95 protein-coding genes and 2 tRNA genes (1 of these 97 running past the window's edge) are annotated in these 114938 nt (G+C 70.7%); 55 read left to right on the top strand and 42 right to left on the bottom strand.

From position 1 onward, the window contains the following. Together pflA and ACWGIH_RS29495 are read left to right on the top strand one after the other, a co-directional pair. On the top strand, positions 1–681 hold the 3' portion of the coding sequence (pflA, locus tag ACWGIH_RS29500; RefSeq protein WP_453447811.1) for a pyruvate formate-lyase-activating protein. 120 nt of this gene lie to the left of the window's left edge; the window shows 681 of its 801 coding nt (coding positions 121–801); its start codon lies beyond the left edge, outside the window; it ends in the stop codon at positions 679–681. Between the two features lie 37 nt (positions 682–718). Next, positions 719–943, top strand: coding sequence for a hypothetical protein (locus tag ACWGIH_RS29495; protein ID WP_453447809.1), 225 nt, complete (start codon positions 719–721; stop codon positions 941–943). Between the two features lie 7 nt (positions 944–950). Here the strand turns inward: ACWGIH_RS29495 and mscL are convergent, their stop codons facing one another. The 6 genes from mscL to ACWGIH_RS29465 all read right to left on the bottom strand — a co-directional run bounded on the left by mscL (position 951) and on the right by ACWGIH_RS29465 (position 6697). Continuing rightward, positions 951–1427, bottom strand: coding sequence for a large conductance mechanosensitive channel protein MscL (gene mscL / locus ACWGIH_RS29490; RefSeq protein WP_453447807.1), 477 nt, complete (start codon positions 1425–1427; stop codon positions 951–953). Positions 1428–1565: 138 nt separating this feature from the next. Beyond that, entirely contained in the window at positions 1566–2120 is a 555-nt protein-coding gene (locus tag ACWGIH_RS29485; RefSeq protein ID WP_453447805.1) for a hypothetical protein, read from the bottom strand. 148 nt (positions 2121–2268) lie between these two features. Then, complete coding sequence (locus ACWGIH_RS29480) at positions 2269–3129, bottom strand: S-methyl-5'-thioadenosine phosphorylase (RefSeq protein WP_453447803.1); 861 nt, start codon at positions 3127–3129, stop codon at positions 2269–2271. Positions 3130–3229: 100 nt separating this feature from the next. Then, a complete protein-coding gene (locus ACWGIH_RS29475; RefSeq protein WP_453447801.1) occupies positions 3230–3592 on the bottom strand; it encodes an FmdB family zinc ribbon protein in 363 nt (120 codons plus the stop codon). A gap of 67 nt (positions 3593–3659) precedes the next feature. Beyond that, positions 3660–4925, bottom strand: coding sequence for an MFS transporter (locus ACWGIH_RS29470; protein ID WP_453447799.1), 1266 nt, complete (start codon positions 4923–4925; stop codon positions 3660–3662). Between the two features lie 251 nt (positions 4926–5176). After that, complete coding sequence (locus ACWGIH_RS29465; protein ID WP_453447827.1) at positions 5177–6697, bottom strand: potassium/proton antiporter; 1521 nt, start codon at positions 6695–6697, stop codon at positions 5177–5179. 213 nt (positions 6698–6910) lie between these two features. Between ACWGIH_RS29465 and ACWGIH_RS29460 the strand changes: the two genes are divergently transcribed. Next, entirely contained in the window at positions 6911–9673 is a 2763-nt protein-coding gene (locus ACWGIH_RS29460) for a penicillin acylase family protein (RefSeq protein ID WP_453447798.1), read from the top strand. A gap of 68 nt (positions 9674–9741) precedes the next feature. On the opposite strand, the gene ACWGIH_RS29455 is transcribed toward ACWGIH_RS29460, so the two are convergent. Continuing rightward, on the bottom strand, positions 9742–10353 hold the full coding sequence (locus tag ACWGIH_RS29455) for a 5-formyltetrahydrofolate cyclo-ligase (protein WP_453447796.1): 612 nt from the start codon (positions 10351–10353) through the stop codon (positions 9742–9744). A 94-nt stretch (positions 10354–10447) separates the two neighbouring features. On the opposite strand from ACWGIH_RS29455, the gene galU reads away from it, so the two are divergent. From galU to ACWGIH_RS29420, 7 genes are all read left to right on the top strand, one after another. Continuing rightward, a complete protein-coding gene (gene galU, locus ACWGIH_RS29450) occupies positions 10448–11353 on the top strand; it encodes a UTP--glucose-1-phosphate uridylyltransferase GalU (RefSeq protein ID WP_453447795.1) in 906 nt (301 codons plus the stop codon). A gap of 4 nt (positions 11354–11357) precedes the next feature. Continuing rightward, on the top strand, positions 11358–12689 hold the full coding sequence (gene glp, locus ACWGIH_RS29445; protein WP_453447793.1) for a molybdotransferase-like divisome protein Glp: 1332 nt from the start codon (positions 11358–11360) through the stop codon (positions 12687–12689). Positions 12690–12776: 87 nt separating this feature from the next. Then, complete coding sequence (gene moaC, locus ACWGIH_RS29440) at positions 12777–13268, top strand: cyclic pyranopterin monophosphate synthase MoaC (RefSeq protein WP_453447791.1); 492 nt, start codon at positions 12777–12779, stop codon at positions 13266–13268. After that, a complete protein-coding gene (locus tag ACWGIH_RS29435) occupies positions 13265–13765 on the top strand; it encodes a MogA/MoaB family molybdenum cofactor biosynthesis protein (protein ID WP_453447789.1) in 501 nt (166 codons plus the stop codon). The genes moaC and ACWGIH_RS29435 overlap by 4 nt, the downstream gene beginning before the upstream one ends. Further along, positions 13762–14385 (top strand): GNAT family N-acetyltransferase, encoded by a 624-nt coding sequence (locus tag ACWGIH_RS29430; protein ID WP_283779166.1) that lies wholly within the window; start codon positions 13762–13764, stop codon positions 14383–14385. Before ACWGIH_RS29435 ends, ACWGIH_RS29430 begins: the two co-directional genes overlap by 4 nt. A 197-nt stretch (positions 14386–14582) precedes the next feature. Further along, positions 14583–15866, top strand: a complete 1284-nt coding sequence (gene sepX / locus ACWGIH_RS29425; protein ID WP_453447787.1) for a divisome protein SepX/GlpR — start codon at positions 14583–14585, stop codon at positions 15864–15866. 78 nt (positions 15867–15944) lie between these two features. Further along, positions 15945–16018 (top strand) — tRNA-Ala (locus ACWGIH_RS29420). A 98-nt stretch (positions 16019–16116) separates the two neighbouring features. On the opposite strand, the gene ACWGIH_RS29415 is transcribed toward ACWGIH_RS29420, so the two are convergent. Next, positions 16117–16638 carry a GNAT family N-acetyltransferase gene (locus ACWGIH_RS29415; protein WP_453447785.1) on the bottom strand — a complete coding sequence of 174 codons (522 nt, stop codon included), beginning with the start codon at positions 16636–16638 and terminating at the stop codon, positions 16117–16119. A gap of 66 nt (positions 16639–16704) precedes the next feature. On the opposite strand from ACWGIH_RS29415, the gene ACWGIH_RS29410 reads away from it, so the two are divergent. Both ACWGIH_RS29410 and ACWGIH_RS29405 read left to right on the top strand, forming a co-directional pair. Then, positions 16705–17505, top strand: coding sequence for an exodeoxyribonuclease III (locus ACWGIH_RS29410; RefSeq protein WP_453447783.1), 801 nt, complete (start codon positions 16705–16707; stop codon positions 17503–17505). Positions 17506–17614: 109 nt separating this feature from the next. After that, positions 17615–18634: a DUF6528 family protein gene (locus ACWGIH_RS29405; RefSeq protein WP_453447781.1), complete on the top strand. Its 1020-nt coding sequence runs from the start codon at positions 17615–17617 to the stop codon at positions 18632–18634. Between the two features lie 30 nt (positions 18635–18664). On the opposite strand, the gene ACWGIH_RS29400 is transcribed toward ACWGIH_RS29405, so the two are convergent. Then, positions 18665–19333: a MerR family transcriptional regulator gene (locus tag ACWGIH_RS29400; protein WP_453447780.1), complete on the bottom strand. Its 669-nt coding sequence runs from the start codon at positions 19331–19333 to the stop codon at positions 18665–18667. 163 nt (positions 19334–19496) lie between these two features. Between ACWGIH_RS29400 and ACWGIH_RS29395 the strand changes: the two genes are divergently transcribed. Genes ACWGIH_RS29395 through ACWGIH_RS29385 form a run of 3 tightly spaced genes read left to right on the top strand, consistent with a single transcriptional unit; the run spans position 19497 to position 22920 of the window. Further along, on the top strand, positions 19497–21095 hold the full coding sequence (locus ACWGIH_RS29395; protein ID WP_453447778.1) for a flavin-containing monooxygenase: 1599 nt from the start codon (positions 19497–19499) through the stop codon (positions 21093–21095). After that, complete coding sequence (locus ACWGIH_RS29390; RefSeq protein WP_453447776.1) at positions 21092–22045, top strand: alpha/beta fold hydrolase; 954 nt, start codon at positions 21092–21094, stop codon at positions 22043–22045. The genes ACWGIH_RS29395 and ACWGIH_RS29390 overlap by 4 nt, the downstream gene beginning before the upstream one ends. After that, on the top strand, positions 22042–22920 hold the full coding sequence (locus ACWGIH_RS29385; RefSeq protein WP_453447774.1) for an SDR family oxidoreductase: 879 nt from the start codon (positions 22042–22044) through the stop codon (positions 22918–22920). Before ACWGIH_RS29390 ends, ACWGIH_RS29385 begins: the two co-directional genes overlap by 4 nt. Positions 22921–23001: 81 nt before the next feature. On the opposite strand, the gene ACWGIH_RS29380 is transcribed toward ACWGIH_RS29385, so the two are convergent. Next, positions 23002–23208, bottom strand: a complete 207-nt coding sequence (locus ACWGIH_RS29380; protein ID WP_453447772.1) for a hypothetical protein — start codon at positions 23206–23208, stop codon at positions 23002–23004. Between the two features lie 116 nt (positions 23209–23324). Next, on the bottom strand, positions 23325–26603 hold the full coding sequence (locus ACWGIH_RS29375) for a S41 family peptidase (protein WP_453447771.1): 3279 nt from the start codon (positions 26601–26603) through the stop codon (positions 23325–23327). A 195-nt stretch (positions 26604–26798) separates the two neighbouring features. On the opposite strand from ACWGIH_RS29375, the gene ACWGIH_RS29370 reads away from it, so the two are divergent. Together ACWGIH_RS29370 and ACWGIH_RS29365 are read left to right on the top strand one after the other, a co-directional pair. Then, positions 26799–27371: a TetR/AcrR family transcriptional regulator gene (locus tag ACWGIH_RS29370; protein ID WP_453447824.1), complete on the top strand. Its 573-nt coding sequence runs from the start codon at positions 26799–26801 to the stop codon at positions 27369–27371. Between the two features lie 107 nt (positions 27372–27478). Then, positions 27479–29737 carry an MMPL family transporter gene (locus ACWGIH_RS29365; RefSeq protein WP_453447769.1) on the top strand — a complete coding sequence of 753 codons (2259 nt, stop codon included), beginning with the start codon at positions 27479–27481 and terminating at the stop codon, positions 29735–29737. A gap of 4 nt (positions 29738–29741) precedes the next feature. Here the strand turns inward: ACWGIH_RS29365 and ACWGIH_RS29360 are convergent, their stop codons facing one another. Beyond that, positions 29742–30095 carry an SsgA family sporulation/cell division regulator gene (locus tag ACWGIH_RS29360; protein ID WP_453447767.1) on the bottom strand — a complete coding sequence of 118 codons (354 nt, stop codon included), beginning with the start codon at positions 30093–30095 and terminating at the stop codon, positions 29742–29744. A 204-nt stretch (positions 30096–30299) separates the two neighbouring features. Between ACWGIH_RS29360 and ACWGIH_RS29355 the strand changes: the two genes are divergently transcribed. From ACWGIH_RS29355 to ACWGIH_RS29345, 3 genes are read left to right on the top strand one after another with little or no spacing between them, the layout of a single operon-like run. After that, positions 30300–31391, top strand: coding sequence for an energy-coupling factor ABC transporter permease (locus ACWGIH_RS29355; RefSeq protein ID WP_453447765.1), 1092 nt, complete (start codon positions 30300–30302; stop codon positions 31389–31391). A 1-nt stretch (position 31392) separates the two neighbouring features. Next, a complete protein-coding gene (cbiQ, locus tag ACWGIH_RS29350; RefSeq protein ID WP_453447763.1) occupies positions 31393–32154 on the top strand; it encodes a cobalt ECF transporter T component CbiQ in 762 nt (253 codons plus the stop codon). Continuing rightward, entirely contained in the window at positions 32142–32912 is a 771-nt protein-coding gene (locus ACWGIH_RS29345; RefSeq protein ID WP_453447761.1) for an energy-coupling factor ABC transporter ATP-binding protein, read from the top strand. The genes cbiQ and ACWGIH_RS29345 overlap by 13 nt, the downstream gene beginning before the upstream one ends. A 1-nt stretch (position 32913) precedes the next feature. Here ACWGIH_RS29345 and ACWGIH_RS29340 read toward each other — a convergent pair whose 3' ends face one another. From ACWGIH_RS29340 to ACWGIH_RS29320, 5 genes are all read right to left on the bottom strand, one after another. Next, positions 32914–33765 (bottom strand): EamA family transporter, encoded by an 852-nt coding sequence (locus ACWGIH_RS29340; RefSeq protein WP_453447759.1) that lies wholly within the window; start codon positions 33763–33765, stop codon positions 32914–32916. Next, positions 33762–34268 (bottom strand): YbaK/EbsC family protein, encoded by a 507-nt coding sequence (locus tag ACWGIH_RS29335; RefSeq protein WP_453447757.1) that lies wholly within the window; start codon positions 34266–34268, stop codon positions 33762–33764. Before ACWGIH_RS29335 ends, ACWGIH_RS29340 begins: the two co-directional genes overlap by 4 nt. A gap of 85 nt (positions 34269–34353) precedes the next feature. After that, the gene (locus ACWGIH_RS29330) at positions 34354–36087 is read right to left on the bottom strand and encodes a penicillin-binding transpeptidase domain-containing protein (protein ID WP_453447756.1); all 1734 of its coding nucleotides are present in this window, start codon (positions 36085–36087) and stop codon (positions 34354–34356) included. 94 nt (positions 36088–36181) lie between these two features. Continuing rightward, on the bottom strand, positions 36182–37819 hold the full coding sequence (locus ACWGIH_RS29325) for a penicillin-binding transpeptidase domain-containing protein (protein WP_453447754.1): 1638 nt from the start codon (positions 37817–37819) through the stop codon (positions 36182–36184). A gap of 135 nt (positions 37820–37954) precedes the next feature. Further along, positions 37955–39703 (bottom strand): dolichyl-phosphate-mannose--protein mannosyltransferase, encoded by a 1749-nt coding sequence (locus ACWGIH_RS29320; RefSeq protein WP_453447752.1) that lies wholly within the window; start codon positions 39701–39703, stop codon positions 37955–37957. A 73-nt stretch (positions 39704–39776) separates the two neighbouring features. Between ACWGIH_RS29320 and rsmI the strand changes: the two genes are divergently transcribed. From rsmI to ACWGIH_RS29265, 11 genes are all read left to right on the top strand, one after another. Then, positions 39777–40703 carry a 16S rRNA (cytidine(1402)-2'-O)-methyltransferase gene (rsmI, locus tag ACWGIH_RS29315; protein ID WP_453447750.1) on the top strand — a complete coding sequence of 309 codons (927 nt, stop codon included), beginning with the start codon at positions 39777–39779 and terminating at the stop codon, positions 40701–40703. 195 nt (positions 40704–40898) lie between these two features. After that, entirely contained in the window at positions 40899–41351 is a 453-nt protein-coding gene (locus ACWGIH_RS29310) for a hypothetical protein (RefSeq protein WP_453447748.1), read from the top strand. 24 nt (positions 41352–41375) lie between these two features. Next, entirely contained in the window at positions 41376–42275 is a 900-nt protein-coding gene (locus ACWGIH_RS29305; RefSeq protein ID WP_453447746.1) for a TatD family hydrolase, read from the top strand. 142 nt (positions 42276–42417) lie between these two features. Beyond that, the gene (locus tag ACWGIH_RS29300; RefSeq protein WP_453447745.1) at positions 42418–43758 is read left to right on the top strand and encodes a ubiquitin-like domain-containing protein; all 1341 of its coding nucleotides are present in this window, start codon (positions 42418–42420) and stop codon (positions 43756–43758) included. A 73-nt stretch (positions 43759–43831) separates the two neighbouring features. Continuing rightward, positions 43832–44701, top strand: coding sequence for a 16S rRNA (adenine(1518)-N(6)/adenine(1519)-N(6))-dimethyltransferase RsmA (gene rsmA, locus ACWGIH_RS29295; RefSeq protein ID WP_453447744.1), 870 nt, complete (start codon positions 43832–43834; stop codon positions 44699–44701). Beyond that, positions 44698–45597 (top strand): 4-(cytidine 5'-diphospho)-2-C-methyl-D-erythritol kinase, encoded by a 900-nt coding sequence (locus ACWGIH_RS29290; RefSeq protein WP_453447743.1) that lies wholly within the window; start codon positions 44698–44700, stop codon positions 45595–45597. Before rsmA ends, ACWGIH_RS29290 begins: the two co-directional genes overlap by 4 nt. Positions 45598–45673: 76 nt before the next feature. Then, positions 45674–47035 carry an acyltransferase family protein gene (locus ACWGIH_RS29285; protein ID WP_453447741.1) on the top strand — a complete coding sequence of 454 codons (1362 nt, stop codon included), beginning with the start codon at positions 45674–45676 and terminating at the stop codon, positions 47033–47035. Between the two features lie 85 nt (positions 47036–47120). Continuing rightward, entirely contained in the window at positions 47121–48944 is a 1824-nt protein-coding gene (locus ACWGIH_RS29280; RefSeq protein WP_453447739.1) for an ABC-F family ATP-binding cassette domain-containing protein, read from the top strand. Between the two features lie 146 nt (positions 48945–49090). Continuing rightward, the gene (locus ACWGIH_RS29275; RefSeq protein WP_453447738.1) at positions 49091–50971 is read left to right on the top strand and encodes an outer membrane protein assembly factor BamB family protein; all 1881 of its coding nucleotides are present in this window, start codon (positions 49091–49093) and stop codon (positions 50969–50971) included. Positions 50972–51044: 73 nt separating this feature from the next. Further along, on the top strand, positions 51045–52886 hold the full coding sequence (locus ACWGIH_RS29270) for an outer membrane protein assembly factor BamB family protein (protein ID WP_453447736.1): 1842 nt from the start codon (positions 51045–51047) through the stop codon (positions 52884–52886). 263 nt (positions 52887–53149) lie between these two features. Next, positions 53150–53875: a helix-turn-helix transcriptional regulator gene (locus tag ACWGIH_RS29265; protein WP_453447734.1), complete on the top strand. Its 726-nt coding sequence runs from the start codon at positions 53150–53152 to the stop codon at positions 53873–53875. 22 nt (positions 53876–53897) lie between these two features. On the opposite strand, the gene ACWGIH_RS29260 is transcribed toward ACWGIH_RS29265, so the two are convergent. Both ACWGIH_RS29260 and ACWGIH_RS29255 read right to left on the bottom strand, forming a co-directional pair. Continuing rightward, positions 53898–54182, bottom strand: a complete 285-nt coding sequence (locus ACWGIH_RS29260; RefSeq protein WP_451214647.1) for a hypothetical protein — start codon at positions 54180–54182, stop codon at positions 53898–53900. A 24-nt stretch (positions 54183–54206) separates the two neighbouring features. Then, positions 54207–55889: a sodium:solute symporter family protein gene (locus tag ACWGIH_RS29255; protein ID WP_453447732.1), complete on the bottom strand. Its 1683-nt coding sequence runs from the start codon at positions 55887–55889 to the stop codon at positions 54207–54209. Between the two features lie 249 nt (positions 55890–56138). On the opposite strand from ACWGIH_RS29255, the gene galT reads away from it, so the two are divergent. From galT to galK, 3 genes are read left to right on the top strand one after another with little or no spacing between them, the layout of a single operon-like run. Continuing rightward, on the top strand, positions 56139–57215 hold the full coding sequence (gene galT / locus ACWGIH_RS29250; RefSeq protein WP_453447731.1) for a galactose-1-phosphate uridylyltransferase: 1077 nt from the start codon (positions 56139–56141) through the stop codon (positions 57213–57215). Then, positions 57212–58165, top strand: coding sequence for a UDP-glucose 4-epimerase GalE (gene galE / locus ACWGIH_RS29245; protein ID WP_453447729.1), 954 nt, complete (start codon positions 57212–57214; stop codon positions 58163–58165). Before galT ends, galE begins: the two co-directional genes overlap by 4 nt. Before the next feature lie 20 nt (positions 58166–58185). Then, a complete protein-coding gene (galK, locus tag ACWGIH_RS29240; RefSeq protein WP_453447727.1) occupies positions 58186–59340 on the top strand; it encodes a galactokinase in 1155 nt (384 codons plus the stop codon). Positions 59341–59422: 82 nt separating this feature from the next. On the opposite strand, the gene ACWGIH_RS29235 is transcribed toward galK, so the two are convergent. Continuing rightward, positions 59423–59866: a GNAT family N-acetyltransferase gene (locus ACWGIH_RS29235; protein WP_453447725.1), complete on the bottom strand. Its 444-nt coding sequence runs from the start codon at positions 59864–59866 to the stop codon at positions 59423–59425. 286 nt (positions 59867–60152) lie between these two features. On the opposite strand from ACWGIH_RS29235, the gene ACWGIH_RS29230 reads away from it, so the two are divergent. After that, complete coding sequence (locus ACWGIH_RS29230; RefSeq protein WP_453447723.1) at positions 60153–60929, top strand: LuxR C-terminal-related transcriptional regulator; 777 nt, start codon at positions 60153–60155, stop codon at positions 60927–60929. On the opposite strand, the gene ACWGIH_RS29225 is transcribed toward ACWGIH_RS29230, so the two are convergent. After that, the gene (locus ACWGIH_RS29225) at positions 60888–61385 is read right to left on the bottom strand and encodes a MarR family winged helix-turn-helix transcriptional regulator (protein ID WP_363211718.1); all 498 of its coding nucleotides are present in this window, start codon (positions 61383–61385) and stop codon (positions 60888–60890) included. The two genes, ACWGIH_RS29230 and ACWGIH_RS29225, sit on opposite strands and share 42 nt — an antisense overlap. A 192-nt stretch (positions 61386–61577) precedes the next feature. On the opposite strand from ACWGIH_RS29225, the gene ACWGIH_RS29220 reads away from it, so the two are divergent. Together ACWGIH_RS29220 and ACWGIH_RS29215 are read left to right on the top strand one after the other, a co-directional pair. Then, positions 61578–62441: a trans-aconitate 2-methyltransferase gene (locus ACWGIH_RS29220; RefSeq protein WP_453447721.1), complete on the top strand. Its 864-nt coding sequence runs from the start codon at positions 61578–61580 to the stop codon at positions 62439–62441. Further along, the gene (locus tag ACWGIH_RS29215; RefSeq protein ID WP_453447719.1) at positions 62441–62806 is read left to right on the top strand and encodes a VOC family protein; all 366 of its coding nucleotides are present in this window, start codon (positions 62441–62443) and stop codon (positions 62804–62806) included. Before ACWGIH_RS29220 ends, ACWGIH_RS29215 begins: the two co-directional genes overlap by 1 nt. Positions 62807–62819: 13 nt before the next feature. Here ACWGIH_RS29215 and ACWGIH_RS29210 read toward each other — a convergent pair whose 3' ends face one another. Further along, a complete protein-coding gene (locus tag ACWGIH_RS29210; RefSeq protein WP_344522139.1) occupies positions 62820–63506 on the bottom strand; it encodes a TetR/AcrR family transcriptional regulator in 687 nt (228 codons plus the stop codon). After that, positions 63503–64516, bottom strand: coding sequence for an acyl-CoA desaturase (locus ACWGIH_RS29205; protein ID WP_453447717.1), 1014 nt, complete (start codon positions 64514–64516; stop codon positions 63503–63505). The genes ACWGIH_RS29210 and ACWGIH_RS29205 overlap by 4 nt, the downstream gene beginning before the upstream one ends. 289 nt (positions 64517–64805) lie before the next feature. Here ACWGIH_RS29205 and ppc point away from each other — a divergent pair, with 289 nt between their 5' ends. Next, the gene (gene ppc, locus ACWGIH_RS29200; protein ID WP_453447716.1) at positions 64806–67538 is read left to right on the top strand and encodes a phosphoenolpyruvate carboxylase; all 2733 of its coding nucleotides are present in this window, start codon (positions 64806–64808) and stop codon (positions 67536–67538) included. An 85-nt stretch (positions 67539–67623) separates the two neighbouring features. On the opposite strand, the gene ACWGIH_RS29195 is transcribed toward ppc, so the two are convergent. The 6 genes from ACWGIH_RS29195 to ACWGIH_RS29170 all read right to left on the bottom strand — a co-directional run bounded on the left by ACWGIH_RS29195 (position 67624) and on the right by ACWGIH_RS29170 (position 72380). Beyond that, positions 67624–68085 carry a hypothetical protein gene (locus ACWGIH_RS29195; RefSeq protein WP_453447714.1) on the bottom strand — a complete coding sequence of 154 codons (462 nt, stop codon included), beginning with the start codon at positions 68083–68085 and terminating at the stop codon, positions 67624–67626. Positions 68086–68139: 54 nt separating this feature from the next. Continuing rightward, positions 68140–68742, bottom strand: coding sequence for an aminoacyl-tRNA hydrolase (gene pth / locus ACWGIH_RS29190; protein ID WP_453447712.1), 603 nt, complete (start codon positions 68740–68742; stop codon positions 68140–68142). A gap of 96 nt (positions 68743–68838) precedes the next feature. Next, positions 68839–69432 carry a 50S ribosomal protein L25/general stress protein Ctc gene (locus ACWGIH_RS29185; protein ID WP_453447710.1) on the bottom strand — a complete coding sequence of 198 codons (594 nt, stop codon included), beginning with the start codon at positions 69430–69432 and terminating at the stop codon, positions 68839–68841. Positions 69433–69624: 192 nt separating this feature from the next. Beyond that, the gene (locus ACWGIH_RS29180) at positions 69625–70602 is read right to left on the bottom strand and encodes a ribose-phosphate diphosphokinase (protein WP_453447708.1); all 978 of its coding nucleotides are present in this window, start codon (positions 70600–70602) and stop codon (positions 69625–69627) included. A gap of 135 nt (positions 70603–70737) precedes the next feature. Continuing rightward, positions 70738–72195, bottom strand: coding sequence for a bifunctional UDP-N-acetylglucosamine diphosphorylase/glucosamine-1-phosphate N-acetyltransferase GlmU (glmU, locus tag ACWGIH_RS29175; RefSeq protein WP_453447706.1), 1458 nt, complete (start codon positions 72193–72195; stop codon positions 70738–70740). Positions 72196–72308: 113 nt separating this feature from the next. Continuing rightward, positions 72309–72380 (bottom strand) — tRNA-Gln (locus ACWGIH_RS29170). Between the two features lie 275 nt (positions 72381–72655). On the opposite strand from ACWGIH_RS29170, the gene ACWGIH_RS29165 reads away from it, so the two are divergent. Further along, a complete protein-coding gene (locus tag ACWGIH_RS29165) occupies positions 72656–73981 on the top strand; it encodes a sensor histidine kinase (protein WP_453447704.1) in 1326 nt (441 codons plus the stop codon). A 35-nt stretch (positions 73982–74016) separates the two neighbouring features. Here the strand turns inward: ACWGIH_RS29165 and ACWGIH_RS29160 are convergent, their stop codons facing one another. Then, positions 74017–74544, bottom strand: coding sequence for an SUKH-3 domain-containing protein (locus ACWGIH_RS29160; protein ID WP_453447703.1), 528 nt, complete (start codon positions 74542–74544; stop codon positions 74017–74019). Positions 74545–74599: 55 nt separating this feature from the next. Beyond that, positions 74600–75157 (bottom strand): YwqJ-related putative deaminase, encoded by a 558-nt coding sequence (locus tag ACWGIH_RS29155; protein WP_453447701.1) that lies wholly within the window; start codon positions 75155–75157, stop codon positions 74600–74602. 300 nt (positions 75158–75457) lie between these two features. Between ACWGIH_RS29155 and ACWGIH_RS29150 the strand changes: the two genes are divergently transcribed. The 3 genes from ACWGIH_RS29150 to ACWGIH_RS29140 all read left to right on the top strand — a co-directional run bounded on the left by ACWGIH_RS29150 (position 75458) and on the right by ACWGIH_RS29140 (position 80547). Next, the gene (locus tag ACWGIH_RS29150) at positions 75458–76444 is read left to right on the top strand and encodes an SMI1/KNR4 family protein (RefSeq protein ID WP_453447699.1); all 987 of its coding nucleotides are present in this window, start codon (positions 75458–75460) and stop codon (positions 76442–76444) included. A gap of 7 nt (positions 76445–76451) precedes the next feature. Beyond that, positions 76452–79256 (top strand): SUKH-4 family immunity protein, encoded by a 2805-nt coding sequence (locus ACWGIH_RS29145; protein ID WP_453447697.1) that lies wholly within the window; start codon positions 76452–76454, stop codon positions 79254–79256. A 406-nt stretch (positions 79257–79662) separates the two neighbouring features. Then, positions 79663–80547 carry a cellulose-binding protein gene (locus tag ACWGIH_RS29140; RefSeq protein WP_453447695.1) on the top strand — a complete coding sequence of 295 codons (885 nt, stop codon included), beginning with the start codon at positions 79663–79665 and terminating at the stop codon, positions 80545–80547. A 93-nt stretch (positions 80548–80640) separates the two neighbouring features. On the opposite strand, the gene ACWGIH_RS29135 is transcribed toward ACWGIH_RS29140, so the two are convergent. From ACWGIH_RS29135 to ACWGIH_RS29125, 3 genes are all read right to left on the bottom strand, one after another. Further along, on the bottom strand, positions 80641–82275 hold the full coding sequence (locus tag ACWGIH_RS29135) for a sodium/solute symporter (RefSeq protein ID WP_453447693.1): 1635 nt from the start codon (positions 82273–82275) through the stop codon (positions 80641–80643). Further along, the gene (locus tag ACWGIH_RS29130; protein ID WP_453447692.1) at positions 82272–82745 is read right to left on the bottom strand and encodes a DUF485 domain-containing protein; all 474 of its coding nucleotides are present in this window, start codon (positions 82743–82745) and stop codon (positions 82272–82274) included. Before ACWGIH_RS29130 ends, ACWGIH_RS29135 begins: the two co-directional genes overlap by 4 nt. 122 nt (positions 82746–82867) lie before the next feature. After that, the gene (locus ACWGIH_RS29125; protein ID WP_453447690.1) at positions 82868–84466 is read right to left on the bottom strand and encodes an MFS transporter; all 1599 of its coding nucleotides are present in this window, start codon (positions 84464–84466) and stop codon (positions 82868–82870) included. A gap of 434 nt (positions 84467–84900) precedes the next feature. Here ACWGIH_RS29125 and ACWGIH_RS29120 point away from each other — a divergent pair, with 434 nt between their 5' ends. From ACWGIH_RS29120 to mfd, 3 genes are all read left to right on the top strand, one after another. Further along, positions 84901–85689, top strand: a complete 789-nt coding sequence (locus ACWGIH_RS29120) for an ABC transporter ATP-binding protein (RefSeq protein WP_453447688.1) — start codon at positions 84901–84903, stop codon at positions 85687–85689. Next, on the top strand, positions 85686–88271 hold the full coding sequence (locus tag ACWGIH_RS29115) for an ABC transporter permease (protein ID WP_453447686.1): 2586 nt from the start codon (positions 85686–85688) through the stop codon (positions 88269–88271). The genes ACWGIH_RS29120 and ACWGIH_RS29115 overlap by 4 nt, the downstream gene beginning before the upstream one ends. A gap of 287 nt (positions 88272–88558) precedes the next feature. Continuing rightward, a complete protein-coding gene (mfd, locus tag ACWGIH_RS29110; protein ID WP_453447685.1) occupies positions 88559–92113 on the top strand; it encodes a transcription-repair coupling factor in 3555 nt (1184 codons plus the stop codon). A 112-nt stretch (positions 92114–92225) separates the two neighbouring features. Here mfd and ACWGIH_RS29105 read toward each other — a convergent pair whose 3' ends face one another. The 4 genes from ACWGIH_RS29105 to ACWGIH_RS29090 form a co-directional block, all read right to left on the bottom strand. Then, positions 92226–93491 carry a beta-ketoacyl-[acyl-carrier-protein] synthase family protein gene (locus tag ACWGIH_RS29105; protein WP_453447683.1) on the bottom strand — a complete coding sequence of 422 codons (1266 nt, stop codon included), beginning with the start codon at positions 93489–93491 and terminating at the stop codon, positions 92226–92228. After that, the gene (locus tag ACWGIH_RS29100; RefSeq protein ID WP_453447682.1) at positions 93488–93751 is read right to left on the bottom strand and encodes an acyl carrier protein; all 264 of its coding nucleotides are present in this window, start codon (positions 93749–93751) and stop codon (positions 93488–93490) included. Before ACWGIH_RS29100 ends, ACWGIH_RS29105 begins: the two co-directional genes overlap by 4 nt. 62 nt (positions 93752–93813) lie before the next feature. Next, a complete protein-coding gene (locus ACWGIH_RS29095) occupies positions 93814–96357 on the bottom strand; it encodes an aminotransferase class III-fold pyridoxal phosphate-dependent enzyme (RefSeq protein ID WP_453447680.1) in 2544 nt (847 codons plus the stop codon). 96 nt (positions 96358–96453) lie between these two features. Then, complete coding sequence (locus ACWGIH_RS29090) at positions 96454–98775, bottom strand: hypothetical protein (protein WP_453447679.1); 2322 nt, start codon at positions 98773–98775, stop codon at positions 96454–96456. 585 nt (positions 98776–99360) lie between these two features. Here ACWGIH_RS29090 and ACWGIH_RS29085 point away from each other — a divergent pair. Then, positions 99361–100431, top strand: a complete 1071-nt coding sequence (locus tag ACWGIH_RS29085; RefSeq protein ID WP_453447677.1) for a saccharopine dehydrogenase family protein — start codon at positions 99361–99363, stop codon at positions 100429–100431. A gap of 77 nt (positions 100432–100508) precedes the next feature. Here ACWGIH_RS29085 and ACWGIH_RS29080 read toward each other — a convergent pair whose 3' ends face one another. After that, on the bottom strand, positions 100509–102827 hold the full coding sequence (locus tag ACWGIH_RS29080) for an MMPL family transporter (protein WP_453447675.1): 2319 nt from the start codon (positions 102825–102827) through the stop codon (positions 100509–100511). A gap of 156 nt (positions 102828–102983) precedes the next feature. On the opposite strand from ACWGIH_RS29080, the gene ACWGIH_RS29075 reads away from it, so the two are divergent. After that, positions 102984–103613: a TetR/AcrR family transcriptional regulator gene (locus ACWGIH_RS29075; protein WP_453447673.1), complete on the top strand. Its 630-nt coding sequence runs from the start codon at positions 102984–102986 to the stop codon at positions 103611–103613. Positions 103614–103640: 27 nt separating this feature from the next. Here the strand turns inward: ACWGIH_RS29075 and ACWGIH_RS29070 are convergent, their stop codons facing one another. Beyond that, positions 103641–104363, bottom strand: coding sequence for a GNAT family N-acetyltransferase (locus ACWGIH_RS29070; RefSeq protein ID WP_453447671.1), 723 nt, complete (start codon positions 104361–104363; stop codon positions 103641–103643). A 194-nt stretch (positions 104364–104557) separates the two neighbouring features. After that, on the bottom strand, positions 104558–104980 hold the full coding sequence (locus tag ACWGIH_RS29065) for a nuclear transport factor 2 family protein (protein WP_453447669.1): 423 nt from the start codon (positions 104978–104980) through the stop codon (positions 104558–104560). A 180-nt stretch (positions 104981–105160) separates the two neighbouring features. Between ACWGIH_RS29065 and ACWGIH_RS29060 the strand changes: the two genes are divergently transcribed. The 3 genes from ACWGIH_RS29060 (at position 105161) to ACWGIH_RS29050 (ending at position 107453) form a co-directional block, all read left to right on the top strand. Next, on the top strand, positions 105161–105880 hold the full coding sequence (locus ACWGIH_RS29060; RefSeq protein ID WP_453447667.1) for an MOSC domain-containing protein: 720 nt from the start codon (positions 105161–105163) through the stop codon (positions 105878–105880). After that, a complete protein-coding gene (locus ACWGIH_RS29055; RefSeq protein WP_453447666.1) occupies positions 105877–106602 on the top strand; it encodes an HNH endonuclease family protein in 726 nt (241 codons plus the stop codon). Before ACWGIH_RS29060 ends, ACWGIH_RS29055 begins: the two co-directional genes overlap by 4 nt. Before the next feature lie 107 nt (positions 106603–106709). Further along, positions 106710–107453, top strand: coding sequence for an N-acetyltransferase (locus ACWGIH_RS29050; RefSeq protein WP_453447664.1), 744 nt, complete (start codon positions 106710–106712; stop codon positions 107451–107453). 37 nt (positions 107454–107490) lie between these two features. On the opposite strand, the gene ACWGIH_RS29045 is transcribed toward ACWGIH_RS29050, so the two are convergent. Further along, positions 107491–108261, bottom strand: coding sequence for a hypothetical protein (locus ACWGIH_RS29045; protein ID WP_453447663.1), 771 nt, complete (start codon positions 108259–108261; stop codon positions 107491–107493). Between the two features lie 205 nt (positions 108262–108466). Between ACWGIH_RS29045 and ACWGIH_RS29040 the strand changes: the two genes are divergently transcribed. The 5 genes from ACWGIH_RS29040 (at position 108467) to ACWGIH_RS29020 (ending at position 114810) form a co-directional block, all read left to right on the top strand. Then, positions 108467–110590, top strand: coding sequence for an N-6 DNA methylase (locus ACWGIH_RS29040; RefSeq protein WP_453447661.1), 2124 nt, complete (start codon positions 108467–108469; stop codon positions 110588–110590). A gap of 195 nt (positions 110591–110785) precedes the next feature. Beyond that, entirely contained in the window at positions 110786–111349 is a 564-nt protein-coding gene (locus tag ACWGIH_RS29035) for a hypothetical protein (protein ID WP_453447659.1), read from the top strand. A 2-nt stretch (positions 111350–111351) separates the two neighbouring features. After that, the gene (locus ACWGIH_RS29030; RefSeq protein ID WP_453447658.1) at positions 111352–112923 is read left to right on the top strand and encodes a protein kinase domain-containing protein; all 1572 of its coding nucleotides are present in this window, start codon (positions 111352–111354) and stop codon (positions 112921–112923) included. Positions 112924–113106: 183 nt separating this feature from the next. Beyond that, positions 113107–113772 carry a SurA N-terminal domain-containing protein gene (locus tag ACWGIH_RS29025; RefSeq protein ID WP_453447656.1) on the top strand — a complete coding sequence of 222 codons (666 nt, stop codon included), beginning with the start codon at positions 113107–113109 and terminating at the stop codon, positions 113770–113772. A 45-nt stretch (positions 113773–113817) separates the two neighbouring features. Then, positions 113818–114810: a nucleoside triphosphate pyrophosphohydrolase gene (locus tag ACWGIH_RS29020; protein WP_453447655.1), complete on the top strand. Its 993-nt coding sequence runs from the start codon at positions 113818–113820 to the stop codon at positions 114808–114810. The last annotated feature ends 128 nt before the right edge of the window (positions 114811–114938 follow it).

The raw sequence follows: 114938 nt of genomic DNA, 5'->3' as shown, positions 1-114938 counted from the left end.
CCCGGGACCCGCTTCGTCACGTTCCTCTCGGGCTGCCCGCTGATCTGCCTGTACTGCCACAACCCCGACACCTGGCGGATGCGGGACGGCAAGCGGACCAGCGCCGACGACGTGATCAAGGAGGCCGCCAAGTACACCAAGTTCATCGCGGCGGCGGGCGGCGGTGCCACCGTCAGCGGCGGCGAACCCCTCCTGCAGCCCGTCTTCACCGGCGAACTTCTGCACCGCCTCAAGCACGAACTGGGCCTGCACACAGCGCTGGACACCTCCGGCTTCCTCGGGGTGCGCGCCACCGACGCCCTGCTGCGTGACGTCGACCTCGTGCTCCTGGACATCAAGTCCTGGGACCGCGACACGTACAAGAAGGTCACCGGCCGGCCGCTGCGACCCACCCTCGACTTCGCCCGCCGTCTCGCCGACCTCGGCAAGGACGTATGGGTGCGCTTCGTCCTCGTCCCCGGTCTGACCGACGCCCCGGCGAACATCGAGGGCGTCGCCCGCTTCGCCGCGTCGCTCGGCAACGTCTCGCGCGTCGACGTGCTGCCCTTCCACAAGCTGGGCGAGCCGAAGTGGGACGCCCTCGGTAAGGACTTCACCCTGCGCGGCACTCCCTCGCCGAGCCCTGGGCAGATGGCCGCCGCCAGGGAGATCTTCGCAGCTCAGGGGCTCACAGTCGTCTGACGCCCACCGCGGCGCCCCACCGACGTACCCTGGAAGCATGAGCACCGCCCCCGCCTCCGAACCGCGCGATCCGAAGGAATCGGAGACCCCGAAGGACTCCGAGGCGCCGAAGAAGCCGAAGAGCGCCCTGGTCTTCGACGACCCCCTGTCGCAGCAGTCTTCGGACGACACGGACCGCGGGTGGGGCGAGCGGCCTCCGGGCGGCGACAGCGCCGCCGACCTGGCGCGCTTCCTCGACGAGAAGCCGCCGCACCACCTCTGAGCCAGAGCTAGCGCTCGTCGTGCCCCGAGCCGCGCTGTGCCACCAGGGCGTCGCGGATCTCCTTGAGGACCTCCAGCTCCGTGATCTCGAGGACCTCCTGCGTGCCCTCCTTCTCGGCCTTCCGCGCGGCCTGCCGCGCCAGATACTTGGCCATGGGCAGCACCATCAGGAAGTAGACGACGGCCGCGGTGATCACAAAGCTGAGCGTCGCGCTGAGGACCGTGCCCCACATGATCGGGATGCCGCTCTCGACCGTGCCGTCGGCCTTCATGACGCACGGGTCCTTCAGACACGAGCTGTAGTGGTCGAGATCCTTCGTTCCGAAGGCACCGACCAGCGGGTTGATGACACCCTTCACCACGGAGTTCACGATGTTCGTGAACGCGGCGCCGATGACCACCGCGACCGCCAGGTCGACGACATTGCCGCGCATCAGGAAGGCCTTGAAGCCCTCCCAGAGACTCGGCTCGTTCTTCTCGCTCACCACGAGGCCTTTCGTTGCACATGCAGTTCGTGAAACAGACAGCTTCGCAAACTACGTCAGGGCCTGGTAGGACTGTCCAATTGGGTAAGCCGAACGAGCGACTTGACAGAAGATCAGTGCAGTTGCACACATACTGAGTCAGCACAGCGTCACCGCCAGCCGCATGCCCGCACCCGCTCCGGCGAGCCGCGCCGCCGTCGCCCGTGGCACCGAGAGCACGAGCAACGCCCCTGGCTCGGCGGCACTTTCGGCAGCGTCCGCCTGCGGCTCGGGCACTTCGGTCACCCGCGCCCCGGCCGCCACCACCCGCGACGTCGATCCGTCCGAGGCCACGACGTCGACCCGGTCACCGCGGTGCAGCAGGCGCACCGTCTCCGCGTCCGCGATCCGCACCGGCGCCGTCACCATGGCAGCTGCCCGAAACTCCCGCTCCGACGCCCGCTCCGACTCCCGCGAGGGCGCGGCAGCGGCTGCCGGATGCCCTGGCGGCCGCGCCCGTTCGACGTCCCGCGGCCCGGCGGCCACGAGCGCCGCGGCGGTCACCGCAAGTCCCGCGGCCATGGCCCGCCGCCTGTGCCGCAGCAGCCTTCGCAGGCGTCGGCGCCCGCCCCGTACCCGCACGGGGGAGAAGTGCGGGACCGGGCACGGCGGGGGAGGCGAAGGGGAGGAGATGTCTGAGGAAACCTGCGGCATGTCGGCCACCACCTGCGGAGAGTTCGGGAGAGCTGCGGATCTTGCCTTCCGCTCCCACGATGCGGGCCCGCGCCGAATCCCGCTGAGCCCCGTGCACTACTCACCGGTTGTGGACAACTCCCTCACCCGAAGGTGAAGTTCCTGCCCCTCACGGCAGCTGAATCCCCGGATCCATCCCGCCGAGCGCCCCCGCACACAGGCAGTCCCGCTCACCCTCGGCGGGCAGCCCGGCCACCGCGTCGAACAGCACCGTCCGCAGCCGGTCCACATTTGCCGCGAACACCTGGAGCACCTCCTCGTGCGAGACTCCCTCGCCGCTCTCCGCGCCCGCGTCCAGGTCCGTGACCAGTGTCAACGACGTGTAGCAAAGCTCCAGTTCACGGGCGAGCACGGCCTCGGGGTGCCCGGTCATGCCCACCACCGACCAACCCTGACCCGCGTGCCAGAGCGATTCGGCCCGGGTCGAGAACCGCGGCCCCTCGATCACCACGAGCGTCCCGCCGTCCACCGGCTCCCACTCCCGCCCACGGGCCGCCTTCAGAGCGGCGCTGCGCCCGGCGGGGCAGTACGGATCGGCGAGCGACACGTGCACGACGTTCGGAATGCTTCCGTCCGACAGCGGCACTCCGTCGAAATAGGTCTGCGTACGCGACTTGGTGCGGTCCACGAGCTGATCGGGCACCAGCAGCGTTCCGGGCCCGAATTCGGGCCGCAGTCCGCCCACCGCGCACGGACCGAGCACCTGTCGCACACCCACGGAGCGCAACGCCCACAGGTTGGCGCGGTAGTTGATGCGATGCGGCGGCAGATGGTGTCCGCGGCCGTGCCGGGGCAGGAACGCGACCCGCCGCCCGGCGATGTCCCCGAGGAACAGGGAGTCGCTGGGCGCCCCGTAGGGGGTGTCGACCTGGAGTTCGGTCACGTTGTCGAGGAAGGAGTAGAAGCCGGAGCCGCCGATGACACCGATCTCGGCGCGTTCCGTGCTGGTCGCGTTAGCCGTGTTCACCATGCCGAGCACAGTAGCCGGGCCCCAGAACGCCGAGGTCCCCGCTGTCGGAGGACAGCGGGGACCTGGAAGAAAGACGTGCGCGGGGCGGTCGGCCCCGGGACTAGGCGGCCGAAGAGCTCGAGGAGCTGGAGCCGGCCGACGACCCCGAGGAGGATCCCGACGACTTCGAGTCCGACGACGAAGGGGACGCCGAGGACGACGAAGCGCTCGCGGAGGACTTGGAGTCCGACGACTTGGAGTCGGACTTCGACGCGGAGGCCGTCGACGGCGTACTGCTCGACGACGAGCCGCGGCTGTCGTTGCGGTAGAAGCCGGAGCCCTTGAAGACGATGCCGACGGCCGAGAACACCTTCTTGAGGCGTCCGTCGCAGCTGGGGCACACGGTCAAAGCGTCATCCGTGAACTTCTGCACCGCCTCGAGGCCCTCGCCGCATTCGGTGCACTGGTACTGGTACGTCGGCACTTGCTTCCTCCTGGCACTCTCACTCGATGAGTGCTAACGACGGTCCATAGTGACGTATTCCGAGAGATCAGTCCACCGTGACCGGCTCGCGGTGACCCACGCCACGCGCCACGGTGCGTCCGACGGACCGCGGGACGAGCCGCGAGCGCAGGGTCACGAGCACCGCGAGGGCCAGCGCCGTACCGCCGAGCGGCACCAGGAATCCGGCGCCGTCCCAGAAGTGGTCCTCCATCTGACCCGCGACCGTGACGGCCGCGGCCTGGCCGAGCGCGACGGCACCGGTGAGCCAGGTGAACGCCTCGGTGCGGCCCGAGGGGTCCACGAGACGGTCGACCAGCGTGTAGCCGGTGATCAGCGCGGGCGCGATGCATACGCCGACCAGGAGGCCGAGCCCGGCAAGGAGCACCACGGAGTGGGCGGCCCAGAGGCCGGAGGCCATCAGGGTCAGTGCCGCGTACCCGACGAGGAGGCGCCGCTGCGGGGCGATCTTCCAGGCGATGGCACCGCAGGCGAGCCCGGAGAGCATGTTGCCGGCCGCGAACGTGCCGTACAGGACGCCGTTCAGGCCGGGCTCACCGATGGACTCGGTGAAGGCGGCGAGCGAGACCTGCATGCCGCCGAAGACGGCGCCGATGCCGAGGAAGGTCACGATCAGGACCCGCACACCGGGGATGCGCAGCGCAGACGTGTGCTCCACGCGCGCGTGCTCCTCGCGGGAGGCGGGCTTGGGCTGGGTGCTCTTCTGCGCGGCGAACAGCAGACCGCCCACCAGGGTGAGTCCGGCCTCCGTGAAGAGTCCGGCCGCCGGGTCGATGGTCGTGCACAGCGCGGTCGCGAAGAGCGGGCCGAGTACGAACGTCAGCTCGTCCGTGACCGACTCGAAGGCGGCAGCCGTGCCGGCGAGCGGGGAGTCCTGGAGCTTGACGCCCCAGCGGGCCCGCACCATGGGGCTGATCTGCGGCTGCGATGCGCCGGTGGGCACCGCGGCGACGAAGAGGGCCCACAAGGGGGCGTCCGAGAGTGCGAGCACCGTCAGGGAGAGCACCGAGACGGTGTGGATGAGCACGCCGGGCACCAGTACGGCCCGCTGGCCGAACCGGTCGGCGAGCTTGCCGCCGAAGGGGGCGAACACCGCCATGGAGACGCCGGTGACGGCCGAGACGGCACCGGCGATGCCGTACGAGCCGGTGGTGTGCTGCACGAGCAGCACGATGGAGATGGTCAGCATCGCGAAGGGCTGTCGAGCCGCGAAGCCGGGCAGGAGGAACGTCCAGGCGCCGCGGGTGCGCAGCAGCTGTCCGTATCCGGGGCGGGAGGTGACCGTGGATGCCACGGCCCGTGCCTTTCTGCCGCCTGGTAGCGCGGCCCCCCATTTATTCAGGGCGGCGGTGCCGAGAGCTGTCCTCTTGCGCGGAACTGCGGTAGATGCCGGTTGCCCACTGCGAGGGCGTGCGGCCGCCATACGGTCGGCGCCAGCTCTGCTTCAGACAGAGTTGGTTCGATCAGTTGGTACAGAAGAAGTGTGCCTTCATCGTACAGGGAATGGGGCGAGGGGACCTGTGAATACGGAGAATGAGGCGCCCATCACCTGCGATTGCCTCGATCGTGTGCGTCCTGACCAGCGGTTCCCAGCCATCCGGCCAGCTTTCCGCCTTGTCCGACGGCCCGCAGTCGCCGCTCCGCCGCGTCGCGCACCGGGTCGGTCGCGACCACCAGGAGCTCGTCCCCGCGCTGCAGCACGGTCGTGGGCTGCGGCACGAATGATTCGCCGTTGCGAACGACGAGCGTGACCGCGGCACCCGCCGGCATCCGCAGTTCCCCCACCTCGACGCCGTGCATCCGCGAGCCCTTCGGGATCGCCACCGAGAGCAGATGTCCGCGAAGCCGCTCCAGGGGTGCCGATTCGACGCCCAGGTCGGCGGCGCCCGAAGAGTCGCCGAGGCGCAGCTTCCTGGCCAGCCACGGCAGTGTGGGGCCCTGGATGAGGGTGTAGACGACGACCAGGACGAAGACGATGTTGAAGATCCGCTGGCTGTCGTCGACGCCGTTCACCATCGGGATCGTGGCCAGGATGATGGGCACGGCTCCGCGCAGCCCCGCCCAGGACATCAGGGCCTTCTCCTGCCAGGGCATGCGGAACGGCAGGAGGCTGGCGACGACGCCCAGCGGCCGGGCCACCACGGTCAGGATCAAGCCGATGATGATCGCCGGCCAGGTGTCGTCGAGCAGGTCGTGCGGGGTGACCAGGAGGCCGAGCAGGACGAACATGCCGATCTGCGCGATCCAGCCGAGCCCTTCGGCGAAGCCCCGGGTCGCGGGCCAGTGCGGCAGTTTGGCGTTGCCGAGGACCATCGAGGCGAGGTAGACGGCGAGGAATCCACTGCCGTGCGCCATGGCTCCGGCCGCGTAGGCGGCGACCGCGATGGCCATCACGGCGATGGGATAGAGGCCGGACGCGGGCAGCGCCACGTGCCGCAGGCCGAAGGCGCCGAGCCAGCCCACCGCGATGCCGATCGCGGCACCGATCGCGAGCTCCAGGGCGATCTCGCCGAGCAGGATGTACCAGTGCTCCACGGGGCCCGCCATGGAGAAGGCCACGACCAGGATCACCACGGGGGCGTCGTTGAACCCCGACTCGGCTTCCAGGATGCCCGTCACGCGCGAGGGCAGCGGCACCTTGCGCAGCACGGAGAAGACCGCCGCCGCGTCCGTCGAGGAGACCACCGCGCCGATGATGAGCGCCTGCCGCCACTCGAGGCCGACCAGGTAGTGGGCACCGGCGGCCGTCACGCCGACGCTCACCGCGATGCCGACGAGCGACAGGACGGCGGCCGCGGGCAGCGCGGGTCTGATCTCTTTCCACTTCGTGCCCAGGCCGCCCTCGGCCAGGATCACGACGAGCGCCGCGTAGCCGATGACCTGCGTCAACTCGGCATTGTTGAAGGTGACGTTGCCGATGCCGTCCTGGCCCATGGCAACGCCGATGCCGAGGTAGAGAAGCAGGCTGGGGAGCCCACTGCGCGACGAGATGCGGACCGCCGCGACAGCGACGAGCAGGACGAGCGAGCAGATGAGCAGAAGCTGGTTGAGGTCGTGGACAGTCAGGGGCCGTTCCTTCCTCCGCGCGAGCCAAGTACTTCGTTACCTTACCTAATTGTTAACGCTTCCTTGACGCCCTCGAACTCCCGTACGACGCGTCGCCATGTAGGTTCCTGACTCCGCGTCCGAGGCCGCAGTGCCCTGCGCCTACAGTTGCTCCAGCGCTCCCACCACCGCCCAGCCAGCCCTGCCGCTCGCGTAAGGACAGCAAGGACAGCGATGCCCTCGAATACCACCGCCTCTTCCGGTCATAAGTCCGGCAAGAAGAAGGGGCGCCGAGCCCGCCTCCTCGTCATCGTCCTGGTCCTGGCCATCGTGGCGGGCATCGGCTACGGGGCGTACTGGAGCGTCACTACGGTGCGTGCCTCCTTCCCGCAGACCAAGGGGACGATCAAGCTCGACGGCCTTGCCGGTCCCGTCGACGTGAAGCGCGACGGCAACGGCATCCCGCAGATCTACGCCGAGTCCGACGCCGACCTGTTCATGGCCCAGGGCTTCGTCCAGGCGCAGGACCGGTTCTGGGAGATGGACGTCCGCCGCCACATGACCTCCGGTCGCCTCTCCGAGATGTTCGGCAAGGGCCAAGTAAAGACCGATGAGTTCCTGCGGACCCTCGGTTGGCACCGCGTGGCGCAGAAGGAATACGACACCAAGCTCTCGCCCGCGACGAAGAAGTACCTCCAGGCGTACTCCAAGGGAGTCAACGCCTACCTGAAGGACAAGAGCGGCAAGGACATCTCCCTGGAGTACGCCGCCCTCGGCTTCACCAACGACTACGAGCCCCAGGAGTGGACCCCCGTCGACTCCGTGGCGTGGCTCAAGGCCATGGCCTGGGACCTGCGCGGCAACATGCAGGACGAGATCGACCGCTCCCTGATGACCAGCCGCCTCGGCCCGTCCCAGATCAAGGACCTGTACCCGCAGTACCCGTACGCGCGGAACAAGCCCATCGTCCAGGAGGGCGCCTACAACAGCGTCACCAAGGAGTACGACGGCAAGGGCAGCAGCACGGGCAGCCAGTCGCAGACCGGCGGCGCGGCGGGCACGGGCCTCGCGGGCAACACCCAGGCCCCCGACGGCCTTCAGTCCCAGCTGTCGGGTCTCTCCGACATCCTGGACAGCGTCCCCGACGCGGGCCTCGGCCCGAACGGCAACGGCATCGGATCCAACTCCTGGGTGGTCTCCGGCGACCACACGATCACCGGGAAGCCCCTGCTGGCCAACGACCCGCACCTGTCACCGCAGCTGCCGTCCGTCTGGTACCAGATGGGCCTGCACTGCCGGACGGTCTCCAAGGACTGCCAGTACGACGTCTCCGGCTACACCTTCGCCGGCATGCCCGGCGTGGTCATCGGCCACAACCAGGACATCGCCTGGGGCATGACGAACCTGGGCGCCGACGTCACCGACCTCTACCTCGAGAAGTTCGAGGGCGACGGCTACGCGTACGACGACAAGGTGCTGCCCTTCAAGACGCGCGTGGAGACCATCAAGGTCGCCGGCGGCAGTCCGAAGAAGATCACCGTCCGGGAGACCGGCAACGGGCCCCTGCTGTCCGACCGCGACGACGAACTGGTGAAGGTCGGCAAGAAGGCCACCGTCGACAGCGCCGCCCCCGACCGGGGCGACGGCTACGGAGTCTCGCTGCGCTGGACCGCGCTGAAGCCGGGCAAGTCGATGGACGCCGTCTTCGAGCTCAACAAGGCGAAGGACTTCGCGGGCTTCCGCAAGGCCGCCGCTTCTTTTGAAGTGCCCTCGCAGAACCTGATCTACGCGGACACCAAGGGCCACATCGGCTACCAGGCGCCGGGCAAGATCCCGGTCCGCGGCAAGGGCGACGGCGCGCTTCCGGCGCCCGGCTGGGACTCGGACTACCGCTGGACCGGCTACATCCCGCAGGCCGCGCTGCCCTACGAGTACGACCCGAAGCGCGGCTACATCGTGACCGCCAACCAGGCCGTCATCGACGACGAGAAGTCCGACTACCCGTACAAGCTCACGTCGGACTGGGGCTACGGGGCACGCAGCCAGCGCATCACCGACCTGATCCAGTCGAAGATCAAGGACGGTGGGAAGGTCTCCACCGAGGACATGCGCACGATGCAGATGGACAACAGCAGCGAGATCGCCAAGCTGCTGGTGCCCAAGCTGCTCAAGATCGACGTCAAGGACAGCTACGTCCGTGAGGCGCAGAAGCTGCTCGAGGGCTGGGACTACACCCAGGACCCCGATTCGGCGGCGGCCGCGTACTTCAACTCGGTCTGGCGCAACATCCTCAAGCTCTCCATCGGCAACAAGCTGCCCAAGGAACTGCGGGTCAAGGGCCAGTGCCTGAACGTCGAGCCGGCCGGCAACACCGGTCCCGCCGACGAGGCCGAGCCGGTGCGCGAGTGCGGGCAGCGTGACGCGGAATCCGCGCAGCCCGACGGCGGCGACCGCTACTACGAAGTGATCCGGTCGATCCTCGACGACGAGGACAACGACTGGTGGCAGTCGCCGAAGACCCGCACGGACTCCGCGACCAAGACCCGCGACCAGCTGTTCGGCCGGGCCATGGAGGACGCGCGCTGGGACCTGACGGCCAAGCTCGGCAAGGACGTCGACACCTGGAGCTGGGGCCGCCTGCACCGGCTGACCCTGAAGAACCAGACCCTGGGCGTCGAAGGCCCCGGCTGGCTCCAGTTCATGCTCAACCGCGGCCCGTTCAAGCTGGGCGGCGGCGAGGCGGCGGTCAACGCGACCGGCTGGAACGCGGCGGGCGGCTACGGGGTGCAGTGGGTGCCCTCGATGCGGATGGTGGTGAACCTCGACGACTTCGACAAGTCGAAGTGGATCAACCTCACCGGTGCTTCGGGGCACGCCTACAGCGCGCACTACACCGACCAGACCAGCAAGTGGGTCAAGGGCGAACTGCTGCCGTGGTCCTACTCGGACGACGCCGTCAAGAAGAGCACGAACGACACCCTGGTGCTGCGGCCCTGAACCGCCGCACACAGCAGTGAAAAGGCCCTCCACGCACGCGTGGAGGGCCTTTTCCGTCGTCGCGGGCCTCAGCGGAAGTGGAGTACTCCCGACGGGGTGACGACCGCGTGCACCGGCTTGTCGTGCGGCTCCTGGGGGACGTGGGCGACGACTTCGGTGTCGTACAGGAGCACCACGAGGGCCGGATCGGCGCCGGCCCGCCCGAGCCGGGCGAGCACCCTGTCGTACGAGCCCCCGCCGCGCCCAAGGCGCATCCCGCGCGCGTCCACGGCCAGGCCCGGCAGCAGCACGACGTCGGCCGCGACGACCGCGTCGGGCCCGAGCCGTCGCCCCGCGGGTTCCAAGAGCCGCATCTTTCCCGGGTGTTGCACGGGGGCCAGCGAGTCCGCGCCCTCGTAGGCCGCCCAGTCCAGGTCGTTGTCCCCGAGGAGTACCGGCAGCAGGACCCGCGTCCCGCGCGCGTGCAGGGCGTCAAGGAGGGCGCGCGTCCCCGGCTCGCTTCCCACGGACACGTACGCGGCGACCGTGCGAGCACCCGAGAGCTCCGGCAGCTCCAATGCGCGCTCGGCGAGAACCGCGGCGGCCTTCTGCGCGTCATCCCTAGTCAACCGGCTTCTCACCGTGAGGATTTCTCCCCGCAAGGTGCGCTTGGTTGGCTGGCCCGAGCCGGTTTCTTGCATGGCGTGCTCACAAACCCTTCCAGGTACGCTCATATGAGAACAAAATGTCCGCACGCACAGATTTCGCACATACGCACCGGTTATGGTTACGGACATGACTGAGTCTCACCCCCCGCGGATCAGCAAGGCTGTCATTCCCGCAGCAGGTCTCGGAACCCGGTTCCTGCCGGCGACCAAGGCCACTCCCAAGGAGATGCTGCCGGTCGTCGACAAGCCGGCGATCCAGTACGTGGTCGAGGAGGCCGCTTCCGCCGGCCTCGACGACGTCCTCATGATCACCGGCCGCAACAAGCGCCCTCTCGAGGACCACTTCGACCGCAACTACGAGCTGGAGTCGGCTCTTCTGAAGAAGGGCGACGAGGCGCGACTGGCGAAGGTCCAGGAGTCCAGCGACCTCGCCACCATGCACTACGTACGCCAGGGCGACCCCAAGGGGCTCGGTCACGCCGTCCTGTGCGCCGCCCCGCACGTGGGCAACGAACCCTTCGCGGTGCTCCTCGGCGACGACCTGATCGACCCGCGCGACCCGCTCCTCGCCCGCATGGTGGAGGTCCAGGAGCGGCACGGCGGCAGCGTCGTCGCCCTCATGGAGGTGGCTCCGGAGCAGATCCACCTCTACGGCTGCGCGGCCGTGGACGCCACGGACGAGGGCGACGTCGTGAAGGTGACGGGCCTGGTCGAGAAGCCCGACGCGGCGGACGCCCCCAGCAACTACGCCATCATCGGGCGTTACGTCCTCGACCCCCATGTCTTCGACATACTGCGCAAGACCGAGCCGGGCCGCGGCGGCGAGATCCAGCTCACCGACGCCCTGCAGCAGCTCGCCGCCGACGAGAAGGTCGGCGGCCCCGTGCACGGCGTCGTCTTCAAGGGCCGCCGCTATGACACCGGCGACCGGGGCGACTATCTGCGTGCCATTGTCAGACTCGCGTGCGAACGTGAAGACCTGGGCCCGGACTTCCAGGCCTGGCTTCGCAGTTACGTGTCCGAGGAGATGTAGCACTTTGAGCAGCAGCGCGACGACCGAAGTCACCGGCCAGGAACACGTCTGGTCGGTGAGCGAGCACCTGGACGACATCCTCGGATCCGTCCGCCCCCTGGAGCCCATCGAGCTCCAACTCCTCGACGCCCAGGGCTGCGTCCTCGTCGAGGACGTCACGGTGCCCGTCTCGCTGCCGCCCTTCGACAACAGCTCCATGGACGGTTACGCGGTCCGGGTCGCCGACATCACGGGCGCGAGCGAGGAGTTCCCCGCCGTCCTGACGGTCATCGGTGACGTGGCCGCCGGCCAGGGCGAGCAGCCGGAGGTCGGCGCGGGCCAGGCCGCCCGCATCATGACCGGCGCGCCCCTGCCGCCCGGCGCCGAAGCCGTCGTCCCCGTGGAGTGGACCGACGGAGGCCTCGGCGAAGGCCCCGTCTCCGGGATGCGCGCGCACAGCGGCGCCCCCGAAGGAGCCTCCGGCGAGGTCCGCGTGCACCGTCCCGCTCAGGCACGCGCGCACGTGCGGGCGCAGGGCAGCGACGTCCGGGCCGGCGACCGCGCGCTGACCGCGGGCACGGTCCTCGGCGCCCCGCAGATCGCCCTGCTCGCCGCGATCGGCCGGGGCACGGTGAAGGTGCGCCCCCGCCCCCGCGTGGTCGTCATGTCCACCGGCAGCGAACTGATCCAGCCCGGCGAGGAGTTGGCCAAGGGTCAGATCTACGACTCCAACAGCTTCGCCCTGACCGCCGCGGCCCGGGACGCCGGAGCGATCGCCTACCGCGTGGGCGCGGTCGCCGACGACGCCGAGACGCTGCGCTCCACCATCGAGGACCAGCTGATCCGCGCCGACCTCGTCGTCACCACGGGCGGCGTCAGCGTCGGGGCGTACGACGTCGTGAAGGAAGCACTCTCCTCCGTCGGGGACGAGGACGAGGACGGCAGCGGCATCGAGTTCCGCAAGCTCGCCATGCAGCCGGGCAAGCCGCAGGGCTTCGGCTCCATCGGCCCCGACCACACCCCGCTGCTCGCCCTGCCGGGCAACCCGGTCTCGTCGTACGTCTCCTTCGAGATCTTCGTGCGTCCCGCGGTGCGCGCCCTGATGGGCCTCCCGGACGTCCACCGGCCCACGGCGCGCGCGGAGCTCACCGCCGACAAGGCGCTGACCTCACCCGCGGGCAAGCGGCAGTTCCTGCGCGGGCAGTACGACGCCGAGGCGGGCGACGTGCGGCCCGTGGGCGGCGCGGGCTCCCACCTCGTCGCGGCCCTCGCGCACGCGAACGCGCTGATCGTCGTCCCGGAAGACATCACATCGGTGGAGCCGGGTACGGACGTCGAAGTGGTCCTGCTCGGCTGAAAGGCGCGTCCGCGCGGTACGGTGTCGCGCACATAGGCCCCCTTGCGCCGCACCGCCGGAGGGCCCGGACCGGGAGCGCCACAGCACATGAGTACCGAGCAGCGACTGACGCACATCGACGAAGCGGGCGCCGCCCGCATGGTCGACGTATCCGCGAAGGACGTGACGGCGCGCACCGCCCGGGCCAGTGGCCGCGTCCTGGTCTCGCCCCGCGTGATCGAGCTGCTGCGCGGCGAGGGCGTGCCCAAGGGCGACGCCCTGGCCACCGCGCGGATCGCGGGCATCATGGGGGCCAAACGCACACCCGACCTGATCCCGCTCTGCCATCCGCTGGCCGTCTCCGGGGTGAAGCTTGACCTCTCCGTGGCGGACGACGCCGTGGAGATCCTCGCCACGGTCAGGACGACGGACCGTACGGGCGTCGAGATGGAGGCGCTCACCGCGGTGACCGTCGCCGCCCTCACGGTGATCGACATGGTGAAAGCCGTCGACAAGGGCGCGGTCATCACGGATGTGCGGGTCGAGGAGAAGACCGGCGGCAAGTCCGGGGACTGGAGCCGCGAAGGAGCCGGAGCATGAGCGTCTACCGCGCACTGGTCGTCACGGCCTCCAACCGCGCGGCCGCCGGGGTCTACGCCGACCGGGGCGGGCCGATCATCGCCGAGGCGCTGACCGCGCTCGGCTTCGAGGTCGAGGGCCCGCGGGTCGTCCCGGACGGTGACCCGGTCGAGCAGGCACTGCGCGCCGGATCCGAGGCCGGGTTCGACGTGATCCTCACCACAGGCGGGACGGGCATCTCGCCCACCGACCGCACCCCCGAGGCCACCCGCGCCGTCATCGACCACGAGGTGCCCGGCATCCCGGAGGCGATCCGCGCGTACGGCAGGGAGAAGATCCCCACGGCCGTGCTGTCCCGCGGTCTTGCCGGGGTCGCGGGCCGCACCCTCATCGTGAACCTGCCGGGCTCCACCGGCGGAGTGCGGGACGGCATGGCCGTCCTCGAGCCCCTGCTGACGCACGCCGTCGAGCAGCTGCGGGGCGGCGACCATCTCAGATCCCCGGGTGGTGCGAGCTGAACAGCCCTTCCTGGCCCGTCGAGCTGACGGACGGCGACGTCGCCCTCCGTCCGATAAAGATGCGCGACCAGCGGCCCTGGCGTGAGGTCAACCGGCGCAACCGGGACTGGCTGCGCCCCTGGGAGGCGACCATTCCGCCGCCCACGCCGAGCGGCCCGATCGTGCACCGCCCGACGTACCGTCAGATGGTCCGGCATCTGCGCGCCGAGGCGCACGCCGGGCGCATGCTGCCCTTCGTGATCGAGTACCAGGGGCGGCTCGTGGGGCAGCTCACGGTCGCCGGAATCACCTGGGGATCGATGTGCTCGGGCCATGTCGGCTACTGGGTCGACCAGTCGGTGGCGGGCCGCGGCGTGATGCCGACCGCCGTGGCTCTCGCGGTCGACCATTGCTTCCGATCGGTGGGACTGCACCGTATCGAGGTCTGTATTCGCCCCGAGAACGGGCCAAGTCGCAGGGTCGTGGAGAAACTCGGATTCCGCGAGGAGGGGCTGCGTCCACGCTATCTCCACATCGACGGCGCCTGGCGTGACCACCTCGTCTTCGCGCTCACCGCGGAAGAGGTACCGGAAGGGTTGCTTCGGCGCTGGCACCAGGCACGACCTCGGAAGACCGCGTAAATAGAATAAGTGTTTGAAATAAATCCGTGATCGACCGTCTGAGGCCCGACTTGGTCCCTCTGAGGCATTAATTTCACGGTCCCGGTGGCCTGTTGATCGCATCAGTCACAAAAAAAGTTCGAGATATCAGCCAGATCGTGCGACACACCGACTCAATTGGCAGATGGCCTCTAGCAAACCCCTCTACCGTGTGAGGCGTGAGCAGCAGCGGCCTCATCTACGCAGTCATCGTCGGGGCCTGGGCCGCCTACTTGGTGCCGATGTGGCTCCGTAGGCAGGACGAGCTCAATGAAGCCCGTCCGACGGAACGCTTCAGCACCGCCATCCGGCTCCTGTCCGGACGGGCGGGGATGGAGCGCCGATACGCCAAGGACCTGCAAGCGCGCTCGCCTGAAGAGGAGGAGTCGCGCGACCCGGACAACGCCACCGGCGCGGTGGACGTCCGGGCCTTCGTCGCGCCCCCGCGTCGGCAGGGCGGCCCGGAAGAGCGGCCCGAGCCGAAGGGCAAGGCGCCGGTCAAACCCCCGGCGCAGCAGTCCTCGCCGAGGCAACAGGCACAGGCACAGCAGCCTCCGGCCAGGCCCCAGGCGCACCCCGCGGCGAAGCTCCCGGGCAAGCCCTCCGTGCAGGCCCCGGTCCCGACCCCGGCCCCGACCGGACCCCGGCCCCAGCAGTCGGCCGCCCGGCGGGCCGCGTCGGCGGAAGCCGCCGCGCGCGCCCGGCGCACGAAGGTGCTCGCGCGCCGACGGCGTACGACGGTGATGCTGTTCATCGCCTTCACCGCCGGCACGGTCGTCGCCGCCGTCGGAGGGCTCGCGTTCCTCTGGGCGCCCGCGGCGCCGGCCGCACTCCTGAGCGCGTACATCGTGTATCTGCGGGGCCAGGAGCGGCGCCGCTTCACCTACACCATGGACCGGCGCCGGGCCGAGGTCGCCGCGCAGCGGCTGCGCGAGCGCCAGCCGCGCAGGCGCGCGCCGGGCGGCGCGGACGCGGTCGTCGACGAAGCGGAGGAAGGACCGGGACCCGAGACGGAGACCGGGCTCTCCTCACTCGCCGCCGACCGCCGCGCCCTGGTCGAGCAGACCGACCACGCGGAGTGGGTGGACCAGCAGCGCGAGCGCCAGCGCCGCCCCGGCCACGGTGACAGCTGGGACCCGGTGCCGGTGCCCCTGCCGACGTACGTGACCGCACCGGTCGCCCCGCGGGCCACCGGTGACGTCGACTTGGGCGCCCCCGACGCCTGGAGCTCGGCACGGTCCAGCGCCGTGGGGCCCACCGCCGACGAGGTGCGGGGCGAGACGGCCGAGAGTGAGTACGCCGATTACACCGAGGCCGCCGACAGCGCCGACAGCGCGGACGGCGGCGGTGGCCGCAGCGACGCACGCCGGGCCGCGTCCGCGCGCAGGGCCCGCGAACGCGGACGCACGCCCCTCTTCGACCAGTACGACGACGGCGAGCGGCCGCGGGCCGCCAACGAGTGATGCCTGACCAGCGAGGGACCAGTCGGGAACGGATTTCCAAGCACCCGGATCGGGATGCTAGAGTTTCACTCGTTGCAAGGGCCTGTGGCGCAGTCTGGTAGCGCACCTCGTTCGCATCGAGGGGGTCTGGGGTTCAAATCCCCACAGGTCCACTGCACATGAGATCCCGTCCAGTTCATCGAACTGGGCGGGATCTTTGCGTGCGCCGAAGAACCCCCGAAGAACCCCGGAGAGCCCGAGAGCCCGCGGCCTACAAGAACTTGGCGAAGCAGCGGCTCAGGTCCTCGAAGCGGTAGTGGCCGAACTTCGAGGGGGCCGGGGTGTAGCCGGTCGACGTGTAGAGGGCTATGGCCTCCGGCTGCTTGGTGCCCGTCTCCAGGACCATGCGCGTACGGCCCGCGGCCCTCGCGTCGTCCTCCAGGGCTGCCAGGATGCGCCGGGCCAGGCCCAGGCCGCGGGCCTCCGGGGTGACGTACATGCGCTTGATCTCGGCGTCGCCGTGCGCGTAACCCTCGTCGTTCTCCTCGTGGCCGCGCCAGCCGCCGGTCGCCACCGGGGTGCCGCTCTCGTCGTACGCGAGGAGATACAGACCACGCGGGGCGGTGAACATCGCCGGGTCGAGAGGTGTGACGTCGCCCTCATCTCCGTACCGCTCCGCGTATTCGAGCTGCACGCGGTCGTTGAGCCTGACCGCGTCCGGGTGGTCGAAAGGGGTGGGTCGCAGCTCGATGGAGGCCCGGTGCGCCCGGTGCGACGGTGACTGAATACTCATGCGAATCATCGTACTTCTATGCGGTGGTGTGCGGGTATCCATTAAGTGTGCCGGTATCGTTCCGGGATGCTCCAAGTGACCAGTGTGAACGTGAACGGGCTGCGCGCCGCCGCCAAGAAGGGCTTCGTCGAGTGGCTCGCCGAGACCTCCGCCGACGTGGTCTGCCTCCAGGAAGTACGGGCCGAGCCCCAGCAGCTGCCGGCCGAGGTGCGGGAGCCCGAGGGCTGGCACGTGGTGCACGCGCCGGCCGCCGCCAAGGGGCGCGCGGGTGTCTCCCTCTACACGCGCCGTGAGCCGGACCGCGTGCAGATCGGATTCGGGTCGCAGGAGTTCGACGGCAGCGGCCGCTATGTCGAGGCCGATCTGCCGGGCGTCACGGTCGCGAGCCTGTATCTGCCCTCGGGTGAGGTCGGCACGGACCGGCAGGACGAGAAGGTCCGCTTCATGGGGGAGTTCCTCACGTACCTGAAGGGTCTCAAGCAGCGGGCGGCCGCCGAGGGGCGCCAGGTCGTGATCTGCGGCGACTGGAACATCGCGCACCAGGAGGCCGACCTCAAGAACTGGAAGGGCAACAAGAAGAACTCGGGCTTCCTGCCCGAGGAGCGTGCCTGGCTGAGCGAGGTCTTCGAGGGGGACGCCGGGTACGTCGACGTCGTGCGGGCGCTGCACCCCGACGTCGAGGGGCCCTACTCCTGGTGGTCCTACCGGGGGCGCGCCTTCGACAACGACACGGGCTGGCGGATCGACTACCACGTGGCGACGCCGGGTCTCGCGGAGCGCGCGGTCAAGGGTTTCGTGGAGCGGGCGGCCAGTCACGAGCAGCGGTGGTCGGACCATGCGCCCGTCACGGTGGTCTACGACATGTGATGCCGCGCGGCGCCATGGCATGTTGCGAGCGCGTACCTGACAATGTCTCAACTGTCAGCCGTGTGGGGGTAACTTCATGTCCGGTAGATCGAGACCGTCTCGTCGGGGTGTGCTGCTCGGAGCTCTGGGCGCGGGGATCGGGGCGGGGCTGCCGATGGCTGCCGCGTCACCCACCGCGGCCGCCGGTGACGGCGGAGGTGCCGGAGGAGTTCCCCGGCGGACGCCGCCCGTGCTCCTCACCGAGCAGGCGACCCAGCAGATCCTCGTGCTCGATCCGAGGCGCAGGGTCTGGGACCCGGAGGAGAATCCGTCCGTCGTGCGGTGGGCGTTCTCGCCTCGGGAGCGTGCGGGGTACGAGGATCTCCGGCCCGAGGACAGCTTCGTGTATCCGAGCGAGTCGAAGGTGCGTAGGCACAAGAAGCGTACGTATGTCCTGACCACCGCTTCCTTCGGTTTCGTCGCCGTCGTCGACTACCCGTCGGGCAAGCGCTACTGGGGCGCGGCGATCGGGCCGGGCGACGACCTCTTCAATCCGCACAGCGCGGAGATCCTGCCGGACGGCAATGTCGCGGTGGCGTGCAGCACGGGTGCGCTGGTCAGGCTGTACGCGGCGTCGCAGGGGCCGCGGGCCGCGCGGTTCGCCGAGGCGGAGCTGAAGGGCGCGCACGGGCTGCACTGGGACGGTGCGCGCGAGGTGCTGTGGGCCATCGGCGACGACGAACTGGTCACGTACGACGTGGGCGGCACGCGGGCCAGGCCCACGCTGCGGCTCCGGTCCTCGGTCGGGCTGCCGGTCGGGACGCCGGGCAAGACCCCCGGTGGGCACGACCTCTTCCCCGTGGCCGGGCGCTCCGGGCGGCTGTGGGTGACGACGAACGCGTCCGTCTTCCAGTACGACATCCGGGAGAAGGCCTTCGTGCAGGACTTCGCGGGGGCCGCGGAGATCTCCCGGAAGTCGGTGAAGGGTGTCGGCGACGATCCGCGGGCGGGGCAGGTCATCTCCACCGTGCCGGAGGGTGGTCTGGAGGAGACCTGGTGGACGACCAAGGTGAGCGTGCATCGGCCGCGGGGGGAGTACGAGCTGGTCGGGGGCGGGATCTACAAGGCTCGCTGGTTCCTGCCGAGGTAGGGCCGAACGGACCTCGGCGGCCCCAGGACCTCAGTCCTCGTCCGGCTTCTCCGACGCCATGCGGCGGTCCAGGGCCATCGAGAGTTCCGCCTCCACCACGCTCTTCGCCAGCGGGCGCAGGCGCTCGATGCTGACGTCGCCCGCCTCCGCGGGTGTGTGCGTGCGGATGATCGTGATGAACAACTCGGCCAGCGCGTCCGCGTGTTCGCGTACGCGCTGGCCCGCCTCCAGGACCGCGGCCAGCGGGATGCCCTCGCGGACCAGGGTCGAGGAGACGTCCAGGAGGCGGCGGCTGACGTGGACGATCTCCTCGCCGTCCGTGCCGAGGTAGCCGAGGTCGAGGGCCGCGGCGAGGTTCTCGGGGGTGACCTCGCCCGCGAAGTGGTCGGCCAGTTCCTCGGGGGTGAGGCGGACCGGGGTCTCCTCGGTGGGTTCGCCGATGCCGAGGAGCTCGCCGACGTCCCGGCCGTTCTCGAAGGCCTCCGCGAGTTCCGCGATGCCGCTCAGGGTGTGGCCGCGGTCCAGGAGTGCGGCGATCGTCCGGAGTCTGGCCAGGTGGTGGTCGTCGTACCAGGCGATGCGGCCCTCGCGGCGGGGCGGCGGGATCAGGCCGCGCTCCCGGTAGAAGCGCACGGTGCGCACCGTGATGCCGGCCGCCTTGGCCAGCTCCTCCATGCGGTACTCGCGTGTCTCTGCCACGGCAGCAGCCTATGTGGTGCCGGATCGTGCGGGTGTTCCCTTGACCTCTACCGGCGGTAACTCGGTACGCCAGACCCCTACCCATCAGTACGCAGCTGTTCTACTCTCCCAATTGCGCCAGTGGTCACTGGCAGAGTCGTGAAGCAGTTCGGGAGGCGGCGGCATGGCCGAGGACGAGCGCCAGCAAGTGCGCGAGCAGGTGCGCGAGGGTGGTCGCGCACACGAACACGTGCGGGTGGCGGTGATCGGGTCGGGATTCGGCGGGCTCGGTGCCGCGGTCCGGCTGCGCCGCGAGGGCATCACCGACTTCGTCGTCCTGGAGCGGGCCGACGCCGTCGGCGGCACCTGGCGGGACAACAGCTATCCGGGCTGCGCGTGCGACGTGCCCTCGCACCTGTACTCGTTCTCCTTCGCGCCCAACCCCGACTGGCCGCGCACCTTCTCGGGCCAGGAGAAGATCCAGGAGTACCTGGAGCAGGTCGCCGACACCTTCCGGCTGCGCCCGCACATCCGCCTCGACACCGAGGTGAAGCAACTGCGCTGGGACGCGGAGCAGCTGTGGTGGGAGGTCGAGACGAGCAACGGCACGCTCACCGCCGACGTCGTCGTCTCCGCCACCGGGCCGCTCTCCGACCCCAAGCTCCCGGACATCCCCGGCCTCGACACCTTCGAGGGCAAGGTCTTCCACTCCGCGCGCTGGGACCACGACTACGACCTGCGCGGCAAGCGCGTCGCGATGATCGGCACCGGTGCCTCCGCCATCCAGATCGTGCCGGCGATCCAGCGCGAGGTCGGCAAGCTGACCCTCTTCCAGCGCACCCCGCCCTGGGTGATGCCGCGCATGGACCGCGCCATCACCAGGGCCGAACGCTGGCTGCACCGCCAGCTGCCGTTCACCACGCAGGCCCGGCGCGGAATCCTGTGGGGCATACGGGAGTTGCAGGTCCAGGCGTTCACCAAGCGGCCGAACGAGCTGGGCGCGGTCGAGCAGCTGGCCAAGCGGAACATCGCCCGCGCCATCAAGGACCGCTCGCTGCGGGCCAAGCTGACGCCGTCGTACCGCATCGGCTGCAAGCGGATCCTGCTCTCCAACACCTACTATCCGGCGCTCGCGCAGCCCAATGTCGACGTCGTCGCCAGCGGGCTCAGCGAGGTGCGCGGCAACACCGTCGTCGCCGCGGACGGCACCGAGACCGAGGTCGACGCGATCATCTTCGGCACGGGATTCCACGTCACGGACATGCCGATCGCCGACCGTGTGGTGGGCGCCGACGGCGGGACGATGATGGAGTCCTGGAAGGACGGCATGAAGTCCCTGCGCGGCGCGACCGCCGCGGGCTTCCCGAACTTCATGACGGTCATCGGCCCGAACACCGGCCTCGGCAACTCCTCGATGATCCTGATGATCGAGTCCCAGCTGAACTATCTCGCCGACTACATGCGGCAGTTGGACGTCCTTGGCGGCCGGGCCGCGCTCGCCGTGCGCGCCGGCGCCGTGGATGCCTGGAACGACAAGGTGCAGGAGCGCATGAAGCGCACCGTGTGGAACACCGGCGGCTGCAACAGCTGGTACCTCGACGAGAACGGCGTGAACACGACGATCTGGCCGGGCACGACGAGCGAGTTCCGCGCCGCCACACGGCGGGTCGATCTCGCCGAGTACGAGGTGGTGCGGCCGCCGAAGCGGGACGTGACGGCACCCGGGGCGACCAAGGGCGCGGCGCGCCCGACGAAGACGAAGAAGGCCGAGGCAGCGGCATGAGCAGGCTGACACATGTGACGAGCGGGCCGTTCGCGCCGCCTGCCGCCGCGCGGGAGCTGACCGTCGTGTCGGCGGACGGCGCGCGGCTGCACGCCGAGGAGCACGGCCCCGAGGGCGCGCCCGCGGTGGTGCTCGCCCACGGGTGGACCTGCTCGACCGCCTTCTGGGCCGCGCAGATACGTGACCTGGCCGTCGACCACCGGGTGATCGCGTACGACCAGCGGGGCCACGGGCGCAGTGTCGCGCCGGGCGGCGCCGACGGGTACAGCACCACCGCGCTCGGCGACGACCTCGAAGCGGTGCTCGCGGCGACGCTTGAGCCGGGGGAGCGGGCCGTGATCGCCGGGCACTCCATGGGCGGCATGACGATCATGGCGGCGAGTACGCGGCCGGGGTTCCGGGAGCACGCGGCCGCCGCCCTGCTGTGCAGCACCGGGAGTTCGGGGCTCGTGGCCGCGTCGACGGTGGTGCCGCTGCGGGCCGGGCGGATCCGGACGCGGCTGACGCGCTCGGTGCTCGGGGCGAAGGCGCCGCTGGGGCCCGTCACGCCCATGGCCCGCCGCGTCCTCAAGTACGCCACGATGGGCCCCGGTTCGCCCCCGGAGCGGGTCGAGGTGTGCGCGCGGATCGTGCACGGCTGCCCGCGGGTGGTGCGCTACCGCTGGTCGCACGTCCTGGACGAACTCGCACTCGACACGGGCGTACTGGAGCTGAACGTGCCGACCGCGATCATCGCGGGCACCGCCGACCGGATGACGCCCGTCACGCTCGCGCGCCGCCTGGCCCAGATGCTGCCGGACTCGCTCGGACTCACCGAGCTGCCCGGGATCGGACACATGACGCCGGTCGAGGCGCCGGAGACGGTCACCGAGGGGATCAGGAACCTCGTGCGGAGGTACGTACGGGTGGACGAACAGCAGGTTCAGGGGCTCGAGGGGAGCAGCGCATGAGCAAGGTCAGCCTTGAGGGTCAGGTCGCGGTCGTCACCGGGGCGGCGCGGGGCGTGGGGGAACTGCTCGCGCGCAAGCTGTCGGCGCGGGGCGCGAAGATCGCGCTCGTCGGCCTGGAACCGGACGAGTTGAAGCAGGTGGCCGGGCGGCTGCACACCGAGGCCGAGGCCTGGCACGCGGACGTGACGGACCATGCCGCGATGGCCCGGGTCGCCCAGGAGGTCAAGGAGCGGTTCGGGAAGGTCGACATCGTCATCGCCAACGCGGGCGTCGCCAACGGCGGTCCCTTCGTCGAGTCGGACCCCGAGGCGTGGCGCCGGGTGATCGAGGTCAACCTCATCGGCAGCGCGGTGACGGGGCGGGCGTTCCTGCCGGTCCTGATGGAGAGCCGCGGCTATCTCCTGCAGATCGCCTCGCTCGCGGCGATCACGCCGGCGCCGATGATGACGGCGTACTGCGCGTCGAAGTCGGGCGTCGAGGCGTACGCGCACTGTCTGCGGGCCGAGGTCGGCTACAAGGGCGTGAAGGTGGGCGTCGGTTACCTGTCCTGGACGGACACGGACATGGTGCGGGGCGCGGACGAGAACGACGTCATGCGGGAGTTGCGGCAGCGCCTGCCGTGGCCGTCCAACAAGACGTACCCGCTGGGTCCGGCCGTCGACCGGATCGTCGCCGGGATCGAGCGCCGCTCCAGCCACGTGTACGCGCAGTGGTGGCTGCGCGGGATGCAGGGCATCCGCGGCTACCTGCCGGGGATCATCGGCTCGGTCGGCCAGCGGGAGATGCGGCGCTTCGAGCCGCGGCTCGGATCCGTGTCCACGGGGCTCGTGGGCGCGGGCGGCTCCGCCGACGAACAGGCGCGTACCGGGCGGTAGTCGACTGTCGACTGCTCGGACAAGGCAAGAGGCCCACCCGGCGTCCCGGGTGGGCCTCAGGCGTTCACGCGCGGCGCCGCGTCAGGCGTCGTAGTCCTGGTTGAACTTGTCCTGCTGCTCCTGCGCGGCATCCCGGGCCTGGTCCGGGGCCTGCGAGGAGCGCTCGCCGGCTTCGTCCCGCGCCTGCGAGGCGCGCTCGCTCGCCTCGTCCTTCTTGTCGCCCATCGAGCTCTTCGCCTTGTCGGCGAGGTCGTTGGCCTTGTCCTGGAACTGGTCCTTGATGCCCATGCGGGTTCACTCCTAGAGGGTGAGGTTGGAAGGGCCTCGACCAGACTTACATGAGGGCACATTCCTCGCATTTCGATCATCGGGGAGGCGGGATCGGCCGTCCGGCAGAGGGGTCCTCAGCTCCGCGGCGGCAGCTCCGGCCGATGGCGGTCCGGGAGGTGGTCCATGCCCGGCGGTTCCGCGGCGGGCCGCTGTTCCAGGAGGTCGAGGGCCAGCTGCACCGCGTCGTCGAGCTGCGCGTGCCGTCCCTCCGCCCAGTCAAGGGGCGTCCGGAGCACCTCCAGATCGGGGGCCACGCCGTGGTTCTCCACGGACCAGCCGTACTCGTCGAACCAACCCGCGTTCATCGGCACCGTGATGACCGTCCCGTCACCGAGCACGTGCCGCCCGGTCATCCCCACGACGCCACCCCACGTGCGCTGGCCCACCACCGGACCGAGGCCGAGCAGCTTGAAGGCCGCCGTGATCATGTCGCCGTCGGACGACGTCGCCTCGTCGGCCAGGGCCACCACGGGGCCCCGGGGCGCGTTCGACGCGTACGAGACCGGCTGGGCGTTCCGTGTCAGGTCCCAGCCCAGGATCTTGCGCGTCAGCTTCTCCACCACCAGCTCGCTGATGTGCCCGCCCGCGTTGCCGCGTACGTCCACGATCAGGGCCGGGCGGGAGACCTCAAGGCGCAGGTCCCGGTTGAACTGCGCCCATCCGGAGCCGCCCATGTCGGGGATGTGCAGATAGCCGCACTTGCCCCCGCTCAACTCCCGTACGACGTCACGTCGTTTGGCCACCCAGTCCTGGTAGCGCAGGGGGCGTTCGTTGATGAGGGGGACGATCGCCACCCTCCGCGACCTGCCTTCGCCCTCCGCCGGCTGGAACGTCAGCTCCACCGTCGTGCCGCCCGCCGCCGCGAGCAGCGGGAAGGGGCCCGTCACCGGATCCACCGGACGGCCGTCGATGTGCGTGAGGATCGCGCCCTCGCGGATGCCCGCGCCCGCGAGCGGCGAGCGCGCCTTGGAGTCGGACGAGTCGCCCGGCAGGATCCGCTTGACCATCCAACTGCCGTCCCGGCAGACCAGGTTGGCACCGAGCAGCCCCATCGCCCGCTGGTAGTGCGGCGGGCCTTCGTTGCGGCGCGCGGCGGAGACGTACGCGTGGGAGGTGCCCAGCTCACCCAGGACCTCGCGGAGCAGGTCCGCGAACTCGTCGGGGGACGCGACCCGTTCCACCAGCGGCCGGTACTGGTCCAGGATCGCGGGCCAGTCGATGCCGCACATGTTCGGCTCCCAGAAGTAGGCCCGGATGAGCCGGCCCGCCTCGTCGTAGGACTGGCGCCACTCGGCCGCCGGGTCGACCTCGTGCAGGATGCGGCGCAGGTCGATCCAGACGGTCGTGTCGCTGTCGCCGGACTCCGTGGAGGGCACCGCGCGGAGGTCGCCCTCGTCGACCACCACGAGCCGCGAGCCGTCGCCGCTGAGCGCGAACCAGTCGAGGTGGTCGACCAGTTCGGACTTCTTGCCCTTGGTGATGTTGAAGTACTCCAGGGTGGGCCGCCCGGAGGTGTCCGACGGGTTGGCGAAGGTCTCGCCGAGCGCGCCCGAGATCGGCCAGCGCATCCAGACGAGGCCCCCGCCGCTGACGGGGGAGAGGGCCGAGTACTTCGACGCCGAGACGGGGAACGGCGTGACCCTGCTCTCCAGGCCCTCCACCTCCACGATGGCGGAGCCGGCCGGCGAGAGACCGTCGGCCGGGTCGAGCCCGCCCGCCGCCGGGCGGCCGTCGGGGGAGAGGGCGAAGGGCGAGGGGGTCGCCGACGACAGGGGGACCAGGTAGGGGCGGCAGCCGAGAGGGAAGGACAGGTCGCCGGTGTGCACGTCGTAGACCGGGTCGAAGCCGCGCCAGGACAGGAAGGCCAGATAGCGGCCGTCGCTGGTGAAGACCGGGTTCTCGTCCTCGAAGCGGCCGTTGGTGACGTCGACGATGATGCGGCAGCCGGGACCCTCGATACGGGCCATCTTGATCTGCCGCAGGGAGCGGCCGACGCCCGGATGCGACCAGGTCAGCCATGCCCCGTCGGGGGAGAAGGCCAGGTCCCGCACCGGGCCGTTGACGGAGCGGATCAGCTCCGTCACCTCGCCGTCGGATTCCTCGGACGCGTCGATCAGGAGGAGGCGCCCGTCGTTCGAGGCGATCGCGAGGCGTTCGCCCTCGGGGTCGGAGAGCAGTTCGAGGACCCGGCCGAGCTGTCCCTGCGCGAGCCTGCGCGGCGCGCGGTCGCCGCTGGCGCGCGGCAGATAGGCGATCTCGACGGCGTCCTCGCCCTCCGCGTCGGTGACGTAGGCGACCTGCCCGCCCGTGCCGAGCATCTCCGGGAGCCGGACGCGCACGCCCGGGGTGTCCGTGATGGTGCGGGCGGGCCCGTCCCGGTGCGTGAGCCAGTACAGGCTGCCGCGTACGACGACGGCGCTGGCCCGGCCCGTCGTGTCCACGGAGAGCGAGTCGACGTGCTGCGCGGCCGGCACCTGGTAGATCCGCCGTCCGGCGCGCGGCCCGCCCAGGCGTACGTCGAGGCGGCGCGGCACGGAGCCGGGGGACAGGTCGTCCACCAGCCAGACGTCGCCCGCGCACTGGTAGACGACGCGGGCGCCGTCGCTGGAGGCGTGCCGGGCGTAGAACGCGTCGTGATCGGTGTGCCGTCGCAGGTCGGAGCCGTCGGGCAGGCAGGAGTAGAGGTTGCCGACGCCCTCGTGGTCGGAGAGGAAGGCGATCCTGCCGTCCACGAACATCGGGGAGTCCAGGTGCCCGTCGAGGTCGGGCAGGAGCTGGTCGCCGTGCAGCCACAGGCGGCCCGTCGCACCGCCCCGGTAGCGCTTCCAGGCGGCGGGCTCGTGCGGCGGCTTCCCGGTCAGGAGGAGGGTCTTGCGCTCGCCCTCGATGTCGTTGACCGCGATGTCGTACACCGGACCCCAGGGCAGCTTGCCGCCGGGCGATCCGTCGGTCGGCACGCTGTAGGCCCAGCAGAAGTACGAGAAGGGCTGATTGTGCGAGGAGACGGCGAGGATGTCGCCGTCGGGGGACCAGCCGCAGACCCGGGTGTCCGTGCTCCCCCAGTAGGTGAGGCGCCGGGCCGGGCCGCCGTCGACCGGGGCCAGATGGATCTCCGGGTCGAGACTGCGCCAGGTCGTGAACGCGATGTGGCGGCCGTCCGGCGAGAAACGCGGATGGCTCACCTTGGTCCGGTCGACGGTCACCCGCCAGGCCCGGCCGGCGGGTGCGCCGTCCGGGCTCAGCGGCGCCACCCAGAGATCGTCCTCGGCCGCGAAACAGAGACGGTCGCCGCTGAGGTGCGGAAATCGCAGGTAGGCGTGGTCAGCATGGGCTTCATCGCGCGCGTCGGTCACTTCACCATGCTTTTCCGGTGCGCAGGGCCCGGCAACTCGTACATGGGGTGAAACAGGCGCGCGGCGCGGTCGGGAGGCGGCGCGTGATGCAGCGCACGTACGAAACGGTTTCGTTTCGTTAAGAGCCCGGGTACAGTCATGGCGTACGGAACGGTTCCCACGAGGGGCGGAGGGATCATGGCTGAGGCGGCAACGGTGCGGCGCAGCCGGATCACACCCGAGCGCGAGACCGAGATCTACGCGGCCGCGCTCGACCTGCTCCGCGAAGTCGGGTACGAGGCGCTCACCATGGACGCCATCGCGGCCCGCACGAAATCCAGCAAGGCCACCCTCTACCGCCAGTGGGGGAGCAAGCCCGAGCTGATCGCCAGGGCGCTGCGGCACAACAAGCCGGTGTCCATCGAGGACATCGACACCGGTTCCCTGCGCGGCGACCTCCTGGAGAGCGTGAACCGTTCGGACGACTGCCAGATGGAGCAGGACGCCGCGCTGATGCGGAGTCTCTTCCACGTCATCCACGGAAATCCCGAACTCCACCACGCGCTGCGGCAGGTGCTCATCGAGCCGGAGATCACCGGCCTGAACGCACTGCTGCGCAGGGCGGTGGAGCGGGGTGAAGTGGCCCCGGACAACCCCGCGTTGGGTTTCGTCATCCACATGATGATCGGCGGCTTCGTCGCCCGTGACCTGATCGAGGACCGCACGGTCGACCGTGAGTTCCTCCGTTCCTACATCGACGCCGTGATCCTCCCCGCTCTCGGCGTCTGATCAAGACCCGCACCCGACCCTCTCCTCCACCTGACGCGACCGCTCACGTCGTCGGGCTGATCCCCCCTGCCCTGTAGACACCACGACCTGACCGGGAGTACGCCCCCGTGGCCACTTTCCTCTACAAACTGGGCCGACTCGCCTTCAGGCGACGGCACTTCGTCGCCCTGATATGGGTGGCGCTCCTGACGCTCGCCGGAGTCGGCGCCGCGTCCGCGCCCACCGCCGCCTCCAGCTCCTTCTCCATTCCCGGTACGGAGGCCCAGAAGGCCTTCGACCTGCTCGAAGAGCGTGTGCCCGAAGCGAGCGCCGACGGCGCGAGCGCCCGGGTCGTCTTCAAGGCGCCGGACGGCGAGAAGGTCACCGACGCGGCCAACAAGGCCGAGATCGAGAAGACCGTCACCGCCCTCAAGTCCGGTTCGGACGAGGTCGCGAGGGCGGACAGCCCCTTCCGGACCAAGACGGTCAGCAAGGACGGCTCCACGGCGTACGCGTCGGTCTCGTACAAGGTCACCTCGATGGAGCTGACCGAGGACAGCCGTGAGGCCCTCGAGAAGACGACCGACCAGGCGCGGGAGTCCGGGCTCACGGTCGAGGTCGGCGGTGACGCGCTGCAGGCGATGCCCGAGACCGGCGCCACCGAGATCATCGGCATCGCGGTCGCTGCCGTGGTCCTCGTCATCACCTTCGGCTCGCTGATCGCCGCGGGTCTTCCGCTCCTCACCGCGCTGATCGGCGTCGGCATCGGCGTCTCCTCGATCACCGCGCTCGCCAGCGCGCTCGACCTGGGGACGACCACCTCGACGCTCGCCATGATGATCGGCCTCGCGGTCGGCATCGACTACGCGCTCTTCATCGTCTCCCGCTACCGCGGTGAACTCGCCGACGGCCGGGACCGCGAGGACGCGGCGGGCCGCGCCGTGGGGACCGCCGGTTCGGCCGTGGTCTTCGCCGGGCTCACGGTGGTCATCGCGCTTGTCGGCCTCGCCGTGGTGAACATCCCGATGCTCACCAAGATGGGCTTCGCGGCGGCCGGCACGGTGGTCATCGCCGTGCTCATCGCGCTGACCCTGATCCCGGCGCTGCTCGGTTACGCGGGCAAGAAGGTCAAGCCCACGGGCCAGAAGAGCAAGGTGCTCGGCGGCGGCAGGAAGAAGGACGCCGCGGCGGACGCGGCGTCGGACGCGGCGGAGAAGAAGCAGCCGAAGGACAACCTGGGCACTCGCTGGGCGCGCTTCGTCGTCCGCCGTCCGCTCACCGTCCTGCTGGTCGGCGTCATCGGCCTGGGCGCCGCGGCGCTGCCCGTGTCCTCCCTCGAACTGGGCCTCCCCGACGACGGTGCGCAGCCGACGTCCACGACCCAGCGCAAGGCGTACGACCTGGTCTCCGACGGATTCGGCCCCGGCTTCAACGGCCCGCTGATGACGGTCGCCGACCTGAAGGGTTCCGACGACCCGAAGGCCGCCGCCGGTGAGATCACCAAGACGATCTCCAAGCTCGACGACGTCCTCTCGGTCGCCCCGCCGATGATCAACAAGGCGGGCGACACGGCGATCATCAGCGTCGTCCCGTCCTCCAAGCCCAGCGGCATCGAGACCGAGAACCTCGTGCACGCGATCCGTGACGCGGGCGCCGACATCAAGTCCGACACCGGCGCGAGCGTCATGGTCACCGGTACGACGGCCATGAACATCGACGTCTCACAGAAGCTGAACGACGCCCTGCTGCCCTACCTGGCACTCGTCGTCGGCCTCGCCTTCCTCCTCCTGATCGTCGTCTTCCGCTCCATCCTGGTCCCGCTCAAGGCGGCCCTCGGCTTCCTGCTCTCGGTCCTGGCGGCCCTGGGCGCGGTCGTCGCGGTCTTCCAGTGGGGCTGGCTCGGCTCGCTCTTCGGCGTGGAGCAGACCGGCCCGATCATGAGCATGATGCCGATCTTCATGGTGGGCGTCGTCTTCGGCCTCGCGATGGACTACGAGGTGTTCCTCGTGACGCGCATGCGTGAGGCGTACGTCCACGGGGAGCGGCCGGGCCAGGCGATCGTGACCGGCTTCAGGCACGGCGCACGCGTGGTCTCCGCGGCGGCGGTCATCATGATCGCGGTCTTCGCCGGCTTCATCGGTTCGTCCGAGCAGATGGTGAAGATGATCGGCTTCGGCCTCGCGATCGCGGTCTTCTTCGACGCGTTCATCGTGCGCATGGCGCTGGTCCCGGCGGTGCTCGCGCTGCTGGGCAAGAAGGCGTGGTGGCTGCCGCGATGGCTGGACCGGGCGCTGCCCAACGTAGACGTCGAGGGCGAGGGCCTGCGGGACGCCGACGAGGCGGGCGCCGGCCGGAGCGACGAGGGCAGGGAGCTGGAGCGCGTCTGACGCGTCAGTGGGGCACGGGGGCGGCCGCGTAGGTGCGGCGCAGGAAGCGTATGAGCGCCGATGCGTCGAACTGCACGACCGCCACCCCGTGCGCCGAGTGGAACTCCATCACCGTCTGGACCCGTCCACAGGGCCAGATGTGTACGTCGCCGCCGGTGGCCGGGGCCCGCAGGCCCTGTTCGAGCAGCTGCCTGGCGAAGGTCCACTCGTGGGACCCCTCGGGAGAACCAGGGAGGCCGATCCGCACCGAGAGCGGGTCGGCCTCCGGGTCGTACCGGAGGACGGCGGGGACGGTGAGCTGGTCGTCCGGGGAGTCCGTGACGACGTGGGCTCGTGCGTACTGCTCTACTGCGGACATCGCCGAACTCCTCACCATCACGCTCACCGTCACGCGCTTTCTGCCCTCTAATGTCCCATATATTCCGATTCCTGCTCCAGGTGTGACCGGGATAACTGGGTAGCCACCGCTCTTGCAAACCGTTCGCAACAGAGCACTATCATTGAACGGTTCACGAGCGATTTGCTCTGTCTCCCTCTTCCTGTCCTGCCCAGGAGCGCGCGCATGCATGTCCCCGACGGATTCATCGACGCCCCCGTCTCGGCCGCCACCGGGGTCATCGCGGCCGGAGCGGTCGCCGTCAGCCTCCGCGGCGCACGGCGTGAACTTGGGGGCACCTCCCGCTCGGAGAGTGGGGGAGAGCGGACGGCGCCGCTCGCCGGGCTCGTGGCCGCGTTCATCTTCGCGGTGCAGATGCTGAACTTCCCCGTCGCCGCCGGGACCAGCGGACATCTGCTCGGCGGGGCGCTCGCCGCGATACTCGTCGGCCCCTATACGGGTGTCCTGTGCGTGTCCGTCGTCCTGCTGATGCAGGGCGTCCTCTTCGCCGACGGCGGCCTCACCGCGCTCGGCGTGAACATCACCGACATGGCCGTCGTCACGACCGTCGTGGCCTATTTCACCTTCCGCGGCCTGGTGAAGGTGCTCCCGCGCAGCCGCCGCTCCATCACCGCATCCGCCTTCGTCGCCGCACTGCTCTCGGTGCCCGCCGCCGCGGTCGCCTTCACCTTCCTCTACGCGCTCGGCGGCACGACCGACGTCTCCATCGGCAAGGTCGCCACGGCCATGGTCGGCGTGCACGTCCTGATCGGCGTCGGCGAGGCGGTGATCACCGCACTCACCGTAGGCGCGGTCATCGCGGTCCGCCCCGACCTCGTGTACGGCGCCCGCGGCCTGACGCAGAAGCTCAAGCTCCGGGTCGGCGGTGAACTCATCGACGTTCCGGAGACGGCCGAGGAGCCCGCCCCCGTCGCCGCCCGCTCGCACCGCAAGGTCTGGATCGCCGGCCTGGTCACCTCCCTCGTCCTCGCCGGCTTCGTCAGCTTCTACGCCTCCGCGAACCCCGACGGCCTGGAGAAGGTCGCCGCCGACAAGGGCATCGACAAGAAGGCCGAGGAGCACGCCGCCTCGGACTCCCCGCTCGCCGACTACGGCGTCAAGGACATCACCGACAGCCGCCTCTCCGGTGGCCTCGCGGGGGTGATCGGCGTCGGCGTCACCGTCGTTGCCGGCTCGGGGGTCTTCTGGGCGCTGCGGCGCCGCCGTACGGCGGACGCGGGCCCGGCGGCCACGGATTCCGTCCGCGAGAACGCCTGACATGGGCGCGGGCCACGCTCACCGGCTCTACCGGCACGGCCACTCACCCGTCCACGCCCTGCCCCCGCACACCAAGCTGGCGGCGTTCTTCTGCTTCGTGGTCGTCGTGGTCTCGACGCCGCGCGAGGCCATGTGGGCGTTCGGCGGCTACGCGGTGCTGCTCGGCGCGGTGGCGTTCGCGTCCCGCGTCCCGCTCCCCTTCCTCCTCAAGCGGCTGCTCATCGAGGTCCCGTTCGTGGCGTTCGCGGTGCTCATGCCGTTCGTGGCGGAGGGCGAGCGGGTCGACGTACTCGGCATGTCCCTGAGCGTGAACGGCCTCTGGGGCGCCTGGAACGTCCTGGCCAAGGGCACGCTGGGCGTCGCGGCCTCGGTCCTCCTTGCCTCCACCACCGAACTGCGCTCGCTGCTCCTCGGCCTCCAGCGGCTGAAACTGCCGCCGCTGCTCGTCCAGATCGCCTCGTTCATGATCCGGTACGGCGACGTGATCACGGACGAGATGCGCCGCATGAGGATCGCACGCGAGTCGCGCGGCTTCGAGGCGCGGGGCGTGCGCCAGTGGGGCGTCCTCGCGAAGTCCGCGGGGGCGCTCTTCATCCGCTCGTACGAGAGGGGCGAGCGGGTGCACCTGGCGATGGTCAGCCGGGGGTACGCCGGTTCGATGCCGGTGATCGACGAGGTGACCGCCTCACGGGCACAGTGGACGTACGCACTTGCCCTCCCATCCGCCGCTCTTGTCGTCTGCCTGCTGGGATGGACCCTGTGACTGCTGCACCCTCCCTCGAAGTGACCGGCCTTGCCTTCGCCTACCCCGACGGGCATCAGGCGCTCTTCGGCGTCGACATGAGGATCGGCCGGGGCGAGCGGGTCGCGCTGCTCGGCCCGAACGGCGCGGGCAAGACGACGCTGGTCCTGCACCTGAACGGCATCCTGACGGGCGGCGCGGGCACGGTCACCGTCGCGGGCCTCCCCGTCGGCAAGAAGCACATGGCCGAGATCAGGCGCCGGGTCGGCATCGTCTTCCAGGACCCGGACGACCAGCTCTTCATGCCGACGGTGCGCGAGGACGTGGCGTTCGGCCCGGCGGCGGCGGGGATGCGCGGCCCCGAGCTGGAGGCCAGGGTCCACAAGGCCCTCTCCCAGGTAGGGATGGCGGAGTTCGCGGACCGCCCGCCGCACCACCTCTCCTTCGGCCAGCGCAGGCGCGTCGCGGTGGCCACGGTCCTCGCGATGGAGCCGGAGATCCTGGTCCTCGACGAACCGTCCTCGAACCTGGACCCCGCGTCGCGCCGCGAACTGGCCGACATCCTCCGCTCGTTGGACGTGACGGTCCTGATGGTCACGCACGACCTGCCGTACGCCCTCGAACTGTGCCCCCGGGCCCTGATCCTCAGCGACGGCGTCATCGCCGCGGACGGCCCGACGGGAGAACTCCTCGGCGACGAGGACCTGATGGGGGCACACCGCCTCGAGCTGCCGTTCGGCTTCGACCCGAAGACGGCGGCAGCGAACCGGGGGGTGTAGGTCACCCCGCGTGCAGCATCAGTCCGATTCCCGCCACCATCAATGCCGCCGCCACCAGCCTCGGCGCCCCGAACTTTTCCTTGAAGAAGACCGCGCCTATCCCCGCGCCCACGATGATCGACGACTCCCGGAGCGCCGAGATCGGGGCCAGGTCCGCCTTCGTCTGGGCCCACAGGACCAGGCCGTACGCCGCCACCGACAGGGCCGCGCCAAGGAGGCCCACCGCCGCGAACGGGCGCAGTCGGGCGACGAAAGCCCCCCGCCAGCGGTACGCCGCGTACAGCGGGATCGCGAGGCCCTCAAGGATCATCAGCCACGCGATGTAGCCCATGGAGGAGCCGGAGGCGCGGACGCCGAGGCCGTCCACCACCGTGTACGCCGCGATCGAGACGCCCGTGGCGAGCGCCGCGCCGATCGCCGCCCAGTCGGGGCGCCGGCCCGAGCCGCGTATGCCCCACAGGGCGAGGCCCGTCAGGCCCGCGCAGGAGACCGCGACGCCCGCCGCCTGCCAGCCGTCCGGGATCTCGCCCGCGAAGACCGCCGCGAGGACGGTGACCACCAGGGGAGCCGTGCCCCGCGCGATCGGGTACGCCTGGCCGAAGTCGCCGAGCCTGAACGACTTCATCAGCAGGGCGTAGTAGCCGACGTGGATCACCGCGGAGAACACCAGGTACGGCCACGCACCCGCCGCCGGTATCTCCGCGAACGGGGCGATGAGTACGCCGATCAGCAGCCCGCCGCCGGATATCAGGGTGAAGCCGACCAGCTTGTCCGTGATGTGGTGCGCGATCGCGTTCCAGCTCGCGTGCGTGACGGCGGCAAGCAGCACCGCCGACGCGACGAGCGGCGTCACTTGGCGGACTCGCGCACGTCCACCAGGGTGCCGTTCGCGTGCCGGATCAGGTCCTTGGGCGCCATGGGGAAGACCGCGTACGGAGTGCCCGCCGCCGCCCACACCACGTCGTGGTCGAGCAGCGAGCGGTCCGCGAGGACCCGCGTCTTCGTCGCGTGACCGAAGGGCGGTACGCCGCCGATCGCGTACCCCGTGGTCTCCCGGACGACGTCCGCCTTCGCGCGCGTCACCTTCGCCGCGCACAGCTCCCACCGCACGAGCTCCAGATCCACCCGCGACGCGCCGTCCATCAGGACCAGGACCGGGACGCCGTCCGCCGCGAAGATCAGGGACTTGCAGATCTGGCTCAGCTCGCAGCCGATGGCCGCCGCGGCCTCCTGGGCGGTGCGCGTCGCCTCCGGGAAGCGGCGGACCTCGCTGACCAGTTCGGCGAGGCCCAGCTCGGTCAGGGCCGCGGCGAAACGGGGGTGGGCGGGGGAAGCGGGTGAATCCGTAGCGCTCATGCCCGGCACGGTAGCGGTCCGTGTACGGGGCACGCGACCGTGTATCCGTATACCGGACGGCCGATCCCGCCGGGCGGAAAGCCGGCTACTTCGCCGCCAGGAACATCGCCCGCACCAGCGGCCCCGCGGAGTCGCCGCCGTGGCCGCCCTCCTGCACCACCGCTCCCGCGGCCAGGTCACCGCGGTACGCCGTGAACCAGCCGTTGGGCTTCTTCTGTCCGTCGACCTCCGCCGAGCCCGTCTTCGCCCCCATGTCGGAGCCGAGGCCCGACATCGGCTTGACGGCCGTTCCCGCCACCGCCGTGTAGTGCATCAGGTCCCGCAGCGCCGAAGCGGTCGCGCCCGACATCTTGCGGGGCGCCGTCGCCAGCGTGCGCTTGTCGACGTCCGGGGAGACCAGATACGGCTGCTTGAACGTGCCCGACTTCACCGTGGCCGCCACCGACGCCATGTTCAGCGGGCTCATGCGCACCCCGCCCTGACCGATCAGCGAGGCGCCCATCTGCGCGTCGCTCTGCACCGGGATCGCCCCGTCGAAGGACGGGGCACCGATCGACCAGTTGTCGCGGCCGAGGCCGAAGACCTCCTGCGCCTGCTTGGTCAGGGAGTCGTTCTGCAGCTTCTCGGCCTGGCTGATGAAGGCCGTGTTGCAGGACCGGGCGAAGCTCGCGCGGAACGTGCCGTCCTTGATCTGGAACTTGTCGTCGTTCTGGAACTTCCAGCCGCCGTACGTCACGTACTTCGGGCACGGGTGCTTCTTGTCGACGCCCGCGAGCTTCTTCTCCAGGAGCAGGGACGACGTGACGACCTTCATCGTCGAGCCGGGGGCCAGCGAGCCCTGGAAGGCGATGTTGAAGCCGGTCGGGTTCGAGTTGGCCGCCGCGAGGATCTCTCCCGTGCTCGGCTTCACCAGGACCACCGAGGCCTGCTTGCGCTTGCCCGTCTCCTTCTCCGCCGCGGCTTGGAGCGAGGCGTCGAAGGTGGTCTTCAGGGTGCCGGGGGTGCCCGGGGAGAGCGTCAGGAGCGTCTTGTCGGGCGTCGCCTTCGCGTCGTCCTTCGTGGTCGCCGACTTCTCGGCGTCCTTCGCGCTGTCCTTGCGCACGACCCGCAGCTCCACGCCCGCCTTGCCGCCGGCCTTGTCGCCGAACTTCTCGCGCAGGCTGTCCAACACCGTGCCGAGGGACGGGTACTTCGCCTTGGTCAGCTCGCCGCCGTCCCGGTCCACCGCCTTGATCGGCGGGTCCCCGGCCTCACCGGTGACCAGACGGTCGCCGTCCTTCAGGTCCGGGTGCACGACGGAGGGCTGCCAGCCGACCAGCGTCTTGCCGTCGTGCTTTCTTCGTACGACGGTCAGCTCGGACTCGTACGCGAAGGGCTTGCTCTGTCCCTCGTACGAGACCGTGGACGTGACCGAGAAGGGCATCTTCGCGCCTGAGCGCTTGCCCGGCGTCAGCTTCACCTTCGTGAGGTGGGAGTCCTTGGCGTACGCGGTGAGGGCGGTCTTCGCCGTCGTCCGGTCGTCCGTGAGGGCCGCGGCCCCCGTGACGTCGCCCTTCTCCCACGCGGCGAGGAAGTCCCGGGTGGTGGCACGCACCTCGGCGGCCGTCGGCGGGCCCGCGGCCACCGGCTTCTCGTCGACCGTCGGTCCGTCGCCGGACGAGCCGCCGATCAGGCTGTACGCGGCGATGCCCACGCCGCACACGACCACGGCGGCGGCGCCGCCGAGCACACCAGGGTGCACCTTGGCGCTCCCGGCGCCCGATGTGCCCGTGATGTTCCTGATGCCCTTGCGCTCGCTGGCGCGCCCTCGCTTACCCACTGACCCTCCGCAGATCCCAGATCACAGAACCCCCAGGTTCCGCACCGGAAGGCCCCACACTAGGGGGCTTTCATGAAGACCCCTACCAATCACCTCAACTGCCTGCGGCAAGCACCGCCGCCACGATAGGGCCGGCCGCGTCGCCGCCATGGCCGCCCCGCTCCACGACTGCCGCGGCCGCCGCGTCACCGCGGTATCCGGCGAACCAGCTGTTGGGCTTCTCCTGGCCGGCGACCTCCGCCGACCCCGTCTTCGCGCCGACGCTGCCGCCGCCGCTCAGTCCGGACATGGCGCGGGCTCCGGTGCCGCTGACCGCCGTGGCGTTCATCATCTGGCGCAGCTGCTGGACGGTGGACGCGGGCAGGCCGTGTGCCGTGGCCAGCTCCCGGTCGTCAAGGGACGGGTCCACGATCACCGGCTGCCGGAAGGCTCCCGTCATCGCGGTCGCCGTGACCGATGCCATGTTCAGCGGGTTCAGCTGCACCTGGCCCTGGCCGATCATGTTCTGCGCGCGGTCGGGGCCGGGGGACGCGGGGACCGAGCCGTCCACCGTCCGGACGCCGACCTGCCAGTCGAGGCCGAGGCCGAAGCCGTTCTGCGCCTCCTCGGTGAGGGAGGCGTCCGTGACGCCGTCCTCGTCGACCAGCTTCACGAACGCGGTGTTGCACGAGCGCGCGAAGCTGTCCGCCAGGGTCGCGTTCTCGTTCGGGGCGAGACCCGGAAGGTTATGGATCGTGTTGCTCTGCCAGGTCGCGGTGTCCGGGCAGGGCGCGGGGCCGCTCGCCTTCGTCACGCCCTTGTCGATGAGCATCGCCGCCGAGACGATCTTCATCGTCGAGCCGGGGGCCATCTTGCCCTCGAAGGCCGCGTTGAACCCGTCCTTCCGGTTGTTGGCCACCGCCAGGACCTCGCCGGAGCTCGGCTGCACGGCGACCACGGAGGAGTCCGCGTGCTGGGTCACCGCCTTCTCGGCGGCGCGCTGCGCGGGCGCGCTCAGCGTCGTCTTCAGCCGCCCCGGCTTGCCCTTGGCGAGCGTGAGCAGCGTCTTGGTGCCCGCGTTCTCGTCGGCGTGCCGGACGTAGAGCTCGACGCCGGGCGTTCCGCCCGCCTTGTCGCCGTACTTCGCGCGCAGCTGGTCGAGGACCGGGCCGAGCGAGGGGTGGTCCTTCTTGTCCAGGACCGTGCCGTGCCGGTCGACGGCCTGGATGGGGGGCACGGCGGCCTCGCCGGTCTCCAGGGTGTCGTCCTTCTTCAGGTCCGGGTGGACGACCGTGGGGTCCCAGTCGACCAGCGCGCGCCCCGTGGTCTCGCCCCGGACGACGGTCAGTTCCGAGTCGTACGCGAAGGGCTTGGTCTTCCCCTTGTACGACACCGTGGCCTCGACCGAGAACGGCACGGTCGCGCCGTCGGCCTTGCCCGGCGTGAGGCGCACCTTCGTCAGATGGGCGTCGTCGCGGTAACCGGTCAGGATCGTCGAGGCCGCTTCCGCGTTGTTCGTGTAGGACGAGGCCTGCCTGGCGTCGCCCTTGGCCCACGCGGCGAAGAACTTCTCCGTCGTCTCGCCTATCTCGCCGCTCGTCGGCGGCCCCGTCTTCACCGCATGGGGGCCCGCCCCCGGCGAACCGCCGCCCCCGGTCACGCCGTTCACCAAGTTGTACGCGCCGTACCCCGCGCCCCCGACCATGACGGCGAACACGCCGCCCACCAAAGTGACCTTTACCCCTCTGCGCATTGCGCGCCCCCTCCCCAGGAGACCTCCCGAATGTGTGTCCGGAAGGGTGATGCGAACCGAACCTTAAGCGGAGGAGGTGAAGAACGAGGGAGCTGTTATCCGAAGGTGTCCTAGATGCCCACTACAGCCAGATGTCTAGACCCACGTGTCCAGGAGCATGCGGGCCCGCCAGGAATCGATCGGAATGGCCTGGCCGGTGTAAATGGGCCAGAACCAGATGAAGTTCCACAGGATGAGGAGCACCAGGACACCCGACGCCGCGGCCCCCACGACCCGCCGCCGCTCGCTCGACCCCGGCGGACCGAGGATCGCGCCGATCATCATCGCGACGGCCAGGCACAGGAACGGCACGAAGACGACGGCGTAGAAGAAGAAGATCGTCCGCTCCTGGTACATGAACCACGGCAGATAACCCGCCGCGATCCCGCACACGATCGCGCCCGCGCGCCAGTCCCTGCGGAACACCCACCGCCACAGCACGTAGAGCAGCGCGAACGCCCCCGCCCACCACAGCATCGGCGTGCCGAGCGCGAGGACCTCGCGGGCGCACTTCTCCGCGGTGCCGGCGGGGCAGCCGTCCTTGCCGGGCAGCGGAGACTCGTAGAAGTACGAGACGGGGCGGCCGTCGACGATCCAGCTCCACGGGTTCGACTGGTAGGTGTGCGGCGAGGAGAGCCCCACGTGGAAGTCGTAGACGGCGTGTTCGTAGTGCCACAGGCTGCGCAGCCAGTCCGGCAGGAGCGTCCAGGAGCCGCCCTTGCCGTCCGTCGCCGCCCAGTTGCGGTAGTAGCCGCCGGTGCCGTCGGTCGGGGAGAGGATCCAGCCGAGCCAGGACAGGACGTACACACCGATCGCGACCGGCACCGTCGAGACGAACGCCGGGAACACGTCCCGCTTCAGAACCGCGCGGTAGGGACGCTCGGCACCCGCGACGCGGCGGGCGCCCACGTCCCACAGAACGGTCAGCAAGCAGAAGAAGACCATGATGTAGAGGCCGTTCCACTTGGTGCCGAAGGCGAGCCCCAGGCAGAGACCGGCCGCCAGGCGCCAGGGACGCCACCCCAGGCGCAGCGTCTCGGCGACGTACGCGTCCGGGCGGACCCGCCCGTCGTCCTCGGCAGGGAGACCGGCCGCGAGTTTCGCGCGCGCCTTGTCCCGGTCGATCAGGAAGCAGCCGAACGCGGCGAGGACGAAGAACATCAGGACCTGGTCGAGCAGCGCGGTGCGGCTCATCACGAAGTGCAGCCCGTCCACCGCGAGCAGCCCGCCGGCCAGACAGCCCAGGAACGTCGAGCGGAAGAGCCGCCGCCCGATCCGGCACAGCATCAGGACCGACAGGGTGCCGAGCACCGCCGTCATGAAGCGCCAGCCGAAGGGATCGAAGCCGAAGATCCACTCGCCGATGCCGATGATGTACTTGCCGACCGGCGGATGCACCACGTACGCGGCGTCCGTGGGGATCGTGATGTCCGATCCGTGCTTCAGGACATCGGGATTGACCTTCTCGGGCCAGTTGACCTCGAAGCCCCGGTGGATCAGCGCCCAGGCGTCCTTGGCGTAATACGTCTCGTCGAATATCACGGCCTTCGGGCTGCCGAGATTCCAGAACCGGGTGAGCCCCGCGACCAGCGTGATCAGCAGCGGGCCGATCCAGCCCGACCACCGGACCAGCAGGTCGGCGTAGCTCTTCGGCATGCCGATCGTCGCCCACAGCCGCGGGCTCGGTTCGGTGTACGCGGGCACGAGCCGGGCCCGGACGTCGGCGGCGGGCTCGGTGGTTCGCGCCACGTAACCGAAGCGGCGCAGCCTGTGCTGCCACGACGGCTGCTGCTCCTCGGCTGCCTGGCCCTGGCGGGTGTCCGGGGAAGACGCGGTACTGGTCACCGCGCCATCGTAGGGAACCCGACTGTGTGAGTCCCGCTCCTGGGCCCTCCCCGGCCCCTGCGAGGATGGAACAGTGACAGGAAGCGCAGATTCTCCCGACAGCCGGCCCTCCCGAAACGCGTCCGCCGGGACCCTCGTCCTCGCGGGCACGCCCATCGGCGACGTCGCGGACGCTCCGCCGCGGCTCGCCACCGAGCTGGCGTCGGCCGACGTGGTGGCCGCCGAGGACACCCGGCGGCTCCGCAGGCTCACCCAGGCGCTCGGCGTGCAGGTGGGCGGCCGGGTCGTCTCGTACTTCGAGGGCAACGAGAGCGCGCGGACGCCCGAGTTGGTCGAGGCCCTGGTCGGCGGCGCGCGGGTGCTGCTCGTGACGGACGCCGGGATGCCGTCGGTGTCCGACCCCGGATACCGCCTCGTCGCCGCCGCCGTGGAGAAGGACATCCGGGTCACCGCCGTGCCGGGACCGTCCGCCGTGCTCACCGCGCTCGCGCTCTCGGGCCTCCCGGTGGACCGCTTCTGCTTCGAGGGCTTCCTGCCGCGCAAGGCGGGCGAGCGGCTCTCGCGGCTGCGCGAGGTGGCCGAGGACCGTCGCACTCTCGTCTACTTCGAGGCACCGCACCGGATCGACGACACCCTCGTCGCGATGGCCGAGGCGTTCGGCGACGAACGCAGGGCCGCGGTCTGCCGCGAGCTGACCAAGACGTACGAAGAGGTCAAGCGCGGGTCGCTGAAGGAACTCGCCGAGTGGGCGGCCGACGGCGTACGCGGTGAGATCACCGTCGTCGTCGAGGGAGCACCGGAGAAGAGCCCCGGTGACCTGGGCCCGGAGGAGCTGGTGCGCAGGGTGCGGGTGCGCGAGGAGGCGGGGGAGCGACGCAAGGAGGCGATCGCCGCCGTCGCGGCCGAGGCGGGGCTGCCCAAGCGTGACGTGTTCGATGCGGTCGTGGCGGCAAAGAATGCGGCTCGGACCGCCCCATCGGAAGGCAAAGGACTATCGTGAAAAGCAAAGTGCGGGCCGCGCACCGGGCCTGAAGGCTAAGGAAAGGCCAAATCGCCTTCAACTGTCGACAGGTCTGATGCTTTCGCCTCGGGAAAAGCGTCCACTGGTCAAAGGGGACGCACCCGTCCCCACGCTTCCGGCCGGGAGGAGATCCCCGGTCCGGCAGCGCTTGTCCAGCGGACAAGAGGAGCTGGCATGACTGAGATCGCCGACACCGGTCACCACACCACGGCGCCCGATGCGACGCGTGCGACACAAGCGACCAACACCGTTCACGAGTCTTATGCATTCGCCTGTATGCGATGCGGGCACGGCTGGGAACAGTCCTACGAGATCGAGCATCACGTGGACGGCAAGGGCAAGGAATTCGTGGTGTACGTGGCGGACGGCATTCATGTGCCGTCGCCCCTGACCCGGCCGACGTGCCTGAACTGCGACGGCCATGTCGTGCGGATCATGCGGGCCGGGCAGGTGTCGTCGGTCCTCGACCTGATGCAGCGGCACCACGCGCCGCGGGCGGCGGCCGGGGCGGACAAGGCGACGGGGGACGCGTCCGGCTCCGGGGTGGCCGAGCCCCACGAGCCCAAGCAACACCACTGGCATCTGTCGGCGCTGCTGCATCCCTTCCACCACCGCAAGGCGGGATGACGTCCCCTTCGTAGGATCGGGGGCATGCCTTCCCACAACGCCGGCCCCAAGAACACCGACGCCAAGAACGCCGCGCCACCGCTGCCCGAACCCCTTCGGGTGGCGGTCGCCGACTCCCACACCCACCTCGACATGCAGTCGGGGACGGTGGACGAGGGGCTCGCCAAGGCCGCAGCGGTCGGGGTGACGACGGTCGTGCAGGTGGGCTGTGACGTCGCGGGCTCGCGCTGGGCCGCCGAGACGGCCGCCGCGTACGAGAGCGTGCACGCCACCGTCGCCCTGCACCCCAACGAGGCGCCGCGCATCGTGCACGGCGACCCCGACGGCTGGTCCCGGCAGGGCGCGCGCGAGGCGGGCGGCGACGGGGCGCTGGACGCCGCGCTCGCCGAGATCGACCGCCTTGCCGCGCTGGCGCACGTCAAGGGCGTGGGCGAGACCGGCCTCGACTACTTCCGCACCGGGCCCGAGGGCAAGGCCGCCCAGGAGCGCTCCTTCCGCGCGCACATCGAGATCGCCAAGCGGCACGGCAAGGCCCTGGTCATCCACGATCGCGAGGCGCACGAGGATGTGCTGCGGGTCCTGAAGGAGGAGGGGGCTCCGGAGCGCACCGTCTTCCACTGCTACTCGGGAGACGCGGCGATGGCCCAAGTGTGCGCGGAGAACGGCTACTTCATGTCCTTCGCCGGCAACATGACCTTCAAGAACGCGCAGGGTCTGCGGGACGCGCTGGCCGTGGCCCCCGTCGAACTGGTCCTCGTGGAGACCGACGCGCCCTTCCTCACGCCCGCTCCCTACCGCGGACGGCCTAACGCGCCGTATCTCATTCCGGTCACATTGCGGGCCATGGCCGAGGTGCGGGGGATCGGCGAGTACGCCATGGCCGAGGCGATCTCGGCCAACACGGCACGCGCCTTTGATTACTGACCGATAACGCCCATACCCCCGCGGTTCAGGGCGGCGCCATGACACTGTGTGGTCGTGCTGCTTTGGAGAGTGACGGTTGCTCCGCTAGGTTCTGGTCCGCCTCGCCCGATCCGGACCAGAACGAGAACGCTGGAGCGTCGTCGTGAGTCATGCGCCGCAGTACGAGACGTCTTATGGGGGCGGCACGACCTATGAGCCGGAGCCCGGGGCCGAGCCGGAGCCGGAGTTCTTCCCCCAGCAGGCCACCGTGGTCATTCCTGACGGCGGGCGGGCCGAGGCGCGGCGGGCGGCGCGGCGGAAGAAGCCGAAGCCGACGTCGAAACTGAAGCCGCAGTCGCGGTCGAGAACATCGGCATCGGCATCAACTGAATCATCGGCACCGGCCTCCTCGGAGCGGCCCGAGACGCTGCGGCGGCTGTTGCCGCAGGCGCTGGTCGTCGCCTTCCTCGCGGGCGGCACCTCGGCCTTCGTCGCCGACGACAAGGCCATCGAGCTGAGTGTCGACGGCGAGTCGCGCACCCTGCACACCTTCGCGGACGACGTCGGTGAGCTCCTCGAGGACGAGGGCGTGGACTTCGGCACCCACGACATCGTGGCGCCGAGCGCGAGCACGGCCCTGGCCAGCGGCGACGAGATCGCCGTCCGCTACGGCCGGCCGGTCGAGCTCACCCTCGACGGGCAGCGGCGCGAGGTGTGGACGACGGCCCGCACGGTGGACGGGGCGCTGCGGCAGCTCGGGGTGCGGGCCGAGGGCGCCTACCTGTCGGCCTCGCGGAGCAAGCGCATCGACCGGGGCGGCCTTGATCTCGACGTACGGACCGAGCGCACGGTGACGATCATGGCGGACGGGCGCGAGCGGACCATCCGTACGAACGCGGCGACGGTGCGCGAGGCGGTCGAGGAGTCCGGGATCAGCCTGAACGGCCAGGACACGACCTCCGTCGCGCCCGACAGCTTCCCGCGCGACGGACAGACGGTCACCGTCATGCGGATCTCCGGACGCAAGGAGGTGCGGGAGGAGCCGATCCCGTTCGACGTGCGGCGGACCGAGGACTCATCGCTGTTCGTCGGTACGGAGGTCGTGGAGCGGCAGGGCCACCAGGGGTCCCGGCGGGTGACGTACGCGCTGCGGACGGTCAACGGCGTCAAGCAGAAGCCGCGGCGGCTGCGGACGGAGATCGTGCGGCAGCCGCAGACGCAGATCGTGAAGGTGGGCACGAAGCAGCGTCCGAGTTCGGTGGCGGGGGCGGAGGGCCTGAACTGGGGCTCGCTGGCGCACTGCGAATCGGGCGGCCGCCCGAACGCGGTGGACGCGTCGGGGACGTACGGGGGGCTGTACCAGTTCGATACGCGGACGTGGCAGGGGCTCGGTGGGGCGGGGCGCCCGCAGGACGCTTCCGCGGAGGAGCAGACGTTCCGGGCGAAGAAGCTTTATGTCCAGCGGGGGGCGAGTCCGTGGCCGCATTGTGGGGGGCGGCTGTAGGGGCGCCCGCGGGCGGCGGCGAGTGGCGGCGGACCGGTGAAGGCGCGGGGTCCGGGCCCCGTAATCTGGTGGCGTGAGCAACAGTGAGCCCGGCAGCCTCCTCGGCGCAGCCGACATCCGCGAGCTGGCCGCTGCCCTGGGCGTACGCCCGACCAAGCAGCGCGGCCAGAACTTCGTCATCGACGCCAACACCGTCCGCCGCATCGTCCGCACCGCGGACGTCGGCCCGCAGGACGTGGTCGTCGAGGTCGGGCCCGGGCTCGGTTCGCTGACCCTCGCCCTGCTCGACACCGCGGACAGCGTGATCGCGGTCGAGATCGACGACACGCTGGCGGGGGCGCTGCCCGCGACCATCGCGGCCCGGCTGCCCGCGAAGGCCGAATCCTTCGCGCTGGTGCACAGCGACGCCATGCTCGTGCGCGAACTGCCCGGCCCCGCCCCGACCGCGCTGGTCGCCAACCTTCCGTACAACGTGGCCGTCCCCGTGCTGCTGCACATGCTCGACACCTTCCCCAGCATCGAGCGCACGCTCGTGATGGTGCAGGCCGAGGTCGCCGACCGCCTCGCCGCCGCTCCCGGCTCGAAGGTGTACGGCGTGCCCTCCGTGAAGGCGAACTGGTACGCCGACGTGAAGCGCGCCGGTTCCATCGGGCGCAACGTCTTCTGGCCCGCCCCGAACGTCGACTCCGGTCTCGTCTCGCTCGTGCGGCGCGCCGAGCCGGTGAAGACCACCGCGTCGAAGAAGGAAGTCTTCGCCGTCGTCGACGCGGCCTTCGCCCAGCGCCGCAAGACCCTGCGTGCCGCCCTCGCCGGGTGGGCGGGCTCCGCGGCCGCCGCCGAGGCCGCGCTCGTCGCCGCCGGAGTGTCGCCGCAGGCGCGCGGCGAGGCGCTGACGGTGGAGGAGTTCGCGCGGATCGCCGAGCACAAGGGAGCCGGCGCGTGAGCCAGGACCGGAGTGTGACCGTACGGGTCCCCGCCAAGGTCAATGTCCAGCTCGCGGTGGGGCCCGCCCGCCCGGACGGCTTCCACGATCTGGCGAACGTGTTCCTCGCCGTGGGTCTTTACGACGAGGTCACCGTGACGCCCGCCGAGCAGCTCCGGGTGACCTGCTCGGGGCCCGATGCCGCGCAAGTCCCCCTCGACCGTACGAATCTGGCGGCGCGGGCCGCGGAGCTCCTTGCCGCGCGCCACGGACGTACGGCCGACGTGCACATCCACATCGCCAAGGACATCCCCGTCGCCGGCGGCATGGCCGGCGGCAGCGCGGACGGCGCGGGCGCGCTCGTGGCGTGCGACGCGCTGTGGGGGACCGAGGCCTCGCGGGACGAACTGCTCGACATCTGCGCCGAGTTGGGCAGCGATGTGCCGTTCAGCCTGGTCGGCGGCGCCGCGCTGGGTACGGGACGCGGCGAGAAGCTGGAGACCCTGGAGGTCGGCGGGACCTTCCACTGGGTGTTCGCGGTGGCCGACGGAGGGCTCTCCACGCCCGCGGTCTACCGCGAGTTCGACCGGCTGACCCCGCAGGCCCCCGCCCCGCAGGCGTCCCCCGCGCTGCTCGGCGCCCTGCGCGACGGGGACGCGGCCGCGCTCGCCGGAGCCGTCAGCAATGATCTGCAGCCCGCGGCGCTCTCGCTGTTCCCCTCGCTCGCCGACACCCTCGAAGCGGGGACCGGGGCTGGCGCACTGGCCGCGCTCGTCTCCGGCTCCGGGCCCACGACGGCGTTCCTGGCCGCGGACGCGGAGTCCGCGCGACGGGTCGCCGAAGCGCTCACGGCCTCCGGCACCTGCCGTACCGCCCGGGTGGCCGACTCCCCGGCGCCGGGCGCCACGATCCTCTAGAGGGGCACGTACTCAGGCGCTGATCTGAGTACGTGCGCGCTGACGCGGGACGTGCGGTGCGCGCGACCGTACGTACATGGGATCAAGCGTTCGTGAACTGGCCGGGAGGACGCCCACCGGGCGCGACCGGTACATCGACCTGCTGCGGGTCGCCTCCCTCGGCACGGTCGTCGTGGGCCACTGGCTGATGGCGGCGGTGACCGTCGGGGACGACGGCCGCACCGAGGTCGGCAACCTCCTCGCCGAAGTGCCCGGCCTGCAGCCGCTCACCTGGGCGTTGCAGATCATGCCGGTGTTCTTCTTCGTCGGCGGCTTTTCGCACGCGCTGTCGTACCGCTCCCTGAGCCGCAAGGCCTCCGAGGGCGGCGGCTCGGTCTACTCGGCGTTCCTGCGGGCACGGCTGCAGCGGCTGCTGCGGCCGACGATGGTCTTCATCGGGGTGTGGGGCATCGCCGCTCTGGCGGTCCAGCTCACGGGTGAGGGGGGCGCGTTGCTGGACGTGACGCTGCGTCTTGTCGCCCAGCCGCTGTGGTTCATCGGCATCTACCTGGCGATGGTGGCGTTCACGCCCCCGCTGCTGAGGCTGCACGAGCGGTACGGCTGGGGCGCGTTCGGGGGCCTGGTGCTCGCCGCGGGGGCGGTGGACCTGGCGCGCTTCGCGTTCGGCGTCCCGTACGTGGAGTTCTTGAACTTCGCCTTCGTGTGGCTCGCCGTGCATCAGCTGGGCTTCCTGCGGGCGGACGGCAGGCTGCGGATGCCGGCGGCCATGGCCGGGGCCGGTCTCGCCGGAGCCGCGGCCCTGGTGGCCTTCGGCCCGTACCCCCTCTCCATGGTGGGCATGCCGGGCGAGCGCGTCTCGAACATGGCTCCGCCGACCTTCGCCCTGCTCTGCCACGGCGTGTGGCTGGTGGGCGCGGTGGAGCTGCTGCGGGGACCCGCGACCCGGTGGCTGGCGCGGCCGCGGGTGTGGCGGGGTGTGGTGGCGGCGAACGGGGTCTCGATGACGGCGTTCCTGTGGCACCTGACGGCGATGCTCGGGGTGTACGGGGTGCTGATCGCGGCGGACGTGCGGCTGCCCGAGCCGGCCACCGCGCAGTGGTGGACGCAGGTGCCGCTGCGGATGGCGGCCGCGGTGGTGCTCACCGCTCTCCTTGTCGCGGCCTTCCGCCGCTTCGAGAAGCCGGTCGCGGCACGGGAGCCCGCGGGTACGCCGGGCGCGGGCCCGGCAGCCGCCGTGGGCGTCACGCTCTGCCTCTTCGGGGTGCTCGGGCTGTCGATGGTCGGCTTCGGGGGACTGCTCGAAGGGCGTACGGCGATGCTGGTCGCGGTGCGGGTGACGGCGCCGGTGGCGGTGGGCATGGCACTGGCCGGGTGGCTGCTCGTCGAGCGGGCGGGCCGGGGGGTGCGGGGCGGGGCCCCAGGGGTGCGGTCCTGCTGATCCGCGGCCCCGACCGGCCCCCGGGCCGGTGGTCGCCGCCTCCGACTACGCTGGAGGTCGATCGATCCCCTTCCCTGGAGCGTTAATGGCCGTCAACCTGGTCAATGTCGAGGCAGTCAGCAAGGTGTACGGCACCCGTGCCCTGCTCGACGGTGTCTCCCTCGGCGTGTCCGAGGGGGACCGGATCGGCGTCGTGGGGCGCAACGGAGACGGCAAGACGACCCTCATCCGGATGCTCGCCAAGCTGGAGGAGGCCGACACCGGGCGGGTCACGCACAACGGCGGTCTGCAGCTCGGCGTGCTGACCCAGCACGACTCCCTCGACCCCGAGGCCACCGTGCGGCACGAGGTCATCGGTGACCTCGCCGACCATGAGTGGGCGGGCAACGCCAAGATCCGTGACGTCCTTACCGGACTCTTCGGCGGCCTGGACATGCCGGGCTTCCCGCAGGGCCTCGACACCGTGATCGGACCGCTCTCCGGCGGCGAGCGGCGCCGTATCGCCCTTGCGAAGCTGCTCATCGGCGAGCCCGACCTGATCGTGCTCGACGAGCCGACCAACCACCTGGACGTCGAGGGCATCGCCTGGCTCGCCGAGCACCTGCGCACCCGGCGCTCGGCGCTCGTCTGCGTCACGCACGACCGCTGGTTCCTGGACCAGGTGTGCACGCGCATGTGGGACGTGCAGAGCGGTTCCGTCTTCGAGTACGAGGGCGGGTACTCCGACTACGTCTTCGCCCGTGCCGAGCGTGAGCGCATCGCGGCCACCGAGGAGACCAAGCGCAAGAACCTGATGCGCAAGGAGCTGGCCTGGCTGCGGCGCGGTGCCCCCGCGCGTACCAGCAAGCCGCGGTACCGCATCGAGGCCGCCAACGAACTCATCGCCGACGTGCCGCCGCCGCGTGACACCAGCGAGCTGATGAAGTTCGCGACGACCCGGCTCGGCAAGACCGTCTTCGATCTTGAGGACGTGACCGTGCAGGCCGGACCGAAGGTGCTCCTCAAGCACCTGACCTGGCAGCTCGGCCCCGGCGACCGCATCGGCCTGGTGGGCGTCAACGGCGCGGGCAAGACCTCGCTCCTGCGGGCGATGGCCGAGGCGCAGCGCTCCGACGGCGACGTACAGCCCGAGGCGGGGCGTGTGGTCGTCGGCAAGACCGTGAAGCTGGCCTACCTGTCGCAGGAGGTCGCCGAACTCTCCCCGACGCTGCGGGTGTTGCAGGCCGTGCAGCAGGTGCGCGAGCGCGTCGACCTCGGCAAGGGCCGGGAGATGACCGCCGGGCAGCTCTGCGAGACGTTCGGGTTCAACAAGGAGAAGCAGTGGACGCCCGTCGGTGATCTGTCGGGTGGTGAGCGGCGGCGGCTCCAGCTGCTTCGCCTCCTGATGGACGAGCCGAACGTCCTCTTCCTCGACGAGCCGACGAACGACCTCGACATCGAGACGCTGACGCAGCTCGAAGACGTCCTCGACAGCTGGCCGGGGTCGATGGTCGTGATCTCCCACGACCGGTTCTTCCTGGAGCGCACCACCGACAAGGTCTTCGCGCTGCTCGGCGACGCCACGATGCGGATGCTTCCGCGCGGCATCGACGAGTACCTGGAGCGGCGCAAGCGGATGGCACAGGCGGGCGTCCCGTCGGCGCCGCTCGCCGCGTCCGCCGCACCGTCCGCCGCCCCGCAGAAGGCGGCGGTCTCCTCCGCCGACGCACGCGCCGCGAAGAAGGAACTGCAGAAGATCGAGCGGCAGCTGGACAAGATGTCGACGAAGGAGACGTGGCTGCACGCCCAAATCGCCGATAACGCCACCGACTTCGAAAAGGTGGCCAAACTGGACGCCGAGTTGCGCGAACTCGTGAGCGAGCGCGACGAGTTGGAGATGCGCTGGCTGGAGCTCGCGGAGAGCGCGTAGAGGTCTAGTAACAGACGCATCACGGGCCGGTCCTCCCTTGGGAACAGGGGACGGACCGGTCAGTTGTGCTAGTGCCGCAGGGTGATAGAAAGGTCGGCCTGAGCACCACTTGGCGTGCCGAAAAATCAGTGAAGGGGGAAGCGCTGATGACTCAGCCGCCCAACCAGCCGCCGTCCGGCGGTTTCGGAGCTCCGCAGGATCCACAGCAGGGAGCCGCTCCGCAGCCACCGGGCCAGCCACCGCAGGCGCCCGGTCAGCCGCCGGCCCCGCCTTCGGGAGCCCCGCAGACTCCGCCGCCCGCGCCCCGGCCCGGCTACGGCTACCCGCAGACGCCGCCCGCAACCCAGCCGGGTTACGGCTACCCGCAGCAGCCCGGACCGTACAACCAGCCCGGCCCGTACGGCCAGCCGACGCAGCCCGGTCAGCCCGGCCCGTACAACCAGCCCACGCAGCCGGGTCAGCCGGGACCCTATGGCCAGCCCACGCAGCCGGGCCCCTACGCCCAGCAGCCCCAATACGGCTACCCGCAGCAGCAGTTCCCGCCCCCCGGTGTGCCCGGCACCCATCCGCCCGGCGTCGGCGGTGGCGGCGGCAAGAACCCCTTCAAGGGCAAGCCCGGTCTGATCGTGGCGGCCGTGGCCGCCGCGGCGCTCGTCATCGGCGGCGTCGCCTGGGCGGTCGTCGGCGGTGACGACGGCGGCAAGAAGAAGAAGTCGGTCGCGGGCAAGAGCGACGACCCCAAGGCCAGCGGGTCCGCACCGGCCAACCCGGGTACCGGCGAAGGTGACGGCGGGCAGCAGGAAGACCTCAACGCGGGCCGCCAGCCCGGCGAGGCGAAGGTGCTCTGGTACAAGGAAGCGCCCAAGGTGCCCGGCTCCGGCGCCGACGCCAAGGGCATGTGGATCCAGGGTGACGTCGCCGTCAAGGCGGCGTACAAGGAGATCACCGCCTACAACGTCAAGACGGGCGACCAGGCCTGGCCGACGATCAAGTTCCCGCAGAAGATCTGCGGCACGACCCCGCAGGTCACGAAGGACAACAAGATCGTCGTCGCCTACAAGGACGGCCAGAAGGACGACGCCAAGTGCAGCCAGGTCCAGATCGTCGACCTGAGCGACGGCAGCAAGGGCTGGACCAAGCCGGTCAAGGAGGAGGGGCTGTTCGACTTCTCCAGCGACGCCGACCTCTCCATCACCGGTGACACGCTGATGGTCGGCCGCTCCCAGTCCGGCACGGCACTGCGGATGAGCGACGGCAAGGAGCTCTTCGTGTCCGGGAAGAAGGACGAGGGCACCTGCTTCCCCAGCGGCTTCACCGGCGGCAAGAAGATGCTCCGCGCCCTCTCGTGCGGCGCGGGCTCGCCCACCGAGCACGACGAGCTCCAGCAGATCGACCCGAAGACCGGCAAGGCCGTGTGGACGAAGAAGTTCCCCAAGGGCTGGCAGATCGGCCGGATCTACTCCGAGAGCCCGACGATCGTCTACCTGACCAACGAGGACAAGAAGCAGTGGAACATCACCACGCTGAAGCCCAACAGCAGCGCCACGCGCTCTGAGGTCGCCGTGGACGAGAAGTTCGCGCCGGAGTGCGGCGGTTCGACGTTCCTCGGCGGCAGCCTGCAGGGCTGCCTCGGCGCGACGACCGACGACAAGAACCTCTACCTGCCGACCGAGGCGACCTCCGGGGCCAACGAGGTCGTGGCCGTCAGCCTGGCCGACGGCAAGGAGGCCTGGCGCGTGAAGTCGCCGCTGGAGGAATCGATGCTGCCGATGAAGGTCGAGGGCGGTGAGCTGATCGCCTACGTCAACCCGTCGTACGACTCGGGCGGCCGGGTCGTCTCGATCCCGCTGTCGGGCTCGCACAAGCCGAAGACGCTCCTGAAGAACCCCGAGGGGACCTCTGAGATCGAGAGCGGCTTCTACTCGAAGGACGTCGACTTCGTGGACGGTCGCTTCTACATCTCCACCACGCGGCTCTCGGGCAGCGCGAAGGGCCAGGAGAAGCTGATGCTGGCCTACGGCAAGTGACCTTCTGCGCCGGGCACGCGCCCGCGCCCTCTTCGTCGCTCAGTTCACCTCTCGTCCCCAAGGAATCGACGTCATGACCCAGCCGCCCCAGCCGCCCAACGAGCCCCCGCAGGGCGGGTTCGGCGCACCGCAGGACCCCCCGCCCGGCGGGTTCGGCGCCCCCCAGAACCCCCCGCCGGCGGGCTTCGGCAAGGCCCCCGAGCCGGGCAACCCGTCCTACGGCTACCCGCAGACCCCGCCGCCGACGCCGCCTCCGCCGCCGCAGGGCCAGCCCACCTACGGCTACCCGCAGGCTCCCGGCACCCCGCCCCCCGGCCAGCCCCAGGGCTACGGCTACCCGGGCCAGCCGACACAGCCGTACAACCAGCCGACGCAGCCGTACGGCCAGCAGGCTCCGTACGGTGCCTACCAGCAGCCCGGCACGATGCCGATGGCTCCGCAGGCGGGCGCGCCCGGCGGCTCCGGCGGGTCGCGGCTCAGCGGCCAGATGAAGATCATCATCGGTGCGGTCGTCGCGATCGCCCTGATCGTCGGCGGCGGTGTCTTCTACGCCTCGACGCAGAAGGACGACACCGAGGCGAGCTCCGGGGGCTCGACCGGCGGCAAGGGCGGCGAGGACAAGAAGGGTGGCGGCGGTGAGCAGGGCCCGAGCGGTCCCGGCACGGAGAAGGTCCCGGCCAACACCAGCGCCACCGTCTCCATGCAGCTTCCGCAGCCCGAGGTCCCCAAGGACGACGTCTGGAGCATCAAGGGCTCCTGGCTCACCGAGGACGTCTACGCCAAGGCGGGCGTCAACGAGATCGTCGGGTACAACCCGGCCGACGGCAAGGAACTGTGGACGCTGCCGCTCGCGGGCCAGACGTGCGCCGGATCGCGTGAGGTCACCAAGGACGGCATCGTCGCGGTCGCCTACGAAGAGGGCAAGCGGACCAAGAAGGGCGACCACCAGACCTGCTCGCAGATCTCGGCGGTCGACCTGAAGGACGGCAAGAAGCTCTGGACGGAGACCATCGACGAGGGCAGCATGAAGGCCCGCGTCCAGGAGGTCACCATCAGCGGCAGCACCGTCGCGGCCGGTTCGAGCGCCGGTGGCGCGGCCTTCGACCTCACCTCGGGCGACCACCTCTGGGAGCCCGACCCCAGCAAGGAGTGCCAGGACGAGGGCTATGCGGGCGGCGAGCAGCTCGTCGTCGTCCAGAAGTGCGGTGACTACGGCGACGAGAAGCTGAAGGTCCAGCTCCTCAACCCCAAGGACGGCAAGGTCAAGTGGACGTACCCGGTCGCGCCGGGCGTCGACAACGCCAAGATCATCTCGACGCGCCCGGTCGTCTTCGGCCAGGACACCCAGGAGATCACCGCGAGCGGCGTCACGGACGCGTTCTCGCTCGACGACCAGGGCAAGCTCCGCGCCAAGATCTCGCTGCCCGACGGCAAGTACGACCACGACTGCGAGGTCAACGTCGTCTACGCCTGCTCCTCGCTGACCGTCGGCAACGACAAGCTCTACGTCCCGACCCGCCAGCACGACGGCGGCGGTGACGGCTACAGCCAGACGAACGAGATCATCTCGTTCTCGCTGGCCACCGGCAAGACCACGGGTGACCGTGCCGACGCGGGCGAGGACGGCGAGATGTTCCCGATCCGCATGGACGGCGGCAACATCCTGGCCTACAAGGACGCCGGCTACGACAAGGGCGCCCAGGTCGTCTCCCTCAACGGCAAGACGATGAAGGAGACCAAGCTCCTGGAGACCCCCGCGGCCGAGTCCGTCGGCAGCGCCATCAGCGGCATGGTCCCGAAATCGAACGAACTCCTTTACGCCGACGGCAGGCTGTACCTCGGCAAGGAGCTGATCAGCAAGCCGTACTCGAAGGACGAGAAGGAGTACACGGCTCTGGGATTCGTCGCCCAGTAAGCCTTCTGACCTCCGCGTACGCACCGGACGGCCCCGTTCCCGAAAAGGAGCGGGGCCGTTCCGTTCCGCCGCATGCACTGTTCCGTACGCACGTACTGGCCCTCACTCGAATATGGCCGGGATTTCGGCATTCCGGGCCGCTTATCGCCGGGAGGGGGCGCGCAGCGTCGAACAAGCGTGTAGCTTCCGGGGGATGAGTGGGCGTGGGGCCGGGGGGCCCTCGATCCGTGGGGGTTCCGTGGGGGAAAGTGGGGGGCTGCTCGATGGGTGTGCGACTCATGGTGGTCGACGACCACCGACTGCTCGCCGAGGCACTCGCCTCGGCCTTGAAGCTGCGAGGGCACCGGGTGCTCGCCGCGGCCGCGCCCGCGGCCGGGGCGGCGGAGCTGGTCATCAGCCGGGCACCCGAGGTCTGCCTGCTCGGCACGGCTACACCCGCGGAGACCGGAATGTTCGATCCGGTCGTGAAGATCAAGCGGGAGCGGCCGCAGGTGGCGGTGGTGGTGCTCGGCCCGGTGCCGAGCCCGCGCGGCATCGCCGCGGCCTTCGCCGCGGGTGCTTCCGGGTACGTACGCCATGACGAGCGCATCGAGGGTGTCGAGCGCGCCATCATGAAGGCGAGAGCCGGCGAGGCGGCCGTCGCCCCGCAGCTGCTCCAGGGCGCGTTCAGCGAACTGCTCAATCCCGCCGCGCAGCCCGACGACGAGGGGCAGCGGCTGCTCCAGATGCTCACGCCGCGCGAGGTCGAGGTCCTGGTGCGGGTCGCCGACGGCGAGGACACCCGCCTGATCGCCGCGGGAATGGGGATCGCGCCCAGCACGGCGCGCACGCACGTCCAGCGCGTCCTGATGAAACTGGGCGTCGGCTCCCGCCTGGAAGCCGCGGCGCTCGCCGCCCGCACCGGCCTGCTCGACCGTGCGGAACGGCCCGCGTCGGCCTACCCGGAGGACATCCAGATGCCGACGGGGCCCGAGCCACCGGCACAGTGAACTCGGGCCCCGCCTCTGGGTGTTACTTGTCCTCCTCCGGCGCCTCGGTGGGCGGCGGCGTGGGCCGCAGCCAGAGCCAGCCGAGGAAGAAGAGCCCGAGCGCCAGCATGGCCAGGCCCGTCCAGAGATTGATGTTGATGTCCTCCGCCTTCTTCATGTCGGCGTCGGACGGGGAGATTCCGGCGATCGTCACGATGATTCCGTAGACGACGAACAGACCGCCGATGATCCGCCGGATGTCGAAGAGACGGGCCGCCGTGGCGGACTTGCGCTCCAGTGCGGAGACTTCGTTTCGCAGTTCAGACATGTTCTTCCAGACCTCCGATCGGGATTAGAGCGAGTAGGGCAGGTAGCAGAGCGCGGCGAGCACGATCGCTCCCCAGCCGAGCAGCGCGGGCTTGCGGTACCAGGCATCGTCGCCCTCGGCCGGCGGCTCGTCGAGGTCGGGCGATGCCGTCCCGTAGACCAGACCGGCCAGTTCGGCCTCCGGCTTGGGGGCGGTGAACAGCGTGACCGCGACCATCACCACGGCGCCCGCGACGAAGCCGACGATCGCCGAGACGAAGTTGGCGCCCTGGTCGGTCGGGATGTCGATGACGCCCTGCTTGTAGATCCAGAAGTAGTTGACCATCGCGGCGGTCGTGCCCGCGAGCAGGCCCCACACGCCGGACTTCATGGAGGCGCGCTTCCAGAACATGCCGATGATGAAGACCACGAACATCGGGACGTTGAAGAAGGAGAACAGCGTCTGCAGGTACCCCATGATGTTCGAGAACGACGAGGCGATGAAGGCCGTGCCGATGGAGGCGAGGACGCCGATCGCGGTGATGAGACGGCCGAACTTCAGGTAGTAGCCGTCCTCGCGGTCCTTGACCACGTACTTCGACCAGATGTCGTACGTGAAGACGGTGTTGAAGGACGACACGTTCGCCGCCATGCCCGCCATGAACGCCGCGAGCAGACCGGTCACCGCGATGCCGAGCACGCCGTTGGGCAGCAACTCCTGCATCAGATAGGGGATCGCGTCGTTGTAGGTGAGGTCGGAGCCCGCCGTGCCGATCTTCGGGACGAGGACGGCCGCGACCAGGCCCGGGATCATCACCAGGAAGACGATGAAGATCTTCGGGAAGGCGGCGATCAGCGGGGTGCGCTGGGCGGCGGAGAGGTTCTTCGCGGACAGGGCGCGCTGCACCTCGGCGAAGTTGGTCGTCCAGTAGCCGAAGGAGAGCACGAAGCCGAGGCCGAGGATGATCGTCAGCCAGTTCGCGCCCAGCGGGTTGGCGTCACCGATGCCGGTGCCGCCCCACGCGCTCATGAAGTCCTCGCCGTGCGCCTTCACGAGTGAGTCGGACATGCCGTCCCAGCCGCCGACCTTCTTCAGGCCGATGACGCAGATCGGGATGAGCGCGGCCAGGATGACGAAGAACTGGAGGACCTCGTTGTAGATCGCCGAGGAGAGGCCGCCGATGGTGATGTACGCCAGGACGAAGAACCCGGCGACCACGATGGCCACCCACTGCGGCCAGCCCAGGAGCGCCTCGACGACGATCGACAGGGCGTAGAGGTTCACGCCCGCGATGAGGATCGCGGCGAACGCGAAGAGCACCGAGCTGAGCAGGTGCGCCGACTTGTCGAAGCGCTGGAGCAGGTACTCGGGGACCGAGCGGACCTTGCTGCGGTAGTAGAACGGCATCATCACGAGGCCGAGGAAGACCATCGCGGGAATGGCGCCGATCCAGTACCAGTGGACGACCGCGACGCCGTACTGGGCGCCGGTCGCCGCCATGCCGAGGATCTCGGTGGCGCCGAGGTTCGCGGCGACGAACGCGAGGCCGGTGACCCAGGCGGGCAGGGAGCGGCCCGAGAGGAAGAAGTCGAGGCTGGTCTTCACGGAGCGGCGGGCGGCGAAGCCGATGCCGAGGACCACGGCGAAGTAGATCGCGAGGATCGCGTAGTCGAGGCCGTTGGTGGGCAGCCGAAGCCCCTCGGCCAGGGTCTGTGTGGGGGCGTGCATGGGGAACTCGCTTCGTTGCGCGAACTGATCAGACCGGAACCTACGCTTCCCGCTTCAAGAACTGAAGACTTCTGTTGGTGTTCTTTGTTGGATTGTGATCGGACGCATAGCTCCCGCTCAGCTCGCGGGGGCCACCTCGCCATCCCGTCGGGTTCCCGCCACGTTCCAGCCGCGGCGTTGACGTTGCTGTTGGCTTGTGATTTGTTGTGTTCGGTTATGTTGGGTGGGTGTTGGTGAGGAGCCCCGGACGTGAAGAAGACCTCGACCCGTCTCGCCGACGGTCGTGAGCTCATCTACTACGACTCGCGCGACGACGCGGTGCGTGACGCCATCGACCGGAGGCCCCTGGACCCCATCTCCACCACATCGGAGATCCGCCGGGACCCCCTCCTGGGCGACGCGGTCGCCATCGCCTCGCACCGCCAGGGCCGCACCTACCACCCGCCGGCCGACGAGTGCCCGCTCTGCCCCTCCGAGGGGGACCGGCTGAGCGAGGTCCCCGACTCCTCGTACGACGTGGTGGTCTTCGAGAACCGCTTCCCGTCGCTCGCCGGGGACGCGGGACGCTGCGAGGTCGTCTGCTTCACCTCCGACCACGACTCGTCCTTCGCCGACCTCACCGAGGACCAGGCCCGCCTCGTCCTGGACGCCTGGACCGACAGGACGGCGGAACTCTCGCACCTGCCCTCCGTCCAGCAGGTCTTCTGCTTCGAGAACCGGGGTGCCGAGATCGGCGTGACCCTGGGCCATCCCCATGGGCAGATCTACGCGTACCCCTTCGTCACCCCGCGTACGTCCCTGATGCTCAGGTCGCTCGCCGCGCACAAGGAATCGACGGGCCGCAACCTCTTCGACGACGTCGTGGCCGAGGAGTCGGCGGGCGAGCGCGTCGTCCTGGAGACCGAGCACTGGGTGGCCTTCGTCCCCCACGCCGCGCACTGGCCCTACGAGGTGCACCTCTACCCCAGGCGCCGCGTCGCGGACCTGCTCGGGCTCGAAGAAGCGGCACGCACAGAATTCCCCCAGGTCTATCTGGAACTGTTGAGGCGCTTCGACCGGATCTTCGGCGAGGGTGAAGGCGGGACCGAGGCGGAGGCGCTCACCCCGTACATCGCGGCGTGGCACCAGGCGCCCTTCGGCACGCTGGACGAGCATGAAGGGGTCAATAGGGACGACTTCGCACTCCACCTCGAGCTTTTCACCATCCGCCGCACTTCGGGCAAGCTGAAGTTCCTCGCGGGTTCCGAATCCGGCATGAGTGTGTTCATCAACGACGTGCCGCCGGAAGCCGCGGCCCAGCGACTGCGAGAGGTAGCGAGTTCATGAGCGGTAAGTACCTGGTCACCGGCGGGGCGGGCTATGTGGGAAGCGTGGTGGCCCAGCATCTGATCGAGGCCGGGCACGAGGTGACCGTCCTGGACAACCTCTCCACGGGCTTCCGCGAGGGCGTCCCGGCCGAGGCCAAGTTCATCGAGGGCGACATCCGAGATGCCGCCAAGTGGCTGGACTCCTCCTTCGACGCCGTGTTGCACTTCGCCGCCTTCTCCCAGGTCGGCGAGTCGGTCGCGAAGCCCGAGAAGTACTGGGACAACAACGTCGGCGGCACCATGGCGCTGCTCGCCGCGATGCGCGACGCGGGCGTGCGCAGGCTGGTCTTCTCCTCCACGGCGGCGACCTACGGCGAGCCGGTCAGCACCCCCATCACGGAGGCCGACCCGACCGCCCCCACCTCTCCGTACGGCGCGTCGAAGCTCGCCGTCGACCACATGATCACCGGCGAGGCGGTGGCCCACGGCCTGGCCGCGGTGTCGCTGCGCTACTTCAACGTGGCGGGCGCGTACGGGGCCTACGGCGAGCGCCACGACCCCGAGTCGCACCTCATCCCCCTGGTGCTCCAGGTCGCCCAGGGCAAGCGCGAGGCGATCTCCGTCTACGGCGACGACTACCCGACCCCGGACGGCACCTGCGTCCGCGACTACATCCACGTCGCGGACCTCGCCCAGGCGCACCTGCTCGCCGTGGAGGCCGCCACCTCCGGCGAGCACCTGATCTGCAACCTCGGCAACGGCAACGGCTTCTCCGTGCGCGAGGTCATCGAGACCGTGCGCGAGGTCACCGGCCACCCGATCCCCGAGGTCATGGCCCCGCGCCGCGACGGCGACCCGGCGATCCTCGTCGCCTCCGCCGCCACCGCGCGCGAGAAGCTCGGCTGGAACCCGTCCCGCGCGGACCTCGCGGGCATCGTCGCGGACGCATGGGCTTTCGCTCAGCGGTAATTGGGGTTAAGGGGTAACTGATGGACGTAGCGGGGCAGTTCGCCGACCTGTACGGATACGAGGCGGACGGGGTCTGGTCGGCTCCCGGCCGGGTCAATCTCATCGGCGAGTACACGGACTTCAACGAAGGCTTCGTGATGCCGCTCGCGCTGCCGCACACGGCGGTGGCGGCGGTGGCACGCCGCACGGACGGCGTCCTGCGCCTGCACTCGGCGGACATCGACGCCCCGGTCGCCGAACTGCGGGTCGACGAGCTGACCCCCCTTTCGAAGTACGGGCAGGGCGGCTGGGCGGCCTACCCGGCGGGCGTCGTGTGGGCGCTGCGGGACGCGGGCCACGACGTGTCGGGCGGCGCGGACCTCCACCTCGCGTCGACCGTGCCGACAGGGGCGGGCCTCTCCTCGTCCGCGGCCCTGGAGGTCGTCACGGCACTCGCCCTGAACGACCTGTACGAGCTCGGTCTCGAAGCACCCGGGCTCGCGGTCCTCGCCCAGCGCGCGGAGAACGCCTTCGTGGGCGTGCCCTGCGGAGTGATGGACCAGATGGCGTCCGCGTGCGCCACCGAGGGCCACGCCCTGCACCTGGACTGCCGGGACCTGTCGATACGCCAGGTGCCCTTCGACCTGGCGGCACAGGGCCTCCAGCTCCTGGTGGTGGACACCCGGGTCAAGCACGAGCTGGGCGACGGGGCGTACGCGGAACGGCGGGCCGGCTGCGAGGAGGGCGCGCGCATCCTGGGCGTCACGCACCTGCGGGACGTGGAGTTCGCCGAACTCTCCTCCGCTCTGGCCGCGTTGCCGGACGAGCGGATCCGCCGCTACGTCCGCCACATCGTCTGCGACGACCACCGGGTGGAGCAGGTCATCGGCCTGCTCGACGCGGGGGAGGTGCGGGCGATCGGCCCCGTCCTGACCGAGGGCCACGCCTCACTCCGCGACGATCTGCGCATCTCCTGCGACGAGCTGGATCTGGTGGTGGCCTCCGCGAACGCGGCGGGAGCGCTGGGCTCCCGGATGACGGGCGGCGGCTTCGGCGGCTCGGCGATCGTCCTGGTGGAGGAGCCGGACGCGGAACCGGTGACGAAGTCGATCCTGGAGGCCTTCACCTCGGCGGGCTTCACGGCCCCGCGGGTGTTCCCGGCGGTTCCTTCGGCGGGGGCACGTCGCGTGAGGTGACTGGCCGTCAATCCCCGTTTGTCCGGTGGTGGTTGGCGTCCGTCATGCCGACAGGTGAAAGCTGCCACCGGCAGGACCGGCGCTACGCCAGCCGCTTCGTCAGCGTGAACTCCTTGGCGCCTTCCGGGTAGTCGGGGATCACCGCCACCACCTCGTATCCCTGGCCGCGGTAGAAGCCCGGCGCCTGGAAGTCCCAGGTCTCCACGCGGGAGTTGCGGCATTCCCGTTCCTCGCGCGCGATGCGTTCCGCCTCGGCGAGGAGCCCCGCGCCGAACCCCGCGCCCTGGTGCTTGTCGCTGACCCAGAGGTAGTTCACATGGAGCCAGCGTCCCCAGGTGTGTCCGGCGATACCGCCGACGAGGCCCTCCGTCTGCTCCATGAGCCAGACGGCCAGCGGCATTTCGCGGTCCTGCGGGGTGCCGCGCAGGGAACGGATCACGGGGGAGGCCGCGGAGTTCGCGTCCTCAAGACCGGCGAGGAGCAGAGCGAACCGCTCTTTGTCGACTCCTGTCTCCATACGAAACATACGGCTCACCCTAAACGGGCTGGCCAGTCAGTTCTGTAAATTACCTTCCGCTCCTGCCGTGCGGCCCTACTCTGAGTGGCAGTGCCGGTGGGGGCCGGCACTGATCAGGGGGCGAGACAGTCGGGTACGACACCCGGCGTGGGGGTGGCGGTCAACAGCTCGGCGGCGGCCGTGCGACTGCGATGACCCCCGTTCCGGGTGTCGTGCCCGCACCGTGCGTCCTCCGACGTCATTTTGACGGGGGTATCCCCTGCTCTTCGAGGAGAGCTTGGGGGAGGGGGTTTCAGTGGTTCGTATCCGAGTCCTGGTCGTCGACGACCATCGCATCTTCGCCGAGTCGCTCGCGGCGGCACTGGCGGCGGAGCCCGACGTCGACGTGTCCGCGGCGGGCAGCGGCCCGGCCGCACTGCGCTGCCTGGAGCGGGCGATAGCCGAGGGGCGCAGATACGACGTACTGCTCGTCGACGCCGATCTGGGCGCCACCGCGAGCGCCGTGCAGGGCGTCAGGCCCGCGCCCTCCGTGCAGGAGGGCAACGCGGACGGCCTGGTGGACGGCATCTCCCTGGTGGCCGGGGTCCGTTCGGGCCAGCCGATGGTCCGCACGGTCGTGCTCGCCGAGAAGGACGACCCGCGCAGGGCCGCCCTCGCGCTGCAGGCCGGCGCCTCGGGCTGGGTCGCCAAGGACTGCTCGCTCTCCCGGCTCCTCACGGTCATACGGGGCGTGCTGCGGGAGGAGACACATCTGCCGCCCGCGCTGCTCACCGGCGTCCTGCGCGAGCTGACCGCCGCCCGCAAGCACCGCACGGAATCCGAGCGCCTGGTGGAGTCGCTGACCCCGCGCGAGCGCGAGGTCCTTCGCTGCATGGTGGCGGGTCTGGGCAGGAAGGCCGTGGCCGAGCGCCTCTTCCTCTCCCCGCACACGGTGCGCACGCACATGCAGAACGTCCTGGGGAAGCTGGGTGTCCACTCCACGCTCGCCGCCGTCGCGCTGGCGCGCAGGGCAGGGGTGGGGCCGGTCGACCTAGCCGGGGATGTTGTCGAACGGGGCGGTCAACTGGCGTAGCAGCCCGGCCAGTTCGCCGCGCTGTCCGCGTGAGAGCTCGGCGAGGATCGCCCGCTCCTGCTTGAGGAGCCCGGCGAGAGCCTGGTCCGCGCGGTCCTGCCCCTCACCGGTCAGCCGCACGAGCACGCCCCGCCGGTCACTCGGATCGGGCAGCCGCTCGACGAGGCCCTTCTTCGCGAGCCGGTCGATGCGGTTGGTCATCGTGCCGGACGTGACCAGGGTCTGGGTGAGGAGCTGGCCGGGGGAGAGCTGGTAGGGCGCGCCCGCGCGCCGCAGCGACGTCAGTACGTCGAACTCCCAGGGCTCCAGATGGTGCTCGGAGAACGCGAGCCTGCGGGCCCTGTCGAGATGCCGCGCGAGCCTGCTGACGCGGCTGAGCACCTCGAGTGGTTCCACGTCGAGGTCGGGGCGCTCCCGGCGCCATGCTGCGACCAGACGGTCGACCTCGTCCTCCATGACGATCAGTGTAGGGGGTCTGTCGACATGAAGTCTCTTGACGTCAAGATACTTCGGGTCGAGGATGGCGTTACGACGTGCGCATGGCGCCCGTACGAAGCTGATGTGACGCCGGTACGACGCCCGCGCGAAGGCAGTGCGACGCCGAGTCCGTGTCCGAGTCCGCCGCCGCGATCCGAGGAGGCCCCGCCCATGACCGCCGCCCCCAGCAGCAGCCCCGCCCCCACCTGGGACCCGGGCCAGTACCTGCGCCACGCCGGGCACCGCGCCCGCCCCTTCGTGGACCTGCTGGCCCGCATCCCCGAACTCCCCGCCACCGGCGGCCGCCCGCCGCGCGTCGCGGACCTGGGCTGTGGCCCCGGCAACGTCACCCGGCTCCTCGCCGAACGCTGGCCCGCGGCGCACATCACGGGCTTCGACAACTCTCCCCAGATGCTGGAGCGGGCCGAGCGCCTGGCAGGCCCCACGTCCGGCGGCGGCCGACTCGACTTCGCCCCGGCCGACGCGGGCGACTGGACCCCGCCCGAGGGAACGTACGACCTGATCCTGTCCAACGCGACCCTGCAGTGGGTCCCCGGCCACCCCGACTCCTTCCCCGCCTGGATCGCGGCGCTCACCCCCGGCGGCACCTTCGCCTTCCAGGTCCCCGGCAACTTCGACGCCCCCAGCCACGTACTGATGCGTGAGCTGACCGAATCCGAGCGGTGGCGGGACCGGCTCGGCGGGCGGCTGCGGCACGCGGACGCGGTGCTTTCGCCGGCGGCCTACCTGGAACGGCTGGTGGGACTCGGCTGTGAGGCGGACGTCTGGGAGACGACGTACCTGCATCTCCTGGAGGGCGAGGACCCGGTCCTCGACTGGGTGAAGGGCACGGGCCTGCGGCCGGTGCTCACCGCACTGGAGGAGGACGCGGAGGCCGGGGACGCGTTCCTCTCCGAGTACCGCGAGCTGCTGCGCAAGGCCTACCCGGCGGGCGCGGGCGGCACCGTCTTCCCCTTCCGCAGGGTCTTCGCGGTGGCGCGGAAGGCGCGGATGGCGCGGAAGGACGGAACCTGATGCTGGAGGCCATCGACCACGTACAACTGGCGGCCCCACCCGGCAGCGAGCCCGAGCTGCGGGACTTCTACGGAGACGTGCTCGGGATGGCGGAGATCCCGAAGCCACCCGCGCTCGCCGCGCGGGGCGGCTGCTGGTTCCTCGCCGGGGCCGTGCAGCTGCACCTCGGCATCGAGGCGGACTTCCGCCCCGCACGGAAGGCGCACCCAGGACTGCGGGTACGGGACATCACCGCGTACGCGGAACGCCTGGCCTCCCGGGGAATCCCCGTCACCTGGGACCACGCCCTGCCGGGCCACCGCCGCTTCTACGCCGACGACCCGGTGGGCAACCGCCTGGAATTCCTGCAGCCGGAGCAGCCGTAGCCCCGGCGAAGGGCTAACTCTTGCGGTGGCCTATCAGGCGCGGCTTCGGTTCCAGGCCGTCCAGACCGTGCCACGCCAGGTTCACCAGGTGCGCCGCCACCTCCGCCTTCTTCGGCTTGCGGACGTCCAGCCACCACTGGCCCGTCAGCGCGACCATGCCGACCAGCGCCTGGGCGTACAGCGGGGCCAGCTTCTGGTCGAAGCCCCGCGTCTTGAACTCCTGACCGAGGATGTCCTCGACCTGCGTCGCGATGTCCGAGATGAGAGAGGCGAAGGTGCCCGTCGACTGCGCCACCGGCGAATCACGGACCAGGATGCGGAAACCGTCCGTGTACGTCTCGATGTAGTCCAGGAGGGCGAACGCCGCCTGTTCGAGCAGCTCACGCGGATGGCCCGCCGTCAGCGCACCCGTCACACCGTCGAGCAGTGCCCGCATCTCACGGTCCACCACCACCGCGTACAGCCCTTCCTTGCCGCCGAAGTGCTCGTACACGACAGGCTTGGAGACCCCGGCCTTCGCCGCGATCTCCTCCACCGACGTGCCCTCGAAGCCCTTGGCGGCGAAGAGGGTGCGGCCGATGTCCAGCAACTGCTCCCGGCGCTCGGCACCCGTCATCCGGGTCCGGCGCGTACGCCGGGGCTGCTTCTCTTTGCTGGAGGGGCTGGAATTGCTGGAGTCGGTCGCCACGTCGTCAATCATGCCGGGCCGACGGTCTTCTGCTTCCGGCGGGAGTCGATACGGGACTCCGACGGCCAGCGCACGTCCGTCGCCCACCCCAACTGCTCGCACCAGCGGATGATCCGCGCCGACGAGTCGACCTGGCCCTTCAGCACACCGTGCCGCGCCGACGTCGGGTCGGCGTGGTGGAGGTTGTGCCAGGACTCGCCGCAGGACAGGACCGCGAGCCACCACACGTTGCCCGAGCGGTCACGCGACTTGAACGGGCGCTTGCCGACCGCGTGGCAGATCGAGTTGATCGACCACGTCACGTGGTGCAGCAGCGCGACCCGGACCAGCGAACCCCAGAAGAACGCCGTGAAGGCACCCCACCACGACATCGTCACCAGGCCACCGACCAGCGGCGGGATCGCAAGCGACACGATCGTCCAGAGCAGGAACTGGCGGGAGATCGCGCGCAGCGCCGGGTCCTTGATCAGGTCCGGCGCGTACTTCTCCTGCGACGTCTGCTCCTCGTCGAACATCCATCCGATGTGCGCCCACCACAGGCCCTTCATCAGGGCCGGCACCGTCTCGCCGAAGCGCCACGGCGAGTGCGGGTCACCCTCCGCGTCGGAGAACTTGTGGTGCTTGCGGTGATCCGCCACCCAGCGCACCAGCGGGCCCTCGACCGCCATGGACCCCGCCACGGCCAGCGCGATCCGCAGCGGACGCTTCGCCTTGAAGGAACCATGCGTGAAGTAGCGGTGGAAACCGATCGTGATGCCGTGGCAGCCCAGGTAGTACATGAACACCAGCAGGCCGAGGTCCAGCCAGCTCACCCCCCAGCCCCAGGCCAGCGGCACCGCCGCGACCAGGGCGAGGAACGGGACGGTGATGAAGAGCAGCAGCGCGAGCTGCTCCAGCGAACGTTTCTGCTCACCGCCGAGCGTCGCGGACGGGACGGAAGGCGACGAAGCGGCAGCAGTCGGCTGCGGCGAAGCGTCTTCGATCACATCGGTGTCGGAATACGCATCGGAAGATGTGGTCATGGGCACGTCCCCTGTGGGGTCGAGGGTGAGGGTCACGGCGCGGGTGCGGCGGGCGCACGATCACGGGTCCCGCGTTGGCTACGGTCCCGTAACCTACGGCGACGTAAGTATGGCAGCGCGGAACCCGGCGGCAAGAGGCTGCGAGTCCGTGCCGCGCTGTGACATCTATCCTTGGAATCGGTCGGACAGCGCGGTCCGCTCTCTCTCATTCCCCCGGAACGCGGATTCATATCCGGCCGGGGCCCCCTCCCAGACCTGACGTGCTTCAACACTGCAAGGAGCCGCACCTGTGAGCAGTGCCGACGACCAGACCACCACAGCCAGCACCGAGCTGCGCGCCGACATCCGCCGTCTCGGCGATCTGCTGGGCGAGACCCTCGTACGTCAGGAGGGCTCCGAGCTCCTCGAACTGGTCGAGAAGGTCCGCCGCCTGACCCGTGAGGACGGCGAGGCCGCCGCACGCCTGCTCGGTGGCACCGAACTGGAGACCGCGGCCAAGCTGGTCCGCGCCTTCTCCACGTACTTCCACCTGGCCAACGTGACCGAGCAGGTCCACCGCGGACGCGAGCTGCGCGCCCGCCGGGCCGCCGAGGGCGGGCTCCTCGCCCGCACCGCCGACCGGCTCAAGGACGCCGACCCCGAGCACCTGCGCCAGACCGTGGAGCACCTGAACGTGCGCCCCGTCTTCACCGCGCACCCCACGGAGGCCGCCCGCCGCTCCGTCCTCAACAAGCTGCGCCGCATCGCGGAGCTCCTGGAGACCCCGGTCATCGAGTCCGACCGGCGCCGCCACGACACCCGCCTGGCCGAGAGCATCGACCTGGTGTGGCAGACCGACGAGCTGCGCGTCGTCCGTCCGGAACCCGCGGACGAGGCCCGCAACGCCATCTACTACCTGGACGAGCTGCACGCCGGCGCCGTCGGCGACGTACTGGAAGACCTCACCGCCGAGCTGGAGCGGGTCGGCGTCCAGTTGCCGGAAGGCACCCGGCCGCTCACCTTCGGCACCTGGATCGGCGGCGACCGCGACGGCAACCCGAACGTGACGCCCGCCGTCACCTGGGACGTCCTGATCCTCCAGCACGAGCACGGCATCAACGACGCCCTCGCCCTCGTCGACGAGCTGCGTGGCTTCCTCTCCAACTCCATCCGCTACACCGGGGCCACCGAGGAACTGAAGGCCTCCCTCCAGCTCGACCTGGAGCGGCTGCCCGAGATCAGCCCCCGCTACAAGCGGCTGAACGCCGAGGAGCCCTACCGCCTCAAGGCCACCTGCATCCGGCAGAAGCTGGAGAACACCAAGGAGCGCCTGGCCCGCGGCACCGCCCACGAGGACGGCCGCGACTACCTCGGCACCGGCGAACTCCTGCACGACCTCACCCTCGTCCAGACGTCGCTGCGCGCGCACAAGGGCGCCCTGTTCGCCGACGGCCGGATGAACCGCACGATCCGCACGCTCGCCGCGTTCGGCCTGCAGCTCGCCACCATGGACGTACGGGAGCACGCCGACGCCCACCACCACGCGCTCGGCCAGCTCTTCGACCGCCTGGGCGAGGAGTCCTGGCGCTACGTGGACATGCCGCGCGAGTACCGGCAGAAGCTCCTCGCCAAGGAGCTGCGTTCGCGCAGGCCGCTCGGCCCCCAGCCGGCCCCGCTGGACGCCGCGGGCGAGAAGACCCTCGGGGTCTTCCTCACCGTCAAGAAGGCCCTTGAGGTCTTCGGGCCCGAGGTCATCGAGTCCTACATCATCTCGATGTGCCAGGGCGCCGACGACGTCTTCGCCGCGGCCGTCCTCGCCCGCGAGGCCGGGCTCATCGACCTGCACGCCGGCTGGGCGAAGATCGGCATCGTGCCGCTCCTGGAGACGACGGACGAGCTGCGCGCCGCCGACGTCATCCTCGACGAGATGCTCGCCGACCCCTCGTACCGCCGCCTCGTGGCGCTGCGCGGCGACGTCCAGGAGGTCATGCTCGGCTACTCCGACTCCTCCAAGTTCGGCGGCATCACCACCTCGCAGTGGGAGATCCACCGCGCCCAGCGCAGGCTCCGTGACGTCGCGCACCGGTACGGGGTGCGCCTGCGCCTCTTCCACGGCCGCGGCGGCACCGTCGGCCGTGGCGGCGGCCCCTCGCACGACGCGATCCTCGCGCAGCCCTGGGGCACGCTCGAGGGCGAGATCAAGGTGACCGAGCAGGGCGAGGTCATCTCCGACAAGTACCTCGTGCCGTCACTTGCCAGGGAGAACCTCGAACTGACGGTGGCGGCGACGCTGCAGGCATCGGCCCTGCACACCGCTCCCCGCCAGTCGGACGAGGCGCTGGCCCGCTGGGACGCCGCGATGGACGTGGTGAGCGAAGCGGCCCACACCGCCTACCGCAAGCTCGTCGAGGACCCGGACCTGCCCTCGTACTTCCTCGCGTCGACGCCGGTGGACCAGCTCGCCGAGCTGCACCTGGGCTCGCGGCCCTCCCGCCGCCCCGGCTCGGGCGTCTCGCTCGACGGCCTGCGCGCCATCCCGTGGGTGTTCGGCTGGACCCAGTCGCGGCAGATCGTGCCCGGCTGGTTCGGCGTCGGCTCCGGCCTCAAGGCGCTGCGGGAAGCCGGTCTGGACACCGTGCTCGGCGAGATGCAGGAGCACTGGCACTTCTTCCGGAACTTCCTCTCGAACGTCGAGATGACCCTCGCGAAGACGGACCTGCGGATCGCCCGCCACTACGTGGACACGCTCGTCCCCGACGAGCTGAAGCACGTCTTCGACGTCATCGAGGCCGAGCACGCGCTGACGGTGCAGGAAGTCCTGCGGATCACCGGCGGTACGGAGCTGCTGGACTCCCACCCCGAGCTCCAGCAGACCTTCGGCATCCGTGACGCCTACCTGGACCCGATCTCGTACCTCCAGGTCGCCCTCCTGAAGCGCCAGCGTGACGCGGCGGCGGCGGGCGAGGAGCCGGACCCCCTGCTGGGCCGAGCCCTTCTCCTCACGGTGAACGGCGTCGCGGCGGGGCTGCGGAACACGGGCTGATTGTCGTCGGCGGAGGCGCCCTGCTCTGGCGGGGCGCCTTCGCCGGAGGCCCTGTTCGGGGCGGCAAGAACGGTGCGACCCCCGGTCAGAACGTCAGCGTCGCGAAAGACGCCGTCAGCAGCGAGCCGCCCGCCAGAGCCAGGGCCCACGCCGTGCGAGGCAGGCGCAGGCCGCCGGCCACCACCACCGCGGACAGGAGCAGCGCGCCGCCCAGCGGCAGCCACGCGTGCAGAAACCCGGGACCACCCGTGCGGACGACCTCATCGGTGCCCGGCTTCACGGCCACCGGAATCCGCGCCCCCTTCTCCTCCGCGATCGAGCGGTCGATCACGACCTTCTCCCGCGGCTGGAAACCGGCGGTCGAGGGGACGTACGGCCCGAAGCAGTCGTCGGAGGAGCACCGCGTCACCCGCATCGTCCCCCGCTCACGCTCACCGGTGAGCATCACGTGCTGCGCCGTGCCCCAGGACGCCCAGAAGCCCGCGACGAGCAACAGCGCCGCGAGCGCGCCCATCGCCATCCGGCGGAGGAGAAGCAGCGCGTTCATGGCGGCGATCCTTGGCCATGGGCATGCGCTCAGTCAACAGTCCTGGAGCACCACTCAGGAGTTGTACGAACTCTGCGCCCGCTCGAGACCCTCGATCACCAAGGCCTCCGCCGCATCCGCGGCCCGGTCCACGAAGTAACCGAGCTCCTTGCGCTCCGCCGACGAGAAGTCCTTCAGGACGAAGTCCGCGACCTGCATCCGCCCCGGCGGACGCCCGATCCCGAACCGCACCCGGTGGTAGTCGGAACCCATCGCCTTCGTCATCGACTTCAGACCGTTGTGGCCGTTGTCGCCACCGCCCAGCTTCAGCCGCAGCGTGCCGTAATCGATGTCCAGCTCATCGTGGACCGCCACGATGTTCGCCGTCGGCACCTTGTAGAAATCGCGCAGCGCCGTCACCGGACCACCCGACACATTCATGTACGACATCGGCTTCGCAAGCACCACACGGCGGCTCCCCGGACCCGCCGGACCGATCCGGCCCTCAAGCACCTGCGCCTGCGCACGCCCGCTCCGCTTGAACGAGCCACCGATCCGCTCCGCGAGGAGATCCGCCACCATGAAACCCACGTTGTGCCGGTTCATGGCGTACCCAGGGCCTGGATTGCCCAGACCCACGATCAGCCAAGGCGCACTGGGGTCCGTCGTCATCTGCATGTCTCCTTCATAGCCCAACCGCCGCCCCGCGCAGGAGCGCGGAGCGGCGGTCGGCAGAGTCGAGCCCAAAGGAGCTCAGTCGAGCAAGGTCGAGGCTCAGGCCTCGGCGGCGGCGTCGCCCTCGGCCTCGGTCTCCGAGGCCTCCTCCGCCTGCGCGGCCAGGACCTGCAGGACGACGGTGTCCTCGTCGACGGCAAGGGTCGTGCCCGAGGGCAGCGTGATGTCCTTGGCGAGAACGGTCGCACCGGCCTCGAGACCGGCGATGGAGACGGTGACCGACTCCGGGATGTGCGTGGCCTCGGCCTCGACGGGCAGCGCGTTCAGCACGTGCTCGAGCAGGTTGCCGCCCGGGGCGAGCTCACCCTCGGTGTGCACGTAGATGTCGACGTTGACCTTCTCGCCCTTGCGGACGAGGAGCAGGTCGACGTGCTCGAGGATGCCGATGCGCACGGCGTCACGCTGGACGGCCTTCGGGATGACCAGCTGGCTCTTGCCCTCGATGTCCAGGTTGATCAGGACGTTCGGGGTCTTCAGCGCCATCAGGGTGCCGTGGTGCGGCAGCGTGATGTGGATGGGGTCGTCGCCGTGGCCGTAGACAACGGCGGGCAGCTTGTCGGCGCGACGCAGACGACGGGCGGCGCCCTTGCCGAACTCGCTGCGGAGCTCGGCGCTGATCTTTACCTCGGACATGCGCACTCCTCGTAAAAAGTGGTGACGGAAAATTCGGGTCACCCGGCCACGACTGGCGGCCTGCTACGAAGAGCGCGTCGATAACGGACAGCCGTACCTCTGATGAGTACGGCCTCCCTCGCCGAGCAACTCCGTGAGTCTACCCGGCGGGAAGGCCGCCCCAGAAATCGATCTTCAGAGAGCTCCGAGGAGCTACGCCTGCTCGTCGAAGAGGCTCGTCACCGAACCGTCCTCGAAGACCTCACGCACCGCGTTCGCGATGGTCGGCGCGATCGGGAGCACCGTGATCTTGTCGAGCTCCAGGTCCCCCGGGTCCGGCAGCGTGTCCGTGAACACGAACTCGCTCACCTTGGAGTTCTTCAGACGGTCCGCGGCCGGGCCGGAGAGCACACCGTGCGTCGCCGTCACGATGACGTCCTCCGCGCCGTGCGCGAACAGCGCGTCGGCGGCGGCGCAGATCGTGCCACCCGTGTCGATCATGTCGTCGACCAGGACACAGACACGGCCCTTCACGTCACCGACGACCTCGTGGACGGTGACCTGATTGGCGACGTCCTTGTCACGGCGCTTGTGCACGATCGCCAGCGGCGCGCCCAGACGGTCGCACCAGCGGTCGGCGACACGGACACGGCCGGCGTCGGGGGAGACCACGGTCAGCTTCGAGCGGTCGACCTTCGCGCCCACGTAGTCCGCGAGGACCGGCAGCGCGAAGAGATGATCGACCGGACCGTCGAAGAAGCCCTGGATCTGGTCCGTGTGCAGGTCGACCGTGAGGATGCGGTCCGCGCCCGCGGTCTTCATCAGGTCCGCCACCAGACGCGCCGAGATCGGCTCACGGCCGCGATGCTTCTTGTCCTGGCGCGCGTAGCCGTAGAACGGCACGATCACGGTGATGGAGCGGGCCGACGCGCGCTTCAGCGCGTCGATCATGATCAACTGCTCCATGATCCACTTGTTGATCGGAGCCGTGTGGCTCTGGATCAAGAAGCAGTCCGCGCCACGAGCCGACTCCTGATACCGCACATAGATCTCGCCGTTGGCGAAATCGAAAGCCTTCGTCGGCACGATGTCGACACCCAGCTTGTGTGCGACCTCCTGGGCCAACTCGGGGTGGGCGCGGCCGGAGAAGAGCATCAACTTCTTCTCGCCGGTCGTCTTGATCCCGGTCACAGCACTAGTCTCCTCAGACGAGTTCTTCCCGCTGCCGTCCTCGCACGCCCCGGAAAAACACAGTCCGATGCGCTGAGCCGGCCGAAATGGTGTGCATCTATCACGGTACGCGTTGTACGACGCACCTGTTTCCGGTCAGCTTCCGCCCGCCGGATTCCCGGACTCCCCGGACGACGCCTCCGCCGCCCTCGCAGCCGCGCTGCCCGGACGCTTGCGCGCCACCCAACCCTCGATATTCCGTTGCTGCCCACGGGCAACCGCCAACGAACCCGCCGGAACATCCTTCGTGATGACCGAACCCGCCGCCGTGTAAGCCCCGTCCCCGACAGTGACAGGAGCCACAAACATGTTGTCCGAACCCGTCTTGCAATGCGACCCCACCGTCGTGTGGTGCTTCGCCTCACCGTCGTAGTTCACAAAGACGCTGGCAGCACCGATGTTGGTGAAGTCACCGATCGTCGCGTCCCCCACGTACGACAGGTGCGGGACCTTCGTGCCCTCACCGATGTTCGAGTTCTTCATCTCCACGAACGTGCCGGCCTTCGCCTTCAGGCCGAGCCGGGTGCCCGGCCGCAGATACGCGAACGGACCGACGCTCGCCTGCTCCCCGACCTCGGAGTCGTACGCCACCGTGTTGTCCACCCGGGCGCCCGCACCGACCTTCGTGTTCGTCAGGCGGGTGTTGGGCCCGACCTCGGCGCCCTCACCGAGATGCGTGGCGCCGTGGAGCTGCGTGCCGGGGTGCACGAGCGCGTCCTGCTCGTACGTCACCGTCGCGTCGATCCACGTGGATGCCGGATCCACGACCGTGACACCCGCCAGCATCGCCTCGGTCAGCAGGCGGTCGTTCAAGGTGCGCCGCGCCTCGGCCAGTTGCACACGGTTGTTGATCCCCGCGATCTCCTCGTGGTCGCCGGTGACGGCCGCGCCCACACGATGCCCCGCCTCCCGCAGGATCCCCAGGACATCCGTCAGGTACTCCTCGCCCTGACTGTTGTCCGTACGCACCTTGCCCAGCGCCTTCGCGAGCAGCTGCCCGTCGAACGCGAACACACCGGAGTTGATCTCACGGATCAGACGCTGCTTCTCGGTGGCGTCCTTGTGCTCCACGATCCCGGTCACCGCGCCGCTCTCGCCGTCCCGCACGATCCGCCCGTAACCGGTCGCGTCCGGCACCTCGGCGGTCAGCACGGTGACGGCGTTGCCGTCACCGGTGTGCGTCTCGGCCAGCTTCTGGAGCGTCGCACCCGTCAGCAGCGGCGTGTCACCACAGACGACGATCACGGTCCCGTCCACGGCACCGCCGAGCTCGTCCAGACCGATGCGGACCGCGTGGCCCGTGCCCTTCTGCTCGCTCTGGTACGCCGTGCGCACGTCCGGGGCGATCGTCCCCAGATGTGCGACGACCTGCTCGCGGGCGAACCCGACGACGGTGACGAGCCGCTCCGGGCTCAGCGCGTACGCGGCTTCGAGCACATGCCCGATGAGGGAACGCCCGCAGATCTCATGCAGGACCTTGGGGGTGGCCGACTTCATACGGGTGCCCTCACCCGCTGCAAGGACGACGACGGCTGCCGGGCTGTTGGCGCTCACGGGGGTGCCCTTCGGCTTCGGATGTGCGGGGAGTGGACATCCGCAGGATACCGGGGCGTTGTGGGGCGGAAATGAGGGCGGGTCCTGACCTTGCGGTCAGGACCCGAGAGAAGCTCCCCCGCCAGGACTTGAACCCGGACAGATGGCACCAAAAGCCACAGTGCTGCCAATTACACCACGGGGGATTGAAGCGCCCTAAACCGGACATTCGGTCAGGTCGCCGTCGCGGCACCCAACACTATGCCGTACCAAGCCCCTTCCACGCGACGGTAGAGATCAGCGCTTCGGCGCCGACGGCGACCCTCGTCCGGAATGCGGGCGTCCGGCAGGGGTTCGGGAGCGGTTCAGCAGTTCGAGGGATTTCTGGCCGTTTCGTTTTGTGTCGAACAGTGCGTGCGTTCGATCACCGAGCCGGAAACTCGCCGGAAAAGGAGGGCTTGTCGCCCGTAGGCTGGACGGTATGACCACGACGGGGGAGAACCACAGCGCGGCCGTGAGCGGGCCGTGGTGGTGGGAGCGGCGGCGCAGTGCCGTGCTGGACGTGGGGCTCGCGTTGGCCTCGGCGGCGGAGTGCGGGGCCGAGGGGATCACGTTCGCGGGGGACACGGGGATTCCCACGGGGGTGGGGGTGGCGTTCGGGGCGGTGGCGGGGGCTTCGCTGGTGTTGCGGCGGCGGTGGCCGATCGCCGTGGTGCTCATTTCGATCGCGATCACGCCTGCGCAGATGGGGATCTTTCTTACCGTCGTCGGGCTTTACACGTTGGCGGCTTCCGAGTTGCCTCGGCGGATCATCGGGTCGCTTGCCGGGATGTCGTTGCTGGGGACGCTCATCGTGACGTTGGTGCGGACTCGGCAGGACATGGAGAGCGGGGATCTGGGGTTCGCGGAGGGGTTCATACCGTTCATCGCGATCACCACGTCCGTCGGTCTGACCGCGCCGCCGATCCTGCTCGGGCTGTATGTGGGGGCGCGGCGGCGGCTCATGGAGAGTTTGCGGGAGCGGGCCGACAGTCTGAAGGGTGAGTTGCAGCTGCTGGCCGAGCGTGCCGAGGAGCGGGCGGAGTGGGCGCGTAACGAGGAGCGGACCCGGATCGCGCGGGAGATGCATGACGTGGTCGCGCATCGGGTGAGTCTGATGGTGGTGCACGCCGCCGCGTTGCAGGCCGTCGCGCGGAAGGATCCGGAGAAGGCCGTCAAGAACGCCGCTCTGGTGGGGGACATGGGGCGGCAGGCGCTGACCGAGCTGCGCGAGATGCTCGGTGTGCTGCGGACCGGGGAGGCGCCCGCGGTGACGGGCGGTCGGCACGGGTCGGTCTCGGACGCTGTGCCGTTGGCCGCCGTGGGGTTCGCCGCGGCTGCCGCGGCCTCGCGTGCGGTGGACGAGGACGGGCCGTGTCTGGCGGAGCTGGATGAGTTGGTGGGGCAGTCCCGTGCGGCGGGGATGGCGGTGGATCTGTCCGTCGAGGGGGAGCCCCGTGCGTACGCGGCGGATGTCGAGCAGACCGCGTACCGGGTGGTCCAGGAGGCGTTGACCAACGTGCACAAGCATGCCGCGGGCGCCAAGACGTACGTGCGGCTGGCGCACCGCGGTGCGGAGATCGCGATGCAGGTGGAGAACGAGCCGCCGCCGGAGGTGGGTCCGGGGGACGCCCGGCTGCCGAGCGGGGGCAATGGTCTGGTGGGCATGAAGGAGCGGGTCACCGCGCTGGGTGGTGTCTTCGTATCGGGTCCGACGGACGCGGGTGGTTTCCGGGTGTCCGCGGTGTTGCCGGCGGCCGCGGCCTAGGCCCTGTGGTCAGCCCTGTCGTCAGTGGTCAGTGGTCAGCCGGCTGTGAGGCGTTCCGGCTGGGTGCCGGATGCGAGGGTGGCGAGGGCTTCGTCGATGTGGGCGCCCAGGTACCAGTCGCCGCTGTGGTCGAGGCTGTAGACGCGGCCTTCCGCGTCGATGGCGAGGAGTGCCGCGGTCTCCGTCTCTTCTCCTATGGGGCACACCTCGGTGTCGAGGGCGCGGCCCAGGTCGCCGAGGGTGCGGGCGAGGTGGAGGCCGTAGAGGGGGTCCAGGTGGACGGCGGCGGGCGCTATGTGGCGGCCGGGGCCCTGCGGGGTGATGTGCAGTCCGCCGAATTCGGCCCAGGCCTCGACGGCGGCGGGGAAGACGGCGTGCCGGTGTCCCGCGGGTGAGGTGTGGCGGCGCAGGACGTCGGCCCAGATCTCGGCCTGCTTTATGTCCCACCGTCCGGGGGTCCAGCCGGCGGCGCGCAGGGCGGCGTCGACGGGGACGGGGAAGCGGGGTGAGGCGGCGGTCTGGGTGGTGTGTGCGGGGTTCTCGGTGTGCTGTTCGGTGTGCATGTGCGGCCCTCGTTGCGGTTCGCGGTTCGCGGTGCGCGGCTCTCGGTGGTGGGGATCAGGATTCGGGTGTCGGGGGTTCCACGATCCGTACGCCGAAGTGCGCTGTGAGGGCGGTGCAGGAGCGGCAGGGGCGGGCGAAGCCGCCGTGCAACGGGTCGCCGTCCTCCCGGATGCGGCGGGTGGTGAGCTTGGCGTGCTTGAGGGCTTTGCGGGCCTCGCCGTTGGTCATCGGTTTTCGTGCCGCGCGTTTGGAGCGGCTTCCGTCGGCCGTCGTGAGGTGGCGTGAGATGAGGATGGCTTCGGCGCACCGCCCGGTGAAGCGTTCGCGCTGACCGCTTGTGAGGGTGTCGAGGAAGTCCTGTACGAGTGGGTGCAGGGCGGGAGGTTCCTCGCCGCGGCCCGCGGTGCTCGTGAGGGTCGCGCCGCGGACGGAGAGTGCGGCGGCGACGGTGGGAAGTATGCCGTCGCGGCGTTGGCGCAGGGTGGGCGCGTGCGCGGACGCGCTGCTCCAGCCGACGCGTGGATCTCCCGTGTCGGTGGGGTGCTCGGCGGTCGCCGAGGGTGTCGTCGTGGCCGCCGTGTTGTCGGCCGTACCGGTCTGTGCCGTGTGCATGGTGGTGCTTCCCTCCCCGCAACTCGCGGCTGTGACCGCGTGTGCCACGCCCCCGCGTTGCGGGGACAGCCTGCCAAATGGGGCGGGTGGTGCGGAAGCTGGGGCACCGCGACACGCCCGGCTTTCGTCGCACGGTGACGGTCCGGTGGCTGCTGGTCATGGAACCGGAGGCCCGGTGACCGGTGTCGTCCTTGCGCATAGGCTGTCGATGTCCGCAGCCAGCGGAACGCAGGACGAAGTCGCACAATCCACGCACACCGATCCGCGAAACCATTAACAGTGCCGCAGGGGGCAACCGCCATGACGACAGGTCGGCTGGGGCAGCAAGCCGCACCGCCGAACGCGGCCTACGCCGGGCAGGTCGTGCACTTCCCGGATCCGGTCCGGGCCACGCGCCATCCCAGAGGTGTGCGCGTGGACGAGCACGGCTATCCGGACTTCTCGGCGTACGCGCGTGCGGCGGCCGAGATCGCCGAGCCTCCGGAGGGTTTCGGTGTCGACGAGCTGCGCCTGACGGACTACGTCTCCGCGAACGCGGCGATGGCCGCGGCGGACCACGAGCTGTGGGACACGATTCCTCCGGTGGCGACCCCGCACGGTTGGACCTGGCATCACGTGCCGGGCGGCCGGCGTCTCGAGCTGGTCCCGGTGGAGGTGAAGGCGCTTCTGCGGCATCACGGCGGGCTCGCCACGACGCCGGTCGACCAGGACAAGAGGGGTACGCGTCCGCTCCAGGAGACCCGCCCCGCGCATCTCGCGTTGCCGAAGTCGGCGGTCGCGGTGTCCGAGCAGGAGATTCTCGGCGCGGAGGAGGAGCTGGGTTACCGGCTGCCCGGCGCCTACCGTTCCTTCCTGAAGGCGGCGGGCGGTTGCGCGCCGGTGGGTACGGCGTTGGACGCGGAGCTGGGTCTCCTGATCGACCAGCCGTTCTTCACGGTGCGGGACGAGGCCGCGGTCAACGACCTGGTGTACGTGAACAAATGTCTGCGCGACCATCTCACCAAGGACTACTTGGGGGTCGGTTTCGTGCAGGGCGGCATTCTGGCGGTGAAGGTCAAGGGCGACCAGATCGGTTCGGTGTGGTTCTGCGCGTACGACGACGCACGGGACGTCTCGGAGACGGCGGGCTGGCAGCCGGCCGAGCGGGTGCAGCGGCTGCTGCTGCCGTGCGGTGACGACTTCGACGCGTTCTTGTCCCGGCTCGCGGGCAATCCGCCGGAGTTGGAGACCGTGGCGAACCTGATGGTGGACGGTGGCTTCGCGCGCGCCGTCCCGGTGGGGGAGTGACTTGGCGATGGTGACCTTCGCGCAGGCGCAGGAGCGCGCCGAGGAATGGATCAACGGCGATGTGCCCGGCTACCAGCATCGTGCGGTGCGGGTACGGGAGTTCGAGCTGGGTTTCGTCGTGTGGGCGGAGGACCGCGAGAACGGTCCGGTGTCCGACGGCGGCCGTCAGCGGCTCGTCATCGCGCGGGACAGCGGCGACGCCACGCTCTGGCCGGGTCTGCCGGTCGGTGAGGTGATCCGCCGGTACGAGGAGGAGTACGGCGCGCCGGAGATGGCCCCGGAGGACGCGGCGCCGGCCCCGCCCGAGCGGGTCGACCTGAATCAGACGTCGTTCCTGTTGAGCCCCCCTGAGTGGCTCCAGGAGGCGGCGGACAAGCTGGGCATCCCGGATCGCAGGGGGGAGTCGTCCGCGGGGGCGTCCGCAGGGGCGGGTCCGTCGGGTGGGGGCTTGTCGGGTGGGGGTCCATCGGATGCGGGCCCGTCGGACGCGGTGCCTGCTCCGGCTGTTCCGACTGCTTCTTCTTCTCCCTCGTCCCCCTCTTCCCCCTCTTCTCCCGAAGCGCCCGGTGGCGGTACGCCGTGGCCCGCGGCCGGGGGGTCGGGTGGCGCGCCGGTCGGGGCCACCCCGTGGGCCGGTACGGACACCAACGCGGACTCGGGCGACGACCGTTCGGTGCCCGCGCCCGCGACCGTGTTCGCGCCGCCGCTGGTCGGCGGTGACGACGACGACACTCCGCCGCCCGGTGTGGCGCCGGAGGCCAAGACCGCGCTGATGCACGGCGGCAGCGGCCTTCCGTCGACGACGGTGGCACCCGCGCTGGACGGCAGGGACATGCCGCCGCCCGCGGGCGCCGGTGTTCCCGACGCGTCCGCGTACGGCTATCCGCAGGGGCCCGGTGCGCCCGGTGCACCCGGTGCGCAGCCTCCCGCCGCTCCGGGGCCGAACCTGCCCCCGCCGCCCGCCGGTGCCGCGGTGAACATGCCGCCGCCTCCGGGCGTGAGCGCTCCGGACCCGTCCGCGTACGGCTACCCGCAGGGTTCCGTGCCTCCCGGCGCGGGGGACATCGCCGACGCCGCGACCAGCAAGGCTCAGGCGCCGCCGCGTGGCGCCCGTGGCAGCGGCGGTGCGAGTACGCCGCCGCCTCCCGGCGCCCCGGGGACCCCCGGCATGCCGCCGGGTGGTACGCCGCCGCCGTCCGGCCCGGGTGCTCCGGGCACCCCTGCGGGCGGTTACGTCCCGACGCAGTTCGTGTCGGCGCTCGGCCCCGAAGGACCTCAGCCGCCCGCGGCTCCGGACGCGCCGAAGCCGCCCGGTGCTCCGGGTACGCCTCCCGGTGGTGTGCACCACGCGGCGACGATGCTGGCGGACCCGAGTCTGGGTGGTCCCGGTGGGATCAAGCCGCCGGGTGCTCCGGGCGCCCCGCAGCCTCCCGGCCCGCCCGGCGCTCCGGGTGCCCCGCAGCCTCCCGGTCCGCCCGGTGCTCCGGGTACGCCTCCCGGTGGTGTGCACCACGCGGCGACGATGCTGGCCGACCCGAGTCTCGGTGGCCCCGGTGGGATCAAGCCGCCGGGTGCTCCGCAGCCTCCTGGCCCGCCCGGCGCTCCGGGTGCCCCGCAACCTCCCGGTCCGCCCGGTGCTCCTGGCGCGCCCCAGCCCCCCGCGGCTCCGGGTGCTCCCGGCGGCGGTGTGCACCATGCCGCGACGATGCTGGCCGGCCCCGCGGTCGGCGGCCCCGGCGCGCCCATGCCGCCGCAGGCTCCCGGTGCTCCGGGTGTTCCCGGCATGCCGCCCCCCGCGCCGGGTCAGCCCTACGGCTACCCGCAGCCGCCCACCGGTCAGCCGACCGTCGGCCCCGGCTACCAGGCCGTACTCCGCTACCGCGCGCAGGACGGCTCCGAGCAGCAGCTCATCCGCCGCTCGGCGCCCGGCACGCCGCACCCGGAGTGGCAGATCCTGCACGAGCTGCGCGGCATGAACGTGCCGCCGCAGCAGGTGCTCGAACTCCACACGGAGCTGGAGTCCTGCGAGCTGCCGGGCGCGTACTGCGCCCGCATGATCCGGGAGACCTGGCCGCAGGCGCGGATCACGAGCATCGCCCCGTACGGCAGGGACCACGGGTCCCGGCAGGGTGGCATGCAGCAACTCATCGCGCACCAGGCCGAGTTGCACCAGGTCGCGGACGGTCCGGCGCGCCCCGCGCCGGTGCGCGCGCCGCTGCCGCAGGTGCAGCCCGCGCCGCCGATCCCGCCGGAGGGGGTGGCGCAGGAGCTGGTGGGCGCGTTCGGGCCCGGCATCTTCCGCTTCGACCAGCGGGCGGTGTCCCGGCAGGGTGTGCCCGATCTCGTGGCGCACACGCTCGTCGTGGCGGGCCTGCCCGTCGACTTCGGTCCGTTCTTCTGGGCGCAGGCCCAGCCCGGCCGTCCGGTGCCGACGCTCGCCGAGACGGCGCAGGAGCGCGGGGTGCAGCCGGCGTCGGACGCGGGTTCGTACCTGGTGATGGGCAGTGACTTCGGCCGCGCGATCTGTGTCCAGTACGGCACGGCGAACATCGTCGCCGTGCCGGTGGAGGCCGGTCCCGGTGGTGCTCCGGTGCCGCCGCAGTTCGTGAACACGGGGCTGCCCGAGTTCGCGCGCTGCCTGGCGCTGCTCGGTCGTATGTGGCGGCTGCGGTATGGGTTGAACCAGGAGCAGGCGGGCCGCTGGACGGTGGACTTCCAGGGGCAGCTCGCGGCACTGGACCCGGCGGCGCTTGCTTCGCCGGAGAGCTGGTGGTCGGTACTCCTTGAGCAGATGTGGGACGGCTTGCTCTGAGCCCGCCCCTGCGGGGGTGGCGGCACACGCATACGAGGCGCTCGACCCCACTGGGGCCGAGCGCCTCGCCGTTTCCCGGGCCGTGTTCGGGGCGGCTGGCTGCTTTCCAGAGCCGCCGCTTCGCGACGGATGTGTCCCACCCACCCACCCGAGCACCCCGGGGTAATCGGGTGGGTGGGCGGGAAAGATCTGCCGCGAAGCGGCGGGCTTGGTGCGGGCGCCAAGGCTGTGCCCGTCGCCCGGTGGCGGGACCGCACCCCCCGATTCCGACTTCCGCCAGGAAATAACGCATCCTTGAACAGATGAGATGAGCGGAGTGTCGCGTTATGAGCGCTTCCGCTTGATCCATCAAGATGTGCGCCAATCGCGTAGTACGCGCGTGGTGCGTCGGAGGAGGGATTCAAGGATGAGCAGCGGTTCAACGGCGTCGGAGCACGGCTTCGTCGCCGTGCGGGGACGGGGCTACCGTCCCGAGCAGGTGGACGCGTACGCCCTCGATCTGTCCCGGGACCGCGACGACGCGTGGGAACGCGCCGCCCGGCTCACCGTCCTCGCCAAGGAGATGGAGGCGGAGGCGGAACGGCTGCGGGACGTGGTCTCGCGGCTCGCCCCTCAGACGTACGAGACGCTGGGCGAGCGCGCGCGCGACATCCTCGCCCTGAGCGAGGCGGAGGCCGCGGCCGTACGGGAGTCGGGCGAGGCCGACGCGCGGAGCACGACGGAGGCGGCCGAGGCGGAGGCCGGGGAGCTTCGCGACGCCGCTCGCGCGTACGCCGACGAGGTCCTCGGCGAGGCCGACGAGCGGGCCCGGCAGCGGTTGCTGGCCTGCCGTGCGAGCGCGGACGAGTCGCGGATCGCGGCCCGCCGTGACGTGAAGGAGTGGCGGGGCGAGGCCCTGGCGGCACTGCGGGAGACGCGGGAGCGCAGTGCGACGCTCCTGGAGGATCAGGAGAAGGAGCACGCCGAGCGGTGGGATGCCGCCGAGCGGGAGATCGCCCTGCGGGAGGCCGAGGCGGAGGCTCACGAAGCTTCGCTCGTGGCCGCCGCCGAGGCCCGCCTGTCCGAGGCCAAGCGGGCCTTCGCTGAGGCGGAGGAGTCCGCCCGGCACGGCCAGGAGGACGCGGAGGCGCGGGGCGCGGAGCTGGTCGCTGCCGCGGGCGCCCGGGAGGAAGGGATCGCCCGGGAGACCGAGCGGATGCTGCGGGAGCACGGTGAGGAGTGGGACGAGGTGCGGGCGCACATGGAGCATGTGCGGAGCAGTCTCGCCGCGCTGACCGGGCGGGTGTCCTAGGCGCCGCTTGGCGGCTGATCTTTCCCGTCCACCCACCCGTTTACCCCGCGTCGAGTTCTCCCTGGGAGGGGCCGTCAACTGCCCCGTCGAGTTCTACCTCCTCGTCACCCCCGCCAGGATCCATCCCTCCACCGCCTCGTACCTCCTGCGTTGTTTCTCCGATTCCCTCGGGCCCGAGGACATCGTGCCGAGCCAGCCCAGGAGGAAGCCGAGGGGGATGGAGGCGATGCCTGTGGTGGTGAAGGGGAACCAGTTGAAGTCGTGGTCCGGGAAGGCCGAGGTGGGGGAGCCCGAGACCAGATTGGTGCCGGTCATGAGGATGACGGAGCCGAGGGTGCCGCCGATCAGGGTCCACAGGAGGCCCCGGCGGGTGTAGCGGCGCCAGAAGAGGCTGTAGACCAGGGCGGGGGCGAGGGCCGATGCGCCCAGGCAGAAGGAGAGGGTGACCAGGGGTTGCAGGTTGCGGTCCTTGACCATGACCGCGAGGACGATCGCGAGGCCCCCTATGGCCAGGGCCGAGACGCGGGCCAGCGTCATCTCGCGGCGCGGGGTGAGCTCCCTGCGCAGACGCAGGTGCGCGAAGACGTCGTGGGCCAGGGAGTTGGCGCAGGCGAGGATCATTCCGGCGACCGAGGCGAGCAGCGTGAGGAAGATCGCCGTGGTGACCGTCGTGAAGATGAGGGTCTCGAACGTCGTGGCGTGGACGCCGAACACCGCCTTGGAGCCCAGTAGATAGGCCGTGTTGCCCTGCGGGTCGGCCTGGGCGATCGCCGCGCGCCCGATCATCGCCGTCGCGCCGAAGCCGACGATCGTGATGATGAGGACGAAGAGCGCCACCAAGGACACCGCCCAGGACATCGAGCGGCGTATCTCGGGCGCGCTGCGGGCCGTGTACATGCGCATCGTCACGTGCGGCAGGCATGCGCCTCCGAGGACCACCGTGAGTTCCGAACTGATCATGTCCAGGCCGGGGTTGGGGCCGCCCGCGAACTGCAGGCCGGACTGGAGGAAGGCGGGGCCGACTCCGCTGCCCTGCTCGGCGGCGGCGAGCAGCGCGCCGAGGTCCCAGTCGAAGCGGCGCAGGATCAGGGCGGCGATGACCGCGCCGGAGCCGAGCAGCATCACGATCTTCAGGATCTGGATGAGGGCGGTGCCCTTCATACCGCCGATCGCCGCGTAACTGATCATGAGTGCGCCGAGTGCGACGACGCACGCTGTCTTCACGCCCTCGCCGGAGAATCCGAGGATGAAGGAGAGCAGGTCTCCCGCGCCCGCCAGCTGCACCAGCATCAGGGGGATCAGCGCGGCGAGTGTCGCCGCGCAGGCCGTGATGCGTACGGCCCGTCCGGGCATCCGGCGTGCCAGTACGTCGCCCATCGTGAACTGGCCCGCGTTCCGCAGGGGTTCGGCGAGCAGGAACATGAGGAGCATGAGGGAGAGGGCCGTGCTCAGGGCGAGGACGACACCGTCGTACCCGAGGAGCGCGATGACTCCGCCGGTGCCGAGCACGGTCGCCGCCGAGATGTAGTCGCCCGCGATGGCCAGGCCGTTGCGCATGGGGGAGAGGGCGCCGTAGCCGGTGTAGAACTCGCCGAGGTTGTCGCGGTCGGGGCCCGTCATCACGCAGAGGAGCAGCGTGAGGGTGACGACGGCGGTGAACGCCACCAGGGACATGGCCTGTGCCGAGTCGGCGGCCAGCGTCATGCCGCTCTCGGTACCGGGGCTCATCGGTTGGCCTCCAACTCCGCCAGCTTGCGCAGCCGTTCGGCCAGCGGGTCGACCCTGCGGCGGGCCGTGTACTCGTACAGCCCTATGGCGAGCAGCGTGACGGGCACCTGGCACAGGCCGAGCAGCAGTCCGGTGGAGAGGCCGCCGGAGACCGGGTCCGTCATCAGGGACGGGGCGAAGGTGGAGAGGATCAGGAAGAGGATGAAGTAGCCGAGCGCGGTGAGGGTGGCGACGCGGCGCTGCCAGCGGTAGGCGCTGCGCAGGCGGCGCAGGTCGCTGTGGCGGCCGAGTGCGGGGTGGCGGGGGAGCCGTGGGGGTGGTGGGGGAGGTGGCGGCGCGACGGGCTGCCAAGCGTAGGCGGGGTACGAGGGGGCGTGCAGGCCCGGGGGGTACTGCGGTGAGCGGGGGCTGTGCGGGCGCTGGGGGTGCTGCGGGCGTTGAGGGTTTTGGGGCTGGTGAGGGTAGGGCATCCCGGTTCTCCTTGCGCGGCGTCGGTCCGGTGCGGGACCGCAGGGAGCGAGAGGTGAGGATCGAGCACGTTACTTGTAAGTAGTAGAGCCGCGAAGGGTTTTGCCCATACTGGTTGGTCGGTCTAGTCGGTCGGTCTGTTCACGGGGCTTTCGCGCGGGGCAAGTTCGGCATCTTTTCCGCTCTCCGAGGCGCTGACCTCCCCGTTCTCCGGGGTGTCCGCCCCGATTACCGGAAACCGCCGAGGCGCGAGGAACACCAGTACGAGGAGTGCGACAACCGCCGCGCACCCCGCCCCCACGTACACGGTGTCGACCGCCGAGTCGACGGCGCGCCGCAGCCGTTCGGGGTCGGCGACCGAGGCCGGGTCCTCCAGCGCGTGGGCCACCGAGTCCAGGGACCCCGCGCCGCCGAGCCGCGAGGTGAGGACCCCGTTGGCGACGGCGCCGAAGAGCGCGGCACCCAGGGTCTGGCCTATCTGGCGGCAGAAGAGGATGGACGCGGTGGCCGTGCCGCGTTCGGACCAGCCCACGGTGGACTGCACCCCGACGATCAGCGGCAGTTGGAAGAGGCCGAGCGCCGCGCCGAGCAGCAGCATGATCAGTGCCGGCTGCCAGGCCTGCCCCGGATAGGGCAGGAAGGGGAACGCGAAGAGGAACAGCGCGGCCCCGCCGATGCCGATGAGCGCCGTGTCGCGGAAGCCGAGCCTGCGGTAGACGTGCTGGCTCAGGGCGGCGGAGACCGGCCAGCTCAGCGTCATCACGGAGAGCACGAACCCGGCGGCGATCGGCGCCAGGCCGAGCACGGACTGGGCGTACGTCGGAAGGAAGACCGTCGGCGCGACCATCAGGAGGCCGAGCGCGCCCAGGGCGAGGTTGACCGCGGCGATGGTGCGCCGGCGCCAGACCCAGCCGGGGATGATCGGCTCCGCCGCGCGCCGCTCGACGACCACGACGGCCGCCGCGAGGAGCAGCCCGCCCGCGAACAGCGCGAGCGACGGCGCGGAGAGCCAGCCCCAGGCGACACCGCCCTGCACGAGCGCGGTGAGCAGGACGCCGCCACAGGCGAAGACGGCGAGGGCGCCCGCCCAGTCGGTGCGCCCCCGGGTGGCCTCCTCGCGCTGCGGCTCGTGGAGGTGGCGCACGATCAGCCAGAGGGCCACCGCCCCGATCGGCAGGTTGATCAGGAAGATCCAGCGCCAGTCGGCGTACGCGGCGATGAGCCCGCCGAGCGCGGGCCCCGCGATCGACGAAGCGGCCCACACGGTGGACAACTTCGCCTGGATCTTGGGGCGTTCCTTGAGGGGGTAGAGGTCGGCGGCGAGTGTCTGCACCGTCCCCTGGAGCGCGCCGCCGCCCAGGCCCTGGACGACGCGGAAGGCGATCAGCGCCCCCATGTTCCAGGCCACGGCGCACAGGGCCGAGCCGATGAGGAAGAGGATGCTGCCCGCGATGAGGACGGGCTTGCGGCCGAAGGTGTCGGAGAGCTTGCCGTAGATGGGCAGGGTGACGGTGACGGCGAGCAGATAGCCGGAGAAGAGCCAGGAGAAGACGGAGAAGCCGCCGAGGTCGCCGACGATCTGGGGGATGGCAGTCGAGACGATCGTGGAGTCGAGGGCGGCGAGCGCCATGGCGAGCATGAGGGCGGCCACGACGGGGCCGCGCCGCCGGGTGTCCTGCGTGCCCGAGGATATGCCGCTCACCGAGATTCCTTCCCCCTGCATCTAATTGCTTCCGGTCACCTTCTCACCCGGGTGGGCCGCGGGGCAGGGGTGGAGAACATCCCGGCAGGTGGGCCGGTGTCCGCTCCGCAGGAGGGCGGAGCAACCCCGAGAGCCGCTCCACCGGGAGGTGGAGATCCCCTAGGGGAACCTCCGTACTACGGACCGGGGAGCGTTCGTACTGCCGGAGGACGAGAAGGCCCCGGCCGCTTCTTAGATTGGCTTTATGCCGACGGGGCGGGCCGGGAAGTCTCCGGGCCGCACCGGGGAAAGGCGCAGGGACCGACCAGCCACACCTTCGGGGGTGGGGTTTTCCCCAGCAGAAGACTGCGCTGGGCACCAGCGCGCCTGAGCCGTCGGACGACCAGACTCTTTATGCGTGGCGAACACGCCTGAGTACATCTGATCTACCACGTAACCGACTTAGGAGACTTACCGTGACAACGGCTGTAACCATTCCCAGGCACGGGGGCACTGGAGGGCGTACGGCCGTGGCGGCACGGGCGCGCCAGGTCGTGAAGGCGTACGGATCGGGGGAGACCCGGGTCGTCGCGCTCGACGAGATCGACGTGGACATCGCCCGCGGGCAGTTCACCGCGATCATGGGTCCCTCAGGCTCGGGCAAGTCGACCCTGATGCACTGCCTCGCGGGCCTCGACACCGTGTCCTCCGGGCAGATCTACCTCGATGAGACCGAGATCACCGGCCTGAAGGACAAGAAGCTCACCCAGCTCCGCAGGGACCGGATCGGCTTCATCTTCCAGGCGTTCAACCTGCTCCCGACCCTGAACGCCATCGAGAACATCACGCTCCCGATGGACATCGCGGGCCGCAAACCCGACCGCGGCTGGCTCGACCAGGTCGTGGAGACCGTCGGTCTCGCGGGCCGCCTCAAGCACCGCCCGACCGAGCTCTCCGGCGGCCAGCAGCAGCGCGTCGCCGTGGCCCGCGCCCTCGCCGCGCGCCCCGAGATCATCTTCGGTGACGAGCCGACCGGAAACCTCGACTCCCGTGCGGGAGCGGAGGTGTTGGGCTTCCTGCGCAAGTCGGTGACCGAGCTGGGCCAGACCATCGTGATGGTCACGCACGACCCGGTGGCGGCCTCGTACGCGGACCGGGTGCTGTATCTCGCGGACGGCCGGATCGTCGACGAGATGTACTCGCCGACCGCCGAGAGCGTCCTGGACCGCATGAAGGACTTCGACGCCCGGGGGCGCACGTCATGACCGTCCTCAAGACCTCGATGCGCAACTTCTTCGCGCACAAGGGCCGTATGGCGCTCTCCGCCGTGGCCGTGGTCCTGTCGGTGGCGTTCGTCTGCGGCACGCTCGTCTTCTCCGACACGATGAACACGACGTTCGACAAGCTCTTCGCCGCGACGTCCGCCGACGTCACCGTCACCGACAAGAACGCCGAGGACTCGGGCGAGACGCCCGACAGCGGCAGGCCCGAGTCGCTCCCCGCCTCGGTCGTCGAGCAGGCGAAGAAGGCGGAGGGCGCGAAGTCCGCGGAGGGCGCGGTCAGCAGCACCGCCGTCACCGTCGTCAACTCCGAGAAGAAGAACGTGGGTCCGACCGGCGGCGGCCCCACCATCGCGGGCAACTGGACGCACAACGACCTGCGGTCGATGGACATCACCTCCGGGCACGCCCCGCGCGGACCCACCGACGTGATGGTCGACGCCGACACCGCCGACAAGCACCACCTCAAGATCGGTGACGAGCTGCGCACCATCGCCGTCTCCGGCGACCACACCGCCAAGATCTCCGGCATCACCACCTTCAAGGTGACCAACCCCGGCGCCGCGATCGTCTACTTCGACACCGCGACCGCGCAGCGCGAACTCCTCGGCGGCACAGGGCGGTTCACGCACGTCAACGTGAGCGCCGAGCAGGGCGTCAGCGACGCGGTGCTCAAGCGCAACGTCGCCGAGACCATGGGGGCCGACGCCTCCGCGTACAAGGTCAAGACGCAGCAGGAGACGTCGGACGACGGCCGCGAGAGCGTCAGCGGTTTCCTCGACGTGATGAAGTACGCGATGCTCGGCTTCGCCGGAATCGCCTTCCTCGTCGGCATCTTCCTCATCATCAACACCTTCTCGATGCTGGTCGCCCAGCGCACCCGCGAGATCGGCCTGATGCGCGCCATCGGATCGAGCCGCAAGCAGGTCAACCGCTCCGTCCTCGTCGAGGCACTGCTTCTCGGCGTCATCGGTTCGGTCCTCGGAGTCGGCGCCGGCGTCGGGCTCGCCGTCGGCCTGATGCAGCTGATGTCCGGCATGGGCATGGAACTGTCCACCCAGGACCTCACCGTCAAGTGGACGACGCCCGTGGTCGGCATGGTCCTCGGCGTCGTCGTCACCGTCCTCGCCGCCTACCTCCCCGCCAGGCGCGCCGCCAAGGTCTCCCCGATGGCGGCCCTGCGCGACGCCGGGACACCGGCCGACGGCAGGGCGAGCGTCCTGCGCGCGATCATCGGCCTGGTCCTCACCGGCGCCGGCGCCTTCGGCCTCTACACCGCCTCGCAGGCCGACAAGGCGAGCGAGGGCTCGCTCTTCCTCGGCGGCGGCGTGGTCCTCACCCTCATCGGCTTCGTCGTCATCGGCCCGGTCCTCGCGAACGGCGTGGTCCGCGTCATCAGCGCCGTACTCCTTCGGTGGTTCGGCCCCGTCGGGCGGATGGCCGAGCGCAACGCCCTGCGCAACCCGCGCCGCACCGGCGCCACCGGCGCGGCCCTGATGATCGGCCTCGCCCTGGTCGCCTGCCTCTCGGTGGTCGGCTCCTCGATGGTCGCCTCCGCCACGGACGAGCTCGACAAGTCGGTCGGCGCGGACTTCATCATCCAGTCCGACAACGGCCAGGCCATCACCCCCAAGGCCGCGAAGTCCCTGGAGAAGGCCGACCACATCGCCCACATCACCCAGTACAAGGACATCAAGGCGGACCTGACCGCCCCGAACGGCAAGACCGCCGAGAAGGTCGGCCTGAGCGCCGCCGACGCCACGTACGCCGAGGACCTGCGCAGCGAGACCGTCGCCGGCAAGCTGGCGGACGCCTACAAGCCGGACTCCATGTCGGTCGGCGAGGACTTCGCCAAGGACCACGGCATCGGCCTCGGTGACAAGGTGAAGCTCGCCTTCGACCACGGCAAGACCGGCGAGATGACGGTACGGGCCATCACGTCGAGCGAGACGTCGATCGACTCGGGCGCGATGTACGTGAACATCGAGACCGCCGCGAAGTACGTGCCCGCCGACCGGATGCCGCCGAACGAGATCATGTTCGCCAAGGCGGAGAAGGGCCAGCAGGACGCGGCGTACACGTCGCTGAAGGCCGCCATGTCCGACTATCCGCAGTACAAGGTCATGGACCAGACCGACTTCAAGCAGACGCTGAAGGACCAGGTCGGCCAGATGCTGAACATGGTCTACGGCCTGCTCGGCCTCGCGATCATCGTCGCGATCCTGGGCGTGGTGAACACCCTCGCCCTCTCGGTGGTCGAGCGGACCCGTGAGATCGGCCTGATGCGGGCGATCGGCCTCTCGCGCCGCCAGCTGCGCCGCATGATCCGCCTGGAGTCGGTGGTCATCGCCCTCTTCGGCGCACTGCTCGGCCTCGGCCTCGGCATGGGCTGGGGGGCGACCGCCCAGAAGCTGCTCGCCCTGGAGGGTCTGAAGGTCCTGGAGATCCCCTGGCCGACGATCATCACCGTCTTCATCGGCTCGGCCTTCGTGGGCCTGTTCGCGGCCCTGGTCCCCGCTTTCCGGGCGGGCCGGATGAACGTCCTGAACGCCATCGCCACGGAATAGCTTCCGCCACGGGGGTGCGGGGGAATCGGCCCCCGGCAGGCGATGCCTGCCGGGGGCCGCATCGTGTGTACTGGTCCGGCCTCGTCCGGCCTCCTCCGGCCGCCGCGCCGTTCCTGGGGCTCCGCCCCGGCCCCGGTCCTCAAACGCCGGACGGGCTGGATAAACGCTCTCCGTACAGCGGCTGTCGGTCCGTGGTCGTACGCTGGAGATCCCCGGCCCGTACGACGTGCCGGGCGGTTCGCGTTGCCCCGCGCGCCCTGGAACCTGGACGGAAAGCGAAAGCCCACATGAGCCTGCACGGTCTGCTCGATGCTGTCGTCAAGGACTCCGCACTCGCCGAAGCGGTCAAGGCCGCCGCCGACGGCAACCGCGCCCACGTGGACCTGGTCGGCCCGCCCGCCGCGCGCCCCTTCGCCATCGCGGCCCTCGCCCGCGAGACCGGGCGCACCGTGCTCGCCGTGACGGCGACCGGGCGCGAGGCCGAGGATCTGGCGGCAGCCCTGCGCACGATCATCCCGCCGGACGGCGTCGTCGAGTACCCCTCCTGGGAGACGCTTCCGCACGAGCGCCTCTCGCCCCGCTCCGACACCGTCGGCCGCCGCCTCGCCGTCCTGCGCCGCCTCGCGCACCCGCGGCCCGACGACCCCGAGACGGGCCCCGTCTCCGTCATCGTCGCCCCCGTGCGTTCGGTCCTCCAGCCGCAGGTCAAGGGCCTGGGCGACCTGGAGCCCGTGGCCCTGCGCTCGGGCGAGAGCACGGACCTGAACGAGACCGTGGAGGCCCTCGCGGCAGCCGCGTACTCCCGGGTGGAGCTGGTCGAGAAGCGCGGCGAGTTCGCCGTGCGCGGCGGCATCCTCGATGTCTTCCCGCCGACCGAGGAGCACCCGCTCCGCGTCGAGTTCTGGGGCGACGACGTCGAGGAGATCCGCTACTTCAAGGTCGCCGACCAGCGCTCCCTGGAAGTCGCCGAACACGGCCTGTGGGCGCCGCCCTGCCGCGAGCTGCTCCTCACCGACCAGGTGCGGGAGAGAGCCGCGGCCCTCGCCGAGGCCCACCCCGAGCTGGGCGAACTCCTCGGCAAGATCGCCGAGGGCATCGCCGTCGAGGGCATGGAGTCCCTCGCGCCGGTCCTGGTCGACGACATGGAGCTGCTGCTCGACGTCATGCCGCGGGACTCCATGGCCGTGGTCTGCGATCCCGAGCGGGTACGGACCCGGGCCGCCGACCTGGTGTCCACCAGCCAGGAGTTCCTGCAGGCCAGCTGGGCCGCGACCGCCGGGGGCGGAGAAGCCCCCATCGACGTCGGCGCCGCGTCCCTGTGGGGCATCGCCGACGTCCGTGACCACGCGAGCGACCTCGGGATGATGTGGTGGTCGGTCTCGCCGTTCGCCGCCGACGAGACGCTGACATATGGCGCTGACGCGCCGGGCGACGATGACACCCTCAAGCTCGGCATGCACGCCACCGAGACCTACCGCGGCGACACCGCGAAGGCCCTCGCCGACACCAAGGGCTGGCTCGCCGACGGCTGGCGCACCGTCTACGTGACCGAGGGCCACGGCCCCGCCGCCCGCACCGTCGAGGTCCTGGGCGGCGAGGGCATCGCGGCCCGCCTGGACGGGGAGCTGGGCGAGCTCACGCCCTCGCTGGTGCACGTCTCCTGCGGCTCCATCGACTACGGCTTCATCGACCCCGCGCTCAAGCTCGCCGTCCTCACCGAGACCGACCTCTCCGGCCAGAAGGCGGCCGGCAAGGACGGCCAGCGGATGCCCGCGCGCCGCAGGAAGACGATCGACCCGCTGACCCTGGAGGTCGGCGACTACATCGTCCACGAGGGGCACGGCGTCGGCCGCTACATCGAGATGGTGCAGCGCACCGTCCAGGGCGCAACGCGCGAGTACCTGGTCGTGGAGTACGCCCCCGCCAAGCGCGGCCAGCCCGGCGACCGGCTCTACATCCCCACCGACCAGCTGGAGCAGATCACCAAGTACGTCGGCGGCGAGGCCCCCACACTGCACCGCCTGGGCGGCGCCGACTGGACGAAGACGAAGGCGCGCGCGAAGAAGGCGGTCAAGGAGATCGCCGCCGACCTCATCAAGCTCTACAGCGCCCGCATGGCGGCCCCCGGCCACTCCTTCGCCCCCGACACCCCCTGGCAGCGCGAGCTGGAGGACGCCTTCCCGTACGTGGAGACGCCCGACCAGCTCACCACCATCGCCGAGGTCAAGGAGGACATGGAGAAGACGGTCCCGATGGACCGCCTGATCTGCGGCGACGTCGGCTACGGCAAGACGGAGATCGCGGTCCGCGCCGCCTTCAAGGCGGTGCAGGACGGCAAGCAGGTCGCGGTCCTCGTCCCGACGACCCTGCTCGTCCAGCAGCACTTCGGCACGTTCAGCGAGCGCTACTCCCAGTTCCCGGTGAAGGTGCGGGCGTTGAGCCGCTTCCAGACGGAGACCGAGTCCAAGGCCACCCTGGAGGGTCTGCGCGACGGCTCCGTCGACATCGTCATCGGCACGCACCGCCTCTTCTCCTCGGAGACGAAGTTCAAGGACCTCGGCCTGGTCATCGTCGACGAGGAGCAGCGCTTCGGTGTCGAGCACAAGGAGCAGCTGAAGAAGCTGCGCGCCAACGTCGACGTCCTGACCATGTCGGCCACCCCCATTCCCCGTACGCTCGAAATGGCCGTGACCGGCATCCGCGAGATGTCGACGATCACCACGCCGCCCGAGGAGCGCCACCCGGTCCTGACGTTCGTCGGGCCCTACGAGGAGAAGCAGATCGGCGCCGCCGTCCGCCGCGAGCTCCTTCGCGAGGGGCAGGTCTTCTACATCCACAACCGCGTGGAGTCCATCGACCGCGCGGCGGCCCGCCTGCGGGACATCGTCCCCGAGGCCCGCATCGCCACCGCCCACGGCCAGATGTCCGAACAGGCCCTGGAACAAGTGGTGGTGGACTTCTGGGAGAAGAAGTTCGACGTGCTCGTCTCCACGACGATCGTCGAGTCGGGCATCGACATCTCGAACGCCAACACCCTGATCGTCGAACGCGGCGACAACTTCGGCCTCTCCCAGCTCCACCAGCTGCGCGGACGCGTGGGCCGTGGCCGCGAGCGCGGTTACGCCTACTTCCTCTACCCGCCGGAGAAGCCCCTCACGGAGACCGCCCACGAGCGCCTCGCCACGATCGCCCAGCACACCGAGATGGGCGCGGGCATGTACGTGGCGATGAAGGACCTGGAGATCCGCGGCGCGGGCAACCTCCTGGGCGGCGAGCAGTCGGGTCACATCGCGGGCGTCGGCTTCGACCTCTACGTACGCATGGTGGGCGAGGCGGTGGCCGACTACCGCGCGTCCCTGGAGGGCGGCGTGGAGGAGGAGCCGCCGCTCGAGGTCAAGGTCGAGCTGCCGGTCGACGCGCACGTCCCGCACGACTACGCCCCCGGCGAGCGGCTGCGCCTGGCGGCCTACCGCTCGATCGCCTCCGCGAGCAGCGAAGAGGACGTCAAGGCCGTACGGGAGGAACTCACCGACCGCTACGGCAAGTTGCCGGAGCCCGTGGAGAACCTCCTCCTGGTGGCGGGCCTGCGCATGCTGGCGCGTGCGTGCGGGGTCGGCGAGATCGTGCTGCAGGGCAACAACATTCGGTTCGCCCCGGTGGAACTGCGGGAGTCGCAGGAACTGAGGCTCAAGCGCCTCTACCCCGGCACGGTCATCAAGGCGAACGTGCATCAGCTGCTCGTCCCTCGCCCGAAAACGGCGAAGGTGGGTGGCAAGCCATTGGTCGGGCGTGAACTGCTGGGCTGGGTGGGGGAGTTCCTGACGACGATCGTGGGGTCGTAGGAGGCGGAGCCCCGCGCCCCGTCAGGGGCGCGGGGCTGTTACACGTGCGGCTCCGCCGCGTGGGCGCGACCAGCCACAACCGACCCGCAGACGAGAACCGGCCGCTCCAACCTCACCCCAGCCGCTGGAACACCAACACAACGTTGTGCCCGCCGAAGGCGAAAGAGTTCGACAGCACAGTGTCGATCTCCGCCTCCCGGCCCCCCGCTCCCACCACGTCAAGGCCGAGCGCCGCGTCAGGCGCGTCGAGGTTGGCGGTCGGCGGAACCACCCGGTGGACGATGCTCTGGATCGCGGACACCGCCTCGATGGCACCGGACGCTCCCAACGTGTGCCCGGTGAGCGACTTCGTGGCGGTCACCGGGATACGCCCCGCCGCCTCGCCCAACGCCAAGTGCAGGGCCGCCGCCTCCCCCGCGTCGTTGAACGACGTGGCCGTCCCATGGGCGTTGACGAGGTCGACGTCGTCCGGGGTGAGCCCGCTGAAGCGCAGAGCGGCGCTCACCGCCTTGGCGGCGCCCGAGCCGTCGGGTCGCGGGGCGGTGATGTGATACGCGTCCGAAGAGCGTCCGTAGCCGCTGAACTCGGCGAGCGGCGCGGCGCCGCGAGCCGCCGCGTGACCGGCCTCCTCCAGGACGAGCACGGCGGCGCCCTCGCCGAGGACGAAGCCGTCCCGGTCGGCGCTGAACGGGCGGCTGGCCCGCTCCGGCTCGTCGTTGCGCGTCGACAGCGCCCGCATCTTGGCGAAGCCGCCGAGCACCGACTCGATCACCGGGGCGTCGGTGCCCCCGGCGATGACGACGTCGGCCTCACCGCTGGTGATCATCTGGTGGGCGGCGACGAGCGAGTCGGCCGCGGAGGCGCAGGCGGTGACCGATGCGCTGCTGGGTCCCGTCAGGCCGTACTTGATGCCGATCCAGGCGGCCGAGCTGTTCACCATGGTCGCCGGGATGAACCGCGCGGACAGGCCGCGGTAGCCGCCCTTCTCGTAGGCGGCGCGCAGGTTCTCCTCCGTGCTTCCGCCGCCGCCCACGCCGGAGCCGATGACCACGCCGATCCGGTCGGGGTCCTCGGCGGACAGGTCGAGCGCGCTGTCGCGCAGGGCCAGTTCGGCCGCGGCGGACGCGAGGTGGGTCGCCCGGTCGGTGATCCTCTCGGTGCGCCGGTCCGGGGCGAGATCCTCGGGCAGGTCCACCTCGCCGGCGATCCGGACGGGCATGGGTGTGGCGTCGAAGCGGGTTATGGGCCGTATCGCGCTGCGGCCCTCCATCTGGGCCACCTGGAAGTGCTTGGCGCCGATGGCCAGCGGCGTGACCGGGCCGATGCCGGTGACGACGACGCGGCGGGCGGCGGCGCCGGTGCCCTGGCGGGCGCTCACGCGGCGGCCTCGGACGTGGTGGTGGTGCCGTGCTCCTCCAGGTACGTGACGACGTCCTGCAGGGTGGTGAGGTGCTCAAGGGCGGTGTCGGCGACCGCGGCGCCCAGGTGGGACTCCAGGAGGGAGACGAGCTCGACCATGTCGAGGGAGTCGAGGCCCATGTCCTCCTTGAACCGGGCCTTCGGGCCGATCTCCTCGGGGAGCAGGCCGAGCCGGTCGACGAGGTAGTCCGTCATCTGCTGCTGAAGGGTGTTGCTCATGGTGGCTGTTCCTTTCACAGGTCCAAGAAGGTGTGTACCGAGCGGGGTTCAGGAAGCGGGGTTCAGGAAGCGGGCGACACGGCGGGCTGCCGGTAGGCGCCCAGGTCGGCGTGGAGCGCGAGGCCCTGGCACACCTCGGCGAACGCGTCGACGAAGCGGTCGGCCTGTGCCGTGTCCAGGACGAGCGGCGGCTGGATACGCATGACGCCGGTGCGGTTGGCGGTGACGAAGGTCAGCATCTTGTGGTCGCGGGCCAGGGTGCCGACGAACCGCAGGCACATCAGGTCGCCGAGCGTCGACTCCACGGCACGGCCCACGCCCGACAGGGCGCTGCGCAGCTCGTCGGGCAGCCAGTCCACCAGGGTGTGCAGGTCGCCGGGGAAGCGGGTGAGCGCCTCGTCGGCGAGCGCCCGCACGGCGCCGGAGAAGTCACCGTCGAACTCGATGGCGGTCATCATGCCGACGCCGCGCACGTCCTTGACGAAGCCGTACGGGGCGGTCACCTCGCGCAGCCTGCCGCGCAGGTGCTCGCCGACCTTGCGGGCATGGGCGGGCAGGTCGTCGCCGGTCAGGACGTCGAGGGTGGCGAGCCCGGCCGCCGCCGCGAAGTTGCCGCCGCCGAACGTCGAGGAGTGCAGCATGGAGCGGTTGGTGGTGCCGTACGCGGCGTCCCACAGGTCGGCGGCGCACAGTGTCGCGCCGATCGGGACGAGGCCGCCGGAGAGCGACTTGGCCAGGCACAGGATGTCCGGCTGGAGGTCGTCGTGGTCGGCGGCGAACAGCGCCCCGGTGCGTCCGAGGCCCGTCTGGATCTCGTCGAGGATGAACGCGGCCCCGGCCTTGCGGCACAACTCCCGTGCGGCGCGCAGGTAACCGGGCGGCGGCAGCACGACACCGCCCTCGCCCTGCACCGGCTCGACGATGAATCCCGCCGCGCCCTCGATGGCCCGCTCCAGGGCTTCGAGATCCCCGTAGGGCACCTCGGCGGTCTCGGGGAGCAGCGGGCCGAAGGGGGCGCGGTGGCCCGCTCGGCCGGTGACGGAGAGCGCGCCGAGCGTCTTGCCGTGGTAGCTGTTCTCCGTGTAGACGAGGCGGCTGCGGCCGGTGCCGGCCCGCGCCAGTTTGAGCGCCGCCTCGACGGCCTCCGTGCCGGAGTTGCTGAAGAAGACCCGCTCCAGGCGGCCGGGGGAGACGGCGCTGAGCCGCTCGGCGAGCTCGGCGGAGTGCGTGGGCATGGACACGTACTGCACGAAGGTCGGCGCGGACGCGTCGAGGAACTGCCGCAGCCTGCCGGTGACTTCGGGGTGGTTGTGGCCGAGGTTGAGGCAGCCGTACCCGGCGATGAAGTCGAGGTAGTCGGTGCCGTCGGCGGTCGTCAGGGTGGCGCCGTTGCCGCCGGTGAAGACCCGGTCGAGTCCGTGGGCGGCGAAGAGGCGCGCCATGGGCGGGTTGACGTGCTGCTCGAAGCGGCGCGGCGTCTCGGCGGTCGTGTCGGGCGTGGGTGCCGGGGACGCCGAACGGGCGGGGCGGTGGTGCCGGGCCAGGCGTTCCACGTCGTCGTCGTGGACGGTGCGCCCGAAGGAGGCGAGCGGGACCGGGCTGAAGCCGTGCCGGGCGGCGAGGGCGCCGATGGTGCGCACCCGCTCCAGGTTCAGCTCGCGGCCGAGGGAGAAGGACTCGGCGCGGCCTTCGAGGGCGAGCACGATGGTCTCCGCGAGGCAGCCGTTGAGCTGCTGCGCGGGTGCGGGCAGTGCACCGTCGCCGACCTGGACCTCGTCCGACGCGCTGACCAGGCCGCCGTCGATGACCAGGACGTCGCTGTCCGGCGCGGGCGGCTCGGCCACGTCGCGGGGCAGCGCCACGTCGACCACGATCGAACCGGGTCGCAGCGCGGCGGGGTCGACCAGGCCGCCGACCGAGGAAGCGGTGACGTAGAGGAGGGTGTCGGCGGTGCACCGTGCGACGTCCCCGACGATCCGCACCCGGTCGTGGTGGACCGGGTCCAGGTGGCGCAGGAGACGCTCGGGCGACTGGGTGCCGATGCGGGCCACCAGGTCGAGCGGGTGGCCGTCGCCGAGCAGCAGCTTCGCGATGGCCAGTCCGATGGAACCGGGGTAGCCGACGACGGCGATCCGGGTGCTCTCCGGGCTGAGCCCCAACAGCCGTACGACGTGCACGATTTCGGCGTGGGCGGCGTACACGGTCAGGGAGTTGCCGCTGGTGACGGGGACGCCGACCTGTTCGGCGGTCCACAGGCCGCGGTCGCCGACGATGGAGGTGGCGCCGCCGAGGCCGACGAGCTGCGCGCCCGCCTCCTCGCGCAACGCGCTGACCTCGGCGACGACGAGGTCCCGTGCGGTGGTCGGGCGGGCCAACAACTGCTGTGCGGTGTAGGGGAGATGGCGGACCTCGCCGGTCGCGGTGGCGCCGGTGGCGGAGGTCACGGAGGTGAGGAGCGGCACGGGCACGTGGTGGCGGCGGGTGCCGGGCGGCTCGGGTGTGCCGCGGTGGTCGTCGAAGAGGCGGCCGAGCAGGTCGAGGGCGCGGACCTGGTTGCGGTGGCCGGAACTGATGGGGTGCGCGAGGAAGCCGAAGGTGGCCGGCATGGGGAGATGACTCCGATTCGTGAGTGTCAGGAGACGTCTGAGGAGCTGAGGAGCTGAGGAGCTGCGGGCCAGCAGACCTGCGGTCGTGACCTGCCCTCAGCGGGCCGCTCGTGCCATGGCGAAGGTCAGCTCGGGCAGCTCGTCGCGCTGCCAGCCGAGCGAGGAGAGCAGGCTCAGGCCGTCGCCCTCGTTGTTGTGGGAGAGCAGGACCGAGGCGAAGGTGATGGCGGCGCGCTGCTGGAGCAGGCCGCGCAGATCGGTCCGGGCCGCGTCGGTGATGTGCCGGTGCCGGACGGTGAGGTCGCCGTAGCGGCGGGTCCACTCCGGCTCGAGGAGGGAGAGCACCTGGGTCTGGCGGCTGGCCTCGGCGCCGGTGCGGCCCTCGTGGTAGGTGCGGATGACGGAGTGGCCGCCGTCGACGAGACGGAAGACGGTGACGTTCTGCCGCAACGGCCGTCCGTAGAGCGCGGATTGCTGCACGAGCGTCGGTGTGATGTCCGGTACGAGGGATGCGGCGCCGTCACCGATGAACGCGAGGACGTTGTCGTCGCGGGTCAGGGCGACGGTGGGCACGGCCTGCAGCGCGTCGCCCATCAGCGCCCTGCCGTACCAGCCGGAGAAGCCGGGCCCGGTGCGCGGCAGGTTGCGGACGGCGGAGATGCCGCCGCGCCCCACGTCGAAGACGCCCGTGTAGGTGTAGCCGTGCCGGGTGATCAGTTCTTCCAGCACGGTGCGAAGGTGCTGGAAGAAGTAGTTGGCGCTCATCGGGAGCACGGGAAGCCCGTGGATCACGTCGGAGGCGCTGTCGCGGGTGCGTGCGATGGCCTCCTTGCGTACGTCGAGGACGCCCGGCGTGACGTCGAGTCCCTCGCGTACGGCCTTGAGGAAGGCGCGTGCGTCGGCGTGCACGGGGTGGTCGGCGTACGGCGCGAGGTGGGCCTTCTCGTCGCTGACCTGGACGATGCGCAGCTGGCGGCCGAGCGTGCGGGGCGAGAAGGGCGTGGCGGCCTCGCCCAGGCGGCTCTTGAGGAAGAACAGGGCCTGTTCGCCGCGTGGGCGCAGCCTGCCGTCCTCGTGCAGATAGGCGTGGACGCGTGAGGAGAAGGCGTACAGGCCGAGGGTGCCCAGATACTCCTCGACCACGGACCCGTCGCGGTGGCGGCCCACGCTGCCGGGCCGGGTGAGGGAGTCGGCGAGGCCGACGCCCGCCCGCGACGCGATGTCGTGGACCAGCCAGGACTCCTCCGCGTCCAGCGATCCGCACTGCCAAAGAAGCCTGCTGGGCTCGGAGTTGACGATGCGGAGCACCGGTTCGAGGTCGCTCTCCTGGACCTGGAGGGCGGCGGTCACGGGCGGCTCGACGGCTTCTGGCCGGTTCAGTTCGGCGGCGGTGCCCGTCGCGTCGAGCACGGCGGGCGTGGCGAGCAGGAAGACCGGGCCGCGGTGCGCGTGGTAGGCGGCGTACGCCTCGGCGAGGTCGTCCGCGATGCGTTCCGGGTCGTCGAGATAGACGTACGGGATGCCCTTGGCGGCCAGCACCGCACGGGAGTCCTCGGCCGCGTGCACCGTCCCCTGGAAGGGGAACCACGCGTCGGGCGGGGTGTCGGCGCAGATGACGAAGCCCCGGGCGCGGGCGTCGCGCAGATTGGCCAGGGTGCCGCGGAACTCGTCGACCATGCCGCTGGTCACGACGATGACGAACGGCGCCCGGTCCAGCTGCCAGCGCGCCAACGCCCCGCTGGCCAGGCTGTGTTCGCTCGGTCCGCGAAGGACCGGGTTGCCGGTGGCGCCGGCCAGACGGTCCAGGTCGGAGATGGTGCCGGAGACCACGGAGCCCGTGTAGTAGTGCAGGCCCCAGGGCCCGTCGCCCTCGGCGCGGGGCTGCCGGCCGAGGAAGTCGTGCAGTGCGGCGGCGAGAGCGGAGGGGCCCTTCTTGGTGGCCGCGCGCAGGGCGGAACCGGTGTGCCGCAGCTGCACGTGGTCGGTGAACGCGCAGATGACGTCGGCCGCGAGGACCCAGGCGTCGGCGGGCAGCGCGCGCAGTACATAGGGCCGGGCGACCTGGGCGGCGGCGAGGCTCTCGGGCGACGCGCCGGTCCCGTAGACGTAGGTGCTGTGCGCGGAGAGCGTGGCGCGCAGCGGCTCGGGCAGTGCGTCGGCCAGTTCCCCGAGGGCCTCGGGGAGCGAGTGGTCGAAGGGATCGGCGCTCAGACCCGCCCCGTCGGCGTCGATCAGGACCAGCGAGAGCGCGGCCCCGAGGGGCGATTCCCGGACAGCGCGGGCGGCGCCCGCAGTGCTGTCCGCGGTGACGATCCGTATGTCGAGACCGGGTACGGCACGGTCAAGGAAACGTCGGGATCTGGCCAGGGTCGCACGGTATACCGAGGTGCTTATGGAGGGGTCGACGGACTCTTCCATAAGGTCGTGCAAGCCGGTGGAGATCCGCTCGTGGAAGTCCGCTCTTTTACTGATGGAGAGGACGAAAAAGCGGTTGCTTAATTGGTCTGGCGATTCTGTTGATGAGCTCGATGACACCTTTGCTGCTCCCATGCGGGTAAACGGAAAAGGGCATCGCAAAGGCCTTCGGTCGCACTCGCGAAGACCTCGTGCGAGGGTATCGTGAAGAAGGCGTGCAGCCTGGGATCAAGGCATCGCAAACTAGGCCAAGCACCTGCTTGACCTGCACTTATGCAGACACCCTGAGGGAATTGGAGAAGTCGCTGCCCGACGTGGTCGGTCGTTGGCCTACGACTCGTCGATGAAATGACACATGTGGGGCCCCCGTTGTCGAACGTGGCCGGGCGTCGTTGCCCGGCTTTCTGGTTCAAGTGTCATCATTCAGGAGCGAACTTGTTCGGGTCAAGCAGATCAATGGACGCGTCGCGTGATGCGGGTCACGTAATACCCGTAGGTGTCGGGAAGTTGAAATCTGTTCGGTGTCCGGTAACCCGGAATTGATGTCTTCGCTTGCTTCGGCGCCGGTCCAATTGATTTTATTGGGTCATGCAGAATTTAACGAGATCGAAGAAGCGGGACGGGAATATCCTGGTGCTCGGCGGTTACGGTGCCGTGGGCCGCGTCACCGCACTCGACCTGGCGGGGCGGCTGCCGGGCCGGGTGATCGTCGCCGGTCGTGACCGGGCCCGCGCCGTCGAACTCGCCGCCGGCAGCGGCGGCACCCTGCTCCCCGCGCGCGTCGACCTCGCCGACCCGGCCTCACTGGAACAGGCGCTGGAGGGGGTCTCCCTCGTGGTGCTCTCCGTGGAGCCCCGCACCCCGGCCGCGCACCCCGCGCGGATTCTCTTCGAGCGGGGGATCGGTCTGGTCGACGTCACCGCGACGCATTCGCTGATCACCGAGGTCGAGCGGCACGACGCGCTCGCCCGCGGGCACGACGCGACCGCCGTGCTCAGCGTGGGAGTCGCCCCCGGCCTGACCAATCTGCTGGCCCGCCGGGCGGCCGAGGCCATCGGCGGTGCGGAGCGCCTCGACATCTCCGTCGTACTCGGGGCGGGCGAGGCCCACGGCAAGGACGCGGTGCGCTGGACCGTCGCCCAGCTCATGGACGGGAGTCCGGACGGGGCGCGTCCGCTGCGCGTCGCGACCTGGCCGCCGGGCCGGGAGCGCGCCCACCATCCGTTCCCCTTCTCCGACCAGCACACCCTGCGCCGCACCCTCGGCGTCCCGCACGTCACCACCCGGCTCGGCCTCGACTCCGGCGCGCTCACCGCCCTGCTGTTCGGGCTGCGCCGGGCGGGCGTCTTCCGTGCCGCGCGCCGGGCCCGGCTCGACGGGCTGCTCACCGCCTCGCTGACCCGGATCCATCTGGGCGGCGACCGGTTCGCGGTGCGGGTCGACGCGCACCGGGGCGGGCGCCGGGCGACGCGGGCCCTGACCGCCGCGTCGCAGTCCCGCTTCACCGGGCTCACCGCCGCGGAGGTCGCGGCGCGGGTGTACGCGGGTGAAGTGCCCACCGGCGTCCAGCACATCGAGGAGGCGGCGGGCCTCGCGGGGGTGCCCGAGGCACTGGCCGCGCACGGCCTCACGGCTTGGGCCGGCGACGCGGGCGCGTAGCCGGCCCAAGCCCGACCGGTTCCGGGGCGACGGGGGATGGGAGTTGCCCGGAACCGGACGCGGTGGGTGGGGACGGGTCACTTGCCGGCCCCACGCCGATCTGCGGGAGAGCGGTCGGTGCCGCCCGCGTGGCTGTCCACCAGGTCGCTGTCGCCGGCTTCCCCGGCGGCCGCGGTGTCCTGCTTCGCCCCGGCCTGCGCGTCGCCCGCCAGCTGCGCGGAGAGCCGCTCGCCCTCCATGTCCACGTGCGGCACGGTCCGCTCCAGGAAGCGCGGGAACCACCAGGCGGCCTTCCCCAGCAGGATCATGACGGCGGGCACCAGCGTCATCCGCACCACGAAGGCGTCGATGAACACGCCGACGGCGAGCGCGAATCCGATCGGCTGCACGATCGGGTCGTGGCCGATGACGAACCCGGCGAAGACCGAGATCATGATCAGCGCGGCGGCCACCACGACCCGCGAGCCGTCCCGGAACCCGGCGATCACCGCGTCCTTCGGGGCGGCCCCGCGCGAACTCTCCTCCTTCATGCGGGACACGAGGAACAGCTCGTAGTCCATGGCAAGACCGAAGAGCACCCCGATCAGCAGGATCGGCAGGAAGCTCACCACCGGCCCGACCTTCGGCACGGCGATGAAGTCCGAGAGCCAGCCCCACTGGTAGACCGCCACCACCGCACCGGCGGACCCCGCGATGCTCAGCAGGAAGCCGACGACGGCCTTGAGCGGGACAAGCAGTGAGCGGAACGCCAGCGCGAGCAGGATGAGCGAGATACCGACGATCACCGCGAGGAACGGCGGCAGGGCATCGCTCAGCTTCTTCGACACGTCGATGTTGGCCGCGGTGGTACCGGTGACCGTGAGCTTCATCCCGGCGTCCGCCGCCGCGCGCTCACCCTCGTCCCTGATGTCCGCGACCAGATCCTCGGTGGCCCGCGCATCAGGGCCGCCCTTGGGGATCACGGGGATCGCGGCGAGCTGACCGGTCTTGTCGACGGAGGGCGGCAGCGGTGTGGCGACCCCCGGCAACTGGCCGAGCTTCTGGGCGAGTTGCTTGACCCCGCCCTCGGAGAGAGGGGTGCTTCCCTCGGCTTCCGCGACCGCGATGAGCGGCCCGTTGAAGCCCTGCCCGAACCCCTCGCTGACCAGGTCGTACGCCTGGCGTGCCGAGGTGCTCCCGGGGTACGAGCCGTTGCCGGGGAGCCCGAGGCGCAGGTCCTTCGCGGGGATGGCCACCGCGCCGATGCCGACCAGGCAGGCGATGAGCACGAGGACGGGCCGGCGCGCGACGCCGCGCACCCAGCGCTCGCCCGCCGAGGGCGTACCGCTGCCCGGCTTCGTCTCGCTCTTCCTCCTGCCCCCGCCGAGCCCCGGCAGGCGCAGCCGGTCGACCGAGCGGCCCGCGTACCCGAAGAGGGCGGGCAGCAGCGTGACGGCGACGAGCATGGCGATGATCACGGCCCCGGCCGCCGACAGGCCCATCACGGTCAGGAACGGCACCCCGGCCACCGCGAGCCCGGCGAGCGCCACCACCACGGTCGCCCCGGCGAAGACCACGGCGCTGCCCGCCGTGCCGCCCGCCCGGGACGCCGCCTCCCGGGGCTCCATTCCCTCGGCGAGGTTCTGCCGGTGACGGGAGACGATGAACAGCGCGTAGTCGATGCCGACCGCCATGCCGATCATCAGGGCGAGGACCGGCGCGGTGGAGATGATGTCGTACGAGCCGGTCAGCGCGAGCAGACCCGCCATCCCGAGGCCCACGCCGATCAGGGCGCTGAGCAGCGGAAGACCGGCGGCGAGCATCGAGCCGAAGGTGATGAGCAGGACGAGCACCGCGACGCCGACGCCGATGGCCTCGCCGCCCTCCACGGTCACCGTCGGCGTGTAGGCGTCGCCCCCGAACTCGACCTGGACACCGGCCTTCTCGGCGTTCTCGGTGGCCTCGCGCACCGCGTCGCGCGGTCCGTCGCCGAGGTCGTGCAGCCGGGTGTCGAACACCACCTGCGTGAGGGCGATCCGCCCGTCCTTCGACACCGCCTGCGCGGAGAACGGCTCGATGACCTGGGCGACGCCGTCCGCCTTGCCGATGGCCGCCGCCGCGGCCGAGACCGCCTGGCGCCGCTCGGGCGTGGTGAGCGACTCGCCGTCGGGGGCGGCGAAGACGACCTGCGCCGAGGCGTTGGCGTACTCGGGAAGGCGGTCCGAGATGCGGTCGATGGTGGTCTGCGCCTCGGTGCCGGGGACCTTGAACTCGTCGGTGGTCTTGCCGGAGAACGCCGCCGCGAGTCCGCCGACCGCCAGCAGCAGCACGAGCCAGACGGCCACCACGGCATGTCGGCGCCGATAGCAGAGCCCGGCCAGTCGGTAGAGGAGCAGGGCCATGGGAGGTGCCTCCATCGCGGGGTGCGTACGTGGCGCGGGGCCGGGAGAACAGCCCCTTCGCCTGCCTACGCCGACCACCATACGCGCAACTTGGTCACCTGACAAAGTCGAGTGACGAAGTCGTACGTCAGGGTCGACTGATTGAGTCGCTTCCGCCGATACTCTGGGGCCATGGCTCACATCCCCGCCGCCGAACGGCGTCCGCAACTCGTCCAAGCCGCCATCGAGCTGATGGCCCGCGAGGGAGTCGACGCCGGATCCACCCGCGCCATCGCCGCCGAGCTGGGCGTGGCGCAGGCGACGGTGCACTACACCTTCGGCACCAAGCGCGACCTCTACCGCGCGGTCATCGAGCAGATGACCGTCGAGCTGGTCGAGTTGGTGCGCGGCGCCGCCCCCGACGAGGAGCAGGGGCCCGCCGACTTCGAGCGGGCCATGCGGCGGATGGCCGAGGCGCTGTGGCAGGCGCTGCGCGAACAACCGGGACGCTTCCGGCTGTTCATCGAGCTCACCACGTACGCCGTGCGCAACCCCGACCTGCACGAGCTGCTCCGCCGCCACCAGCGCGACCTGGAGGAGACGGCGGCGGAGCTCATCGCGGGTGTCCTCGCCCTGACGGACGACGCCCACGCGGCCGAACCCCTCGTCGTCGCCCGCTTCTTCCTCCAGGGCTTCGACGGTCTCTCGCTGCGGCACCTGGTGATGGGGGACGGCAAGGGGGACCCGGCGGCCGACGCCGATTCCGCGGCCGACCTGGAGCGCCTCCTGGAGGCGACGCTGAACCTCACACGCGCCAAGTAGGGCCCGCGCGACCAGCAGCAGCGGCCCCTACGCGTAATCCCGCACCAGGAGCTTGAGTCCGGGCGCGCCCATCAGCGCATCGAACTCCCGCCCCCGGTAGTCGGCGCGCACCTCGAACCCGGCGCGCTCCCACGTGTGCTGGGCCCGCGTGTTGCCGTTGAGGCAGAGAACCTGCGCGCAGGCGTAGCCCTGCTCGCGGCCCAGCTCCAGGGCCTGGTCGAGCAGGGCCTGCACCACGCCGGTGCCCCGGAACTCGGGGACGACGGCGACGTTCTCGATCCCCCAGGCGCCGGCGTAGTCCGCGGGCAGACAGGACTGGAAGATCCGCCGGCGCTCGTACACGTCCTCGAAGGCGGCCGTGCCGGGCCAGTCGGCGGCCGCGGCGAGGGCGGCGCACTGCTCGCCGATCGCGGCGTGCCCGTCGGTCGCGGGGTCATAGGCGGTGAGCGCTCCCACGGGGCGTGGGCCCGCGTCGCCCGCCGTCTCCGCGATCCAGAAGCGGGACAGATGACACCAGTGGGTGCGGGGCGAGAGCGCGAGGGCACGCAGGATCTTCCGGGTCACCTCGGTGCGCTCGCCGAGGAGCGGCTCCCAGCAGCAGCGGTCCAGGTGGGACGTGGCGGCGGTCTCCATGGCCCAGACCGCGAAGTCGAGATCGGCGGGGACGGCGGGGCGCACCGTGACCGCGGGGGCCGGGGACGTCCCGGGGCTCTCGGCGTGGGCGCTCTGGGCGCTTCGGGTGTTCCGCACGTTGACCACCTGTTTCCGCAGCTCTGGCTGCCCATGTCCTGGTGGGGGTCTATTGGCTCCCTGTTGTGACGGTAGACGGCACTTGTTCGTTTGACCAAGTCATGTGAACCGATTTCGGCCGTACGGGGGAACGCGCCGCAGCTCGACGTGCGACGGGGGCGGCGAGGTCGCTCACCGGGGGCAAGGTCGCTCGCTCAGGGGGCGCAGGCGTCGGCGATCGAGCGGCTGTTCTCGTAGAGGTGGTGCCGGGTGACCCGGCCGTCCTCGACGGTCAGGCGCAGCGCGAAGGGGCCATCGAAGGACTTGCCGGTGTCGCGCACGGTGCCCCACAGGTGGCCGAAGATCACGGCATCGGCGCCGTCGACCAGCAGGGTGTCGACCGTGGCACCGGCCTTCTCCGGCACCGTGTGCGCGGCGAGTTCCGCGGACTGGGCGGCGCACTCGGCGGCGGTGGACCGCGGCCGGATCCACGGCACGCCCGGGTTCTCGGCGAGCATCCAGTCGACCTCGTCGGCGAAGAGCGCGGCAAGCCCCTCGGCGTCACCCGTCAGCCTGCACTGGAGGAAGGCCTGCACGGCGGCGCGGGTGGCGTCTTCGGTGGAGGGTGTGACGGTCATCTGCTGCTCCTCGGTCGGCTGCCCTGCGGGTAGGGCCCATATTTCCGCGCGGCCGCGGAGGGGTCGATTACGCCGGAGGTAATGCCGCCCCGCGGTGCCACTCCCGCCTCGCCGCCCGGCGGGGACGTTATGGTCTAAACCAGTCACTCGGTACGGTGGCGGCCAGAGAAACGAGAGCGCGTGGGCCAGGGGAGGGGAAGTGCCGTGGGGCTTGGGGCTGTTGTGGGGCTCGTCTGTTTTCCGGTGAAGTCGATGCTGGGGGAGGAGCGCGAGCGGATCGTCCTCGACGAGCGGGGTGTGGCCGGTGACCGGCTGTGGGCCCTGCGGCACGACGACGGGAAGCTGGGGAGCGGCAAGAACAGCCGCCGGTTCCGGCGCACGCCCGGGATGCTGGAGTACGCCGCCGTGTACGAGGGTGACGGCGGCGACCCCGTCGTCACCACCCCGGACGGCGAGACCCTGCGGCCCGGCGATCCACGCATCGGTGAACTCTTCGGAGCGGGAATCGAGTTGGCGCGCGAGGGCGAGGTGCGCCATCAGGACGCGGGCGCCGTCTCCCTCGTCGGCACCGCGTCGCTGCGCGCGCTCGGCGAGCTGCTCGGCGACCCCGACCCCGTCGACGTACGCAGGCTGCGCAAGAACATCGTGGTCGCGACCGAGGAGCCGTGGACCGAGGAGGACTGGGTGGGACGCGAGATCGCCTTCGACGGCGGCCTGCGCCTGCGCGTCGTCGAGCGCGTCGAGCGCTGCGTCATGACCACCCAGGCCCAGCCCGGCCTCCCGGCCGACCACCGCATCCTCAAGACACTCACCGCCTCGCGCGGCATGCGCATCGGCGTGTACGCGGACGTCGTGACGCCCGGCACGCTCGCACTCGGGGCGGGGGTGACCGTCCGATGAGCGCTCCTGGAAAGGGAGTTCAGGTCGCGCTGCTGCTCGCGCTCGTCGTCACCGGAACCGTCACCGGTTGCACCCCGCAGGAGAAGGCCGACGGCTCTTCGGGGCTCGGCACCGAGGCGGGCCCCGCGCTCGCCGCGGTGGACACGCTCACCGTCAAGGGCCGCGCCCCCAGGACCGGTTACGACCGGGACCGGTTCGGCAGCCCCTGGGCCGACACGGACTCCAACGGCTGCGGCACCCGCGACGACATACTCAAGCGCGACCTGGAGGACGTGAAGTACCGCGACGGGGACTGCGAAGTGGTCTCCGGCGAGCTCTCGCCCGACCCGTACACCGGCAAGGACGTCACGTTCGTGCGGGGCCGCAGCCAGGTCGACATCGACCACCTCGTGGCCCTCTCGGACGCCTGGCAGAAGGGCGCGGGCACGTGGGAGCCGAGCAAGCGCATCGCGTTCGCCAACGATCCGCTCAACCTCCTGGCGGTCGACGCGGGCCCCAACCGCGGCAAGGGCGACGGCGACACGGCCACGTGGCTCCCGCCGGACAAGGGCTACCGGTGCGCCTACGTGGCGCGGCAGGTGGCGGTCAAGAAGAAGTACGAGGTGTGGGTGACGGGCGCCGAACGGGACGCGATGAAGCGGGTGTTGTCGGGCTGTCCGCGAGAGAAACTGCCGGCGGGTGAAGGGTCGACGGCCGCGCCCGGACGGTTCCACGCGCGCTGAGCGGTTCCGTGCGACGGAGAACCACTGATCCGTACGACGGAGAACCACTTACTCGTACGACGGAAAACGACTTAACAGGCGGGCCCGTGCCCGCTAGCGTCCGCGGCATGGACCTGAAGATCACGACGCTGGCCGAGCGGCCCGAACTCGCCGGGCCGCTCTGGGCGATGGACGACACCTGGCCGGAGTTCATCGGGAACGACCCCATCGCGTGGTCGATGATCGGGCGGATCGTCAAGGACTTCCCCGAGTACGTCCTGGTGGCCACGGACGAGCGGGGCACGGTCGCGGCCAAGGCGTTCAGCGTGCCGTTCGCGCTGGACGCCGACGGGCGCCGGGAGCTGCCGGACGGCGGCTGGGACCAGGTCATGCTCTGGGCGTTCTCGGACCTGCGGCACGGCAGGAAGCCGGACAGGGTGAGCGCGATCGAGATCACCGTGGCCACGAAGTTCCTCGGGCAGGGTCTTTCCGGGCGGATGCTCGCGGCGATGCGCGAGAACGCACGCGCGCGTGGCTTCGCGGAGGTCGTCGCCCCGGTCCGCCCGAACGCCAAACACCTCGAACCGGCCGCGCTGATCGACGCGTACGCGGTCCGCGAGCGGGACGACGGGCTGCCCGCCGACCCGTGGCTGCGGGTGCACGTGCGGGCGGGCGGCACCATCGAGAAGGTGGCGCACGCGTCGATGACGGTGTCCGGTTCCCTCGCGCAGTGGCGGGCGTGGACCGGGCTGCCGTTCGACACCGCCGGCCCCGTCGAGGTGCCGGGCGCGCTGGTGCCGGTGCTCTGCGAGCCGGAGCGCGGCTACGCGGTGTACGTGGAGCCGAACGTGTGGGTGCGGCACGTGCTGTGAGCCCGGGCCGCACCCCGGTCGACGCCGGACGGGAGGGTCAGCCCGCGAGCTTGTCGATGTCCATGACGTCGCCGGTGGGCGGCTGCGCGTCGACCGGCTTGTCGAATTCGCTGAACGCCAGGCTCTCCGGCGTCTTGGCCGTCTCGTTCACGACCTTCAGCAGGTACGGCTTGCCCTCCGTCGCGACGTAGAGGGTGTACCGGTCGGCGCCGTCGCTCTCGGTGAGCGTGAGGGCGGGGGTGCCGTCGACCGTGGTCGTCTTTCCCCTGCGCGCGGCGGAGTTGACGTCCTTGAACTCGGCGAGCAGCACGTCCAGGTCGCAGAACGAGGCGAGGTCCTTCGCGTCGGCGCCGGTTGCGGAGGTCTTCACCCACCGGTCCGCGAGCATGTCCACGGCGGCCTTGGTGTCGGCCGCGGGCTCGCCCTTGCCCTGGGCGCGCAGGAAGTCCGCGTCGTACTTCATGTAGACCGTGCGCGCGGTCGTGATCAGGTCGAGGGAGCCCTCCCCGCCCATCGCCATGGTGCCCGCGCACTGCCCCTTGGTGTCGAAGGCCATGTCCAGCTCGATGGTGCCGGTCTCGTCGGGGACGCTGCCCTTCACCTTGAGGGACGAGGTGTCGGTCGTCGCCTTCACGGCCTTGTCGACGATGTCGGGCCCGGACATGCCGGGGAAGGGACCGGCTTCCTTCTTGGCCTCCTTCACCTTCCCCTCGCTCTTCTTGGAGCCGCCTGTCTCGGTGCCGCAGGCCGTCAGGCCGACGGCCGCGGCGGTGGCCAGGCAGGCAGCGGCAAGAGTGGTACGTCGCATGAAGATCCCCCCACGGGAACTTGGAACGTGCGGTGCTGGCGACATCTCAGCAGAGGTTGTGAACCGAGTCAACACGAGTTCACATGGACAGTTGGTTAACGCGCGTGAATGCGGAGGTGCCGCACCCGATGGGTATGCTCGGCGCCACAGCGCCACGCCGGGGCACCTGTGCGGCGAGGTCAGCGGGACCGAGGGGAGCCAGTCGGTGGGGGACAAGTCGGCGCGGGACAACGCGACAGAGGTGACCGCCGCCGGGATCGCCCGGCTCGCCGGTGTCGGCCGGGCGGCCGTCAGCAACTGGCGCCGCCGCCACCCCGACTTCCCCAAGCCCGTCGGAGGCACCGAGACCAGCCCCTCCTTCGCGCTCGCCGAGATCGAGGAGTGGCTGCGCGCCCAGGGCAAGCTGGGCGCGCTCGGCGAGGTGCCGCTGAAGGAACGCGTCTGGCAGCACCTCGCGGGTCACCCCGCCGGCCCCGTCACCGCACTCCTCCACGCGGGCTGCGCCCTGCTCCTGGTCCACGACCGCCACCCGGACTGGCTCAAGGTGAGCGCGGTGTCGGACGAGCGGATGGCACGACTGCTGCCAGCAGCCCTCGAACAGGTCGTCGTTCCGCGGTTCGGAAAGCCCCGGGCCGCCGGAGCCGGCCCGTCGCGGGCGGCGGTGCGCGTCCCGGACGCGGATCAACTCCTGCCCTCCGTCCCGCTGCTGCGCGGCGCCGCCGAGCTCGCCTCCGAACTGGGGGCCCGGCAGACGTACGAATTCCTGATCGGGCGCTACGTCGACGCCAACCCCCGGCAGTACACGCTCACCCCGGCCGGGCCGGCCGACCTGATGGCCGCGCTCGCGGGCACCGCCCCGACCGTGCTCGACCCCGCCTGCGGGACCGGAGCCCTGCTGCGCGCCGTCGCCCCCCGCCCTGACCAGCGCCTCTACGGCCAGGACAGCGCCCCCGAACTCGCCGCCCTCACCGCGCTGCGCCTCGCCCTGCACTCCGACGCCATCGTGCGCGCCGCGGCCGCCGACACCCTGCGCGCGGACGCCTTCGGCGAGCAGCGGGCCGACGCCGTGCTCTGCCACCCCCCGTTCAACGAACGCAACTGGGGGCACGACGAACTCGCCTACGACCCCCGCTGGGAGTACGGCTTCCCGGCCCGTACGGAGTCCGAACTCGCCTGGGTCCAGCACGCGTTGGCCCGGCTCCGGGACGGCGGCACCGCCGTCCTCCTTATGCCGCCCGCCGCCGCGTCCCGCCGCTCCGGACGCCGGGTGCGCGCCGACCTCCTTCGCCGCGGCGCCCTGCGTGCCGTGATCGCCCTGCCCGCGGGCGCCGCGCCCCCGTACAACATCCCGCTGCACGTCTGGGTCCTGAAGAGGCCGGTTCCCGGCGCGACGACCCCGCCCGAGCTGCTCCTCGTCGAGACTGCGGGGCTCTGCGCCGCCGACGGAAGGGACCGGCAGGCGTGGCGTCCGGTGCAGGACGCCGTGGTCGATGTCTGGCGGAGCTTCGAACGGCACGGCACGGTCGACGAGCGGCCGGGGCTCGCCCGCTGCGTGCCGGTGCTCGAACTCCTCGACGACGAGGTCGACCTGGCCCCCGCCCGCCGTCTGCCGCCTCCGGCCGCGGGCGGCGGGGCCGAGGAGCTTGCGGCCGTCCGCGAGCGGCTCGGGGAAGCCGTGCGGCGCACGGGGGACCTCATGCCGCCGCCCGCGAAGCCGAGGGAGGCGGAGCACCGGCCGGTGACCACCGTGGGTGAACTGGCCCGCGCGGGCGCCCTGTCGCTGTGTACGGCGACGGGATCCGGGGCTGCCGCCCCCGGCGTCACGCGCGTCCTCACCGAGCACGACGTGCTGGCCGGGACGGAACCCTCCGGCACCCTCGACCCGTCGGCCGATCCGGCACAGGAGAGTGCCCTGGACGAGACGGCCGACTGCGTGGTGACCCGCCCCGGAGACGTCGTCATCCCCGTCTCCGGCGGTGGCACCGCGGCCCGCGTCATCGACGAGACCACCGCGGGCGCCGCACTCGGCCGCGGGCTCACCCTCCTGCGCCCCGATCCGGCCGCCCTCGACCCGTGGTTCCTCGCCGGCTTCCTGCGCGGCACCGCCAACAACCGCCAGGCGAGCAGCTACGCGTCCACCGCGGCCCGGCTCGACGTCCGAAGGCTGCGGCTGCCGCGCCTGCCGCTGGAAGGGCAACGCGGCTACGGCGAGCGGTTCCGCCGGCTCGCCGCCTTCGAGGACGCCCTGCGTCTCGCGGGCAGGCTGGGCGAGCAGTTGGTGCGGGGTCTGCACGACGGACTGACGGACGGCACGCTTCCGCCGGAGTGAGTCGACCGGGTTCCGGCCGGGCGCGGGAGCGGGCCGCGATCGGGACGTGACCAGTACGGCAACGGTTCGGTACAACCCGGGACCGCTTCCACGTGTCGGCCTATACGCTCGAATCAGCATCAGTTCGTCTTTCGACTTCTCGGCCGTGCGTTCCCCCTCGGGAACGTACGGCCGCATCAGGCATCAGGAGCAGCCATGCACGGCCACGGCTATGCGCCGCAGCAACCGCCGCCGAACTCCGGCGGCACCCACGTGACGCTGCGCGTGCTGTTCGTGGTCCTCGCCGTCGTGACCTGCGGCCTGCTCGCCTGGGCGCCGATGCTGCGCCTTGCGATCGTGACCCGCAAGTCGTACGACTGGGTGCTCTTCGGTCTCGTGACCGCCCTCGACGTGACGGCCCTCGTGCTCGTCGGCGTCGACCCGGGCGACGAGGAGTTCCAGGGGCCGGGCAACGCGGGCATGGTGGTGCTCCTGACCACGCTGCTCGCCGCCGTCGCCTACTACCTGTTCGCGGACATCAGGCACTTCAGCCGCTACCGGCAGCAGTACCCGGGCTACGCGGGACCGCAGCCCGCGTACGGCTACCCGCAGCAGCAGGGACCCGCCCCCGTCCACCTCCAGCCCACCCAACTGCACCAGCCGCCGGTCCAGCAGACGCCGCCCCCGCCCACGCGCCCCGCACCGGCCCGCATCCACCAAGTGCAGGCCGAGCTCGACGAGCTCAGTGACTACCTGCGCAAGCAGGAAGGCGGCAACTGAACGTGTCACCGGGGACGCCACTGGGGGCGGACGGTCGCGGCGGCCGCGTCGTCGCCGCGCGCTACGAACTCTCCACGCTCATCGGCCAGGGCGGCATGGGCCAGGTCTGGACGGCGTACGACCAGCGGCTCGACCGCCGCGTCGCGGTCAAACTCCTGCGCCCCGACCGCGTCGCGGGCGCCGAGGCCGACGAGCTGCGCCGCCGCTTCGTGCGCGAGTGCCGCGTCACCGCACAGGTCGACCACCCGGGCCTCGTCACCGTCCACGACGCGGGCACGGAGGGCGAGGACCTCTACCTCGTCATGCAGTACGTCGACGGGGCGGACCTCGGCGACCACCTCGCCGAGCACGACCCCTACCCCTGGCAGTGGGCCGTCGCGATCGCCGCGCAGGTGTGCGCCGTGCTCTCCGCGGTGCACGCCGTGCCGATCGTGCACCGCGACCTCAAGCCGCGGAACGTGATGGTCAAGCAGGACGGCACGATCAGCATCCTCGACCTGGGCATCGCCTCGGTCATGGACACCGACACCACCCGCCTCACGCACACCGGTTCGCCCATCGGCAGCCCCGCGTACATGGCGCCCGAGCAGGCGATGGGCGGCGCGGTCGGCCCGTACACCGACCTCTACGCCCTGGGTGTGCTCCTCCACGAACTCCTCAGCGGCGACGTGCCGTTCTCCGGCTCCACCGCGCTCGGCGTCCTGCACCGCCACCTCTACGAACCGCCGCTCCCCGTCCGCCGCCTGCGCGCCGAGGTCCCCGAGGCACTCGAAGCCCTGGTGCTCCGGCTCCTCGCCAAGGACCCCCAGCACCGGCACGCCAGCGCCCAGGAGGTCTACGAGGAACTGGCCCCGCTGCTCCCCGCGCGCGGCATACCGACCGGCGGGCCGCTCGACCCCACCCGCCCCTTCCTGCGCCCGCACGCCCCGTGGCCCGACCGCGCGACGACACCGGCGCCCGCCCCCGCCATCCAGCCCGACCGGCCCGACCACCGCCGGACCCCCGGCAGCCACACCGACGTGGTGCACGCGGTCGACGAGGTCAAGCGGCTCCTCGGCGAGGGCCGCATCACCCAGGCCGTCGACATCCTCGGCTCGATCCTGCCCGCGGCCGCCGCCAAGCACGGCGAGCACTCCCCGGTGGTCCGCTCCCTGCGCAAGCAGTACGCGGCCACCCTCATGGACGACGGCCAGTACCGCCGCGCCCTGCCCGAACTGCGCCGCCTCGCCGACGAGCGCGCCGCCGAGTCCGGCCAGGCCGACCCGCACTCCCTCCAGTTCCGCTACGAGGCGGCGCAGTGCCTGGAGCAACTGGGCGAACCGGCGGCGGCCCTCGCGGAGTACCGCGCGCTCCTCCCCTATTACGAGAACCGCTACGCCTCCGACGACCGCGACCGCCCCCTGGAGATCCGCCGCCGCATCGGCCACCTGCTCCTCGCCCTGGGCGACCGGGCGGCGGCGCACGACACGCTGGCACGGCTGCTGATGGACGCCGAGCGGATGCACGGGGTCGGCCATCCGTTCCCGGCGGAGATCCGGCGTACGTTGCAGTGGCTCGGACAAGTGCGCGGTTAGAGGGATCGGGGGTGCCTCAACTTCACCCGAATCGTTGGTCGAATGGGTGGCCGAGAGACCGGCCACTGCCTAACATCGATCACCGCAAGACTTTGTGCGCCCGCCCGTCGCCCGACCACCACCCCAGGTGGAGGCGCTTGCGCGCCGCAGGTTTATGCACAATCTCTCGACCGGGAGGCTCACTTGCACCGCCGCCGTCGCACCGCGCTCGCCCTCTCCACCGCGGCCATCGCCGCGGCCCCCCTCCTGACCGCCTGCGGCGCCGAAGCCCATCCGGGCGCCGCGGCCGTCGTGGGCAACGACCGGATCACGGTCTCGCAGCTGGAGGGCCGGGTGAACGAGGTGCGCACCGCGCAGCGCGCCGCGATCCCGGACGAGCAGCAGTACGAGCAGGCCATCGCCAAGTCGGGCGGCCTCACCCGCAGCACGCTGCACACGATGGTCCTCGACAAGGTGCTGCACCGCGCGGCCGTCGACGCCGGCGTGGACGTCTCACGCCGCGACATCCAGACGATGAGAGCGGGCCTCGAAGAGCAGGCGGGCGGCAAGAAGCAGCTCGAACAGGGCTGGCTCCAGCAGTACAGCGTCGCCCCGTCCCAGCTGGAGAACAGCCTCCGCACGGAGATCGAGGCCCAGAAGCTCGCCAGGAAACTGGGCGTGGACATGAACGCCCCGGAGGGCCAGGCGATCTTCTGGAAGGAGCTCTCCAAGGCCTCCAAGAAGCTGGACGTGGACCTGAACCCGCGCTACGGCACGTGGGACGTGGAGAAGAGCAAGCGCGCCGACAGCAAGACGCCGTGGGTGCGCGAGGTGTCCGGGGACGGTGCCGCGGGCCCCAAGCAGGCATAAGGACGTCAGTCGGGGGCCGCAGGCGGCGTGGGTTACGTTCGACGGGTGAACGCAACCACGCCCCCGGCCGACGCCCCCGGCCGCGTCATCCTCCTCACCACCAGCCACCGCGTGGCCCCCGGCCTGCTCTCCTGGCCCGCGTGGCAGGCGCTGCACGCGGCCGACCAGGTCCTGTGCGCCGACCCCACGCACCCCCAACTGCCGTACCTGCGCGAGGCGGGCGTGCGCGTGGAGCAGACGTCGCCCACGGCCCAGGAGCTGGTGGACGCCTGCACCGGCGGCCGCACGGTCCTCGTCGTCGCCACGGCCGAGGGCGACAGCGCCCTGACGGACGGCCTCGCGAGGCTCGCGGGCTCGGGCCGCGTCTCGATGCCCGACCTTGAACTGCTCCCGGCGTCGTACGACCTGCCGGGCGCCCGGCTCCTCGACCTCGTCCAGGTCATGGACCAGATCCGGGGCGAGTGCCCCTGGTCGTCGCAGCAGACGCACGAGGGCCTGGCGAAGTACGCGATCGAGGAGGCGTACGAACTGGTCGAGGCGATCGAGGAGGGCGACAGGGAGGAGCTGCGGGAGGAACTGGGCGACGTCCTGCTCCAGGTGGTCTTCCACGCGCGGATCGCCGAGGACGACGAGGAGTCCCCCTTCTCCGTGGACGACGTGGCGGGCACGATCGTCGAGAAGCTGATCAACCGCCACCCGCACGTCTTCGGCGACGACTCCGCGGACACCCCCGAGGACGTCAAGGCGCACTGGCTCCGCACGAAGGCGGAGGAGAAGCAGCGGTCATCGGTCACGGAGGGCATCCCCCTCGGCCAGCCGGGCCTGGCCCTCACGGCCAAGCTGGCCTCACGGGCGCGGACAGCGGGTCTTGAGGTGACCCTCCCCTCGGGCGAGGGAGTCGGCTACGAACTCCTCGCGCTGGCGCTGCGCGCGGAGGCGGAGGGTGTGGACCCGGAGGCGGCACTGCGAGCAGCGGCTCGGGCTTACCGGGACGCGGTCCTGTCGGCGGAAGCGAATCCCACCCCGCCCGGCGCCTGAGCCACTGGCCCAAGCGGGCCCTGCGGGGCTTTCCCCCATCCCGCCCCTTCCCGAAACCATGGGGCTCCGCCCCCTGGACCCCCGTACAAGATGTCCTCAATCGCCGGACGGGCTGACATCTGTCAGCC

The sequence above is a fragment of the Streptomyces sp. NPDC054872 genome (genome assembly GCF_053610705.1).
The sequence above is the reverse complement of the archived record's forward strand: the minus strand, read 5'-3'. Positions and strand labels throughout refer to the sequence as shown.

Bases quoted from the DNA above. Each gene is read 5' to 3' on its own strand.
- ACWGIH_RS29275 (WP_453447738.1), top strand. From the start codon at position 49,091: ATGACTCAGCCGCCCAACCAGCCGCCGTCCGGCGGTTTCGGAGCTCCG.
- ACWGIH_RS29090 (WP_453447679.1), bottom strand. From the start codon at position 98,775: ATGGAAGAGTCCGTCGACCCCTCCATAAGCACCTCGGTATACCGTGCG.
- pth (WP_453447712.1), bottom strand. From the start codon at position 68,742: ATGCAGATGACGACGGACCCCAGTGCGCCTTGGCTGATCGTGGGTCTG.
- ACWGIH_RS29095 (WP_453447680.1), bottom strand. From the start codon at position 96,357: ATGCCGGCCACCTTCGGCTTCCTCGCGCACCCCATCAGTTCCGGCCAC.
- ACWGIH_RS29185 (WP_453447710.1), bottom strand. From the start codon at position 69,432: ATGTCCGAGGTAAAGATCAGCGCCGAGCTCCGCAGCGAGTTCGGCAAG.
- ACWGIH_RS29335 (WP_453447757.1), bottom strand. From the start codon at position 34,268: ATGAGCGCTACGGATTCACCCGCTTCCCCCGCCCACCCCCGTTTCGCC.
- galE (WP_453447729.1), top strand. From the start codon at position 57,212: ATGAGCGGTAAGTACCTGGTCACCGGCGGGGCGGGCTATGTGGGAAGC.
- ACWGIH_RS29345 (WP_453447761.1), top strand. From the start codon at position 32,142: ATGGACCCTGTGACTGCTGCACCCTCCCTCGAAGTGACCGGCCTTGCC.
- ACWGIH_RS29485 (WP_453447805.1), bottom strand. From the start codon at position 2,120: ATGCCGCAGGTTTCCTCAGACATCTCCTCCCCTTCGCCTCCCCCGCCG.
- ACWGIH_RS29155 (WP_453447701.1), bottom strand. From the start codon at position 75,157: ATGCACACGGCACAGACCGGTACGGCCGACAACACGGCGGCCACGACG.
- ACWGIH_RS29260 (WP_451214647.1), bottom strand. From the start codon at position 54,182: ATGTCTGAACTGCGAAACGAAGTCTCCGCACTGGAGCGCAAGTCCGCC.
- ACWGIH_RS29050 (WP_453447664.1), top strand. From the start codon at position 106,710: ATGGACCTGAAGATCACGACGCTGGCCGAGCGGCCCGAACTCGCCGGG.
- ACWGIH_RS29325 (WP_453447754.1), bottom strand. From the start codon at position 37,819: ATGCGCAGAGGGGTAAAGGTCACTTTGGTGGGCGGCGTGTTCGCCGTC.
- ACWGIH_RS29270 (WP_453447736.1), top strand. From the start codon at position 51,045: ATGACCCAGCCGCCCCAGCCGCCCAACGAGCCCCCGCAGGGCGGGTTC.
- ACWGIH_RS29225 (WP_363211718.1), bottom strand. From the start codon at position 61,385: ATGGAGGACGAGGTCGACCGTCTGGTCGCAGCATGGCGCCGGGAGCGC.
- ACWGIH_RS29135 (WP_453447693.1), bottom strand. From the start codon at position 82,275: ATGAGCCCCGGTACCGAGAGCGGCATGACGCTGGCCGCCGACTCGGCA.
- ACWGIH_RS29235 (WP_453447725.1), bottom strand. From the start codon at position 59,866: ATGTTTCGTATGGAGACAGGAGTCGACAAAGAGCGGTTCGCTCTGCTC.
- ACWGIH_RS29360 (WP_453447767.1), bottom strand. From the start codon at position 30,095: ATGTCCGCAGTAGAGCAGTACGCACGAGCCCACGTCGTCACGGACTCC.
- ACWGIH_RS29305 (WP_453447746.1), top strand. From the start codon at position 41,376: ATGCCTTCCCACAACGCCGGCCCCAAGAACACCGACGCCAAGAACGCC.
- ACWGIH_RS29415 (WP_453447785.1), bottom strand. From the start codon at position 16,638: ATGAGTATTCAGTCACCGTCGCACCGGGCGCACCGGGCCTCCATCGAG.
- ACWGIH_RS29080 (WP_453447675.1), bottom strand. From the start codon at position 102,827: ATGGAGGCACCTCCCATGGCCCTGCTCCTCTACCGACTGGCCGGGCTC.
- ACWGIH_RS29280 (WP_453447739.1), top strand. From the start codon at position 47,121: ATGGCCGTCAACCTGGTCAATGTCGAGGCAGTCAGCAAGGTGTACGGC.
- ACWGIH_RS29385 (WP_453447774.1), top strand. From the start codon at position 22,042: ATGAGCAAGGTCAGCCTTGAGGGTCAGGTCGCGGTCGTCACCGGGGCG.
- ACWGIH_RS29045 (WP_453447663.1), bottom strand. From the start codon at position 108,261: ATGCGACGTACCACTCTTGCCGCTGCCTGCCTGGCCACCGCCGCGGCC.
- ACWGIH_RS29150 (WP_453447699.1), top strand. From the start codon at position 75,458: ATGACGACAGGTCGGCTGGGGCAGCAAGCCGCACCGCCGAACGCGGCC.
- ACWGIH_RS29410 (WP_453447783.1), top strand. From the start codon at position 16,705: ATGCTCCAAGTGACCAGTGTGAACGTGAACGGGCTGCGCGCCGCCGCC.
- ACWGIH_RS29435 (WP_453447789.1), top strand. From the start codon at position 13,265: ATGAGCGTCTACCGCGCACTGGTCGTCACGGCCTCCAACCGCGCGGCC.
- ACWGIH_RS29460 (WP_453447798.1), top strand. From the start codon at position 6,911: ATGCCCTCGAATACCACCGCCTCTTCCGGTCATAAGTCCGGCAAGAAG.
- ACWGIH_RS29065 (WP_453447669.1), bottom strand. From the start codon at position 104,980: ATGACCGTCACACCCTCCACCGAAGACGCCACCCGCGCCGCCGTGCAG.
- ACWGIH_RS29195 (WP_453447714.1), bottom strand. From the start codon at position 68,085: ATGAACGCGCTGCTTCTCCTCCGCCGGATGGCGATGGGCGCGCTCGCG.
- ACWGIH_RS29390 (WP_453447776.1), top strand. From the start codon at position 21,092: ATGAGCAGGCTGACACATGTGACGAGCGGGCCGTTCGCGCCGCCTGCC.
- ACWGIH_RS29220 (WP_453447721.1), top strand. From the start codon at position 61,578: ATGACCGCCGCCCCCAGCAGCAGCCCCGCCCCCACCTGGGACCCGGGC.
- ACWGIH_RS29055 (WP_453447666.1), top strand. From the start codon at position 105,877: ATGAGCGCTCCTGGAAAGGGAGTTCAGGTCGCGCTGCTGCTCGCGCTC.
- ACWGIH_RS29255 (WP_453447732.1), bottom strand. From the start codon at position 55,889: ATGCACGCCCCCACACAGACCCTGGCCGAGGGGCTTCGGCTGCCCACC.
- ACWGIH_RS29130 (WP_453447692.1), bottom strand. From the start codon at position 82,745: ATGCCCTACCCTCACCAGCCCCAAAACCCTCAACGCCCGCAGCACCCC.
- ACWGIH_RS29310 (WP_453447748.1), top strand. From the start codon at position 40,899: ATGACTGAGATCGCCGACACCGGTCACCACACCACGGCGCCCGATGCG.
- ACWGIH_RS29215 (WP_453447719.1), top strand. From the start codon at position 62,441: ATGCTGGAGGCCATCGACCACGTACAACTGGCGGCCCCACCCGGCAGC.
- ACWGIH_RS29140 (WP_453447695.1), top strand. From the start codon at position 79,663: ATGAGCAGCGGTTCAACGGCGTCGGAGCACGGCTTCGTCGCCGTGCGG.
- ACWGIH_RS29380 (WP_453447772.1), bottom strand. From the start codon at position 23,208: ATGGGCATCAAGGACCAGTTCCAGGACAAGGCCAACGACCTCGCCGAC.
- ACWGIH_RS29115 (WP_453447686.1), top strand. From the start codon at position 85,686: ATGACCGTCCTCAAGACCTCGATGCGCAACTTCTTCGCGCACAAGGGC.
- ACWGIH_RS29075 (WP_453447673.1), top strand. From the start codon at position 102,984: ATGGCTCACATCCCCGCCGCCGAACGGCGTCCGCAACTCGTCCAAGCC.
- ACWGIH_RS29205 (WP_453447717.1), bottom strand. From the start codon at position 64,516: ATGACCACATCTTCCGATGCGTATTCCGACACCGATGTGATCGAAGAC.
- ACWGIH_RS29125 (WP_453447690.1), bottom strand. From the start codon at position 84,466: ATGCAGGGGGAAGGAATCTCGGTGAGCGGCATATCCTCGGGCACGCAG.
- ACWGIH_RS29085 (WP_453447677.1), top strand. From the start codon at position 99,361: ATGCAGAATTTAACGAGATCGAAGAAGCGGGACGGGAATATCCTGGTG.
- galK (WP_453447727.1), top strand. From the start codon at position 58,186: ATGGACGTAGCGGGGCAGTTCGCCGACCTGTACGGATACGAGGCGGAC.
- ACWGIH_RS29395 (WP_453447778.1), top strand. From the start codon at position 19,497: ATGGCCGAGGACGAGCGCCAGCAAGTGCGCGAGCAGGTGCGCGAGGGT.
- ACWGIH_RS29145 (WP_453447697.1), top strand. From the start codon at position 76,452: ATGGTGACCTTCGCGCAGGCGCAGGAGCGCGCCGAGGAATGGATCAAC.
- galU (WP_453447795.1), top strand. From the start codon at position 10,448: ATGACTGAGTCTCACCCCCCGCGGATCAGCAAGGCTGTCATTCCCGCA.
- moaC (WP_453447791.1), top strand. From the start codon at position 12,777: ATGAGTACCGAGCAGCGACTGACGCACATCGACGAAGCGGGCGCCGCC.
- mfd (WP_453447685.1), top strand. From the start codon at position 88,559: ATGAGCCTGCACGGTCTGCTCGATGCTGTCGTCAAGGACTCCGCACTC.
- ACWGIH_RS29165 (WP_453447704.1), top strand. From the start codon at position 72,656: ATGACCACGACGGGGGAGAACCACAGCGCGGCCGTGAGCGGGCCGTGG.
- ACWGIH_RS29160 (WP_453447703.1), bottom strand. From the start codon at position 74,544: ATGCACACCGAACAGCACACCGAGAACCCCGCACACACCACCCAGACC.
- ACWGIH_RS29265 (WP_453447734.1), top strand. From the start codon at position 53,150: ATGGGTGTGCGACTCATGGTGGTCGACGACCACCGACTGCTCGCCGAG.
- ACWGIH_RS29355 (WP_453447765.1), top strand. From the start codon at position 30,300: ATGCATGTCCCCGACGGATTCATCGACGCCCCCGTCTCGGCCGCCACC.
- ACWGIH_RS29210 (WP_344522139.1), bottom strand. From the start codon at position 63,506: ATGATTGACGACGTGGCGACCGACTCCAGCAATTCCAGCCCCTCCAGC.
- cbiQ (WP_453447763.1), top strand. From the start codon at position 31,393: ATGGGCGCGGGCCACGCTCACCGGCTCTACCGGCACGGCCACTCACCC.
- ACWGIH_RS29100 (WP_453447682.1), bottom strand. From the start codon at position 93,751: ATGAGCAACACCCTTCAGCAGCAGATGACGGACTACCTCGTCGACCGG.
- ACWGIH_RS29285 (WP_453447741.1), top strand. From the start codon at position 45,674: ATGGGATCAAGCGTTCGTGAACTGGCCGGGAGGACGCCCACCGGGCGC.
- ACWGIH_RS29480 (WP_453447803.1), bottom strand. From the start codon at position 3,129: ATGGTGAACACGGCTAACGCGACCAGCACGGAACGCGCCGAGATCGGT.
- ACWGIH_RS29455 (WP_453447796.1), bottom strand. From the start codon at position 10,353: ATGCAAGAAACCGGCTCGGGCCAGCCAACCAAGCGCACCTTGCGGGGA.
- ACWGIH_RS29035 (WP_453447659.1), top strand. From the start codon at position 110,786: ATGCACGGCCACGGCTATGCGCCGCAGCAACCGCCGCCGAACTCCGGC.
- ACWGIH_RS29495 (WP_453447809.1), top strand. From the start codon at position 719: ATGAGCACCGCCCCCGCCTCCGAACCGCGCGATCCGAAGGAATCGGAG.